Genomic DNA, 115,343 nt, shown 5'->3' on the forward strand with positions numbered 1-115,343 from the left:
AAGGTTAAATTGGGTTGTGTAGCTAGTTGCTCTCTAAAGTCATTTAAAATACGCGACGCCTCGTAAATAGCGCCATAGCCCACACTGTCACTAAATATTTGCGATGAATGTGCAGCATTGGCCGTTACATTTAACGTCCAGCCGGTATAACCACGGCGCGCCGCCATCGCGGTTTTAATATTGTTATCGCCGTTCTCAAAACCTAGCGCTACGTCAGCCCAAATTGCGCCATCAACAATGGCTTGTTTAGATAAGCTCAGTGGGCGACCGCTGCTTTCTTCATCGCCGGTAAGCAGTACTTTTACGCTTACGTTTTCAAGTAAATTAAGCGCTTGCAGGCTTTTAAGTGCGGTAATTATAATAGTGTTCCCGCCTTTCATATCGGCTACACCTGGGCCGCTGGCGGTGTGTTCATCAATTTGTTTATAGGTAGTAAAGTTATCGTGTTTGGCAAACACGGTATCAAGATGGCCGATCATCAGTATTTTTAATGCATCGGGATCATTACTCTCATGGGTTGCTAATACATGCCCTGCGCGGTTAAACGCGCTGCCATCTAGCCACTCAACCTCAAAACCTATGGTTTTTAATTGCTCGCTTGCAAGCGCGCCCACCTTTTTTACGCCTTCAATATTAAGCGAGCCGCTATTAATGTTTACCGCTTGTTCTATTTCTTTAAGCGCTTGCGGCATGTTTTGCTCAACTTGTTTTACTATTTCACGCTCGTTTTTATTAAGCGCCGCATGGCTTGTAAGCGACAGGGTACTTGCAAGGATAAATATAAGTGCTTGGCTAAATTTTAAAAGTGACATAACAGCATAATAATTGAAAAGTAGTTCAGCTAATATGAAGTAAAAATACAAAGGGTTCAATAGAAGTAGAGTGTGATTTTTAACTAATTTTATAAGCAATAACGAGTTACAAGGTTAAGGGTTATAGGGTGTATGCGTTATTGATTTAAACACAGGTGTTTAAAATAAAATCTCTTAACTAATAAGCAGCCTGTATAGCTAAACAACAGTTAGTCTGATATTACTGAACTCCACCATTTTGGGGTTCTGCTGCATTTAAGAATGGTAAGGTGAAGCTAACTATTTGTTTACAGGTGTTTATATTATAGCTAGGATGAAATCAGTATAAAATAGGGACACTTGGCAGTTTATAAACGGCAAATGTCGTAGACTAGATTATTAAATAACAAAAGGAATTTTCAACATTGCAGAGAATAAACAAAATTCGATTAACTCTAGCTTTCTCAGCCGTTTGTTGCCTTGCCATCTTTCCTGCAAGTTTGATTAATAACTGGTTTTTTTCTTCTTTCCTTCTTTAATGCTTGGTTTTGTTTTCCTTTTTTCATTATGCTTGAAAGTAAGATCGAGCCAATTACCAAAGGGATTTTTATTATTTTATTTGGCATTGGCTGCAAAGGGTTCATTGTATATCTGGGAACTTACTCAAATGAATTAGAGGTTAGGTTCAATATTATTACCGACCTAATAATTTTTGCCTGTGCCCGTTATTGAAAAGTTATATTTTATATTCGGAGAATAATGTGAAATTAGTACAATGGACACTATTTATTGATATGTTGGGATATAGGGATATCAATGGGGCTATTAATTCTGAAGCTAAGGCCAAAGAATTCATTGCGTTCATGGAAGAAAACAAAGCTGGATTAAACTTCACAAATCGGACAGAAGTCAAAAAACAATATAAGAAAGATAAAGCGTTTAACTTATATGAGTATTATGACGTCAAACATACTTTTGTATCAGACTCTCTGATTATAACTTTTAGTCCCAAAGAAGTTCGGACCTTAAAAGAAATCAAAATAAAATATATGCATTCTGCTAATGCTCTTTTCATTATTTTGATGAGATTGCAAGCAATTATCTTTAATTGCTTTTCGCAAAAAGGGCTTTTTCTTCGCGGAGGTATCTCGACTAAATACTGCTATATAAAAGATGAATTTGCTGTAGGTGAGGGACTGATAAGTGCTTATAAAGCCGAAAGTTCTTTAGCAATTTACCCCCGAATAGCTTTCAGCCCAGAGGTCTTAAAGGACAAGCAGTTAAAAGACAGCGTAACTGACTTATCGAAAATTATGTACGGCGGAAATAATATAATTAAGCTAGATAGCGATGGGGTGCATTACCTTGACTACTTGGGGTACAATTTATCTACAGTTGATATGAATATCCCAATGGTAGCTGAACTAGTTGCGAAAAATCCACATCAATATTTATTATCGGTACAGCATACAAAGTTATTTTTTGAAAAACATGCTAAGGCTGTTAAAGACAAACTGACTGAGTTGGAAGCAAGGAAGACAGGTCTAAATGATAAAAAACTTGAGAGATTGCAAAAAGTCATAGACAAATTTTTATGGTTAAAGAGCTATCACAACTCTTCCTTATCAAGTCATCAAAATTACTCTGAGTATGTGATTAAATAAAATATAACAATCATAATAAGTAGGTAGCTAGACAGTGGGCTAAAGCTCGTCCTTTGCAACTTTAGCCAACAATTATGCGCCGCTTAGTAAGGCTATATTCGACCACGGAGCTTTATGAATCGTTCAGTAGAAATAACGGATAATACATTTTTTTCTATTTTCTCAGATGCAGTTTTACTTTATGATCTTGCATCTTCGGAGAGTAATAAAAACACACAAAACACATTGGCAAAATCTAGTATTTTATCTGTTAACTATGCTCTCGAGGCAGCTGCTAATTCTTTTCTTACATCGGTCGAAGTAACCTCAAAAATCAAAGATAAAATTGATAAATTTTCGACCTTAGACAAACTCGATTTTGTTCTTCAATGGCATAAAGATAAATCATTGCCGCGTGGGGAAAAAGAGACTCAGATTGTTAAGAAGCTAATTGATCAGCGTAATTCATTGATACATCCGAAAGTGAAAACAGTAAAACAGGAGGTGTCTACTGTTGTTGGTAATGAGGCTATTGCTTATTACCATAAAGCTCTGCAGGATGACTCACATGAAAAGTGCAAAATAACTAAGATGTCACTTAGTTCAGAGCATTACTCCGCAGAAGATTCCCTCATTGCTTTAAAATCATTAGTTAATTTTTTGAATAAATATGTTGAGAGTTGGTGGGGTATAGACGTACAAAGCTCTGCCATATTATTAATGAGGTCTTGGAATGGTTCAGTGCAAGCTAATTCGCTTATGTATCAAAAACATGAGTTAGAAATAGTTCTAAAACATAATGATAATTTAGGTGTGAGATTTGTTGGTTTATACGGCATACTTGAACAATTCGCATAAAAAGCCTTTAAAAGTAACAAAAGCAGTTGGCAGTTATCGCTCCGCTTAAAATTGTAATAAGCTGAATATCTTCCCTAAGCTCCTTCTTCTACCTAGTTGGTATTTAAATTTAACAACCGTCAGGTTTAACGCCATTGGCATTAAACCTGAAAGCTCAAATTCAACCAATCATCGTTAATTAGTCGGCATTAAATAAATTTCGCGTACGTTGTTGCGCTGGTTTGCTTCAATGGCAAACAGTACGGCGTCGGCTACATCTTGCGGGTCGAGTTTGTCGGGCTTTGCTTCATCAAAAAATGGGGTGTTCACCTTGCCAGGGGCTATGGTAGTACAGCGGCCATTGCACTCGCTCATTTCTTCAGCTAAGTTTTGGCCAAACCCGTAAGCAAACCATTTAGTTGCGCCATAAATAGAGCCTTTTATTGGCTTACGGCCAGCGGCTGAGCTGGTTAATATAAAGTGGCCTTTGTTTTAGCCCACATGTCTGTGCGCTTTATTTAGAAATTTGCTACCACGACAAAGTAATGCACAGTATCCTGTACATGTAATAATTTTCAAGCTAAACTTGTCTTATATAATGTACAAGTGAGGTGCAAAATGAGAATAGTGTCTTTTACCGAAGCCCGAAATAGTCTAAAAGCCGTTTTGGATAATGTAATTAATGATGCAGATACGACAGTAATCACTCGTCGTGACACTGAAGATGCGGTTGTAATGTCATTAGATTACTACAACAGCCTTATGGAAACTGTTCATTTACTTCGCTCTCCAGCGAACGCTGAGCATTTAAACCGTTCAATTGCGCAGTATAAAGCGGGCAAAACGACTCCACGAGAACTTATTGATGAGTAACAGGTTATTATCATGGACTGATGAAGCTTGGAATAGTTACGTCTACTGGCAGACTCAAGATAAGAAAACCTTGAAACGTATAAATAAGCTAATTGTCGATGTTAAGCGTTCTCCATTTGATGGGATTGGAAAACCGGAACCCCTCAAAGAAAATCTTTCAGGCTTCTGGTCTCGTAGAATAGATGATACAAATCGTTTGGTATATGCCGTGGATGATACAGCAATTACAGTTATCTCGTGCCGTTACCATTACTAAATAAACAAGATAAATAAACAAGACATCCATCTTAAATTATTCATACTATCCAGCCAGTATTTATTAAAAAAACCGTCAGGTTTAACGCCATTGGCATTAAACCTGACAGCTCAAATTTAACCAATCAGCGTTAATTAGTCGGCATTAAATATATCTCGCGCACGTTGTTGCGCTGGTTTGCTTCAATGGCAAACAGTACGGCGTCGGCTACATCTTGCGGGTCGAGCTTATCGGGCTTTGCTTCATCAAAAAATGGAGTATTTACCATGCCTGGGGCTATGGTGGTACAGCGGCCGTTCCACTCGCTCATTTCCTCAGCTAAGTTTTGCCCAAACCCGTAAGCAAACCATTTAGTTGCACCGTAAATAGAGCCTTTTATTGGCTTACGGCCAGCGGCTGAGCTGGTTAATATAAAGTGGCCTTTGTTTTGGCGTAAATGAGGCAGGGTTGCTTTTGCCGTCCACAGCAGGGCTTTAATGTTTATGTCTATCATGGTTGACCATTCATCGGGGTCGCCTTTTTCGGTGCCTGCGGTTGAAACGCCCATACCCGCGTTGGCGAATGCGGCATCTAGTCGGCCAAATTTTTTAAGCCCTTTTGTTACTACGTTTTCAAGTTCGGTAAAGTCGGTGGCATCTGCGGGTACACTCAGTGCGTTATCTTCACCTAACGACTCAACTAGTTCAGCTAATTTATCTTCACTTCTGGCGGTAAGAATGACTTTATGGCCGTTATTAACCAATGTTTTTGCACTCGCTTCACCTATGCCACTAGAGGCACCTGTAATTAGAACTACTTTTTCTTTCGCCATGATTATTTCTCCTATGTTTACATATTCAAAATGATAAGAACGGTTTAACTAATACGTGCTATTGACTGTACCAGTTCTGGGTTAACGGGGCTTGAATGCAGGTCACTTTTCGAATGAATTATTTGGATGATGTTAGATGAGTGGCTTTAATGGGTTTTTGCAAAGGTGGAGTGTTCGTTTTTGTTATACTTTTTATAAAAAAAAGCGCACCTTAAAGTGCGCTATACGTTTATTGTGTTATGTCAAAGCTAACTGAAAGGTCCTCAGTTTGCGGTACACTAATTTGCTTAAGTTGATAAACAGTGAAATCAGTATCTTCTAGCTCTGCATCGTCTATATGTGCGGTGCACGTATAGCCAAGTTGGTAGTCTCCCGGTGTAATGAAAGCAAGCTCAAACTCATATTGGTTATCGTCTTGGTCAAATACAACATTTGCGGTCGCAAGTGGGGCATCTTCTGGGGTTTGCTCATCTATTTCGTATATATCTTTAGGTACTTGAGCATCTGATGAATATAGATATACGGCGTGTCCAAACGTTGAATCTGCAGCAGCAGTGGTGATATTGTCTGTTTCACAGTTATTAATAAGCGCTTGGCTTACTGTGCCTTCAATTTCTTGTGACTCAGAAAGATTTTGTAATCGTACGCCTCTAGGTTTTAAAAAGATCTCCTCATTATTTTGGGGATCGACCAGCGATTTTTTTAGGTCAAATTCTAAAACAAAGTCGTTATCAGTTTGGTTAAGTGTAAAGCCATCGAGTTGTATTTCGCCTACACCATCATTCCCTTTTCTTTTTACCACGAGCGGAGCAATGCTGTCGTCTTCGTATACTACGTGAGATGTAAAACTAAGGTTATTTGTATCGCCATTTATAACTTGAGCGCGGATCCACGAGTATTCGCCTGCTGGCACTTCTTGATCGTCAAGCAGCTCAAAAACATCGTCCCCGGTGTAATCGAGCAAATTAACCATTTGTGGTTGAGATGCGTCAGCTTCACTTCGGGTTTCAAAACTAAATTCTTCATCGCCTTGTGTTTTAATAGTGATTGAATCAAACACGACGTTAACCGCTTTTAAACCACTAACCGGCGCATCTGACACACCAAGGCTAAAGGTTGACTTGTCGCTAGATTGTGGCGGTGTTGTGTCATTGTCATCACTTGAAGAGCCACACCCGGCTAATGCAAAAAGAACGGCGCTGCTGACTAATGTTGATTTAAAATTCATGATTTACTCCTTTAGTTTATAAAGCGGATTGTAGAAGAGCTAAGCTGAATTTAGATTGAACTGGTTTTTAGAATAGTTACTTGAAGTTAATCTTTATTTTACTTTGCGCATTTTTGAACAAAAGTATGTACGCCATAGGTTAACTAGTTTGTGAGCACAAAGGTTTTAAGTGTGAAAATTTAAGCGAAAAAAAGAAAAACTTTGCCCAATTAATTTGCTGATATAGGCACACCTTCCACTTATTTTAATGCTATCGCTTTAAAATTTTTACTATATACTCCCGCCACTTCTTTTGAAGTGTATAGATTTAATTCTTGCTGATAATCAGCCCATAGTTGGAATATGTATGAAAGATAAACTTATTGTGTTTTGGCAAAGCCATTCAGAAACAATCATCACTTTAGGTTACAAAGTGGTATTAGCTTTGGCTATTTTAGTTGCGAGTGCGCTTATTGCGCGTTCGGTAAAAAAAGCGATTAAAAATTCTAAGTCGCCATTAAAAAAAGTAGACGAAACGCTACTGCCGCTTTTATCGAGCATTGCGGGGTATTTAGTTTACATAATTGCTGGGCTGTTTATTTTAGATATTTTTGGCGTTAATACGGCAAGTTTAATAGCGCTAATGGGCGCGGCGGGTTTAGCGATTGGTTTGGCGCTTAAAAACACGCTGAGTAATATTGCAGCCGGCATTATGCTACTCATACTGAGGCCATTTAAAATAGGCGACTTTGTAGATGCGAGCGGTACGCTTGGCACAGTAAACGAAATAAACTTATTTACGACCATTTTTAAAACCACCGACGGCCTGTATATCGCATCGCCTAACGGAAAAGTATGGGGCGGCAACATTAAAAACTTTACCCGTAACGGTAAAAGGCGCATGGATATAGTGGTGGGAATTTCGTACGCCGACTCTATTGATGTTGGCTTAAATGTACTTAAAGAAGTTGCCGAATCAGAAAGCCGATTACTCGCAGAGCCAGCGCCTAAAGTAATGGTTACCTCAATAGGCGAAAGCGCAGTAAATATTCAATTACGTGCATGGGCTGTAAATGGCGATTACTGGCAAACCATGTGGGATTTAAATAAACGCGTTAAAGAAGCCATAGAAGGTGCGGGGCTGAGCATTCCGTTTCCGCAGCGAACGCTGCATATATCTGAGTCGATGGCATCGGCAATAACAGTAAGTAAAGAAACTTAAACTCTATTAGCACAAACACAAATATAAATAGCGAGCCTTGGCTCGCTATTTTTGTATCAGCTTTTTGCTGACGAGTATTACCCTTCTAATTGAAAGTCGTATACCGAGCCTAAATTAAGCAGCTGGGTTAGTTCATCCAGTGCTTGGTAGCTTTCGGTGAGTAGGGCTGAATCGGCAAAGTCGCTTGCACCTAGCTTATCGCGGTAGTTACGCTTTGCCCAGTCACAAAGCTGAGTGTATTTATTATCGGTTAAAATAACCTCTGGGTTTACCGCAGCAAGTTCTTGCTCGTTAAGAGCTACACGTAAACGCAGGCAGGCAGGGCCGCCGCCATTTTGCATACTTTGGCGCAGGTCAAAAAACTGCACTTGGTTTACTGGGTTATCGGCTAAAATCATTTCTTCAATGTAGGCATTTACTGCGCTATTACGTTGACACTCTTGTGGCGCTACTAATAGCATTGAGCCATCATCTAGGCTTACTAATTGGCTATTAAATAAGTAACTGCTTACTGCATCGCTAATGCTTACTTTATCAGTAGGTACTTCAATTATGTATAGCTGTTTGTTGCCGGTGTAGGCATCGCGAATTTCTTGCAGGGCATCGTGTTGGTTTAAAAATGCTTGCTGGTGGCAAAGCAATACGTTTGCGTTACCTACTGCAATTACATCGTTATGAAACACGCCTTGATCTATAACATCTGGATTTTGCTGCAGTAAAATTTGGCTCGATTCTCTTAAATTATGTAATCGGCAAATGGCTTCTGAGGCTTCTAGTGTTTGCCTTGCAGGAAACTTAGCCGGTTTTGGTAACTGGCTGTTAAAGGCACTTGCGCCAAATACGAACATTTCTAGGCCTTGCTCGCCGTGGCTGTCGCAAAGTCGGGTGTGGTTAGCCGCGCCTTCGTCGCCAAAAAAGCCCTGATCGGGTAAATGCGTGTGGTGTGCAAAATAGCTATCGTTATTAAACATGGCTTTTAGTAAGCGGGTAGTTGTAGCAGGCTCTAGCGAGCGGTGAAACTTATTGTTTAAATTAGCTGAGGTAAAGTGCACTTTGCCATCGAGGGTATCTGGCGATGGAGAAACAGTAGCGGCATTGGCGGTCCACATTGCAGAGGCCGAATAACACGCGCGCAATAAAATAGGGTCTGCTTTAAATGCTTTATGAATAACTTGCGAGTCGTTGCCGGTAAAACCTAAGCGACGTAGTACGTTTAAATCGGGGCGTGCATGGGGCGCAAACACACCTTGTGTTAGGCCTTTGTCGTGCATGGCTTTCATTTTTTCAAGGCCCTGTAACACAGCTTCTTGAGGGTTTGAAAAACTTGCCGCATTATTTAACGAGGCAACGTTACCATACGATAAACCCGCATAGTTGTGAGTAGGGCCAACTAAGCCATCAAAATTTACTTCTAAGGCGTGCATACACGTTCCAATCATATTGTTTTTAGTTACTTAACAATACAACGCAATGGCCGCGCTTGCAAAGCCTATAAATACGAAATTTATCGGCTGTAAACTCGCTCTTTATCGCACGTAGTATGGGTATTGCTCGGATCGTTTACCTGCCATACGCTAATGTCTAAACGCCATAGTAGGTAAAGGGTGTGGTATAGGTTAGCCATGGTATTTTCCTTGAAAGTTTCACTGAACACATCTGTACTTTGAAAGAATTATGCCAACTGTTAATTGAATATTTTATGAATACAAATCAGATATTTATTAAAACACTAAAAATAACTTTTGAGCGCTTAGCACCACTTTGGGGCTAAAAGGCTTAAAAGTTGCACCAAAAAGCCACGCAGCGGGTGCGTGGCGTATGGTTTATACGCTGTATTTAGCGCCCTACTTTACCCTTTACTAGTGGGTCGAACGACAGCACACTAAATTTTCCTTGGCTGGCATTTTTACCGTTATTTAATACTGGCGAGCGGTGTAGCTCATCTACGGTAAAATATATTTTATGATCGGCGCCATAACTAAAGCCATCAGGCCAGCTTAAGCGCTCGTCTTTAAATAATACCTGGTATTTACCGCTTGGTTTTACTACACCAATTGCGCCGTTGGTTATGTCGGTAACATACACATTACCGCCGCCATCAACAATAATGCCGTCGGAAATTGGTTTAGTGGCGTAACGCGTTACTTTACTTTCAAGGGCGCTTGCGCTCAGGCTTTTATTGTTAATATCGCTTGTGGCAATACGGTAAACCGATGTGCCAGACATAGAGCCAAAGTAAAGCCACTGTTCGCTTGGGTCGAGTGTGATTGGGTTTACGCCTAAACGTGCTGGTTGGCCGCCTAGTTTCATGGTGCGCCCTTCAATGACCATGTCGATGTTTTCGGCTGTGGTGTATGGGCTATTTTGTAAGACTCTGCGCGCCTCACCTGTTTTTAAATTTACGGTAATAATAGCGGCTTGGCTGCCTTGTGCGGTGTCGGCAATGTATACAACGCTGTGTTTATTATCGATAACTAAATCGTTTAAAAACGAGGTGTCGGTAATGGTGGGTTTAGCTAAATAAATTATTTTATGCAGCTGCTCTTTGTTGGTATCCCAACCGACTAAACGCCCAGCACGATCAGGGCCTGATGTATCAAGCATCCATAACACGCCATCGGCAGATACATTTATGCCAAGTACATCGTAAAAGCCTTTGCCGTTTTTGTACGCGTATGCCCATTCTTCATTAGGGTAGGGTTTGGTGGTGCCATCGCTTAATAGCTCCATAATTTTTTGTTTTTGGCCGTAAAAACCATGTACCGATAAAAACTTACGACCCGATGGCGTAATAGCAATATTACCCGGTGGGTGTTGTGCATCAAATGTAGCAACTGTTTTTAAATCGGTGTGCGTAGGTTGGGTATTAGCAAATGCAATGCTGGTTAACAATGCGGTGCTGCAGGCTGCTGCTAAAAGTATTTGTTTAATCTGGTTCATGCTTAAAAGCCTTCTAAAACAAGTTTACCGCGTGAGGTGTGCGATTCTAAAATTTGATGTGCTTTATATAAATTAGCGGCGTTAATTGGGCCTAAATTTTGCCCAAGCGTGGTTTTAAGTATACCTGAGTCTATCAGCTCGCTAATTTCATTAAGTAAGGTGTGCTGCGCTGTTATATCGGCGGTAGTAAATAGCGAGCGGGTAAACATAAACTCCCAATGCACCGATATACATTTACGCTTAAACTTTAAAATATCGAACGATGAAGGGTCATCTATTAGCGCAAATTTACCTTGCGGTTTAATACACTCAACTATTTGCTCTTGGTATTGGTCGGTATGGGTTAAGCTAATAACGTAATCAAACTCAGCTAAACCAAGCTCTAGGCGCTGCTCGTTTAAGTTTTTAGTATGATCAAGCACATGATCCGCTCCTAACTCTTTAAGCCAAGTTACGCTTTGCTCGCGCGATGCAGTACCTACCACATTTAGCCCAGTAAGCTGTTTGGCAAGCTGTACTAAAATAGATCCAACGCCACCTGCGGCGCCAATAACTAAAATAGATTGCTGAGTATTTTGCTTATTTTTAGGCACTTGCAGGCGATCAAACAGCATTTCGTAGGCGGTAATACTGGTTAGCGGCAGCGCTGCGGCTTGTGCGTCGGTTAATGTTTTAGGCGCACGGCCTACAATACGCTCGTCAACTAATTGAAATTGCGCATTACTGCCTTGGCGCGATAAATCGCCAGCGTAAAATACACGATCTCCCACATTAAATAACGATACCGACTCGCCAACGGCTTTTACAACGCCTACGCCGTCCCAGCCTAATACTTTGTAGCCTTGCTCTGGCGCTACATTTGCACGTATTTTTGTATCTACAGGGTTTACCGAAATAGCCTTTACTTCAATAAGTAGGTCGTGCCCGCTGGCAGTTGGGGTATCAAGCTCAATTGCTTGTATTGAGCTTGCTGTAAGCGTTTTAGAGTTTTTGGTGTAGCCAAATGCTTTCATGTGCGTTCCTGATGATTTTAACCAAGTGTTTTTAACGTGTAAGCACTATAGCTCAGTTGAAAAATAGAAAAAGACATGAAAAACTAAAGCACTTTCAAATTTTAATTGAAAATATGCGATCATTTAACGATATTCAAACTTTTATAGATGTAGCCAGTTGCGCCAGTATTTCGGAAGCCGCACGACAAAACGAGCAAACCCCAGCGGCGGTAAGTGCAGCTATTAAGCGCCTAGAAAAAGACTTAGGAAACGTGCTGTTTATTCGCTCTACTCGCAGCTTACGCTTAAGTGTGGCAGGGGAGCAGTTTTTAATTTACGCCAAAGACTCCCTTTCGCTTATTCAACAAGGGGTAGCTGCAGTACAAACCGCAGTGGGCGAAGTAACGGGAACGCTACAGGTATCGGCCCCGTGCGACTTAGGGCGTAATAAACTAAGTGAATGGCTTAATGAGTTTTTAGCGCAATACCCGCATGTAAAACTTAAACTGCACTTAAGTGACGAAGTAAGCGACATTTACAGCCAATCAATTGATATTGCACTGCGCTTTGGTGTACCAAAAGATTCGCAGTTAATTGCAGCGCCGCTTTTTTTAAATAATGCGCGTATTTTAGTGGCCTCTCCTGAATATGTAGCAAACAATGGATTGCTTACACACCCCCTTAACTTAACGCAGCACACCACCATTACCTTTATGCGTTTTGGCGAAGTGTTTAAAGAGTGGCGATTTTATAAAAATGGCGCAGTGCAAAAAGTGCAGCTAAATTGCCAACACATAGTTAACGATGGCGAAATGGTTAGGCGCTGGGCGCTAGAGAGCAAAGGCATTGCGTATAAGTCGTACTTAGATGTAATTGATGATTTAGCAAGCGGAGAGCTCGTTCATTTATGCCCCGAGTGGCAAAGCGATCCGCTACCGCTTTATATGATGTACGCCGACCGGCGACAAATGACCCCGGTGATCAGCGCATTTAGGGCGTTTATTCAACAAAAAATAACCGCGTTAGTTGGCTAACTCATCGTCACTTTTAGTATTTAAATCGTTTACTACTAAATCAAGTAGCTGCATAAGCTGTTTAGCTTGTGTGGGGTCTACACTTTCAAACTTACATAATATATTTTTTGGAATATCAGCGGCTTCGTTTTTAAGGGCTTGCCCACTTTGGGTAAGCTGAATTAGGCGCTTACGCTTATCGTGCTCATCTTTAATAACAGCCAACAGAGACTTTTCGGTCATTTTTTTGAGTATTTGGGTCATAGCGCCGCCATCAATAGCGGTTTTATCTATTAGCTGCGCTATGGTTATTTTGTCTTGCTCCCACAGCGCCATCATTACTACATACTGCGGATACGTTAAATTAAGTGCAGCTAAAGGCTCACGGTAAGCACGTGCAATGCTATTTGATGCCATATATAACCGATGGCACAGCTGATTTTTTAATTTTAGTTGCTCAAATGACATACCCAACTCCTAGTGCGTTAATACCTTCAACTCAAAAAACATTTTAATTTGCATGCAAAGTATTTGCAATCTCTAATTACCTGGCCTATTATTTTGCATGCAAACTAAATTAATTGATAAACTTTGGAGTTCACTATGAATGTATTACAAAACGTTGCCTACACAGCAAAAGCAACTGCAACCGGTGGCCGTGAAGGTGTAGCTAAATCAGACGATGGCCGTTTAGACGTAAACTTATCAACCCCAAAAGGGCTAGGTGGTGACGATGGTCAAGGCACCAACCCAGAGCAGTTATTTGCCGCAGGCTATGCAGCGTGTTTTATTGGCGCGCTAAAATTTGTAGCCGGTAGCGAAAAAATAGATTTACCAAGTGATACCCACATCAACTCTGAAGTATCTATTGGCGCGATTGAAGGCGGTTTTGGCATTGCAGTTAAATTAGCTGTATCACTCGGTGATATGGATAAAGCGGCGGCGCAAGAGCTGGTAAATAAAGCACACCAAGTATGCCCATACTCAAATGCTACACGCGGTAATATTGAAGTTGAGCTTTCGGTTATTTAATTAACTGATTACTTAGCATTGTAATAGCCCAGTGGTTTGCCACTGGGCTTTTTTGTATGCAAAGTTTATTAAAAAATAACGTTATAAATATATGAAAACAGCATGATTAAATTAACCCATATACCAGCAACTGACACAGCTGTATTTGTCTTGCAGTGATTAAGTAAGCAGCTCTTTAATGCTGAAAAATGTTGGGAGGATGAAAAGGGTTAAGGCGTTCTGCAAGAACGCCGATAGAGGGCTGGCTTTATCGTTTGTATCGGATGTATTGGGTGTGCTTACAACCCTAACTCCGACAGTCCTGGGTGATCGTCGGGGCGGCGTCCTTGAGGCCAGTGGAATTTACGCTCTGATTCTTTGATGGGTAAGTCGTTGATGCAAGCGAAGCGATTTTGCATTAAGCCGTTTTCATCGAATTCCCAGTTTTCGTTGCCGTAGGAGCGAAACCAGTTGCCGCTGTCATCGTGCCACTCATACGCGTAACGCACGGCAATACGATTTTCAGTGAAAGCCCATAACTCTTTTATAAGCCTATATTCCAGTTCCTTTTCCCATTTTCCTTTTAAAAATGCGGCGGCTTCTTCGCGGTTATTCACGAAAGTGCTGCGATTACGCCATTTGGTATCCTCTGTATAAGCAAGTGATACCTTTTCATGATTCCGGCTGTTCCAGCCATCTTCTGCTAGGCGCACTTTTTCGATGGCGCTTTCGCGGGTAAAGGGGGGCAGTGGTGGGCGTGTACTCATTTTTAAATCCTCTTTGGGTAAATTAACGTTTTTAATTCGATTACAAGGCTAACGTGATTGTTTGACTATCTTTCGCTGGTACCGCGCAGCATAACAATACTTCTGATGCGTCAATATGCGCACTTGGCTTGGTGCGATACGTTACAGCACCACTTTTTAGTTTAACCGCACATGAGCCACATTGGCCGTTGCGGCAACTGTATGGTGGCGTAAGACCTTTGCTTTCGGCTACGTCGAGCAGGGGCTTGTCACCCTTGTACCAGCTTTGTTCAATACCTGAGTGGGCAAACTTTATCACAGAAGATTCAGCCTCTAGCTCAGCGAAGTTGCTGGTATCTGTTGATTGACGAACTAGAGATGATGGCCCAAACGCTTCGGCATGAATATCTTCATCTTTTACCCCAATGCCAATCAGTAAGTCATACATACTTTGCATAAAACCTTGAGGACCACACAGATAAAAGTCTTTGTCGAACAGCGATGGGAAATCGTCGCTATGCTCTGTGGCCGTTGCATTAAGCACGTCCATTACCAAGCTTTGGCTAATTCGCCCTTGGGAAGTGTAATCGTTCGATGCCGCAGAACTCTCTGTCTGAGCGTAGTGAATATCACTTAATACAGAATAATACTGAATACGCCCAGCACTGCGCTTTGCAATGTTGCTCAGTTCTGCATAGAAAGCGCGTTGCTGCCTATTTTTGGCCGCTTGAATAACTGCCATTGGGCGGATATAGCGAGTGCGTATACCTTCATTAACTGCATCATTTGCCATGGCCACCATTGGCGTTATGCCCACACCCGCACCTATTAAAATGGCTGGGCGCTGTTGTGTGTTATCGATAAAAAAATGGCCGCTTGGTGCTTTAATCTGTATTTCACTGCCAATCGATATTCGAGAATGCAAGGTACTTGATATCACACCATACTCTTCACGTTTTACTGAAATACGATAACCACTTTGCGTTGGGGCACTGGATACAGTGTAATTGCGCACAAGCCAGTTTTCAGTATTTTGCTGCTTAATACGCAGGGTTAAATGTTGCCCTGGGGAAAATGGCAGTACGGGAGAATCATCTTTTGGCTGTAAATAAAATGAGCGGATTGTACTGCTCTCGTCTTCGATTTTACTGACGGTAAATGCGCGCCACTGGTTGCGTTTAGCTTGTGCTTTTAACACCGCCTCTGTCTGTGACCAAGTACTGGTGGCTTGAGAATTGGGAGAATAGCTGTCGAACTGAGCGCGAAATGGAAGTGCCGCTTTTAATGTCACCCCTTGGGTTAGGGTAAATTGCCAGCCGCGCTGCGCACCTTGAAACCCTTTAATTATCGGTGAGTCACTCGCCAGCAAGGTAACCGTGCCGGTTAACATAAAAACATCGCCGCTGGTAAAATCAACAAACAGTAAACCCGCTTTGGGGTTTAACAGGAAATTACCCAGCGTATTGAAGAAGTTATTCCCTGCATAATCAGGAATGGTGAGGGTGTTTTCGTCAACCTTTATAAAACCTGGCATGCCACCACGGTGTGACACATCAACCCCCATAGCATTATGGGCAGATAGCTGACGGTTTACTTCGTTTGCAGGTTCGTGACCCGCAGAACTGGCAACAAAAAACGTATCCGCTTGGCGGATAAAGGCCTTTAGGCTATCACTTAGTTCAAAAAACGTTTCAGCGCGCGGAGCCTTGTATGGCGCATCTGGCGAACGGATAAAATGAAGGTCGCGAGTTTGAATGTACTGCGGACAATTCCCAAAAGATTGCTCAACTTCTAGGATAAACTGGTTGTTCGCTGCGCTGGTAACACAAGCGTTGACTCGGTTTCTACGCCGGGTCGACATTTCTAACCCCAATAAACCCAATCGAGCACCTTGTGTGATTGCTGCTGCTAATGGATCACCTGATAAAATTGGGGTGTTTACTGTGAGCTGAGTCGGGGAAGGGGACTGCACGAAGCCGGGCTTTCCAGGCAAAATTGACGCCCAAAGTTGCCCCTTATCTGATGTACTACCCAGCACCATAAACGGCAGTTGTTGGAAAAACTGCCTATGCTGATCTGGCATAAATTCGCGGATCGCGCGGCGGCCAATAGTACGCATTTTTTCGTAACTTCCGGCACTTCTTTGCATTTGCTGTTCACCTTCGTGAAAAGCACTTGAAGTAATGTGTGTGTTCATAATGACTCCATTAGCGCAGTGCGCCGGAAAAGCATTTGCCTAAAATATTAAACTGGTGATGCAAAAGAATGCTGGGCTCAAACCTATTCATTGAAAGACAGAGCCGCTTTAACAAATACTTACTTTACCAGCCCCGCTTTTGTAGCCTGCATAGGAACGAAACCGCTTAATCCTTCTACGTTAGATAACCAGCGACGTATATTCGGATATGGGTCAAGAGAGACATCACCCTCGGGAGCGTGGGCGACATAGCTGTATATCGCAAAATCAGCCAAGCTCACTTTATTAGCCACTAAGAAGTCATTGCCATCGAGTTGCTGTTCCAATTTTGTTAGGGCTTTTGCTGCTGTTTCTTTAGCGAAAACAGGGTCAACCGGCGAGTTGAAAACATTAATTAATCTCGCTGCACCAGGGCCGTAGGATATCTCTCCTGCAGACATGGCAAGGAAACGATGCATCTCAGCTTCGCTGGCAAGATCTTGCGGAATATATGAAGGGGCATATTTGCGTGCCAAGTAAATCAAGATTGATATTGAATCGTGAATTACCACGTCTGAATCCTCTATTACTGGTACTACACCCAATGGATTGAGAGCCAGAAATGGGGCTTGTTTATGCTCCCCAGCGGGTAAGTCTACATAAATAACTTCATGGGCTATGCCTGCAACACTCGCAAATAACTCTACTCGGTGGGCATGACCGGATAATGGAAAACCGTGAATTTTAATGGCGTTTGACATGATATTTACCTTATTTAATCGTTAACTGATGACTTTTGCTGTTAGTCACTGACCTGTCGTGACATGGGTAAATATTAGGCGCTGCGTTTCTTATGAACAATATGTTGATTTATGGAATAACTATGTACAAAATATTCATAAATTAGCCGAGGCATTGCACGAGGCATTACGCAGGGCATTACACGGAGCTTTTATGGATACACTCGATGGCATGCGTACGTTTATTGCGGTGGCTAAGCAAAAATCTTTCACTGGTGGTGCCAAGCAACTAGGTATAAGCACTAAACTGGCGAGTAAATACATTGCTCAGCTGGAGCAAAAGCACGGTGCTTTGTTGTTCCACCGCACTACGCGCAGCGTTACGTTGACCGAAACTGGGCAGGCGTACTTTGCGCGATGCGTTCCTTTGTTGGAACAATTTGAAGAGCTAGAAGATGTCATTCAGCATCGACAGTCTGCTCTGTCTGGCACGGTTCGCTTAACCGCACCTACCGCATTTGGCAGTACCAAATTAGTCGACGCACTGGCCCCATTTTTAGCCCAGCATCCGAAAATCAATGTTGAGTTGAACCTGTCTGATCAGTACGTGGCTATCATCGATGAAGGTGTGGATGTTGCTGTGAGGTTTGGGCCGTTGAAAGACTCAACACTGATCGCTAAAAGATTGATGGATATGCGTATTGTTTTTTTTGCCTCTCCTGAGTATTTAAAGCGCAATGGCAAACCAAGCCATCCTCGTGCGCTGGCGACACACAATTGTTTATTGCAGACTTCTCAAAACGATCCGGAAAACTGGAAGTTCAAGGAAGATGGCAATACGTTCACCGTTAATGTTAGCGGCGATTTTGCTTCTAACTCCCCCAGAGCAGTAACCCACATGGCTTCCCAAGGGCTGGGTATAGGCATGGGCCCACAATACGTGACTGAGCCTTACGTAAAAGACGGCTCATTGCAGTTGCTGTTCGAACCCTATGAAGCAAGCATATTGGAATTAAACGCAGTGTATGCTTCAAACCGCCACTTACCGGCAAGAATACGAGCATTACTTGATCATCTTGCGCTTTCTTTTGCAACTTAGTGGTAATTACCTCAATAGCTACTGTGCAGGCACAATGTATAACGTATCTGCTTATTGATTTAGACTTTGCTCGTGAAATAGAGCAAAGCGTAGGGCATCTTTTTATCGCACAGATCTGCGTAAATACCTTGTTAGCATAAGGCTTTAAATGGCAGTAGCGATAAAACAAGTATGCTCATACTAAAACGCTACAAAAGCCCAGTGGTTTGCCACTGGGCTTTTTTGTGCGCTGCAATTTACTAGAGATCACATTAATTGAAGCGGGCTTTTAAATAAACATACGAAAAATCGTATATTCACTATTTCATATATCCTCGTTTTGTTTTATTGTATGCACACTAACTAAACGAGGATGCTATGGAACAACTCAACCCACTTCAATTTTACAAATGCTTAGCCGACGATACGCGCTTAAAAGCCATGTTATTAATTAGCCATGAGCAAGAGCTATGTGTGTGTGAGCTTGTTGCTGCGCTGGAACTGAGCCAACCTAAAGTGTCGCGCCATTTAGCGCAACTTAGGCAGTGTGGCCTATTGAGCGACCGTAAGCAAAATCAATGGGTGTATTACAGTATTAATAAAGCCCTGCCACAATGGGCTCTTAGCGTACTAACGCAAACACGAAACGAAAATTCTGCGTTTTATAACGACGATTTAAATCGACTCAATGCTATGGGTAATCGCCCAGAGCGTGCAGCAAGCTGCTGTTAATTAAGCAAATTGATATAACTTTACTAAAGGTATTTATTATGACAATTAAAGTAGGTATTAACGGCTTTGGCCGTATGGGGCGTTTAACACTGCGCGCGGCTTTAGAGTGGCCAGAAGTAGAATTTATTAAAGTAAATGATGTTGCAGGCGATGCTAAAACACATGCCCATTTATTAGAGTTTGACTCAGTGCACGGGCGTTTAGCGCACAGCGTTACAGCAAACGAGAATAGCTTTAGTGTGGGTAAACATACTATTGCCGTTACCAATAACAAAACCATTAGCGATACCGATTGGTCAGATTGCGATGTTGTAATAGAAGCCAGCGGTAAAATGAAAACCACTGAGCTGTTAAATCAATATTTAGCACAAGGTGTTAAGCGCGTTGTGGTAACCGCTCCGGTAAAAGAAGACGGCATTTTAAATGTGGTTATGGGCGTTAACGATAATTTATATAACCCAGATGAGCACAAAATTGTGACTGCGGCTTCGTGTACGACTAACTGTTTAGCGCCTATTGTAAAAGTACTGCAAGAAAAAGTAGGCATTAAGCACGGCTCAATGACCACTATTCACGATATTACCAATACCCAAACTATTATTGATGCGCCACATAAAGACTTACGTCGTGCTCGTTCGTGCGGGACAAGTTTAATACCTACCACAACCGGTAGTGCAACAGCTATTACGCATATATTCCCTGAGCTAAAAGGTAAGTTAAATGGCCATGCTGTGCGCGTACCTTTAACTAACGCATCGATTACTGACTGTGTATTTGAGCTTGAGCGTGGTGTAACTGCCGCTGAGGTGAATGAGTGGTTTGCTCAGGCGTCTAAAAACGAGCTTGCTGGCGTATTAGGTTACGAAGAAAAACCACTTGTATCGATTGATTACAAAACCGATCCACGCAGTAGCATTATTGATGCGCTTTCTACCATGGTTATTAATAATACCCAGCTTAAATTATACGCTTGGTACGATAACGAATGGGGCTACGCTAATCGTACTGCCGAGCTTATGCTTAAAGTTGCTAAAAGTGACTTGGTTTAACCATTAATTAAAGGTTTTAAGGGCGTTAACCATGTTTGAGCAACTCGCTAATTTACCTACAGCAATAAAACAGTATTTAATAATTACCGGTAATTACTGGGCATTTACCTTAACCGATGGCGCACTACGTATGCTGGTGGTGCTGCATTTTCATCAGTTAGGGTATGGTGCGCTGGCCATTGCCATGCTGTTTTTGTTTTACGAAATTTTTGGTGTGATCACCAATTTAGTGGGCGGTTGGCTAGGGGCTCATTTAGGCCTTAATAAAACCATGAACTTTGGCTTGGCGCTGCAAATAATGGCGCTTGCCATGTTATGTGCGCCAAGTGAATGGCTCACCGTGGCTTATGTTATGGCGGCGCAAGCGCTTAGCGGCATAGCAAAAGATCTAAATAAAATGAGCGCCAAAAGCGCCATTAAACACTTAGTGCCCGAGGGAGAAAGCGGCCAAGGCCAGCTCTATAAATGGGTGGCTATTTTAACGGGCTCTAAAAATGCGTTAAAAGGGGTCGGCTTCTTTTTAGGTGGTTTACTCCTTACGGTACTGGGTTTTGTAGGTGCTTTAAAAGCCCTTATTTTATTACTCACTATTGCGTGGATTATTAGCGTTGTATTTTTAAAAGGCGACATGGGCAAGGCTAAAAATAAGCCTAAGTTTAAAGAGCTATTTTCTAAATCCCGTGCAATAAATTTACTAAGTGCAGCACGATTATGCTTGTTTGCCGCGCGTGATGTATGGTTTGTAGTGGCTTTACCTATTTATTTAGCCCAGCAGTTTAACTGGAACTTTTGGTGGGTAAGTGGCTTTATGGCACTTTGGGTAATTGGCTACGGTGGTGTGCAATCACAAGCGCCGCGTATTACCGGCACCAGTAACTCAAACGTTGATACCGTTAAACATGCCTATTTATGGGTGTTGCTGCTAAGTGGTGTAACAGCACTATTAGCACTTTTTATGCAACTTGATGTGGCCGTGCATGCCACGCTGATTATAGGTTTGCTTATTTTTGGCGGTGTATTTGCCGTTAATTCATCTGTGCATAGTTACCTAATTGTCAGCTTTGCTAAAAGCGATGGTGTATCGCTTGATGTTGGCTTTTATTATATGGCCAATGCCATGGGGCGTTTACTGGGCACGGTGCTTTCGGGGTGGGTGTTTCAGGTTTATGGCTTTGTAGCGTGTTTGTGGGTGAGCGTTGCTTTACTCATAGGTGCCACGATAACCACTGCTATTTTGGCCAAGCGTTAGGCCTAATTGTTCAAAAAACTTAAATTATTTTATGTTATTGATGGCTTGATGCAGTTTGTATATTAAACTGTAGGGGTGTTTTAACAAAAGGTAATTTAAGTGCGAGAACTCACGTTAGCAAAAAAGTTATTATGGATAACTGTAGGGAGTACATTTTTAACAGTATTAGTACTTTCTGGGGTTTTATGGTGGCAAATGTCATCAAACAGCGAGGCGCTCGCTAAAGAGTCTGAAGATTATATCGTGGCCGAAGTTGAGCAAAAGCTTAACGCAAACGCGGCTGCTTACGGCGAAAAAATTGCCGGGTTTATCAACGAAGCTTACCGAATTCCAAACTCATTAGCTGCATTACTTGGTGATGCGGCTAATACTCAAACATTAGACCGTGACACGGTAGTGAGCATTAACCGCTCTATACTTGAAAAAAATCGGTTTTTATCGTCAATTTATTCGCAGTTTGAAGCCAATGCCTTTGATGGGCAAGACGCGCAATTTAAGCAAGGATATAAACACTCAGTTAATGGCGATGGCACGTTAGAAGTATATATAACGCGTGATCAAAACGGCATTATTGAGCAGCAAAAAGTAGCTAACGCTGCCGATAAATACCTGACCTCGTTAAACGAATTTGGTATTCGTGAAGCGCATTGGTATTTATGCGCAAAAGATACACTTAAGCCCTGTATTATGGAACCTTACCTTTACGAAATACCTTCTGGTGATTCGGTTATGCTTACCTCTTTAACCGTACCTATTACTAAATCGGGCCGCTTTATTGGTTTAGCAGGCGTTGATTTAACGCTCCCTACGTTTCAGGGCTTAACCGAAAAACTTTCGAGCGAACTTTATAACGGCCAAGCAAAAGTAACACTTTTAAGTGATATAGGTTTAATTGTAGGCAGCAGTCATTATAAATCTAAATTAGGCCGCCCATTTAAAGAGGCAGTTAGTAGCAATACTTACAGTGAGCTGGTTAAATTTAAAGGGCAACATGGCCTTTTTAAAACACCTAGCGAGTATTTAGTTAACTACCCAATTAATATTAAGCTGGCTAACACTCAGTGGAGCCTACTTATTGAAGTGCCAAGTAATTTAGCGCTAGAGGGGCCCAATGCCTTAGCTAAAAACATGAGTGACTCGGCCAATCAGCTCGGTGTTGTTATTTTAATAACCGGTGCTGTTATTGCTTTAATTGCTTTTATTATTATGAAAGTGGTAGTGGGCACTGTGGTTGCACCCCTTGAGCAAATTCAACAGCGTGTAGATAACCTTGCCAGCTCAGAAGGTGACTTAACTCATACACTCCATGTAGATACCCACGCAGAGCTGATTGCGCTTGCGGGTGGTTTTAATGCCTTTTTAGCTAAGCTACGTGGCCTAATTGCAGAGCTTAAAGATGTATCTTCGCAAACAAAACAGCAAGGCGAAATAGCACAGCATATTGCTATTGATACAAAACATAATGTGCAATCGCAGTTTCAAGAAATTGAAAGTGTAGTGACCGCTATGAACGAAATGAGCGCCACCGCACTTGAAGTTGCCAGAGCCTCTGAGCAATCTGCTCAACAAGCGGATGAAATAAATGGTTTAGTGGTTAGCAGTGAGTCGAGCTTGTCATCGGCTATGAGCCAAGTGAAAACCATGTCTGAAGAAATAAAAGAAGCCAACCAAGCGGTTGAAAAAGTGGCTTCGCGTAGTAAAGATATTACGCAAATTTTAGATGTGATCAGAACCATTTCAGAGCAAACCAACTTACTTGCACTTAATGCCGCCATTGAGGCAGCACGCGCTGGCGAGCACGGCAGAGGCTTTGCGGTAGTTGCCGATGAAGTACGTGCACTGGCGTCTAAAACACGCTCATCTACCGATGATATTAGCCAACTTATAGATAGCTTATTGTTAGAAGTAGGTAATGCATCAACCGTAATTGAAAAAGGCGTAGTACGCGCGCAAAGCGCAGTAGACGAAACCTCAGTGGCGTTTGACGCGCTGCACAGTGTGGTAGTAAAAGTAGATGAAATTACTAATCAAATTACCCACATTGCCACCGCAGCCGAGGAACAAAGCTTAGTAACCGAAGAGATAAACCGTAACCTTACGCTTATTTCAGATGCTGCATCGCAACTGGCTGATTTATCGACTCAGGCGGGCGATAGCAGTGAGGCGCTTAATGCACTGGTAGCGCAGCAAGATAGCGAACTAAATAAACTTAAAACGTAAGTAAAGATCAACCCTACCAAATATAAAAAGCGGCTAATTCACACGAATTAGCCGCTTTTTTAGTTGAGACTTTTTTAGAGGTTAGTAAGGTGAAACGTTATAGCTTTTTGATCAAGGCAAACATTTGGTTGATCATCGGCAGCGCTAATTGCTCAACCCCTGGGCGGTTAAAATAGCCACGCAGCCCAGTAAACTGCACCTGAAAAAACTGCGCGTATTCAAGCGCGGTAAGGTTGCTGCTTAGCTCATTATTTTTAATGGCTTGAGCGAACAAGGTGGTTAAGTAGGCTTCAAACTTTGCCGATAGGTCTAAGCTTAGCTCGTATAACGAGGCGTCTTTTTCTGCAAATTCGCTGTTTGCTTTTACCAACATACAAATAGCACTTGGGCTACAGTCTTTGGTTTTAATAATTACGTTTTCTACAAACGCACGCAAACCACCTAAAACAGAGTCAGAACTTGCTAAAAACCCATCAATTTGGTTTTTCATTTGTACTGTGTAGTCTTTTAAAGACTCGCTGTATAGGCCTTCTTTAGAGCCAAACGCCGCATATATACTGCCTGGGCGCATGTTAATGGCTTCTTGTAAATCGCGGGTTGAGGTGGCGTTAAACCCCTTTTCCCAAAACAATTGGCTTGCAACGCGAATTACATTATCGCGCTCAAATTTAACTTTGTTTGCCATTTTATTCTCAACTATTTTGAACGTATGCTCAATTTTAACTTGAACAGTCGCTCAAAATCAAATAGTATGTGTCTCGAAGTTACTTAACCTGACACTAGGTTACTCAAACACATTAATTTATTGGAGCAGAACATGGCAGAATTTACGTTATATACTCAAGACAACGCACCAGAAGAATCAAAATCGCTTATGGCTGATTCAGTAGCAGCATTTGGCATGTTACCAAACCTTCACGCCGTAATGGCCGAAGCGCCTACGCTACTTAAAGGTTACCAAGTACTGCACGAGTTATTTCAAAAAACATCGTTTAATGCAGAAGAGCTAACGGTGGTATGGCAAACAATTAATGTTGAGCATGAGTGTCATTACTGTGTACCAGCACACAGCGCAATTGCCGCTTCAATGAATGTAGACCAAGGTATTGTTGATGCCCTAGTAAACAAAACACCACTAGCAGATGCAAAACTTGAAACACTACGTGAAACCACACTTGCAATGACACGCGATCGCGGCGTAATTAGCGATGAGCAAATTGAAAAGTTTTTTGCAGCAGGTTACGGTAAACAGCAACTACTAGAAATTGTTGTAGGCTTATCGCAAAAAGTAATGAGCAACTACACTAACCATCTTGCTGATACACCAGTTGACGAACCATTTAAAAAGTTTGCTAAATAATAGCGGTTTTATAAATAACAAAGGCAGCTTAGGCTGCCTTTTTGTGTTTTAAGCGAATGGCCATTATTTAAATTTAACGGCTTTAGTGCTGCGTGTATAAGTACGCTGCTCGGGCTTAGTCCACTCACCCTTTTTTAAATAAGAAGTTGAAACTACAAACGTATCGTTTTTTAGCTCGCTGATCGAGCGCACTTTAGTAATACCTTCTTTACTGCCTGTTACCTCTTCATACGCTACAAATTGGGTAGGGCTGAGCACTTTCATGGTGCCTTTTGTGTAAAAACCTGCGGTAGTAAAATAGTAAAACACCAATGACTCTTTTTTACTGTCGTAAAAAATCATTGATTCCCCACCATATTCGCCTTCATTAATAGAGTGCTTGGTATGTATAGCTTTACCATTTAATGCGCGCTCCCAGAGGCCAACATCTTGTACAGGTTTTGCACCTTTAGGTACGTCAAAATCGGCCTGCCATGTACCTAAATAAGGTTTAAATACAGCGAGTTCTTTATCAAGGTTACTTGGGGTATCAGCGGCGTAGCTATTAAAGGCGTATAAGCATAATACTAAAAATAGGGCTTTAAAGTATGTCATAATTTGGCTCTTATTATTTTGGTTTAACTCTTTTTAGTATAGGCGATCATGAATTGATAAAGAAAACATTAATCACCTTTGCACTGCTTTTTTTGGTCGCAGTATGGCAAGCTCATTGGCTTTATAATATGAGCATTTATATACCAAGCTACTTTACAGGTTTAAGCTTTTTTACTTTTATAATGTACGCATGGGATAAACGACAAGCTAAACAATCAGCGCATAAAAAAGTAAACCGCACACCCGAGCGCACGCTTCAGTTACTGTCGTTACTTGGCGGTTGGCCCGGCGCACTCATTGCACAGCAATGGCTTAGGCATAAATCGCAAAAACGTCATTTTATAGTGGTGTTATGGCTGTGTATTTTTGGGAATGTGAGTGTAATAGGGGCTATTACATTTTTTGCAGAAAACGTGAGAGTTATGCCTTTAAATTAATGTATATTTAAAGGCATAAATACAATTTTACACGGGGTTTAGTTTGCAGCTTCAGTTTTGGCTACTTCATCTAACTCTACTGTAAGTATGGTTTTTTTATCAACCACAACCCACTTACGATAAGTTTGGTAACCTGGTTTGCTTACCTCAATATCGTATTCACCTTCTTTTAGTTCGATCGCGTCTTGGTATACCGGTTTGATATTCATAATACGTACGCGAGCGTCATTAGGGTTAGTAATTACGGTAAGTGAGATTGGAGCAACCACTTCGGCTACTTCAGCCTGAACATCGGCAACATTGTCTTCAACTTTTTGTTCAGTTTCATTCATATTTGAAGTGTTTGCACAGCCACTTAAGATGAGTAATGCTGCAAGTGCGGTTATTTTTTTCATGTGAGCTCCGTAAAATTATTATTTTAAAATAGGGCCATGAAAGTAAGGAAGTAATAAAGTAGATAATATTTGTCTTTCCTAAATTCATAGCTTGTATATTTATTATTTAAAAACTTTCAAATACACTAATGGTGCTACAGCATAATACTATCTAAGGACTTTGTTATAGCTTCACTTCGCTCAACTAATGTTTCAGCTGTTCGATACATTCTTTTTTTCATTAAGCTATTGGCCATTGTGATATAGCGCTTTGACAATTCTTGCCTGATAGATACTAATAAAGGAAAATCATTGGGCAAAATAGTCGACTCTGAGTCAATTAACTCCTCTAGTGCAATTAAATCTTTATATTTATCTATAACAGTTAGTTGCTTAGAATAGCGTTCGAAGCGTTGTTCATAAAACACTAAAGCAGCATTTGAAGGGAAGACTACCTCCTTACCTTGATTAAGTTTATCTTGATAATCAGTTAACGCGATTATTGCAGACTCTCTTTGTAGTAAACTTTCAAAGCTAACTTCAGATTTCTGTTTTTTATCCAAAATGGCTTTACCAACGGATATTAAAGAACTTTGAGTGACTACATCATCTTTAGCGATTGCGTTTTCTAACGCTTTTTTGTAGTTTTCGAAGTGGGTAGGAGATACTTGATAAACATAAGTTTTATCTACCTCATGTAAATCAAGAATTAACTGAGGAATACTATTGTTATCAACTTCGTTATAACGAGATTGCTCTAAAAGTAAATTAATTCGCGATGTAATATCAAAAATAATAGATTGTCTTTCTCTTAAAATGCTTTCCAGTTGCACAGAAAGCTTTTCTGAATCTGGGTAGTATTCAAGCGCTTGAGTGTATACATCTATTGTTTCGTCGAAGTTCTTAAACTTATCACCACTATTATTTAGCTGATTAGCCATACCATCAAAGCTTTGCAAAACACTCTCTTGATTTACACGCAATAAGCCTTGCTTTAAAACTTCGTATTGCGGCGGTATTTCAGAAAGCTTATCGAGTATGCTTGGGCCACTCCACGACATCCACGTTTTTACTTGCTGATTTATAGCCTGAGCATTATCTAATTTTGCTTCGAGCTGTTTTACATTGTTATCGTTAGATAAGTAATATTGCCCTGCTAATACTGTAGCAACCACTAAGCTTGCTACTAGTGCGATAGCTGGTTTGTAATTATGGTTTAATTTAGCAGTAATGGGGTCGAGTGAACTTAATCTATCAGAAGCGTTTAATGCAATTGCTTTATTTAAGCTACCCCACAACCATAATGGGCAGTTACTAGGGCGTTTTGCCGATGTCTCTTTTGCTAGCTTATCAGCTGCTACGCGGTTAAATGGATGTTTGCTGCTTAATAGTTCAAGGGCTATACATGCGTAAGAAAATACATCATCTTTAACTGATGCTTCTGCACCTTTAAGTTGCTCCGGGCTTGCATAGGTGGGGGTGTAACCACCTACAACTGCGGCATTTTGTTGGTTTTGAACAGCATAGGCATCTTCAATGGTTTTATGTTTTGCAATCCCAAAATCAAGTACTTTTAAGTTGCCGTTAGAATCAAAAATAATATTCGATGGCTTTAAATCATTGTGGATAACACCGCGTGCATGCGCGTAAATCAGTGCATCAGCTAACTGCTCTAAAATTACTTTGGCTTTTTTAAACACCATGCCAGTGGGTTTATTTCTTTTTATTATTTGCTCAAGTGTTTCGCCTTCAACAAGCTCCATTGTTACATAGTGAAGATCGCCATCTGAACCTGCTGAATAGACTTTAACTATATTAGGGTGAGCTAACCGTTGTGTTTTAGTGGTTTCATCTTTTAGGAGAGTGATGGCCTCTTCTGAGTGTGAAAACTCTTCGAGTAACACCTTTATCGCAACAAACACTTCAGGGCGGCTTGGGCTTTCTAAAAATAAATCCCTTGCGCGATAGATATAACACATACCGCCTTGGCCAATTAATTCTTCAACCAAGTAACGAGCAGATATTTTTTTGCCAATTAGATTGAGCTTATTTTTAGCTTGGGGTTTTTTGAGATTTGAATCAAGCGACGCTATCTGAGTTTTATCGTTAGAATTATTGATACCGCTCATTATAAATCCTTTTATTGTGTATATATAAATAATTGCAAAGGTGAATTTTTATCGTTTTTATCAATTCTCCCTTTGATAACGGCAGTATTTTTACAAAAAAAGATTACTTTAGCAATCTTTCTAGCGTAGAAGTTTCATACAAAATTAATTATGTCGCCTGTTTTAACTAACTTAAAATTTTTTTTTATTTTTAAACTTAAAAAATAACGTGCTTAAAAGCGCTGTAAAAGGCGTAAAAGGTACATTCATCGGTAATTTATCACTTTATTTTGTTTGGGATTAAATTTGTTACAGTGTGCTGGAAAAGGAACATTCAAACGGTGATTTAATTATTGGATTTCATGTTTTTAGGTTTATTAGATTTATCATTGTCTTCAAATTTAAATATATGTGTATATTTTTATATATTAATTTCAATGTTGACAATAGTTTCGCTTCTACTTTATCCTAATAAAAATGTAGATTTATGGGACTAACTTATCAAATGGAACTGATACTAAATATAACTAGTTATCATAGACTCTCGCCTGAAATTGAAGCTTCTAAAACAACTAAACACTCTCTTATTTTTGGCCGCTCGGAAGCGTGCGATTGGCACTTGCCTGATCCTGAAAAAATAATTTCTAGCCAACACGGCCGTATTGAAAAAGAAGGGGATTCGTTTTACTTATACGATACCTCTACTAACGGAACGTTTGTTAATTTTGGCGTGTCTGCGCTTGGTCAAGGTAATAAACACCGTTTAGCACACAGTGATGTGATTACAGTGGGGGACTTTCAAATTGAGGTCGAGTTAGCTGATTCTCAATCTACGACAGCATACAATGAAGCACGCCCAAATACGGATGACTTTGCACTAAGAAATAGTGCCCCGGCACCTGCAATAGATAATTTTTCTTCAAGTGACTTATTTTTAAATGAATCTATTTTAGATGAGTCAATGCCTGCTGTTTCAATGAAAGAAGAAAACATGGCACAGCCTGATAATCAAATTCCTGAAAATTGGGATGAGTTATCACATTTAATGAACCCTGATGTGTCAGTCTCACCGCAAAACCATTTTGATGATGTTGCAGTGGCAGAACAACCCGTTAAAGTTGAGCCACAAAAAACACCAGAACCCGTTAAGCAGCCAGTAAAACAAGCGCAAACACACGCTAGTACCGCAAGCGCTAATTCCGCTTTATCGGAGGCGTTTTTAAAAGGTTTAGGTGTTAAAACTGAGCTTCAAAATGCCCTCAATACACCAGAGTTGTGGTTTGAAATGGGGCAAAGTTTAAATTTATTATTAAACGAGCTGATGGAGTCATTAAGACAACGAGCATTGGTAAAAAATCAATTACGTTTGAATCAAACCATGTTTCAAACAAAGCAAAATAACCCTATAAAATTTTCTGCTGATATTGATGATGTTATTCAGAATTTATTCATAAGAAATAGTGCAAGCTTCCTGTCGTCTCGTGAATCGATTAAAGAAAGTTTTACTGATACACGAAGACATGAACATGCTTTATTAGCAGGAGCTGATGGTGTACTTAAAGGGATTTTAGAGCAGGTTTCTCCCCAGCTAATCACCCAGCAAGTAAATGAAAACTCTAATGTATTAAAGATTATTCCAGGCCAGTCAGAAGCAAAATGTTGGAAGATATACCAAAGCCTTCATGAAGAGCTAGCGCATGATGTTAATGCTAAAGGCGCTATGGCGTTATCTGACGATTTTTTAAAGGCTTACAATGATAAAACTCAAGAAACGTTTTAGGAAGGAAAGTAAATAATGTCTAAACTTAAGCTCTTTTTTATGAGCATTAGCCTACTCTTTTTGACGGTTGGGTGTACCACCGTAAATAAAATAGTGCCGCCTTCAACTGATTTAATTATTAATGTTTCTAAAGATGTAAATCCAGACACATCAGAGAGACCGTCGCCAGTTGTTATGAAAATATTTGAACTTAGTTCACGAACAATTTTTGATACGCAGGACTTTTTTAGCTTATACGAAACGCCTGAAAAGCTACTGGGTCCAGATTTACTTAAAAAAGATGAGTTAGAGCTACAACCAAACTCAGTACAAAAATACAAAATGAGCCTTAACAGAAATACCCGTTATGTGGGTGTTGTTGTGGCCTATAGAGATATCGACCAAGCAAGGTGGAGAGCCGTTATAGAGGTTGACCCAACAGGCTATGACGATATAGATGTAAATGTTGAAGCAATTGCAACATACATGAGAGAACAATAAAAAGGATTTGTAAAATGGGTGATAACACTCGTGTTGCGTGGACTGAAGGGATGTTCTTAAGGCCGCAACATTTTCAACAATCAGATAAGCATTTTTCTAACTTAATAAATCAATTATGCAATGGGAATTTATCTGATCCATGGGGCATAATTGATATAAGTATAGACACACAATTATTGAACTCAGGACAGTTTGCCCTTGAGTCTTTAAGTGCTATTACGCCTGATTTACTACCAATTGAAATGCCACAGTCTACTCCTTTACCTGAGCCATTAGTGGTTAGTAAAGACGTGTATGATGAGGTGGTATACCTAGCTATCCCGGCAATCAAAAACAGTGGTATTAATATTTCAGCGCTGGATGAGAATATTGTTACGCGCTATAAACTAAATGACTTAGCGGTTAGTGACGACTCTTTGGGAGCTCAATCTCAAGAGGTAATTCAGGTTGCTAAAATTTATAGCAAGCTTGTACTTTCATCTGATGATCTCGCTGGGTATATTTTGCTACCTGTGGCGCGCATTATTGAAGTAAGCAATGAAGGAAGCATTAAGCTTGACACTAAATACATACCTGCCTCTTTAAAAGTAGGTCAATGCAAGCCGTTACTCGGTTTAGTAAGAGAAATAGGCTCTATGATAAAACAGCGTGCAGAGAGTATTTCTGTGCGTTTATGCCAAGGTTATGCAGGGAGTACCTCTGTTGCCGACTTTATCATGCTGCAAACCCTTAATAAGTACGATGCTGTTTTTGACAATCTACTTAGCGTGAATAACCTCCACCCAAATGTATTTTATACCCGCCTTATTGAGCTTGCTGGCGAGCTATCTACTTTTAGTACTGCGAATAAAAGAGTACCAAAGCTGCCTAAGTACGATCATGAAAATTTGGGCAAAGTATTTTCTGAAGTAGTTAATTTCTTATATCAATCTTTAAGTCATGTTATTGAACAAACTGCGACAGAAATTAAATTAGAGCAAAGCAAGTTTGGTATTTCGTTTGGCGCACTAAAAGATAAATCTGTACTTAACTCGGCACAATTTGTTTTAGCAATCAAAGCAAGTGTACCGCACGAAGAGCTGCGCAAAATACTGCCCTCACAAATTAAGATCGGTAGTGTAGAAACCATACGTGACTTAGTTAATAACCAAATTCCTGGTATTACCATTAGTAACTTACCAACGGCACCGCGCCAAATCCCATACCATGCAGGTTTTCATTACTTTGAGTTAAACAAGCAGGGTGAACATTGGGAAAAACTTCGTTCAAGTGGTGGTATCGCTATCCACTTATCGGGCAATTACCCAGAGCTACAAATAAGCCTTTGGGCAATTAGAACCTAACTTTTAAAGGAAGAGTTTCAATGGACGAAACCATTATAAAACCTCGCCCTGGTAGACTAGGGCGTGACACTTCAAACACTCCTAATGTTGATAACGATGCTGATAAAACAGTGATGTCTGTTGAGCCTGTTGCCAGCAGTGTTGCTAATACGTCTAAAGTTTCAATTTTTAAAAACCCACTTTTAGAAGCGGCAACAGATTGCTTTTCAATTGTAATTTCGATTAGCCAAGCTAAAGAGATGACAAATATTGCTGCTTTAAAGCATCGCTGTGTTGAGGCTGTAAAGCGCTTTGAAGTTGAAGTGCGTAACCAGGGGCTTTCTAAAGATGTCATTACCAACTCGCGTTATTGCTTGTGCGCGATTTTAGATGAATCAGTTTTAAATTCTAAATGGAGCTCAATGGAGTGGGCTGATGAGAGTTTACTCTCGACGTTTCATAAAGAAACGTTTGGCGGTGAATACTTTTACACCCTGCTTGATAATGCACTGGCTCAACCTGAACTACACAAACAATTTATTGAGCTGCAGTACCATTGCTTAAACTTAGGCTTTAAAGGTAAATACAGGCTAGACAACGGTGGCGATACTAAAATAGAAGAATACCGCTCTCAAATGTATCATCTTTTAAATCAATTAGATGGCCCATTGAACAATAAACTTTCACCTAATTGGAAGCAGCGTGTTGCCGCTGGCGTAGAGCTTAGAAATCAAGTTCCGCTTTGGGTGATTTTTTCAGTGCTGGGCTTAGTGCTGTTAATGGTTTACTTATTTATCAACATGAAACTCAACGATGGCGTTACTTCACTTAACGATAAGCTGGCTGTTATTCATCCTATAGCGCAAAACGAAAGTGTAGATAAAAAAGATAAGCAACTATTAGTACTTGAGCAGTTACTGCAAACAGAAATTCAGATGGGGATTGTGACAGTAAAGAAAAACCTAGACCGCATAAGAATTTCAATAAACAGCGAAAGTCTATTTAATCAAGGCGATGCTAAACTATTACCGTCAATTCAACCCATTTTAGAAAAGCTAGCACTTAGTTTAGAAGGAACAAAAGGGCGTATTTTAATTACTGGGCATACCGATGATACGCCTATTCGGACTGATAAATACCCATCAAATTGGCACCTTTCTTTAGCCCGTGCAACGCAAGTTGCTAATTCTATGGCTAAAAGTACAAACCTAAGTGGCCGTTTATGGCCTGAAGGTAAAGGTGCTGCAGAGCCTATCGCCAGCAATTCAGATTCAGCTTCTCGGTCACTAAACCGACGAATTGAAATCGATTTATTATTTTAATGAGGCTGACATGAGTTTTTCACACAAAATAAAAAAAATTACTTACGTACTTACTTCTAAAACAGCCATGTTAATTATCGGCTTTTTGGCGTTATCTTTATTAATTTGGTTTGGTGGTCCGCTTATTGCGATTGCTGACTTTATCCCTTTAGAGAGTGTAGCAGCACGGCTGTTAACTATTTTGTTTGTTATTTTAGTGTTTGCTATCACCAAAATTTATAGCTTAACGCAACAAAGCAAACGCGATGAGAAAATGGCTGATGAGCTAATTGAAAGCGATGAGTCGAACAGTAACGAGGTGAATGAAGAGATCACCACGTTAAAAAATCGCATGAATGAAGCCATCAACTTACTCAAAGATGTAAAGCTATTTAAAGGTAAAAATATATATCAATTACCTTGGTATATTATGATTGGCCCGCCTGGGGCCGGTAAAACAACGGTTATTAATAACTCAGGCTTAGACTATCCGTTAAAAGATAAGTTAGGTGTTGATTTAGTCCACGGTGTTGGTGGTACACGAAACTGTGATTGGTGGTTCACTAATAAAGCCGTACTTATCGATACCGCAGGGCGATACACTACACAAAGTAGCCACGCAAAACATGACTCACGCGCATGGGAGGGCTTTTTAGGGCTTTTACGCAAGTACCGCCCTCTACGTCCTATTAACGGTGTAATGATCAGCATGGGTATTTCTGAGCTCATGAGTCAAACTAAAACAGAGCGTAACCTACATGCCCGCGCAATTAAACAGCGCTTACAAGAGTTACAAAATCAGTTGGGTATGACTTTTCCGGTATACGTTATTCTTTCTAAAGTTGATTTAATTGAAGGTTTTAGAGAGTTTTTTGGCGAGCTTACAGAAGAGGAATGCGAGCAAGTTTGGGGTGTTACTTTTGAGTTAGACCTAGATAAAGACACTCAAGTTGAAGCATTTAACAAAGAGTTTCACGCATTAATTTCAAAACTGACAGAAATGCTTAATCGTAGGCTGATTAACGAGCGTAATGAAGAAATACGAGCCAAAATTTTCGAATTTCCGAGACAACTTCGTGTGCTACAAGGTGTGGGCGATGCGTTTTTAAAAGAAATTTTTACCCCTAACGCTTATGAAGAACTCCCTATGTTTAGGGGCGTGTATTTGACCAGTGCAACTCAAGAAGGGAAGCCAGCTAGCTTTTTAAATGATGTAAACTCAGCAGATTCTAATTATATAAATCAATCGAAAAGCTTCTTTATCAAAAACGTTTTAGAAGGTGTAATTTTCCCTGAGCAAAACCTAGCTAGCACTAACAAACATCACGATAAGCAAAACAAATGGCTGAGAGTAGGTAGTATTTCTTTAGCCAGTATTGCGGTAATTGGTTTTTCTATTTCGTGGTACTTTAGCTTTGCATGGAATAATAATTTAATGGCTGCTACAGATGAAGCCATTGAAACTTATCAGGAGTTAGATGCCGCCTCGTTTGATAGAAGCAACTTATTAGTATTAAACGACAGACTCAATGCGCTAAGAAACTTACCAGCTAACAACCCTGCGTTAGTTGATGACGATGAATCTCAGTCAATAGGTTTTAATAAGCTTAATGAAATTAAACAGTCATCTACACAAGCCTATAACAGGTCTCTACAAACGTATTTAGAACCCTATATCGCAAATACGTTAATTAAAGAAATGGAAGCCCACCCAGAGCACCTTAGCTATTTATACGAGACGCTAAAGTGCTATTTAATGCTATTCCAACCTGAGTACTTTGAAAGTGAAGATATTTCGGCTTGGTTTAATGCATACCTAGAAAGAAATCTACCGGGTGATAAAAATGCGCTAACTCGCGGCCAGTTAATGAACCACATTGCTGCCTTACTAGAGCTTGGTGTTAGTCAAACCAAAATAGATAATCAAGCAGTGCGTATAGCTAGAGCTGAATTAACTAAGTTACCAATAGCCGAAAGAGCATACCAACGCCTACAAGCTGATTTTCTTGATAGCAGCATTCCGCCATTTAGATTAACAGACATTATTAGTTTTGAAAGTGCGCAAAAATTCACATTCAGAAACAATGGCGAGCTGACTCGAAGTATCCCTGGTTTATATACCTTTAACGGTTTTCACGGCATTTTTAATGTTGAAAAAAGTAAAATGCTTGGAAATTTGATGGCAAGCAGCTGGGTATATGGCGAGGAAGCATCGGGCACTTATGATATTTCTAAAGAAGAGATTGAAAAGAAATTAGAGCAGCGTTATTTCCAAGATTATGTCTTTTTTTGGCAATCATTTATCGACGATTTAAGCCTGAATCAGTACAGCTCACCGGCTGAGGGGGTGAATATTACTGATGTACTTGCTGGCTCAGAAGCACCGATTAAAAACATTATTATGGCTGTGCAAAAAAATGTGCAACTAACCAAACTGCCGGTGTCAGAGAATCAAAAAGCAGCGGGTAAAGTTGCCGCTAATGCCGCTGAAATTGCAATGCAAACTAAAGCTAACAGGATTAAACGTTTTTTACCTGACGAAGCGCCTAAGTTTGACATTAAACTGCCAGGTTATCAGGTTGAAGAAGCGTTTGAAGATGTTATAAATATTGATGCTCAGCAATTAGATAACATTCAGAAAAACCTCAGAGAGCTTAATGTATATCTAACTAAGCTTGATAGAGGTGATCAGTTAAAGTCATCAATAAAAGATCAAATCAGTGGAAAAAGTAAACCTAGTTTCATTCGCCAGCTTGAGTTCCAAAGCCGTGATCTACCTTACCCATTTAATAGCTGGTTATTAGATATAAGCAGAGATACCAGTAATATCACTAAAAATAGCGCTAACAGACACTTAAATGAGATTTGGAAAAGCCAAGTTTTACGTGAGTACAACGCAGCTATTGTGGGCCGATACCCTTTCTCTCCTTATGCACAAAAAGAAGTGAATATGAAAGACTTTACACGCTTCTTTGGACCAGATGGCACTATTGATAGCTTCTTCACTAACTATGTAGCACCAAGTGTGGATATGAGTTCGAGTCCGTGGAAGTTTGAAAAAGACATTGGCATAAGCGCTGATACACTAGCCATGTTTGAACTAGCCCATCAAATTCAAACGGTATTCTTCGATGGTGGAAGTGCAACACCTAGAATTGAGTTTGGCTTACGTCCGCTATCGTTGGATAAAACTACATCGAGCTTAATGATTGAAATTGACGGTCAATCAATGATTTACCGCCATGGCCCTTTAAGAGTTACTAACTTTGTTTGGCCAGGCGCAAGTGGACAAAGTAAAACGCGAGTTGTATTCACTCCACCTAATGGAGGCCGCTCAGTAAATACGACTTACCAAGGTGAATGGTCGCTTTATCGCATGCTAGATGAGCTAAGCGCTAAAAGAGCTAAAACACGTGAGGATTTAGAGTTACATTTTTCTCTCATGGGTAACAACGCAAAAGTTGAGCTATTGCCAAAATCAATTAGGCATCCATTTTGGAATAAAAGTGTAGAGAAGTTTTCATGTCCGACCCGATTATAAATATAGGCTACCTCGGCAAAGTCCCTAGCTTGGGGGACTTTGTTCAAGACAGCGTTTCGAAAGAATTTTCAGAGCACTGGGAGCAATGGCTGCAAGCAGCTATAGCTGTAAGTAAAGAACAGTTAGGCGACAATTGGCAAGATAACTACCTAACAGGTCCTGTATGGCATTTTGCTTTATCGCCAAATATTGTTGGCGATAAAGGCGTAATGGGAACCCTATTACCGAGTATGGATGCAGTAGGGCGCCATTACCCATTTACAGTGGCCAGTACATTAGAAGTTGCGCCGATAGAAGTATTAAATTCGGGCGTTTTCTCCTTAGAGTACGAAGACACAGTACTTAAAGTGCTCGATAGCTCTGTTGACCTTTTTACTTGGCGAAAAGACGTTGCTAAATCGATAAGCACTCTTATAGCGCCTAAAAAGCAGCTTAGTATTTCTCCCTCTAGCGACAAAAATAAAGAAGGTGAAGCATTTGAGTTCTCAGGTGATGAGCTATCAAGTGATGTTTTAAAAGACGCCCTACATGCACTTTTATATAAAAAGCATGGTGATTATAGTGTTTGGTGGACACACGGTTCATGCAATATAAAGCCTATGATGCTTGTTACTTCAGGACTACCGCCTGTTAACCAAGTTGCTGCTATGTTAGATGGCCGATGGAAACATTGGGAATGGAATTACACACAGGTAAAAAATAGTGATTAGCAATTTAAGTACAAGTTACGCAATAACTCATCGCGGTGCAGTTAGGCAATTAAATGAAGACTCTCATGTTGAAATTAATAGCCATAACTTATGGGTAGTAGCTGATGGAATGGGTGGACATGAAGCGGGTGAAGTTGCAAGCCAACTAGTCGTAGATGTTATTAGAGCAAAAGTTGAAGAAAAGACACTAGCTACGCTTAGCGTTGCTCATATTGTTTCAGCTATTGAAGATGCTAATCGCCAATTAAATGATTACAGCGCTCAGTACTTAGGAAGTAAAACGGCGGGCAGCACAGTAACCGCCTTATTTATAAAAGATAATCAATATTACGTTTTGTGGGTAGGTGACAGCCGGGCATACATGTTGCGAAATGGCCAATTACAGCAAGTATCGCGGGATCATAGCCAAGTAAATGACCTTATCGATGAGGGCGTAATTTCAGTCGAGGAAGCAAAAACGCACCCTCTTTCGAATGTGATTACCCGTGCAGTGGGCGTTACAGACGAAGTTAAAGTAGATGTAGTACAAGGTGAAGTAAATACTAATGATATTTTCTTACTTTGTTCAGATGGCTTAACAGGCGAATTGTCTGATGAAGAAATATGTTTGTCATTAGAACCTAATAGTATTATTGATTCAGGTATGGCGCTAATGCATTCTTCTTTAGTTAGAGGTGCACGCGATAATGTTACCTGTATTATAATTAAATATGGCCATGAAAATTTTAGTAGCAAATCGGAAACATACAAAATTCAAGATGAAGCTACAATTCCACTTTTTACTAAGTAGTTAATCTTAAATATAAAGAATACTATCTTTTTTGATTTAGAGTTTTTACTTTAATTTCCGGCATGGATTGATTAAGTATATTATATTTTAATTATTTTTATAAAAACAACAATTAAGATTTAAACTCAATTGTAACTGGGCTTGTATTTTAATATAAAGAATGTAATATGAAATCCACTCCGCTTTATTGGAGTTTTATGGATAATTATTAGGACGACGGAATGTTTGTATTTGAAGAGTATATTTCCCCTATTTCTGAAACTGAAATCGCAGGCTTAGACCCGCGCTCGGATGTTTCTCCTACGTCGACTTATTACGCCTTAAAAGATTTAAGAAACCAACTTCGTGCCGCAGAAAGAAACGCGCTAGTAGACGAGGAGGGTATTTCATCACTTGCCCGCGACTGGTTACCTTTATTAGAACAATGCAGCAACGCGCTAAAAACAGAAAGCAAAGATATTGAGTATTTAGCGTGGTTTATTGAAGCCCTTTGTCGAATTCATGGTTTTAAAGGACTTGCTTTTGGCTTTAAAGTGGCCAGCCAATTATTAGATAATTATTTTGACGCGCTATATCCCTCCCTTGATGCAGACGATGAAATTTCAGACAAAGTATCAGCGCTTGGCGGATTGAATGGTTCCGCAGGTGAGGGGACTCTGATTATCCCCATTAAAAGCATACTTTTAACCGACAGTGTTAGCTTAGACCCTTTTACATTTTGGGAGTATCAGCAAGGCTATGATATTTCGAGGCTTAATGATGACAAAAGAGAGAAAAAGCTAGCACAGGGCGCGGTTGATTTTGAATTAATCGAAAAAAGTGCTGCAGAGACAAGTACAGAATTTTTTGTAACATTAAAACAAGATATTGAAGAGGCGATTTCTGAGTTTGCCCAGCTTAGTGACGTGATGGATAAAGTGACGGGGCAACCGCAACCTACCTCAAATATTAAACAAGCGCTTGAGGTAAGTTTGGCGGCTGTTAACCATATTGCTGCAGACAAACTTGTTGCAGCTGAACAGGCGTTGATATCAGAGCAAACACAAGAGCAACTCACTCAAAACGGTGAAGAGCAGGATGCAGTTGAGGCGCCTAAAAAGGCCATTAGCCAAGCAATTGATTCACGTGAGAATGCAATAAATAAGCTTAAAGAAATAGCGGCGTTTTTTAGAAAAACCGAACCGCATTCTCCAATGTCTTACACGATAGAACAAGTGATTCGATGGAGCGAATTATCGCTGCCTGAATTATTAAATGAATTGATAACAGATAGTGATGCTAGGACCGGGTACTTTAAGTTGTCTGGCATTAAGATCAGCGAAACTGAAACATAAGTAAAAGGAGTTCTCTATGAGTATCCATGATAAATTAAAACGAGTACGTAAGCCTCGCGTTCACATCACCTATGATGTAGAAACTGAGGGTGCAGCAGTAAAAAAAGAATTACCATTTGTTGTTGGTGTAATGGGGGATTTCTCAGGAGATAACACTGAAGTTTTAAAGCCATTAAAAGATAGACGTTTCATTCAGATTGATCGTGATAATTTTGATGATGTTTTGAAGCGTATGAGTCCTTCATTAAATTTAGTTGTTGAAAACACTTTAAGTGAAGATGACTCTCAATTTAATGTTAGTCTTAACTTTAAATCGATTGAAGATTTTGAGCCTGCGGCTGTTGTGAATCAGGTTGAACCATTGCGTAAACTAATGGAAACGCGTAATAAATTACGCGATCTAATGACTAAGATTGACCGTTCAGAAGAGCTAGAAAATGTTTTAGAAGAAGTATTAAGTAATACTTCGAACCTTGATTCTATCGCTAAGGAACTTAAGCTAGAGGAGACTGAAAAATGAGTGCAGAGCAACTAAGTACTGAATTAGAGTCAACAGCTGAGGCAAGTTCATCGTTATTGGAGCAAGCAATTGGTGCTACTAAGCAAACTGATGCAAGTCGCGCAGAAGAGCTTCTTAAAACGTTAACTGAAGAGGCATTAAAAGGCACAGTTCAATGGAATAAAAACATGACTGTGACATTTAATGAAGCAATTCAATTAATTGATCAAAAAATATCAAAACAGCTTAGTGTTGTCATGCATAGCGATGAGTTTCAAAAGCTAGAAGGTTCTTGGCGTGGGTTACACCACCTTGTAATGAATTCTGAAACGAGCTCAACGCTTAAAATTCGTGTTTTAAACATGAAGAAAAAAGAATTGCATAAAGATTTGAGTAAAGCAGTTGAGTTTGACCAAAGCCAAACATTTAAAAAGATTTACGAATCTGAGTTTGGTACACCAGGCGGAGAACCTTATGGCACAATTGTGGGCGACTATGAATTTACTAACCACCCAGAAGATGTTGAAACGTTAAGCTTAATGTCGAACGTGGCAGCGGCTGGTTTCTGTCCATTTATTGCAGCTTCGTCACCTTCTTTATTCGGCTTTGATAACTGGGAAGAGTTAACTAAACCTCGAGATTTAGAAAAAGTGTTTGAATCATTAGAGTACACAAAGTGGCGCTCGTTCAGAGACAGCGATGATTCACGTTTTGTATCGTTAACTATGCCTCGCTTCTTATCACGTTTACCTTATGGTGCAGCTTCTAAACCTGTAGAAGAGTTTAACTATGAAGAGTTTGAAGTTGAACCAAAAGCAGGGCGCTCAGTAAGTACCGAAAATAGTGACTACTGCTGGAGTAATGCAGCTTACGCAATGGCCACTAATATGACCAAGGCGTTTTCACAATACGGTTTTTGTACTGCGATTCGTGGTGCTGAGGGTGGCGGTAAAGTTGAAGGCTTACCAACGCATATTTTCACAAGTGATGATGGTGATCCGGATCTTAAATGCCCAACGGAAATTGGCATAACAGACCGTCGTGAAGCAGAGCTTAGTAAACTTGGTTTCTTACCTTTATGTCACTACAAGAATACTGATTACGCTGTTTTCTTTGGTGGGCAAAGCTGTCAAAAACCACAAGTATATTCAACGCCTGACGCGACGGCGAATGCTGCAATTTCAGCACGCTTACCTTATTTAATGGCCACATCTCGTTTTGCACATTACTTAAAAGTGATGGCGCGTGATAAAATTGGTAGCTTTATGGAAGCAGAAGATGTTGAGTCATGGCTAAACCGTTGGATTTTATCATACGTAAATGCGACAGAGGGTGGTGGTCAAGATATCAGAGCACGCTACCCGTTAGCCGATGCGAAAGTATCAGTTAAAGAAATACCAGGTCAGCCAGGTGCTTATAACGCAGTGGCATGGTTAAGACCTTGGCTACAAATGGAAGAACTTACTTCTTCATTACGCCTTGTAGCTAAAATTCCAGAGATTGGTTAATTAGCCAATCTTTAGCGTTAAGGATAATGCAGTAAAATGAATCACGAAGAGTTTTCATTTATAAATCAAAACTACGCTTTTCATCAAAAGTCGCAGTCTAGAATTAGCGATAATGATGCTTTATTAGAGCGTTTTCTATATGAAAAAAACTTAGATAAGGCACTGTTATTGTGGCTTGAAGGCTCTTCTGATTCTCCCATTTCTTGGAGCAAAGAATCGCTTGGTCCTTATTTACAAAGAATAATTGTAGAACTTGACCAACTAATTTCTCAGCAACTAAATAATATAATTCACCACACGCGATTTCAAAAGTTAGAAGCAAGCTGGCGGAGTTTATATTGGTTAACCCTTCAAACAGAGCAATTTGACAAAGAAAATAAAGTAAAAATAAAGGTACTAAACTGTGATTGGGCAACCCTCTCTAAAGATGTCAATAAAGCAATAGATTTCGACCAAAGTTACTTTTTTCAATTACTTTATCAAAGTGAATTTGATAGCGCCGGTGGCGAGCCTTTTGGTGTGGTAATTGGCGACTACGAAATTAGTAATATGCCCTCTAATGGCACTATTTATAACGACATTGATACTATTAAAGAAATCTCGCGTACCGCGGCTGCTGCATTTTCACCCTTTATATGTTCAGCGTCTCCAAACCTTTTTGGTGCAGATAATTTTTCTGATCTCGGGTATTACGCTGATTTATTTAATCAATTTGAGCAACCTGAATATGTAAAGTGGCAAAGCTTTAGAGCAATGGAAGAGGCACGCTTTGTTGGTTTAACGTTACCGCACGTTTTAGTCAGAGCACCTTACACTAACGATGGTAAACGCCATCAAGATTTTTACTTTAAAGAACAAATTAAAAGCCCCGAAACAGATATGTTATGGGGTAACGCTGCATTTCAGTTTGTATCAACAATAATTAGAGCCTATTGCGATAGTGGTTGGTTTGGGCATATTAGAGGTATTGAGCCAGGAAAAGTGTCAAAAGGACTAGTTACAGGGCTTGCAAAAGATAGTTTTGCAAATGATACATACCAAAAAGAGGCAAAACCGCCACTCGATTTATTGGTGACTAGCAAATTTGAAAAGCAGTTTTCTGAACTTGGATTTATCCCAGCATCATCAGTTACTAACTCAGAGCACATCGTTTTTTATAGCAACGCATCGGTACAAAAAGCAAATAATTACGAATCCAGCGCAGCTAATATTAATGCGCGCCTTTCATCTATGTTGCAATACATTTTATGTGTTTCACGCTTTGCACATTATTTAAAAATATTAGCACGCGATAGAGTGGGCTCTTACATAAATGCTCATGCATGCGAGCGTGATTTACAAGCGTGGATAAATAACTATACAACCGCATCAGACTCTGCATCAGAGCAAATCAGAAGTAAATACCCACTGAGCAATGCGCGCATTAAAGTAAGTGAAAACAAAGCAAATCCGGGTCATTTTTTTTCTGTTTTACAATTACAACCCCATTTTCAATTAGATCAAATGGTCTCGAGCATTAAATTAATAACAGAGCTCAGTCCTCATCACAAAATAAAGGAATAACCATGAAGAAAATACAAAGCTTAATCCGCGAGGGAAAATTAACTGAAGCACTTAGCCTATGTGCTGCAGAGCTTCAAGATGAGCCTTTAAATTTTGATATCAGAAGTAGCTACGCTGAGCTACTTTGTATAAATGGTGAGCTTGAAAAAGCTGATAAACAACTCGACTTTATGGTTCAAAAGAATCCTGAGTTTGCTGTCGGTGCTGTAAATCTTAGACATTTGATCCGTGCTCAGCAATCACGAATAGACTTTTACAAAGGTAAAGGGATCCCTAAATTATTTCATGATGCTGATGAGATAGACACATTGTTTTTAAAAATGCATGTGGCATTGTTAGATGGTGACATAGACGAAGCCGCTGAGCTTTCTGCACAAATGGAAACCTTAAGAGTAAGTTCGTTAAATGATGCAGAGTCTGTGGCACGCGACTTGGACGATACATTAAACCCTTATTTAGAAGTATTAGGGACAAATGGCGAATTTTACTTGGCAAATTTTGATGAAATTGAGTCGATAAAAGTAGAGCCTGTAAGTTCAGTATTAGAAAGCATTTGGCTACGCGTTGAAATAACGATTAAAGAAGGCCCTTCAGGCACAGCACATTTACCGCTTGTCTATGCCAATGCTGAATCGGATCTTGAAAAATTAGGTCAGGTTTCGGACTGGGTTGAACTCAAAGATGAATTCATTATTGGTAAAGGCATGAAAATGCTGTTTGTGAATGATGAAGCCATCACAATTCCTAATTTAAAAATTAATGCTGTAGAAGCAGCATAATTTATATTTGAGCAATAATGATAGAACATAAGCAGCAGCTTCAAGCATCTATTTTAGATAGGCTCATTGATGATGAGCCTGACTTTCAAGATGCACCATCGCGTACCGAAGGGATCACAATAAGTGAGCTACGTAAAAATGTGCGCAGAGATATAGAAGCACTGCTTAACGCCCGAATTCAATGGCATACGTGGCCTACACAATATAGTGAGCTTGCTACATCGTGTTTATCGTACGGTTTACCTGATTTTTCAAGTATGTCGGTCAGTTCTCACGAAGGTCGAGCACTGCTATGCGAGACAGTTAGAAACACTATTTTAAAATTTGAGCCACGATTTTTAGAAGTTGAAGTATTTACTGATGAAGAAGTGCCGGTTAATCGCGTTTTAAACTTGCGTATTAATGCGCTTTTATACGCTGATCCTGAACCAGAATTTATAAGCTTTGATTCTGAGGTAGAGCCCGTAAATTTAGGTATGAAGATTATTGAGGCATCATTATGAACGATGAATTATTAAAGTATTACAATCGTGAATTAGCATTTGTGCGTCATTTAGGTAAAGACTTTGCTGAGAAATACCCAAAAGTAGCTGGGCGTTTAAAGCTTAGTGAAGATCATGTTGAAGACCCTCATGTATCACGGCTTATTGAATCGTTTGCATTTTTAACAGCCAATATTAGACAAAAGCTAGATGACAGTTTTCCTGAATTAACGGATGCTTTATTAGGGCAGATGCTACCAGATTATCAAGCACCTATCCCTTCTATGTCGATTGTAAAATTAGAAGCCGAAAACCTTTCAACCGCGGGTGTTGTCATCCCAAGAGCAAGTGAAGTTGAAACTAACGTTGATTCTATGAAGCAATGTAAGTTTCAAACCTGTTACGAAACCTACCTTTGGCCCATTGAAATCACTAAAGCCCAGTTTGATAACAGCCCTTTTGTAGCGCCTAAGCCGCGTTGGCATGAAAAGGCAAAGTCTATATTTAAGTTAGAGCTAACCGGTGAATACAAGGGCGTTTCGCTTGCAGAAACTGGTTTAGAAAAACTTCGCGTATATATAAACGGGCAGTGGCACCATACTCTTAAAGTGTACGAACTGTTATTCAAACACAGCATTGGTATAGCCATAGATAATGGCGTAGAAGGCATTAAATACTTATCAAAAAACCAATTAAAAGCGGTCGGGTTTGAAACACACGAAGCGGTTGTGCCTTACTCTCAGCGCTCTGCTGCCGGTTATCGTTTATTGGTTGAAAACTTTACTTTTCCTGAGAAGTTTCGTTTTTTTGAACTTGAAGGCATACGCGGTGCATTACCTAAAAACTCCAACAAATGTGATATCTATATATACCTTGATACTGAGTCAAGTGAGCTTGAGAAACAGGTTGATGAGGATATGTTTTTACTCGGGTGCACGCCAATAATTAACTTATTTGAACAAGAACTTGAGCCAATTCGCCCTGAGATAAGTGAATACGAGTATCAACTTGCACCGCGTTATATGGACTCAGAAATTTCTGAAGTGATTGGTATTTCAGAGGTTATAGCGTTTGATCACAAAGGTAATAAACAAGTCGTTGCGCCATTTTATGGTCAAACTCATCCAAATTATCAAGGTCACGAAGACCTATTTTGGCATATAAGAAGAGAAACAGCGTCGTGGGCGGGCGGTTATGTAGAGTCTGGCACCGAGACATTTATGTCATTGGTAGATGCCAAATTTGAAAACAGCGCTATGGAATATGGTGAAGGTAACTCTGTACTCACTGTACGCGCACATTGTAGCAACCGTAATTTACCTGCGAGTATGCCATTTGGCGACGATGAGCTTGGATTACTGATGCCAGAGCGCGGCGATGTAATTAAAAAAATTCGTTGTTTAGCACCTTTTACACATGCAGTTAGACCCGTATTAGCCGATGCAACGCGCTGGCAGCTTGTTAATCATTTAACACTCGATACGTTTAGCGGTGAAGATGCGTGTAATAAATTAAAAGAAGTACTTCGTTTATATGACTTTAGAGCATCGCCTCAAACCAAAGGGCTAATAGATAATATATATCGCGTTAGTATTGAGCCTGCAACCGCGCGTGTTATTCAAAAAGGCAGGGTAAGTTTTGTAACTGGCAGCGAAATAGAAATTACTTTTGCTAACGATGATTTTTCGGGCAGTGGCATGTTCTTTTTTGCCGCAGTGTTGGATCATTTCTTTGCTCAGTTTGCCGCTATAAATAGTTACACACGTTTGAGCTTGCGTTTAAAAGAGCAAGAGCAAATATATTATCAGTGGCCTGCGCGCGTAGGTGACAGACCACTATTATGATAAAGCAACTGATCGCCCAAGCTTCTCAAGTCGATTTTTATAAAGCGGTTTTCATAATTGAAAACCAGCTTAAAAAGCGTGGCTTTGATTATCGCCACGTTGGCTACGATAGCAACCCAAAACAAGAATTAATAAAATTTACGGCAACACAAAAGTTTGGCTACCCGGGAAATTCAATTACTAAGCTTGAAGAAGCTGGTTTTGAAGATGGCTTGCATAAAGTAAATATACAGGTGTCATTTATGGGGTTAACTGGCTGCTCTGGTGCATTACCGCAATTTTATAGCGAACTGGTTATGCAAAGGCTGCGCTATAAAGACACAACCATGCGCGATTTTTATGACATGTTTAACCATCGCCTGATTTCTTTGTATTACCGAGCTTGGAAAAAATATAAACCTTCACTAAATCATATAAATAACGACAAAAAAAAAGACCCGTATACTCAAATGTTGGGGCTATTAAGTGGTGGGTATAATGAACATCAGTTGCACTTTTCAGGTTTGTACAGCCGAAAAATTCGCAATGCTTTTGACTTACAAAGTGTGCTTGGTTCTTATCTTGGCTGTGAAGTAAAAATAAATCAGATGGTTGGTCAGTGGTATGAGCTAAAGTTGCAAGAACAAACGGCTTTAGCTAGTCAAGTTATGTATGAAGGTCAACATGCGCGGCTCGGGGTTGATTCAGTGATAGGTAAGCAGGTATGGGATGTGTCTTCTAGCATAGAAGTGCATATAAAACCCAATAAGCCTTGCAAAGTCAAACAACTTTTACCAAGGGGTGAGTTGTTTCAATTGGCAAAAAAAATCACAAAAGATTATATAGGAAACTCTATTCAGTTTCGTTTAATAATTGAAGCTGATTTTACATGTTTAGATACAGCCCAGCTTTTAGAGGATAAAGCCCAACTTGGAATTAATTCTTTTTTAGCAGTACAAAATAACAAATCAAAATCTAACCCTACTAAGTTATCGTTTAAGGGATAATTAAAATTAAAAGGAACACTGTATGTCTTCGATGACACTCAATAAATTAGTTGAAAAACTAAGCCCTGATTGCAGAAAAAGCCTAGAGGCGGCGGTTGCAATTTGTAATAGCAGAAGCCACTTTACAGTGGAGCTTGAACACTGGTTACTTGCCATGATTGAGCAACAACTAGATGATGTTAGACTTATTTTTGGCTCTTTTGACATTGATATTGAAAAAGTAAAACAAGACTTAAATCAATCTTTAGAAGCGTTTAAAACCGGTAGTGAGTCATCACCTAGTTTATCTGTACATGTTACTAGCTTATTAAAGCAATCTTGGTTAAGTACCAGTATTGAGTTTACAGATAATCAAATTCGCAGTGCCTACGTTATTTATACGCTTGTAAAAGACGATACCTTATCGAGCTTAGTAACCCGTTGCAGTAAGTTATTTAATAAAATAGAGCCAGGGCAGTTGCTTCATGCGTGGCCAGAAATAGTTGCTCAATCGCAAGAGCGTAATCATTCAGTACAAAACACGGCTAGCCAATCGGCTACAAACTCTAAAACCCCGAGCCTTGACCAATTTACTGTTGATTTAACTGCTCAAGCAAAAGCCGGAAAAATAGATCCTATTTTAGGACGCGACTTCGAAATTCGCCAGATGGTTGATATTTTGACCAGACGCCGTCAAAACAACCCTATTTTAACCGGTGAAGCGGGTGTAGGTAAAACAGCCGTAGTTGAAGGCTTAGCTTTAAGAATTGCACAAAAAGATGTACCGGCCGTGCTGCAGAATGTAAAAATTCACAGCTTAGATTTAGCACTATTACAAGCTGGCGCAGGTATGAAAGGCGAGTTTGAAAATCGTCTTAAATCATTAATTAACGAAGTAAAAAATTCAGTTAACCCGGTTATTTTATTTATTGATGAAGCTCATACAATGATTGGTAGCGGTGGAGCCGCAGGCCAAAACGATGCTGCTAACTTATTAAAACCAGCACTTGCTCGCGGCGAACTTAGAACCATTGCTGCTACAACGTGGGCTGAATATAAAAAGTTTTTTGAAAAAGATGCTGCTCTAACACGCCGCTTCCAAGTGGTAAAAGTAGAAGAGCCAACGCCAGAAAAAGCAGTGGCTATGTTACGTGGTTTAGTGCCCGTAATGGAAAAACACCACAAAGTATTTATTTCTGAACAAGCACTCGAAAGTGCAGTGCACTTATCGCATCGCTATATTACGGCAAGGCAACTACCCGATAAAGCGGTGGCATTATTAGATACTGCCTGCGCGCGGGTGGCAATGAGCCAAGCCTCTACACCAAACACTATAGAGCAACTTGTAAATCGATTAAGCGAAATAGAAACACAAGTGCAGATGCTACACCGTGAACAGAAAACAGGTTTAGATCATTCAGTGCAGCTAGACACACTTAAAACTGAACTTGTAACTATTGAAGAGCAGTTAGCGCCATTAACAGAGCAATTTAAAGTAGAAAAAGAAATTGTTGCTGAGCTTAATAAGGCGCTCGAGTCTATTAACTCAGATCAAGAAAATTCATCAGATGAAATTTTAGCCAATCTTAAGCAGAGTAAAGAAAAGTTAACTGCTTTTGAACATAATATGGTTCATTGGCAAGTGGATGAAGAGCTTATTGCACAGGTTATATCAGATTGGACTGGCATACCTGTAGGTAAAATGCACGAAGATGAAATACATGGCATTTTAAACCTTGCACAGCAAATGAAAAAACGTGTTGTAGGGCAAGACCATGGGTTAGATTTAATCGCTAAGGTAGTGCAAACATCTCGCGCCCAACTAGCAGATGAAAGCCGACCTAACGGTATTTTTATGTTGGCAGGTCCAAGTGGTGTAGGTAAAACCGAGACTGCACTTTCGCTTGCACAAGAAGTGTATGGCAGTGAAGAAAATGTCACCATTATTAATATGTCTGAGTTCAAAGAAGAGCATAAAGTATCACTACTGCTTGGTTCACCTCCTGGGTATGTAGGTTATGGCGAAGGTGGCATATTAACCGAAGCCGTAAGAAGAAAACCATACAGCGTAGTGCTGCTTGATGAAATGGAAAAAGCACATCCTGGTGTGCAAGATATTTTTTATCAAGTATTTGATAAAGGTACAATAAAAGACGGTGAAGGTCGAGATATCGACTTCAAAAATACAATTATAATTATGACCTCAAATGTGGGTACTGATACCACCATGAGCTTATTTGAAGACGAAGAAAGTAAGCCAAGTATTAAAGGCTTATTAAAAGCATTACAAGATGATTTACTCGCTTCATTTAAGCCTGCTTTTTTAGGTCGTATTAATGTAATTCCGTACATCCCACTAAGTGACGATATCCTTTCAGAAATTGCCTCATTACAAATAGCAAAAATTGTTCAACGCGTTAACAAGCATTACGATGCTGAGCTTAAATATGAAAATGACGTAATAGAATATATAATTGATAATTGCCAAAATGCAGGGTCCGGTGCTAGGAACATACACACTATTTTGCAAAATAAATTATTACCATTATTATCTGAAGTTTTACTTTCTAGTATGATTGATGATAAAAAAATAAATAGTATAAAGTTGGCTGTAAAAGATAATGAATTTAATATTGAGTTAAATTAAACTTTATTTAAATTAACTTTGTATTAAGGTTGTTTCTTTGATTTTAGGGTATTATAATTTTGTTGCCTTAATTCACTACATGGAATTTTTGAGACATTGTCTTCATCTAAGGAAAGGAATCTGAAGGCCTTTTCATTGCTGTATTAAAGATAATGATTTCAAAGGAATTTTTGGGAAACCAAAGTAAATAATCCAGTCTAAATGGATAACATTGTTTAATTAAAAGGAGCATTATCAAATGCAAGCAAATACATATTTAAAATACGGTCCAATCAAAGGCGAAACTACGGCTGAGTCTTTCAAAGATTTAATCACAGTATTATCTTTAGATTGGAATGTAAGCCGTGAAATTAGTGCAGCAACTGGTACAGCAATGGACCGTGAGTCTAGCTCTACTCGTCTTGGCGATGTAACTATCACTAAACTTCAAGATAAAGCATCTCCGGATCTTTTCAAAGAAGCAACTATTGGTAAAGGCCTTCCAGCTATTTTCCATATCACTAAGCAAGGTGATAAAGTTGAAGAAATCATGAAAATCGAACTTACAGATGCAATGATTTCTAGCTACTCTGTATCAGTTCAAAACGATCGTCCTATTGAAACAATCACTATCAGCTACACAGAAATGATGATGACTGTTACTCCAACAGACGACAAAAATAACATTACTGCTCCACTTGTATACGGTTACAGCGGTGTTAAAGGTCAACAAATGTAATTTTTGTTACCTTATAATGGCTCTGAGCTTTTGCTCAGAGCTTTTTTTGATCTTTAGGATGGGAAAGGCAAGGAATGCAACAAGCAACACAAGATAATAACGTAATTCAAATTAGCACCCCTGCTGGTAAAGATGCCCTCTATTTAACCCGATTTGTTGCTCAAGAGGCAATGTCAGATTTATTTGTTATGTCTGCCAATATGTACACGATTGGTAAACAAATAGCGCACGAAGATTTAGTAGGTAAGCCTGTATCTATTAAAGTAAAAAATGCTCAAGGCGGTGGTGAACGTTACTATCACGGAATAGTAAGTCATTTAGTATCAAATGGTAGCCGCACAGCTGATGTAGAAGAACAAAAAAACTATATAGATTATCAGGCAACTATCGTTCCGTTCGCAGCATCAATGCGCAATCGTAAAAACAGCCGAATATTCCAAAAGAAAACTATTAAAGAAATATTTGCTGACCTATTTGGTCAACATAATGTTGCCTTTAGTGATAAAACCAGCAAGACATACCCTAAATACGAGTACTGTGTTCAGTACCAAGAGTCAGACTTTGACTTTATTCAACGACTTTTTCAGCAAGAAGGTATTTTTTACTTTTTTGAGCACACCAATAGCAACCACACACTGGTACTTGCAGATGATATAACTGCATACGAGGTATGTGACGAAGCTAAAGTTGTTTATTCAACTGGCCATTTAAGCGAATCACACGTATCGCGTTGGCAGGGCGGTTTAAGCATTGCACCTGGCAGCTTTAAACGCGTTGGTTACGACTTTAAGCAGCCATCACGCTACCCAGACGGAGAGCAAGCAAACCCACAGCTCCCGACGCAATCAGTATCAGAAATTTTTGAATACACGGGCGAGCAAGAATGCCACCCGCGCGCAGCTAATTTAGCATCTGTTCAGCTTGAGTCATTACAGCGAGACATGAAGCTTTCTAGTGGTCGCAGTGATTGTCGTTCATTTACAGTGGGTAAACTCTTTAGCTTTAAAAAGCATGAAGATCCACGTCTTGAAGGTAAAACATTTGTTATTACCTCTATGATGACGTCAATAACGGTGCCTAATCAGTCTGGCTCTCAGCAGTCGTCAGTAGAAGAAGTGTACTCGAACCATTTTGAATGCGTACCCAAAGATATACCCTACAGAGCGCAAATAAATAAGAAAAAACCAGTTATAAACGGTGTGCAAACGGCAATCGTAACTGGCGACAGCGCCGATGAAATAATGATTGACCAATATGGTCGCGTAAAAGTGCAATTTGACTGGGACCGAGAAGGTAAAAAAGATTCAAAAAGCTCGTGTTGGATCCGTGTTGCGCAAAATTGGGCAGGTAAAAAGTGGGGGGCATTTTTCTTCCCTCGGGTAGGCCAAGAAGTACTTGTAGACTTTATAAATGGCGACCCAGACCAACCAATTATTAGCGGAGCAGTGTACAACGCAGATTTAATGCCTCCGTATGCACTACCTGGCGAAAAAACACAAAGTGGTATTAAAACACGCTCTACCAAAGAAGGCGGAGCCGATAACTTTAATGAGCTAAGGTTTGAGGATAAAAAAGGCAGCGAGCTGGTTTATATTCAAGCAGAAAAAGATAAGCAGCTTTACGTAAAAAATGACCAAAACGACAAAACAGATCACGACCATAATATTGAAATTGGCAACGATCGAAAAGTTGATATTGGCAATAATGAAACACTAAAAGTGGCTAAAAATCGCAGTGACGATATAGGTGAAAACGACACGTTAAAAGTGGGTAAAACACTTAATATTGAAGCTGGTGATGAAATAGTAATTAAAACAGGCTCTGCACAAATTAAAATGAGCAGCAGCGGTAATATAACTATAGAAGGCACTAATATAGACATTAAAGGCAGTAACGTTAAAGTTGATGGTAGCGCCATTACTTTATCTGCCGGCATGATTAAATTAAATTAGTGCAGTTATGGAAATAATAAATAGCTTTTATACAGGGCATAGAAATGGCATTAATAATAATGGTTACGTTGTATATTGCCGTTACGGTTTGCCGTATTTAATTTGTTTGCCAATAAATAGGCCAGATGATCCATTGCTAAATCCTGCATTAACGCATTTAAAAGCTATGGATGGTTATTATGCTAATCAGTTTTTAAGTAATTTACATAATGCTTTAAATAGTGAAGATACCATAGCCGCTTTGTATCAGTACGCATTACAAAGCCCGGTATCAATTTCGGATTATAGTAAGGCAGAATTAGTAGATACCTTATCGGGTTTAGTTTCTCAAAGTAAATTATTAATTATTCCTTTATTTGATTAGTTTTATTGTCAAAAAGTAAATAAGACAAGGAGTCTTTATGGGTAAGCCCGCAGCTACAATTGGTCATATGCATGTATGCCCTAAAACCACAGGTACAGTCCCGCATGTTGGCGGCCCTGTTGTGGTAGGCTCAACTAATGTATTAATAGGTAGCATGCCCGCAGCACGTAAAGGCGATATGTTAGTGTGTATTGGCCCACCCGACAGCATAAAGTCAGGCTCTGGTAGCGTAAAAATTAACGGTAAACCCGCAGCTCGAATGGGTGATGATAGCTCCCACGGCGGAAAAATTGTTGTTGGTAACCCTACTGTATTAATAGGTGGCTAACCTTGCTGTCTACTTACATAAGTAATCATCAAGCACAATTGCTCTGTATTAGTAAGGCGCAGTGCTGCCCGTTTACTTCTGTAGGTTATGTAAAAACACTTAAAAAAAAGCTGTTAGAAACAACGTGGCTAACCGCTAAAAAAAATAATACTCCTCAACACTTTACACAACCCGATTTAACTTTAATTAATACGTTAGTAACGAGTGAGCAAAGCCTTGATGTGACTGCGCAGGCATGTATAGAGGTTATGGCTAATTTACCGCAAACAATTAACCTGGCTTTTATAAACTCGTTGCTCAACAGCCCATCCCTGCATGACTTAGCAAAGGCTGTTATTTATAAAGTTTTATTACAGCAACACAGCTTTAATTTAATTGCATTAATTGACTTAAACACTATTTATCTTGCATTGGCTGATAGTACCGAACAAGAGGCAACATCAGCCGAAACAGTGGCGCTTATCAGCGCATTCAACCCTAATGCAAACATACAAGTACTAAAGCATGTGTTTGATGAGCTATGTAAAAGTAAGCTTGTTAATTCACCGTTAATGTCGCTTTTTTTATTATCACTAAGTTGGGAACAAGTAAACGCATTAAGTAATTACGCAAGCAATGTTTTAACAGTAGATGACACTTTGCATGTGCTATTACAAAGTGGCTATGTAAAGCTAGTGCCCTTAGCGTGTATGTCGTTGAACCAAGTAGAAAACCCAACAGCTATTATTGCCTTAATAAGGCGAATGCTCGGTGATAAGCTCGATTTACTCGTAAGCTATGACATTCAAGTAAATGCATTTAATGCTGAACAACAAGCACTAGTGGCTTTTAAACAGCAGTTACAGCAAAACTGGCCTAAATACGAGGAGGAGCTTTGCTTGCAGAGGTTTGTAGGTGGCAAATCTCTTAATAAAAGGTTAAACGCAATAGAAATGTCGGCAATGGACTGTTATAGCCAAGCAATATTTAATTTGTATACCTACTACAAATCGATGGCTAAAAATGTAAAAGCAGAGGCGCAAGCATGAAGGCGTTTAATGTAAACGTAAGCTGTTTTTCTACGCCTTTGTCGCAAGACATAGATACACTGCTATATGCAGATACTCCAAACCCACCTAACGGTATTACTTGGCAATCATGGAATGCCTGTATTTATGATTGCATAGTAAAAGCGAAAGAACTTTTTGCAAAAGTAGAAGACTCAAACTTACCACTTGTATGGTTATTGCCAGCACTTGCGTACCAAGATGAGCTAAAGCAGCTTTTAGCAAAAAGTTTTAAACAGTTGTTCCCTGAGCATGTAGAGCACTTATTATTTTATGGCGCTGTTGGTGCTAATACGTTAGTGCAGTTGGCGGTGCAAAAAAAATGGCATAAGGCAAACGTGATTGCCATTGATGCTACCTATAAAGCCGATAAAAACAATGAGTGGGTATACTTAGGAGTAGGTGGTGCACTCGCGACTATTGAAACGGCTCAAATTGGCTGGATGCAAACTAGTCATGAATTTGCTCCTTCAATAGATTTTATAAAGCACGACCAACTAGGCGGTATATTTTCAAAAATCGCACAGGATAACAAAGACCATATAGATCTTATATTTGCACCTGGCAACGGCATACATCAGCAAAGTGATGTTTGGCTGACTAATTTACAATTGCTCAGTAATTTAATTAATGAGCATACACATTATGAATTACCTAATTACAAATTAGGTAAAATTGGTGCGCTTGAAGGACTCGTCAATTTATATCAATTGACCTCAAGCCCGGCTATTGTAAATCACTTTAAACACGCGTTAGTGATTTCTCAAGAACAATCAAAATATCAGGCCGCAGCATCATACTTATGGATAAGTGAGGAAGTACACAACTAATGCAAAGTAATACGGTTGTTTTACAAGGAACGAGTTACCCCATTTGCCTAGTTGCTGGCAAAGGCCAAACGCCGTCAGGTTATGCGCCAAGTGTGGCAAACACCCCTGAAACGGCTAAACAACAAATAGCTCAAATTGGTGGTGCGTTAACAGGTGACGCTGCAAAACGTCTTGATGTAATTAATTTATTAAATAGCGCTGGCGTTAACTGCCCACGCAGTGCCTCTGCCCGCGAAACCGCAAGCGTACTTACCCAAGCCTTAGTAAGTGGCGCAGTAACGTGTTACCACCAAAAAGCAAAGTCGGCCATTCAAGTAAGCGATAATACAAATAGTGGCTCAGCGGGCAAAAAGTCGAGCAATAAATCAAGCTCAACCGCATCAGGTAAAAGCGCATCGCAAGCACCCGCTAAAAATACGGGGGGTGCAAGTAATAACACTGCAAGTGAAGAGCCCATTACAAATCAAGAGTGCCGTTCTGATCCGGTTTCAATGCTCTCTGGCGAAGAAATCCTCCCGCTTATCGACTTTACCCTAGCAGGCAGCCGCCAATTAGTGTGGCGACGTTTGTATCGCTCATCTCATGCTGATGTGTGCACAACAATGGGTAATGGTTGGCGCCACGACTTTATGACAAGCCTTACTGAGCATTATTTGCCGCCACCAAAAGTGGGCCCTAAACAAAAAGGCACTTACTGGTTAGAGTACCAAGACGAGCACGGCGCTAAACATAAATTTGAAAAGGTGAAACCTGGCCAATCAAGCTATCAGTTAAGTAGTAACCTTGCGCTACATTACCAAACAAATGGTAAGCAAGTACTTGTAACACCAGATGACCAACACCTTACGTTTAAACCAGGCGAAAGCGCGTGGCTGCTTGAAAAAATAATTAACGAAAAAGGCCAAAGCATCGCGTTTTATTACGATGCTAAAGAGCGCCTACACCGTATAGAAGTAAATAAAGTACGTGGCTGTATAATTAGCTACAACGCGCAAGGTTTATTAAGCAAAATAGCAGCGTACTGCACTGATAAAAACAACAAACAGCAATTGCTATCACCCATGCTTGCTAGCTACGAGTACGACGAAAACAAAAACCTTGTTCAGTCTACTAATCAGCAAAACGAAACTGAGCGCTACGCGTATAACGCCGCTAACTTATTAACAAAGCGTACCCGAGCCAGTGGCTTTAGCCATCATTTTGAGTGGGATAGCTACTCACCCAGCGCTAAATGTATAAAGCAGTGGGGCGATAACAACACCTATACCTACCAGTTTGAATACAACCCTGAGCGCGGTGAAACAACCTGTATAGACTCTCGAGGCCACAAAGAGCACTTTGTACATAACGCACAAGGCAAACTGGTAAAACATACCGACCCTAACGGCAACGTTTGGCAATATACATACAATGCACAAGGCCAAAAACTCAGTGAAATTAAGCCCGATAGCAGCACAACGCGCTATAGCTATACACCTTTCGGCCAATTAGAAACAATAACGCAGCCAGATGGTAGCCAAACCCATTTTGCTTACAACCAACTTGGGCAACGTGTACTAACTACCTTACCTGATGGCCAAACCATTACGCGTAAATACAGTGTGGCTGGCTTATTACAAAGCGAAACCTTTGGTGATGGCCGCACCACATTATACAGCTACGATAAGCTCGGCCAGTTAACTCAGCATATTAATAAAAATGGTCAAATCACTAAATTTATTTGGAACGAGCAAGGCGAGCTTTTAGCAAAACACCATAACGATGAGTTAATACGTTACAGCTACGACAGCCTAGGCCGCGTAAATGCCACACTGAATAACGCAGGCTTACTCACCCAATATAAATACAATGAGCACGGCCAGCTTACACAAACAATTGCCTTTGATGAAAACAACCCTGAAAATAAACAGCATCAATACTTTAGCTACGACGAAGCAGGGCGATTAATTAGCTCGCAAAACAGCAAAGGCGACACAACAGAGCAACACTTTGAAGGGCTAAGCCAACCGCATTGTGTTATTCAGCCCGATGGCAGCGCACTGCATTTAACGTACGACAAAGAGCGCAACTTAACAGCCATCGAGCGAAGCGACGGCCACGTATACCGCATAAGTTACGACGCGAACGAAAACCCAACACAAATAACCGGGTTTGATGGCACGCTACAGCAATATAAATACGATGCCTGTAACCGCTTAACTTCAGTAACGCAAAGCAACAAACGCCACGTAAAAATAGAGCGCGACAGCCTTGGCCGTGTAACTGCGCAGCATGCAAGCCTTGCAAGCGACTCACATATAATTAATAACGCCAATTACTACAGCTATAACTTGCAAGGTAAAATTACTCGTGCGCATAATGCGCAATCAACCTTAAAGCAGCAGTTTGATAAAGGCGGCAGGCTACTGTGCGCCGAGCAAGTTAATAACCAGCAACAAGCGCATACTTTAAAATACAGTTACGACGAATACGGCAGAAGGCAAACCCTTACCCTGCCAGATTCAACCACGCTTAAATACAGCTACAACCAGTTTGGCCAGCTAAGCGGCATTAACTTACTCCAAACCAACAGCAAAGAGGCTGAACTTGCAAAGCCGCTTGTAACATTAAGCTACGACAGCCAAGGTAATATTAAAACCCAACAGTTTGGTAACAGTATAACCCTTACTCAACAGTTTGATGTATTTAACCGTTTAACGCAGCAACAGCTCACGCACCCAGCACAAGCATTATTTGATACCTGTACGTACAACTACGACAGCATCAACCAGCTGATTGCCCGTAAAAACGAAGGCGTAAGCAGCCAAAATATCAATTTTGAATACAACAGCTTGGGTCAGTTAATAAAACAAACATTGGCAAGCTCAGGTGCTGATACAATCACAAACTACCAGTGGGATAGCTTTGGTAACCCGCAAAGTCAGACTGTTCAATCAAACACAAGCGATGCAGACACTAGAAATACAAGCACGTGTGATAAAGAAACTAGCGATACAGCTAACGGCGACCAAGGTGCAAAACATAAGGCTGCCAATGCTGAGCATACAGTCAGCTCTTCTATTGATTTAACACGCGCCACGCATAGCGAATACAATGAGTTAGCACCAAATAGTAGTGAAAGTAGTAGTAAAAATAGTAGCAACGCAGATTTAGTAGTAAATAATGAAGGCACTAATAACACCACAATAAACAGTGCCACCGACGCAGACCGCCTAACTCACTTTGGCGATAGCGACTTTTACTACGACGAGTTTGGTAACCAAATACGCGAAACCGGCAAAGGCATTAAAACCCGCCGTGAATACAACGCGTTTAATCAGTTAAGCTGTTTTAACAACAACGGCACGCTCACCCAATACGACTACGACCCACTCGGTCGTCGTATTGCCAAGCACACCGAGCACGGTAAAATTGACTACATTTGGGATAACGATCAGCTAATTGGTGAATGCCAGCACGGTGAATATACCTGGTATATCAACCTGCCAAACCAATTTCACCCAGTAGCACTGATTAAACAAGGTGAGGTGTACTACTACCACCTAGACCAACTTAACACCCCACGCTTTGTAACAAATAACAAATCAGAAGTCGTATGGGAAAACCAAGCCGATGTGTATGGGTATGAAGAACCAGAAGACGAGTCTGACACGAATAAAGAACATAGCTTCACTCAGCCAATACGCTTTCAGGGGCAATATTTAGATGAAGAGAGTGGCTTACATTACAACCGCTACCGCTACTACAGCCCTAAACAGCAGCGCTTTATAAACCAAGATCCAATAGGTTTAGTGGGCGGGATAAACCACTATCAATATGCGCCGAATCCGGTGAATTGGGTTGATCCGTTTGGGTTGTTGTGTAAAGAAGGTGAAAAAAGATTAAAGAGAATGCTGGATACCTTGGTAGATAATGGCTTTGAAAAAGAAGTAATTGATGCCATTTTTAAAGTAGCAATAGCATGTACTCCAATTGACAATCAAGATATATCTACGATTAAATATTCACCTGGGAAAGATAACTATCGTAAAGAACACATATATGACATAACGGGTCTTAATGAAGAAAATAATCTCATTACACTGAATAAAGTTAATAAGTCAGGTGAAATGACCCCTGTAACTATAAGTATTGATAAATTTGCAGAGCAACACAGAGTAAACGGCGAAAAGGTCAAGATTAACCCTGATTCAAAACCAACTAAGTATCATAAACGCACAGTTGGAGAGGTGGCTGAGGCAAGAAAGGCGTTTCCGGCTAAGAGAACTAAATTTATAATAAATTATGCGGCAGAAGCAATTAATGACGATAACCATGAGGCGCACAATCATTTTACTCAAAAAGAATTAAAACGTATGAAAAAGACTGGTGAAGTACCCGATGGCTTCAATGTACATCATAAAAAACCAATCTTCAGGTGTGAATCAGGTGAAAACCCTAATGATTTAGATAATTTAGAATTATTAACGGAAGACTTTCATAGTAGAGAAAATAAAAAACTTCATTGGTATGAAGAGGGTAAAGAGCCGTATGACGAAAACGGTTTTGGCCCGCGTTTAGGTTCAGAAAGAGTTTAATCGTTTTATATTTAAATACAAAATTAAATCTTAGAGGAATAAAATGAGTAACGAAATAACTAACATAATGTCTCTTGCTGAAAAACTTGAAAATTTTGAATGTCGGAAAAAAAAGGGTGCATTACAATTACAAATTGAGAATTTAGAAATAGAATTTGGAATTAGCTTACCTGAGCCCTATAAATTTTTTTTAGAACAATATGGTTTTTGTTTGTGGTTAGGTGGAAGTGTTAAAGGCCTTGTTCCTTTGGAAGACGAGTATGAAGACGATGAAGACGAGGAGGACTTTAAAGATGATGATGTGGTGAAAGCAACTAAGTATTATCATCAAAGATATGACAACAAAGACGAATATCAATCAGTACCGCAATATGGGCTGGTTATCAAGTCCTATGATGGTGGCGGTTATTATTTTTTATTTTCGCAAGAGTCGGAGCGTGCTGGTGAAGTTGGGCTATTTTTAACGGAAACTTACGGACAAGAAGTGTCTAAATTTAATACTTTCACTGACTTTTTATCTTTTTTAGTTACGGGTACACCTGATCCAGAGCTAGTTGATGTCGATTACGATGAAATAATGGACATAATTGAAGACTAATTTTAGGCTTCAATTATAAAAGCAGAGGTTTAGAACCACTATGTTTGGTTTAATAAAAAAATATGACGTACACATGTGCTCTGAAGTTAGAGGGATTATTACTTTAAACGGCAATCCCGTTGAAGGTGTTTTAATTAATCGCAGCCTCAAATTTGCACATAAAATTGAAAAAGAAGATCAGGTTATTACGGCTTCCGATGGCACGTTTTACATGCCAGAAGTTGTTGTTGAGTCAAAAATACCCGGTGATATGTTTTCCCACGAAGTTACTTATCAACTTATTACTGCAATTCATGGCGGTGAAGAATATGAGCTTTGGAATAGTGAGCTACGTGGTATTGATGAGCCCGACGAGTACAAACAAAAGCTAAGCAGTCTAAACGCTGATTTAGTATCACCTAATGTAGATTTTATATTCCCTAACCATGCTCATAAAAATTTAGATTTTTATGGCTCGAGTATTTGTAGATGGGAAAGTGACTTTGAAATCTATGAAACTGAAGACGACGATACGGATTACTTTAAAGATTTTAAATAATAAAAGGATTTTACATGAAAATTTTATCTCCTAGCATAGCGGCACAACTGGCTGATTTTGCGTACAAAAGCATTGCGGTTTCGGCGGCTGGTGATCAGTCAAAAAAAATAAAGTCGAATCCAATTATTAGTAAGCATTTTGCATTTGATTCAAAAACATCAACACTAACAGGTGTAAGTGGCACAACAGCAGAGCATGTATTGAACCAATCTACTGGTTTTGGCTTTTTTGGTGTAGGCAAAGGTACTGGTAACTATGCGGGTGAGATTGTCATAGCAATACGGGGTACTGCTGGGCTTGCTGATGCGTTAACAGATTTACACTGTGGTGTTACCGCTGGTCCAAATTTAGCTCCGGTGCATTCTGGATTTAATCGTACTTTTGAAACTATTAAACCGCAGCTAGCTGCAATATTGAGTAAGGCAGGCGGGCGCCCTGTTCATTGTATTGGGCATAGCCTTGGGGGAGCTTTAGCAACGTTAGCAGCTAATTGGATTAAAGCTCAATATAAGGTCCCTGTAAAACTCTATACATTTGGGTCGCCAAGGGTAGGGCTAAACCCTTTTGCAATTAAAACAGAGACAAGTTTAGATGGTATTTATAGGGCTGTTCATCGTAGCGACCCTGTAGCTATGGTTCCTGTTTGGCCTTTTGTACATGCGGGGAACGAATATAGGCTAAGTACGTGTGTTTCATTAACTGGGGCAGCACATAAAATGGCAGGTAATGCACCTGGTTATATTAATACTGCAGCTAGTTACCCTGACTATAAAAGTATGCAGAAAGGCTCGATATCTAACTTAACGATGACACGTCTGAAGTACTATAACCGTCATCATGCTTCTTTTAATGCACATTGGTCTGAAAAAATCACAAGTGCCCTTATCACTTTATTACGTGAGAGCGGTAAGTTAACAAGTATTATGGGTCAAATAGGCACATCAGGTGTTTTAACTATTTATGACTTATTAGCTCGGTCAATTGTAGAGATTTCTCAAATGTCGATTAAGTTCGCTGAAGATAGTAAAGGGCTAATTGGGCATATACTTAACTTTGTAGGAAAGCCATTTGTTGCCGTTGATATAACTTATGCAGGTGTAAAAAAAGCTTTAACTTGGATGTTAGAAAAACTCAAAACACTAGTAATTGCTGCGGTAAAAGTTTCACCTCATATCGCACTTGGTTAGTAATTAAATTAAGGCTCAGGTAACTACTGAGCCATTTTTATAAATCGGGCCACAATTAGTAAATGTAAAATATCTAGTTTAAAAGCCCTTTGAAGTCATTATATAAGGAAATACAGTGAATAAAATAAACACGGATGTAAATTACAGAACAATGGCAGGTAACGCGCGCTTAGTGATTATTGCCGAGTCTAGCCATAATCCAGTATCTTATAAATATGAGGCTATAAAGGCTCTAAAACAACTTAAAGCTGCGGGTTTCACTCATTTTGCGATGGAAATGTTACCTATAAAGATAAAAGAAAAAATAGATTTTTATCAACGCACTGGTAAAGGTTTTGATGTCATTTACAAACATTTTCGAGAAAATTGGTATTGGAATGGTGCTGCTAGCACAGGTTATGGTGAACTAGTTAAAGCTGCTAACTCTCTAGGTATGAAAATTATTCCGTTAGATATGCCTGTTGAGGTGATGGATAAAATTGATGGTAGGTGCAGTTGGGAGGACGCTGATGGTGGTTTATGTACTGATTCACATATTCAAAGAAATCAAATGTGGGCGAGCATACTAAGCAGTACCCTTAAAATTGAAAAAGGCTCCCGTATTGTTGCATTTATGCATCGGTACCATGCATTTAATGCTGGTAATAGGCATATAGGTGTTGATTCTATTTTACTTAATTTAAAAATAAGTGGAATAAGTATAATTGACTATATTGGTGGGATGACCTGCAAAGATAGCGGCGTTTGTGAAGGTGAAGGCGACTTAAAAAAGCCGCTTAGAGAGACTTATTTTTATAGGAAAGGTGCATTTTTACCTTCACCAGTACCTTCTTATACTGTTCATCTTCCTGAACACTCTTTAGGGAAGTGATTTTATGGATAAAATATTATTATTGTTAATTATAATGGCGCCTTCCATTTATGCCGCAGGTCCTCGATGGGATAATACTATAGATATAAATGACCCAGATTTAACTGTAATAACCGCCGCACAGCAATGTCATAAAAGCTTAATTAACGCGCCAGAGTATCTTGAGGAGTGGTGTGAAAAAGCTTATTCCATGGGATACTGGAAAGCGTTGATTACTTTAAGCCTTCACACTGGGGATGGGACTCGATTATTAGTGGAAGCCAAAAAGCGGGTTGCGGCAAAAGAGATAGAAGCTTATTCAACATTAGCTTGGTTATATGGAAGTGGCATGTTTGTAGGGCAAGATATTGATAATGCAATTTCCCTTCACAAAGAATTTTTAGCGTTAGATGCAGAATTGCCAAATTCATTAGTTACAACGGCGCATTTTGAGTTAGCAAGTTTATATAAATCGCAGCATAATTGGCTTGCAGTAAAAGAGCATGCACAATATGTTATTGAACACAGCGCTTTAGCTTATGACAAAGAGCAAGCTGTTAGTCTATTACAGTTAGCAAAAGAGAAAGCTCAATTAAAAAAATCATTGAATTCAAACTGATACACAAAGGAGCTATGAACGCCTAAGCTAAGGCGCTATAGAAATGATATGGAACAACAAAACCAACATACATTAACTAACCTTGTTTACGATATATATGAAGACCCAACTTTAATAGAAGAGCATCAAGTGCTTTTAAACCCTTTGTTGAGCGATTTAGTTGCAACTGCACCAGCTGGATTTGAGGGTATGGCGACGATGATTAATACCCATATTTCTAATGGGTTTAAATTCAAAAATCCTAAAATACAAAAATTTGAACTTGAGTCGGGGCTTTTAAAACTTAAAACGTATTTTCAAAAAATAAACCTATAACACCTACCTCTCTTTTTTATTGAACACCCACATTTTTAATTTTAATGCAGCACGTGTGCTGCATTTGTTTTTCTCATTAAGGATGATGTATGAGCCTTATCACCACGAGTATTTTAATGCTGTTTTTGCAGCCTTTATTTGTATATTTAGCTCTTTTTAAAGAGTCTGAGCAAAGTGCCCAAAACCGTTCACTAGATAACGAAGATGCTATGTATCTATTTATAGCGCCAGGGTTAGCTGTATTTTATCCTGATGACTTTTGGCAGGCAGTACTTTATTTAGGAAGTGTATGCCTACTAGGTTTAATGCTTGCCATTATTGTAAAAAGCAAAGCTAAAAAACGATTAACAAGGGATGACGCTATCGGGTTTACAATTGCCAGTTTTTTATTTTTTTGGCTTATAAAATTAATTATCGGTGGGATAGGGTACCTTTTTAGCGAAAATGCCGCGAATGCTTCAGCAGCCGACATAGGCCAGCAAGCTTTTTCATCAACTTCAGGTGAGCTTTTAAACTGGGGGTATTTATATTATCAGTTTTGGCCAACGCTATACTTTTCACTATCTATGCTAACCACTTTAGCTATAAAAATAATTGAAAGCCGGTTTGATAAACATTCAATTTCAGGCTCGCTGTTAATTTTGGGTGCAGTTTTAGCTGGCGTATCACCGTTATTTGGCAATGCTTTTATTTTAGGTGTGATAGCTAACTTTTTTATATTTTTTGTTGTGTGTACGGCATGCATAGAAATTGATAAAAAGAGCGATCCTTCAGCCGGTGCTATTAGTATTATGTATGCTTTTTTGCTTATGGGCGGCATCATGTTTAGTGGCATTGGTAAATTAATATATACACTATTTTATAATTAGATTAGTGATTGTTTTTTGATTAAAAAACATGCAGTATAATTGTACCTAATTAGACCCCTACTTTTTCAGTATAAATATAGAATAAACTAGAGAATAAACTAGACACCCATCCTAATTTTTGCAGTTTGGCTAACTAAGTACTAGGCTTTTGTAAGTGTAAAATATTAGAGAATAAACTAGACACCCATCCTAATTTTTGCAGTTTGGCTAACTAAGTACTAGGCTTTTGTAAGTGTAAAAAACAAGCAGGGTGTCTTATGGCAATCGCAAGAAAGCGTCAAGTAAGTTTGGTTGATACAAAATATTACCACTGTATCTCGCGTTGTGTTCGGCGTGCCTTTTTATGTGGTGAAGACCGTTTTACTGGTCAATCCTACGAGCATCGACGAGGGTGGGTTGAAGATAAGCTGCTTGAATTAGCCAAGATATTTTGTATTAATGTGTGTGCTTATGCTGTTATGAGTAACCACACGCACTTAGTGTTGTATGTTGATGATAAGAAAGCAAATAGGCTGAATGACAAAGCGATTGTCATTCGCTGGCATAAGCTCTGTAAAGGCACGTTACTCACGCAAAAATATATACAGGGCGAAAAGCTAAGTAAAATAGAACTCATATTTTTTAATCAAACAGTAAAGGAATATCGAGAGCGCCTATCAAGTATTAGCTGGTTTATGCGGATGTTAAATGAATACATTGCGCGCAGGGCAAATAAAGAAGATAACTGCACTGGCAGGTTTTGGGAGGGACGTTTTAGTTCGCAAGCGTTATTAGATGAAGCTGCATTGGCGGCCTGCATGGCGTATGTGGATTTAAACCCTGTCAGAGCCAAAATGGCAAAGACACCAGAAGAATCAGACCATACCAGTGCTCAAGTACGGCTAATATGCGCAAAAGAGGGCAAACAACCAAAAAAACTGCTCCGCTTTGCAGGCATGCCACGTCAAATTATGCCAAAAGGGCTACCGTTTGAACTTAAATCGTACCTTGAGCTTGTTGAGTTAACAGGGCGCTGTATACGAGAGGACAAACGAGGGTATATTGAGAGTACACAATTACTCTTGCTCGAAAGAGTCAATATTTCTCCAGAAAACTGGTTAAAACTCAGCACACAATTTACACGCGTATTTCACGGCGCAGTAGGCAGGCTTACCTCACAAGCAAGTTATTGTGAAAGCTTAAACAGAAAACGGCGCGCGAATATCAGTAACTGCAAAAAGCTTCTAGCATAAACTTAAACTGCTCAGTAAAACTATTCAGTAATAAATCACAACTGCACCATGCAGTTATTTTCATGCGTGTAATTTAGGTTTAATAGTGGTCATGTTTTTTTAATGGGTTAAATGAAAAGAATCGATTAAGAAAGGTAAATTTTTAAGCTAAAAAGAAGATTTTATGACACAGTTTGGCTTGTATAATTAGAGTGGCTGTCTAGTTTAGTTGGTGTACCAAATCAATTTCACCCAGTAGCGCTAATTAAACAAGGTGAGGTGTACTACTACCACCTAGACCAACTGAATACCCCACGTTTTGTTACCAACAGCAAAGCAGAAGTAGTATGGAAAAACCAAGCGGATGTGTATGGCTATGAAGAATCAGAAGCCGAGCCTGAGTCAAATAAAAAAGACATCTTCACTCAGCCAATACGTTTTCAAGGGCAATATTTAGAAGAGGAAAGCGGCCTGCACTACAACCGCTACCGCTATTACAGCCCCAAACAACAACGCTTTATAAACCAAGACCCGATTGGCCTTGTGGGTGGCATAAACCACTACCAATATGCACCAAACCCGGTGAATTGGGTCGATCCGATGGGGTTATTGTGTAAAGAGGGGGTGAAAAAGCTTTCTAAGATGATAGGCGACATCGTTGACCCAGCAACAAAAGCCAAAATATTAAAAATTGCTGAAGACAGTTCTCCAGCAGATGCCAGAACTGGTAATATTAAAGTAACAAGACCTAATGGTGAAAATAGACTTGAGCATGAATATAGTATCGAATCTATGGATGTTGATAACGGTAAAATTACTTTAACACGAGAAGTAGGCGATAAAGTGATTGAAACTACGATGACCATTGAACAGTTTGTTGGTGGGCATGTTATTGATGGCAAAGTGGTAAATGAAGAATGGTCTCGTGAAACAGGAACGTTGACTGAGAATGAGTTAAAACTCAATAAAGCAACTAAAAAGGCAGGCAGTAAACGGACTGTTTCTTCTCTTCCTGTAACGTTGAAAGAGAATGTGAATACTCGTGATGCGGAAATGCTCGAGCGAGATAAGCACAAGGCGAAAGCTTCACCAGAAGAAACACAACGTTATAACGACCAAATACCACTGATTAACAATGAATCAGCCAAAATTGGTGAAAAGGCTGCTGATGCAGCGATTAAAATACAGTACCCTGGTTATACTCGCATTCACCCAACTAGCTTAGATAGTTCTACATCGGTAAAGGGTAACTTTGATATGGTTTATCATAATGCTAATGGTGATGTAATTATTGTTGAAGCCAAGGGGGGCAGTAGCCCATTGGGTAAAATGAAAATAGGTGATGAATATTATCAGCAAGGTACAACGGAATATGCAGAAGCCATTACGGAACAAATGGCAGATAGCGAGAAAGAGTCTGAATTAGATGCTGCTGAAGCAATTTACAATGCTGACACAAAGAATAAAAAGGTTCAATATTTACACGTTAAAACACCCATAACTAAAACAGAGAATGGCTCGCTCGTCGGCAGTGTAGAAATTTCCGAATTTGATATATAAAAAATAACATAATAGGTTAAATATGATTATAAATCGCAATAGCATTCCAGAATTTGAAAAAATACCTCTTAAAAGACGTTTAAAGCGATTAGAGCGAGCTTATGAAGAAATTGCAGAAAATATTGAAATTAAAAGGGACAATTTATTGACGATATCAAAGGATATGATAAAGCTTGCTCGCTGGCTCACTTGGGAAGTTCAAACGCCAGAGATAGAGAAAAAGTCAGCAACAGGGCTACGTTATGCGTCAAAAATGTACGCAGCGTTCTTAAAGCTTGCACAGTACCCAGAGCAAGACCTTACGTTTAAAATATATGATTTACCTGAAGTAAAGTGGAATGGAAAGGGGATGTTAGAATCTGGACGCGCAGCTCCATCGCAATGGCTTGATGCCTATTTTTTAGCGGTTATTACTCGCGATACTGAAAGTATGGATAGCTTGGCAAATTTCCCTATAGAAACAATGAAACAAAGTGCGACACAGGCAGGCCCCGTTTCTTATAAGCTCGTTGAAGTATTTCAAGCTTATCACCATCATCAAGCCGATTACCCAAAATTGCTTGACGAGTGTATGGGAATGGCTGTTAAGCAAAATGATGACTGGGCGATATATATTGCTTTCGGATACTTAGAAACTCTAGCTGCTTTATCACCAGCAACTTTTGATGTTGGTTGTGATTTTAATGAAGCACTTGCCAAAAACGTACAAGCGCAAGAGCGCTATCACATTTATGAGGCAGGTCCAGATCATGCCCCTGTAGATTCATTCTTACCCCTGCAATTACTCGGCATGGCGTGCATGTGGCACGATATGGGTAATGAGGTAACGGTTGAAAGTGATTCACTTCCTCGTTTTTTAATTAATGGAACTTATTTTAAATAATTAGAAATATAGGTAAGGAGGCTCAAACCACTATGTTTGGTTTAATAAAAAAATATGACGTACACATGTGCTCTGAAGTTAAAGGGGTAATTACTTTAAACGGTAATCCCGTTGAAGGTGCTTTAATTAATCGCAGCCTCAAATTTGCACATAAAATTGAAAAAGCGGGAATAAACTAGACACCCATTTTAAATAGTGGGTGTTAATTTACTACTAATACATTGTAATTAAAAATATAACATTAAAGAAAAGGATGCTTCGATGGCAGTAATCAGAATAACTCAATCTGTTGGATTGGGCGGCGCTAACAATTTAAACGATGTAAAAACCGTACAAACCGCTTTAAATTCACTTCTTTCCCTCATAGCGCCCACTAGAAAACTTACCGTAGATGGTCGTTTAGGCTCACGCCCTGAAAACTCTAAAACAGTAGCGGCTATTAAGTTGTTTCAAAGCAAAGTGGTAAACATGGTACGCCCAGATAGAAAAATAGATCCAAATGGACGCACCCATAGAAAAATTAACGAAAAGCTTATAACCCTTGTAGTTAAAAATAACTTTAAGCTACCAGTTGCCTCTACAGATGTTAAAAAGCTATCAGAATCGGATTATCAAGATATTGCAAAGGAACTAGGATGTAAAGTTGCAGCTATTAAAGCTGTCGCCGATGTTGAATCTTCTGGTGATGCATTTTTTCCAATGGTAAACCAAAGATCTTATATGAAGCACATATATTTTCTCGCTATACAAACCATATATATGATCAGAGTCATCCATCTATATCTAGCAGACACTGGAATCGTAGTTTATACATAGGTGGTACAAGAGAATACACAAGACTAGAAGAGGCTATGACTCTAAATTCAACAGAGGCATTAAAATCAGCTTCTTGGGGGCGTTTTCAAATTATGGGCTTTAACTATCGTGCATCAGGGTTTTCTAATGTTGAGGAGTTTGTACGAACAATGTTTAGCTCTGAAAGAAAGCAACTTGATGCGTTTGTTAATTTTGTGAAACATAAAGGCCTAGAGAAACACCTGCTCACGCTAAATTGGGCTGCATTTGCCAAAGGCTATAATGGGTCAAAATATGCGGAGAACCAATACGATATTAAACTGCAAAAGGCATTTGAAAAATATGATAAAAAATAACCGTTTTCAGGCTTTATTTATTCTTCCGCTATTTTTTGTTGCATCATGTAATGCAACTCAAAGTGAGGCTGAGATTATATTTAAGTGTCAAGCTGATGCACCTAAGCCAGTCGAAATTGTTGTTAGTGAAGTGAATGGAACATTTAAATTGGAGGCGTTTAATGTTGATGGAAGAAACCTCACCAATTCCATTTCACTCAGTGATATAAGTAAGTCCAGTTATCACCGCTCTTTAGTTACAGAGCATAGTATGACTTTTACGCAAGCTAATGGTGACGTCGTAGTAAGTGATTACTACAGTGAAGAGTTTGATACGGTTACAGAGGAAAAATCAGTCACCATACAAAAAAATGGCAAAAAAGAATATTGGACTTGTGATGATTCAAGTTTTAGCAAGTTATCTGCTATTGATGATTTTTAAAGTGCATCGTAACTATTCAGCCCCACCTTTAGAATAAATAACATGATACCCACTTTAAATAGTGGGTGTTAATTGGCAGAATAAACTAGACACTCATCTTAATTTTGAAGTTTGGCTGATACAAAATATTACCACTGTATCTCGCGTTGTGTTCGGCGTGCTTTTTTGTGCGGTGAAGAGCATTTTACAGGTCAATCTTATGAACATCGACGAGGCTGGGTTGAAGATAAGCTGCTTGAGTTAGCCGAGATATTTTGTATTGATGTGTGCCCTTATGCTGTTATTAGTAACCATACTCACTTGGTTCTGTATGTAGATGACAAAAAAGCTGAATGATAAAGTGACCATTATTCGTTGGCATAAACTGTGTAGAGGTACTGTACTTACACAGAAATATATAGAGGGCGAAAGCTACTCGCATAAAACTAAATCAATTATAGTGAAATTTTAGTAATAAATCACAACTGCATCATGCAGCGATTTTTATGCGTTTAATTTAAATTTAACAGCAGTAAAATTCTATTTTATGGGTTAAATAAACTAAATTTATTAGGAAAGATAGGTTCTTAATCTAAAAATTTTTATGGCACAGTTTAGCTTTTACTTGCAACTGAAGTATATGAGGAGTTGAGTAAGTAGTGTCTAAAAACGATGAGGTATTTCTATTATTTCCACCATGGAAGCTTTTACGAAGGTTTCTATTAGTAACAGTGCTCTTACTTTTGGGTACTGCATACTCCGGAATGACTGTGTTAACGCAATACTTTGATACAGAACCTGAGTGGCTGTTAGGCATTTTATTTTCTACAGGGGTAGCATTTTGCCTTATAAATTTTAAAGTAAGCCAAGGCTCTTTTTTTTGCGCAAATATATTAAAATTCTATGCTTTATTTTTAGCTGTGATTTGCTTACCGACTTTTATAATTTTAGAAGGTAATGGGTATTATATTGCAACAGCTATCAATGTAGCCTTTATGTTGCTCTCTTTTTATTTAATTAAAGGAGAAAAATACCAAGGTCTTATTAAATATCAGTATGATTTTTTTAAAGATATAAAAGACGCTCGTGCTGCTGTCGAAAAAGAAATGGCAAAAAGTAACCGAAGGAACAAAAAGTAATAATTTTTTTTACCTTTATTCAATTTAGAACTCTAGGGAGCTATAAACGCCTAAGCTAAGGCGCTATAGAAATGATATGGAACAACAAAACCAGCAAACACTAACTAACCTTGTTTACGATATATATGAAAACCCAACTTTAATAGAAGAGCATCAAGTGCTTATCATGCCCTTGTTGAGCGATTTAGTTGCCACAGCACCAGCTGGGTTTGAGGGTATGGCGACGATGATTAATACCCATATTTCTAATGGGTTTAAATTCAAGAACCCTAAAATACAAAAATTTGAACTTGAGTCAGGGCTTTTAAAACTTAAAACATACTTTCAAAAAATAAACCTATAACACCTACCTCTCTTTATTATTGAGCACCCACATTTTTAATTTTAATGCAGCATAAGTGCTGCATTTGTTTTTCTCATTAAGGATGATGTATGAGCCTTATTACCACGAGTATTTTAATGCTGTTTTTACAGCCTTTATTTGTATATTTAGCTCTTTTTAAAGAGTCTGAGCAAAGTGCCCAAAACCGTTCACTTGATAACGAAGATGCTATGTATCTATTTATAGCGCCAGGGTTAGCTGTATTTTATCCTGATGACTTTTGGCAGGCGGTACTTTATTTAGGAAGTGTATGCCTATTAGGTTTAATGCTCGCCATTATTGCAAAAAGCAAAGCTAAAAAACGATTAACAAGGGATGACGCTATCGGGTTTACTATTGCCAGTTTTTTATTTTTTTGGCTTATAAAATTAATTATTGGTGGGATAGGGTATCTTTTTAGCGAAAATGCCGCGAATGGTTCAGCGGCCGACATAGGCCAGCAAGCTTTTTCATCAACTTCAGGTGAGCTTTTAAACTGGGGGTATTTATATTACCAGTTTTGGCCAACGCTATACTTTTCACTATCCATGCTAACCACTTTAGTTATAAAAATAATTGAAAGCCGGTTTGATAAACATTCAATTTCAGGCTCGCTGTTAATTTTGGGTGCAGTTTTAGCTGGCGTATCACCGTTATTTGGCAATGCTTTTATTTTAGGTGTGATAGCTAACTTTTTATATTTTTTGTTGTGTGTACGGTATGCATAGAAATTGATAAAAAGAGCGATCCTTCAGCCGGTGCTATTAGTATTATGTATGCTTTTTTGCTTATGGGCGGCATCATGTTTAGTGGCATTGGTAAATTAATATATACACTATTTTATAATTAGATTAGTGATTGTTTTTTGATTAAAAAACATGCAGTATAATTGTACCTAATTAGACCCCTACTTTTTCAGTATAAATATGGCTGGTGTAATTAATTAGCCATATATATTAAGTAGTTTATAGCTAGGCCTTGGGAGAGAGTTTGCTTTGTTTTTATCGCGCTTAAAAATTTTTGTATTGGTAATAGTCTCTATTGCCGTTGTTTTTTTTACTACATCACAGGCTTGTGCAGATATGTTTGGCTTTTTTAATAAACAAGAATTTTATTTATCGGCTCCAGTAAAAGGGCAGTTATTAGATAATGGGCAGCCAGTTGCAAACACTAAAGTGATGCGCTCACTTACCTATGGCGATGAATACGTTGATGAAACCACAACAGATGAACAGGGTTATTTTACCTTCACAGAAAAAACAATAAAAACAGGTAAACCTTCTAATATGTTTGATAACGACTCGTTGGTTCAACATATTTATTTAGAAAACGGCACGCCAGAAGGGATTGTTTTGTGGTACACACTTGTTTCAATTCATGAAGATAGCGATACACTCAAAGCGCTTCTTGCACACTTAGAGTGTGATATTGGCCAAGAGCCACAAACTTACGATATTCCAATTAAAGAAGATACAAGCCACACTTTTGCGATATACACATCATGTAAACTTTAACTATTTATTTAAAGGGAACTTATATGAATACTTTGACACCCACTCAAGCCGTACAATTAGCAAACCTTGCTTATAAAGCAAAAAGTATTAAAACCACTAATTTACTCAATCGCACACTTCATGCCTCTTTGCGCGACAATTTTAACTTTTCTGTTAACCCTGGCGCAGTACAAGGGGTAACGGGCAGCTTTTTTTCTCATTTATTTAATTTAAGCACGGGCTTTGCTTTAGTAGGGCATGGGCTTGGCGCGTATGAGGGCGATTCGGTTATAACTATTCGGGGGACTAACTCGCTAAGAGATGGATTAACCGATGGGCACTTTGGTGTGAGTGGTGGGTCAAATGGCAGTATGGTGCATGCTGGTTTTAATAAGACTTTTTATAGTATGAAGCCTGCGCTGCAAGAGTTTATAGCAGCGAATATTCAAGATAAAGTGACTGGTTGCGTTCATTTAGTTGGCCACAGCTTGGGTGGTGCGTTAGCGACGCTTTCTGCTGATTGGATCAAAGCTGAGTATTCACTTCCTGTAAAATTATATACGTTTGGTTCGCCACGTGTTGGGCTTGAAAACTTTTCTCGCGCAGCAACATCTAGAATCGATAAAATTTATCGCTGTACACATGGGGCTGACCCAGTGGCTAAAGTGCCTTTATGGCCTTTTTCGCATGCTCCGCACAATGGCCAAGAAATACGTTTAGATAGTGGACAAGGTTTAAAAGGTGCAGCTCATACTCTTGCTGGTACGCCTGGCTACTTAAACACTGCCAATAGCAATAATTGGAACAACTTAACTATACAAGCTAATCACTTTTTAAACATGCCTGTGCGTTTAAAATTTGAAGACAGAAATCAAGCATCATTTACCTCACATTGGGCAGATAAACTAGGTGCTGCATTAATTACCCTTTTAAAAGATGCAGGCTATTACAGCGCAGTTGCTGCCCAAGCAGCTATTGGTACTGGGCTCACTTTTTACGATATGTTGGCGCGAACGCTTGATAAAATAGCTAAAGCGTCAGCCTCGTTTGCAACACAAACCTTAGGTTTATTAGGGCATATGTTAGTGTTTGCAGGCAAAGTAATTAGTAAAGCGGTGGAGCTGACTTATAGCTTTATAAAATCTGTTTTCGACTCAACCCTAGGCGCTTTATACAGAGCTGCAAGAGAAGGGCTTAGCGGCCTAGACTAACCTTAATTTAAATCTTAATCTCGCTCTAACAAAATAGCACCACTTTGGTTTTCGCCTAAGTGGTCGTTTTTGTTATACATAGGGCACTTACTCATAGATAAACACCCACAACCAATACAGCCATCTACGCGGTCGCGTAGGCGCTGCATATACGCTATGCGCTCATCAAGCTGTGCTTGCCATTGCTTTGAAAGGGCTGACCAGTCTTTTTGTGTGGGAGTGCGCTGCTCAGGTAATGTGGCCAGGGTGTGTTTAATTTCATCAAGTGTTATTCCCATGGCTTGTGCGGCTTTTATTACCGCTATACGGCGCAGCACATCTTTTTTATAGCGGCGTTGGTTGCCGCTATTTCGCCAACTACGTATGAGTCCTTTTGTTTCGTAAAAGTGTAGGGTTGATACTTTTACGCCGCTGCGCTTAGCGACATAACCTACGGTTAGGTTAGCCTCGGTTAGTTTTTTTTGATCTATTGGCATTGTTTTAAATTTCCAGTTGACCTCAATATAAGTTGAGGTTTTAAGCTTCTTTCAACATTAAAAAAGGAGCTAACTAAATGCAACAAAAACTTAAGCGTAGCACTGTTATTATTTACTCAAGCGCACGTAAAAATGGTAATACGCAGGCACACGTTAACAGCTTTGCTGAGCAAAACGATGTAAGGATAATATGTTTAGATGATTATAAAATAGCGCCGTACTGTTATAACAAAAACTATAAAAGCGATGACTTTTACGCTGTATTTGAAGCACTGTTAAAGTATGACCACTGGGTGTTTGCCTCACCCGTTTATTGGTACAGCACCACGGTACAAATGAAATTATTTATTGATAGAATAACCGACTACATGGACGATGAAGCATTAAAACCAAAGTTACGAACGCTGCGTAGTAAGCATTTTTCAGTGCTTTCTAATGCGTCATCAACTGAAGCGCCGGCGTGTTTTGTAGAGCAATTTAAAAATACGTTTAGTTATTTAGGTATGCAGTTTATTAATCATCACCATAAAAGTACCCAAAAGGTTGCTTAAATTGCAGCCTTTTTTGGTTGTCTCTGGTAGTTTAGTAATACGCTTAAAAACACAGGATTGTTTTATGAAATATTTACTAGGGTTAGTGCTGCTTTTTAGCCCGTTTATTAATGCTAATGAGCAACCAATTAACGGGTTTGGTAATTATTATAATGTACCCGAGCATGACAAAATTAATAGCTCTACGGTATTTAAAATAGCATTTGATGTCGCCGATGGTGCTAAAAAAGGCGAGCAAAATAATTCAATAAATTCGTTAGCGCGTTTTATTAACATGCATGTAGCGCATGGTGTAAAGCCTGAAAACATTCAACTTGCATTAGTTGTGCACGGCAGCGCAAGCGTTGATGTGTTAGCTAACAGCGAATATAAAAAACGCTTTAGTGATGACAATAAAAACCAAGCGTTAATTGAGCAGCTACTTGCTAATAACACTCAGGTGTATGTGTGCGGGCAATCGGCAACTCACTTTAAAGTAACGCCTGAATTGCTCATTGATGGCGTAAAAATGTCGCTTTCTGCGATGACCGCGCACGCACAACTTCAACAACAAGGCTATACGCTCAATCCATTTTAATGACGCAAATAACAAAAAATATACTCTGCTTTGGCGACTCTAATACGTGGGGTTTAAACCCCGAAACAGGTAAGCGCTATGATGAAAAGACCCGTTGGACGGCGCGGTTACAGCAACAGCTAGGCAGCGGCTTTACCGTAATAGAATCAGGGCAGCCAAACCGTACGCTTGTGAATAACCCGCCTTTTACGGGGGAGCTTAATGGTATTCGCTATTTAAAACCCGATTTGCAGCAACACGCTTTACACACGCTCATTATTGCACTTGGCACTAACGATTTAAAAAAGCGTTTTAACTTAGCCCCAACAGATATAGCCACCGGCCTTACGCATTTTATTGGCTCTATTAAACAATTTTACTCGCCTGCTAATTTACCGAACATAATTGTTATTGGTCCTTTATTTATTAACCCTCAGCATGGGTTAAGCCGTATTTATTTAAACTATAATCAAAAATTACAACCCTTAAACGCTCTCTTTAAACGTGTAGCACACGAGCACGCGCTTAATTACGTTGATATATCACACCTTAACGCCCCCCTAGGGAGTGATGGTATACATTTAAATAGCCAAGGCCATAAGCAGCTTAGCGATATACTCAGCCACCTGGTTTTGCAATTATAATGCAAACAAATCAATAAATTAAAAACGTAATTTGCTTTAATTATTTTACAAGCTTGATTGCTTTTATGCCCAGATATGCAATTATTATTGCACCTGACTCACACACAGCTTCTTTAAAAAGGTGTTATGAAACAATATCAACGTAGGTCTTTAATTGCAGTATTAAGCGGTGTCGTGGTTTTTATTATATGTGCTAGCACACTGATGTACTTTGCTGCACAAAAGCTAAGTAGGCAGTTAGCGCGAGATTCAAATTATATTGTTCAACACATAGATGCTGCCGCAACAGAACGTAGAAAAATTTTAACCCGCCTAAATAACGCAAACGCTAAACAATGCAATAACAATACATTGATAGAAATGCGCCGCGCGTTGTTTGATGCACAATACGTGATAGATATTGGCTTTTTTACAAATAATGAGCTGGTTTGCACCACCGGTGCTGGAAAGCTGGCAGCTACAATTACCGATAATCCTCCCGACTACATTCGAATTGATAAATACGATAATAAACCTGTGCGCGTAAGGTACGAACCACAATTGTATTTACTTTTGTTTAGTGGCCGTGCAATGGAAGTGATAATTGTAAGGCAAGGTAATTACAATTTAATAGTCGATACGCGCGCTTTTAACGATAAAGTAATTGTTTCTCCTCAGTGGGAAGTACTTTATAAAAATACGCGCGAGACGTTTCATTTAGCGGGGGCTAAAGGGGTTTATGAGCAGGTAAAAAATCACTCATTTTTACCTTATGAATCAATTATTAAATGCAGTACTAATAACCCCGAGTACTGCGCAGCCGCACAACTTCCGTGGAGCCAATTTTTTACTGATAATCAATTTTTATTGATTATTTCGCTTATTTTAATTTCGTTAGCGGGTGTATCGAGTGGACTGTTAATTGACTATAGCTTAGCGGCTAGGCGCTCAACTATCACGCGTGTGCGCAAAGGCCTTAAAAAAGGCTCATTTTATTGGACCTACCAACCCATTATTTGTTTGCAAACGGGTAAAGTGGTTGGCTGTGAGGCGTTAGCCCGTTTTGAAGATAAATACGGGGTTTTATTTCCTGATCAATTTATTCCTATTATAAGAAAAACCAATTTAACGTGGCGCTTTACCCAAGCCATGATTGAAAAAGTACTTTATGAGCTAACCACCGTTGAGGCATTACCGCGCAATTTTAAAATTTCTATTAATATTTTTCCCTATGATGTAGAAACAGGCAATATTGCGCTTTTAAAAGACATACCTGCACTCACCGATTCGCGCTTTATTATTTGTTTAGAAATAACAGAAGACGAATACTTAGACTCAACAGTTGCCCATACCCACTTTAAAAGGCTGGTTGAGGCGGGCTTTAATTTATCGATAGATGATTTTGGTACGGGTTACTCTAACTTAAAAAATCTACAAAACTTGAGCTTTCATCAGCTTAAAATTGACCGCACTTTTGTACAAGATATAACAACACAAGGCTTAAAGGCATCAATGATCCCTAATATTATGGCGTTGGTACGTAAGTTTAACTACACCTGTGTAGCAGAAGGCATAGAAACAAATGAGCAAGAAGCCATACTAAAACAAGCTGGCGTACATTATGGCCAAGGCTGGAAATATGCCAAGCCCATGGCACTTCGAGAGTTTAAAGCGTATTTAAAATTGCAAACGGTTTAAACGTGTTTTACCTCATACACGTATTAGTATGATATTTATAACAGTGTAAGGTTTTAAAATGATTAAAATAATAGCCAGCGCATTTATGGTGTTAATGCTTAGTGCGTGCTCAGCTCAATACCCAAATCAGCAAATTACCGGTAAGCAGTTTCCTACCATTAGCGGCCAAAGCCTAGATGAGAAAAGCGTAACCATACCGAGTAATTTTAAAGCCGATAAAACCTTGTTACTCATTGGCTATAAACAAGATAGCCAATTTGACATAGACCGTTGGTTAATTGGCTTAGACATGACAGGGGTTACATTACCCACTTACGAACTGCCTACCATAGCAGGTATGGCCCCGCGTATGTTTAGTACATTTATAGACAGCGGTATGCGCAAGGGTATACCAAAAGAGCTGTGGGGCGGGGTAATCACTATTTATGAAGATGGTGACACTGTGCAAAAATTTACAGGTAATAAAAACCCAAACAATACTCGCGTTGTTTTAATAGATAGCAAAGGTAAAATTTTACATTTTTACGATAGGGGCTTTTCGGTAGAGGCGCTTAATAAACTAAACGAAAAAATAAAATAAAGGGAGCCAAGCTCCCTTTAGTATTAAGTGTGTTTAAAACGCATAACTTACACTAAAGCGCGTAGTGCGTGGCATAATATAGCGGCCATTTGGGGCATCGGCATTACGTGGGTCGCCCTCTGTTATACCTTGCTCATCCGTTAAGTTATCAATGGCCAGTTGTAGTTTTATGCCTTCCATAGGTTCTAAAATTAGGCCTAAGTCTACTTTTTCGTAGCCATCAAGAGTCACCGTGTTTTCGTTGTTACCAAAGCGGTCATCAACAGCCGACAGTGTGCCATATAACGTGGCATACATACCTTGTAGCTCAAAGTCGTAGCTAGGTGTGATACGCACTTGCCACTTTGGCTGACGCTGAGATTCATTTCCTTCATTGGTTGGGCTTTGCGTTATTTCGGTTTCTTGTAGTGTGGTATTTAAATTAACCGAAAAACCCGACTGATGATTAAAGTTATAATCAAGCTCAACACCGTACGCTTCGTTTGTTAAAATTTCTGCAGGTACACCTGGGCGGCGTACAAATGTATCGCCCTTTACTTCGTTAACAAACAAGGTAGCGTAAAAGTCTGTAGAGTCAGAAATTAGCTTGTAGCCAAATTCGCCTTGGGTTACTTCTTTAATTAGCTTTTCGCCGCCTTCATAAGCGCTAAAGTTATCTCTAAAGTCGTCAAAGTAAGGCATTTTATAACCACGGTTTACGCGTGCAAATACACCCATGTAATCGTTTATTGAATAGTTAATCCCCGTTGTCCACGATGTTTTACTTTCATCATAGTTAACTGTTTTGGTAATAATTCCATCAAGGTCTTCATCAACACTGTATTCTACTTCATGACTTTCGTGGCGCACGCCTGCATCTAATGTAAAGTCGTCGGCAAATTTGTATTGAGCTGTTACATAAAACGCATTGGTGCGCGCATCACCTGTTGAGCTAATATCGTAGTTAAAATCGCAGCCATCAGTGCTTTGATTACACTCAATGCCAGTTAGCGACTCGCCGCCGGCTTCTAGTACGTGGTAAGCCGTATTACCTAAACTCCACCAATCGTTTGCCGATGTACTAGCTGTGTAGTAACCAAACGTGGCTGATAAATTATCAAATTGCTTTGAAAACGCTAAATCGTTTGTAAATGAGCTAATTTCTTTTAAAACAACCCAGCGGCCAAGTTGTTGTATTGGGGTGTCGCTTGCGTACTCAGTATTGGTTACTGCACCAAATGCGGTTTGCCCATTATCGGCAACTGCACCAACCGTGGTTGCTGAGCCACTTGGCACCAACCCGTATGTATTGGCATCCCCTTTAGTTATATTAAAGCGGTCAGAAAATTGCCAACCATTATCAAGCTCTAGTTTAATGCTACCGCCTGTTACATGGCCGTCCCAGCCTCGGCCATCCCCTAAGTCAATATCGTGTGCTTGTGCATCGGGGCCGGTAAAAATGGTTGCTTGGCGGTTTAACGTGCCAAGTTGGGTATATTCTGCGTCAATCCCTTCAATATTAAGGGGGGTTGGTAAGTACCATGCACCGTGGTCATCTGTTTGGCGAGTGTAAAAGTTAAGCTCGCCGTTATCTAAATCTTTAGTGATATTAATGGTAAATTGGCTGCCTTTCTCAGAGGTAAAACCTGCATCACGAATACCCGGAGAGCTTTTTACATACCCGCCAACCATAAAGTATAAATCGTCAGTAATTTCACCACTAATAACAGCATCTACTCGTTGTAGGTCGTAATCAGATGTTGTGTATTTAAATAAGCCTTCGGTGTCTTCACCACCGCGCTTTAGCCTAAAGTTAGTTGTTAAACCCGGTTGGCCGTTTGATAAAACAGGGTTCGGCCCACCGCGTAAAGCCTCCATGGTCTCAATCGTTTCATCAATTCTAAAAAGTGAAGAGTTTTCTAAAAACGATAATGTAGGGGCTGGGTAAACGGGTGACCCTTCAATACTTAGGGTTAAAAATGGGGCGTCACCGCCGCCAGGAAAACCACGTACAAATACATTGGCACCAGATTCACCCCCTGAGCTTTCTACCCAAACCCCAGGTACGGCTTTAAACAGATCGGCAGTGCTTTTAGGTGAAAGTTTAATAATTTGTTGGCTATCAATATTTGTAACAGCGTAGCCTGCATCTATTTTTCTGATGCCGACCCCGGTAGGTGTGCCCGAAACAACAATTCGCTCTACCTTGGTTTCTTGTGCTTGCTCTTGTGCAAAGGTGGCGTGTGAGCTCAAGGCTAAAGTTATAGCGCACGCTAATGTACTTTTTGCTTTATTGAATGTCATGTGTGATCCCGTTTTTAGTGTGTTAAACAGTGTGTTTTTTACTGCGCTGTATACAAAGTTTTTATGTAAACAGGCTGTATATGATGAAACCTTAAAGATTAATGCAAACGTTTGCAATATTTATTTGTAAATTATTTATGAATTATATTTGTAGAAATATTGAGCGTAAAAGCCTAGGTATGGCTTTTTTAGCCTGTGAGGCAAGCCAGAAAAAATTAATAATGCTATATTGTCAGCTAGTTACATTAAACATTAGTTAATACAACGCGGCTCAGGGTTTTCATGGATAACAAAAAAATAAAATTAGCTGATTTAGCAAAGCTGGCAGGGGTGTCTACCTCTACGGTTTCGCGTGCTTTAAATGACAACCCGTTAATAAAACAAGAAACACGCGATAAATTAAAACAACTCGCTAAAGAGCATAATTTTAGTTTAAACACCGCTGCAAGCCGCTTGCGAACGCAAAAAACAAATGTTGTTGCTGTTATCATTAACTTAGATGAACAAACCGAACAATCGATTAGCGATCCATTTTTACTTAAAGTGGTTAGCGAAATTAATCTTGCACTTAATCAACAAGGGCTAGAGCTTTTATTGTCTAATTCAATAATGGCACAGCACGATTGGGCCAATTATTTTATTAATGGTCGAAGGGCCGATGGTATTATTGTGGTTGGGCAGGGTAAAGATCAGCGCAATATAGAGGCGGCTGCTAAAGCGGGGATCCCTTTGGTTGTGTGGGGAGACCCTAAAACACCCAGTAATTACCCTATTGTAGGCAGTGATAACTACCTAGGTGGAATGCAAGCCACTGCGCACTTAATCGAACACGGTGCAAAAAATATTTTATTTTTAGGCGACCCAGAGCACGGTGAAATTAGCGAAAGGCACCGTGGTTATGCGGCTGCGCTATCTACACATAAACTAGAGCAGCACGTTGTTTCTATTGATATTACTAGTAGTTCGGCGTATCAAGAAATTAATAGTCTATTGCGCGAAAAAGGGCTCTACTTTGATGCAATAATGGCTTGTAGCGATATGGTTGCCTTAGGGGCAATGAAGGCGTTAAAAGAGCGCTATGTCAGTATTCCTAATGATGTTGCATTGGTTGGCTTTGACGATATAGCAATGGCAGATATTAGCCATCCGTCGCTTTCAACAATTAAACAAAATACTCAATTAGCGGCTGAACTTTTAGTTAAAAAGCTTATGCAACAATTTATGGGTCAAAAAGTTGAATCTCAAGTTATTGATATAGAATTAATAACTCGTCAATCGAGCAAACGTTGATTTATGGATGATAGATACAAATTTTAAAACTTAAAATGCAAACGATTGCATTGATTTTTATTCTACACTAAACTCAACGTTCACTGACACAAACACACACGCTAATTACCCAAAGGTGTTAGCTTTAATCGTTATGGCGCACTGCGTTATAAGTAAGGCAAGCTATGAGTAAAACAAAAATCACACTAGCAATTGCTGCAAGCTATTTTATTTTCGCAATATTATTAAATAGCGTAGGAACAGTCATTTTGCAGGCAATAAACACACTGGGCGTTAGCAAAACTGAGGCGTCTGTTTTGGAAGGCTTTAAAGACTTATCAATTGCGATAATGTCTTTTGTTGTTGCCTCGTTCATTCCAAGGTTAGGGTATAAGCTCGCAATGTTAGGGGCTTTAGCGGTCGTTGCATTAGTGTGCTTAAGCACCGCACTGATCAGCGAATTTTATATGTTTAAAGTGCTATTTGCAGTGATAGGCTGTGGCTTTGCGGTAGTCAAAGTTTCTGTTTATTCGATTATTGGCCAAGTAACCGAAGATGCTAATAGTCACTCGTCACTTTTAAACACCATCGAAGGCATTTTTATGGTGGGTGTATTAAGTGGTTATTGGATTTTTACCGCCTTTATAGACCCAAGCCAAAGCAATGCGTGGCTCAATGTTTATTACGCGTTGGCTGCGCTTACTTTAATTGTATTACTAAGTGTTGTTATTGCACCGATTGCGCCGGCAATTGATAAAAATAAAACTGACTCTAGTTTGAGTGACTTTATAGCCATGCTTAAATTAACGTATCAGCCCTTGGTGCTTATTTTTATTATAAGTGCATTTTTATATGTTCTTATTGAACAAGGCGTAGGCACTTGGCTGCCAACCTTTAATAACCAAGTTTTACAATTGCCTGTGGCTATAAGTATTCAGTTAGCGAGTATTTTTGCAGCGGCGTTAGCGTTTGGTCGCTTAGTTGCGGGGCAGGTGCTTAAGCACATTAATTGGTTTTTTGTGCTGTGCGGATGCTTAGTCGCCATGGCATTACTTATTATTATAACGTTACCCCTAACTGAAAACCTGCCTAATACAGCAATCACTAGCCTATTTGATGCACCACTAGCTGCATTTGTTTTGCCCCTCATTGGCTTTTTTATGGCGCCAATTTATCCAGTGTTAAATTCGGTAATGCTCAGCGCATTAGAAAAGCACCAGCATGCAGCCATGACAGGGTTAATCGTTGTGTTTTCAGCACTTGGAGGCACAACTGGTTCAATGATCACAGGCTACGTATTTGAGCATTTTAGTGGTCAGCACGCATTTTACCTGTCGTTAATTCCCATTAGCTTAATTTTTATAAGCGTGATTATTTTTAAACAGCGCACCCGCGCCATTTCTCAGCACGCTGCCAGCATATAATTGATTTAGGATTGTTATGAATTTTTTTGAGAGCCAGTTATTTAAAGATGTACAGACCCAACATATTTTTGATGACTGTAAAACATTTGCAGATGCAACTGCACGAAACAGCTGGCAAAGTGCGTGTAAACACTACGAGCAAGTAGCACCACTTAATCAAGCCCAATTAAAAGAGTTTGTAAATGCTCACTTTATTACGACCCCCTTACTCCGTATGCAAAGTGAGCCAGATACCGCAAGCGTTAAGCACTATATTAACTCTTTGTGGCATGGTTTGAGACGGGCGGCTGATAAACCTAAAGCCGATTCTTTATTAGCATTAAAGCATAGCTACATTGTGCCTGGTGGGCGTTTTCAGGAAATATACTACTGGGATAGCTACTTTACAGCGCTTGGCTTAATGGATGCTAATAAACCTGAAATTGTTGAAGATATGCTGCAAAACTTTATCGACCTTATAAACGATTATGGGTGTATTCCAAATGGCAATCGCAGTTACTACTTATCGCGTTCACAGCCACCTATTTTAGCGCTTATGGTTGAATTACTATGGCAGCACGAACACAACAAAACCAATAATGTAGCGTGGCTTGAAAAATGTGTTGATGCGCTTGAAAAAGAGTATGCGTTTTGGATGCAAGGCGCAGAAGAGCTTACTAACGAGAAAACGACACTAAGGCGAGTTGTAAAAATGCCATGCGGTGGCAAGCTAAATCGTTATTGGGACGATGAAGCAACCCCTAGGGCAGAATCCCTGAGAGAAGATCTGGCACTCGCAGAGGGCTTAGCTGAGCATAAAAAGCCCGACTTTTATCGACATATACGCGCAGCGTGTGAATCAGGCTGGGACTTTAGTTCTCGCTGGCTAGCTGAGCCTGATTCACTTAGCTCTATACAAACGACCGATATAATACCCATTGATCTTAATTGTTTGCTTTATAACCTAGAAAAACAGCTTAGTAAGTTTAATAAGCTGCTAGGTAATAGCCAACAAGCCGATTTATTTAGCGACTACGCAGCAGCTCGCCGCACACTGATTAATAAATACATGTGGAGTGAGCAACAACACTTTTTTGTTGATTATAATCATCACAAAGCGAGTCAATCTAAGGTGTTAAGCGCTGCCGCAAGTACTGCATTATTTTTTAACTTAGCGTCTGAGCAACAAGCTCAACATATTGCCGAGCGACTAAGCCGCGACTTTTTAAAGGCCGGCGGCATAGTTACTACCGTTACCTCTACATCACAGCAATGGGATAGCCCTAATGGGTGGGCTCCGCTGCAGTGGTTTGCTGTTAAAGGGCTTGATAATTACGGTTTTAGTGATCTTAGTAAACGTATAATGCAAAACTGGCTAACAATGGTAGAAAACGACTTTTCTGTTAATCAGTGCCTACTAGAAAAATACAATGTGTGCGTGCCTCAATTAAAAGCAGGGGGCGGAGAATACGTAGTACAGCAAGGTTTTGGCTGGACTAACGGGGTTACCTCACGCTTTTATGCCTTGTGTGAGGACTGATCAGAGCAGTGTTTTATATGAAAATAATTCACTAATTTTCATTAAGTTATTGTAACTATTAACTAAATATTATTGGTGGTTGTTTTATGCCGTGTATGAATAATACCAAGGGCGCATTGTAAGTTGTTAATAAATTCGGTAATGTGGTGTAAACATTTCAAGGACGAAATCTATGCTACAACCACACGCCGTTTTTGTAAAAACCACGTTTCAATCTTCTTTTCACTGTGAAAGCTACACAACTATATTAAAAACCATGCAAGCCATTTTTGGCGATATTAAAATGGACGACGTGATCCCTAAAAACGAGAAAAGGGACAAGTTTGATTTATTTTTAATTGATGGCGATAAAAATAACTGGTTAGATTTGCTGCCTGCCGACTTAATTTGCCTCGCTAAAAAGCATAAAGTTGTCTTATTTAATGTAGAGCCCAATGCCGTGTGCGAAAAAAACCTACTGTTAAATCATTTCAATGGTGTGTTTTATAAATCAGATGCACCAGAAACTATTTTTAAAGGGCTAGTTAGAATAACCTCAGGCGAGTTATGGTTTACGCGAAAGGTTATATCAAAAGCGTTTTCAGATATTCTCTCGGTTACCTCTTCGTTTAATAGCCTACAAGAAGACATTACCCTCAAAAAAGGGGATTACGCGCACCTTACTAAACGTGAAAAATCGGTTATTCACTTAATTGCTCAAGGGGCGAGCAATAACGCCATTGCCGATAAACTTAATATAAGTGACCACACCGTTAAAACGCATTTGTACAGTGCCTTTAAAAAAACCAATTCTCGTAACCGTGTTGAATTAGCAAATTGGGCTCAGCGTTACATATCGGTGTTATTACCTATGGCTAAGTAAACCACTACTCCTAAAGTGGCCTTAAGCCCAGCACTGCTGGGCTTTTTTTGTTTTACGATAAATCTAATAAGCTCTTAGAGTTTAGTTTTAACGGCTCACATCTAGGCTTTATTATACCAATGCGCATAACTAAATGATTAAGTACTATTGCGGATTGGTATTATACGGATGAGTTTTAAGCCAGTGCTCGGCTATTTGTTCGCGCGTGGCAAACCACACTTGCTCATGCGATTTAGCATATTCTAAAAACCGTGCAAGGGCTTTAATGCGCCCTGGGCGGCCAATTAAGCGACAATGCAGCCCTATAGACATCATTTTAGGGGCGTTTTCACCTTGGGGGTCGCCTTCCTCGTATAGCGTATCGAATGCATCTTTTAAATAATTATAAAACTGATCGCCGGCATTAAAGCCTTGCACTGCAGCAAAGCGCATGTCGTTTACATCAAGCGTATAGGGCACTATTAGCTGTGGCTTACCTTCTTTAATACTGTAAAAGGGTAAGTCGTCGCTGTAATCGTCGGCATCATATAAAAACGAGCCATTTTCTACCACAAGGGCTGCTGTGTTAGGGCTTGTGCGCCCGGTGTACCAGCCTGTGGGCTTTTTACCGGTAAGCGTTTGAATGATTTCAATGGCTTTTTGCATGTGCTCGCGCTCGGTTTGTTTATCTATATGTTGATAATTAATCCAGCGCAGGCCGTGGCTTGCAATTTCGTGCCCAGCCTCAACAAAGGCTTTAGCTATATCGGGGTGGCGCTCAAGGGCCATTGCCACAGCAAAAATGGTGACCGGTATATCGTATTTTTTAAAGAGTTTAAGTAAGCGCCACACACCCGCTCGCGAGCCATATTCGTAAATAGACTCCATGCTTATGTGGCGGTCTTCTACATGCGGGGCGCTGACTATTTCAGATAAAAATGTTTCGGCCGCTGCATCACCATGCAGTACACAGTTTTCACCGCCTTCTTCGTAATTTAACACTACTTGCACGGCTATACGGGCTTTATTAGGCCAATTGGCATGCGGAGTGTGTGCACCATAACCAATTAAATCGCGCGGGTAGTGTTTAAATTGCTCGCTCATGTTACTGCTCCTTTTTTACTGCGCTAAGCCAAGTGCTAAGCGTTTTGCGCTCTGCATCAGTCATTTTGGTCATGTTAGCCAATGGCATATCTTTGGTAATAACGGCGCGAGTATGAATAAGTGCACTGGCTTTTTTTACATCAGCAAGTGAGTCGAGCTTAAAGCCGAGCGGCGCGGTTTGAAAAAGCTTTGAGGTAGGGGTTTCACTGTGGCACTGTGTACAGTGTTTATTAATAATATCCCATGCTTGCGCATCGCTTATACTTGCTTGTAGCTCATTGTTCGCGTTTACAGAACTACTTGGCCACGGTGCAATGGCTAGCATTAACGCAAAAAACGCGGCAATACCGCTTATTAGTACTGAAGGCTTATTAACACCTTGGTGCTTTAAATTAAAAAAGTGGCGTATCCACATACCAATAATAAAAAAGCCAATAAGCACTAACCAGCCAAACTCATGGCTATAGGTATACGAAAAATGGTTACTTAGCATAATAAATATAACTGGTAGGGTGGCGTAGTTATTATGGACCGAGCACTGCTTTGCTTTTAAGCCCGGCGCTGAATCAGGAATGCGCCCAGCTTCTACTTCGCTTACCATGTAGTGCTGTGCAGGCATAATAATGTGATATACATTACCGGCCATACAGGTACCAATTAATGCACCAACATGAATATACACTGCGCGGTCACTAAATAGCTGATCAACCCCATACGTCCATAACGCTAAAAAGCCTACACCTAGGGCAATAAATGCCTTGCCATTTTCAACAAGCGGGCTTTTACACAATAACCGATAAACACCATAGCCTAAGCCTATAAAACCAAGTGATGCACCAATAGCCGCAAACTTACTGAGCTCACTTTTACTGGCATCAAGTAAATACACATCTGCACCCACATAATATAACAGCGTAAATAACAGCGCGCCGCTGATCCAGGTTGTGTAGGCCTCCCACTTAAACCAATGTAGGGTAGAGGGCATTTGTTCTGGGCCATTTTGATACTTAGCCACTTCGTAAAAGCCGCCGCCATGAATAGCCCATAAATCGCCTTTTATGCCTTTATCTTGTTTCCATTGTGGCGGTGTTTGTAAGTTATTATCAAGCCACACAAAATAAAATGAGGCGCCTATCCACGCTATACCTGCTACCACGTGAAAGTATCTAAACACCAAATGAGCAAGCTCAAATAAATAGTTTTCCATCGGGTTATGCCTCTTCTAAATCGGGTGTGGGTGTGGCTGCAAACTGGGCTTGTTGGTCGCGTTTATACACGCTTTTACCCATAATGTAGGTTTGTTCAATACAGCGGTCGTCGCCTAGCATCATCATGGCAAAAAGCTGTTCGTGAAGGGTTTTGGCATGGCCAATTCTGAACTTTAAAAAGGAGGTGGCCGCGTAATCCATTACAATAAAGTCGGCCTCGCAGCCTTCATTAAAGTTACCTATGGTGCCTTCTAAATCAAGGGCACGTGCGCCGCCTAGGGTGGCTAAATAAACCCCTTTAAATGCTGAAAACTTTTGACCCTGTAGCTGCTGAATTTTGTACGCTTCGTTACCTGTTTGTAGCATAGAAAAACTTGTGCCTGCGCCTACATCGGTACCCATACCCACATTTATTCCATGCTCTTCACATCTCTTTAAATTTAAAAGCCCCGAGCCTAAAAACAAGTTAGAGGTAGGGCAATGCGATATAGCCGCGTTGTTATCGGCAAGGCAGCACAGCTCGCGCTCAGATAAATGAATACTATGGGCAAATACCGAGCGTTTACGCACCATTTTAGCTTGCTCGTAAACGCCAAGGTAATCATCAGCCTCTGGGAATAACCCTTTTACCCATTCGCACTCGTCTTTGTTTTCAGATAAGTGCGTATGCAGGTAGGTGTCGGGGTATTCTTCTAATAATTGAGTACATTTTTGTAGTTGCTCTGGGGTAGATGTGGGTGCAAAACGTGGCGTTACTGCATAGCTTAATCTATCCACATTATGCCATTTTTCTATCAGTGCTTTTGATTGATCGTAACTGGTTTGCGCGCAATCTGATAAATCATCTGGGCAGTTTCTGTCCATCATTACCTTACCGGCAATCATACGTAAATTACGTTTTTGAGATTCGTTAAAAAACGCATCCACCGATTGCGGGTGCACAGTACCAAATACCAATGCGGTGGTGGTGCCGTTACGCAGTAGCTCATCTAAAAAGCGGTTAGATATGTCTTTTGAATAATGCTCACAGGTAAACTTTTTTTCGGTTGGGAAGGCATATTCGGTAAGCCAGCTTAAAAGCTGCTCGCCATACGCGCCGATCATTTCGGTTTGCGGCAAATGTATGTGCGTGTCTATCATACCGGGCATTACTAATTTACCATCGTGGCGAATAATAGTGGCTGACTTATCAATGCTTGGCAGTATGTCTTGCTCGTAACCAAGGTTAACCACTTTGCCGTTTTGAATAACTAACGCGCCTTTTTCAAAATAGCGATGGGCGCTTTCTACTGCTATGGCGGGGTCCTCAACAAAATCGAGTATGTTGGCACAAATTACGGTCATTTTATTATTGTTGTGGGTGCTCATAATTAGCTGCCTCTGTACGTTGAGTAGCCAAATGGGCTAAGCAATAACGGAATATGATGGTGTTTTTGATCTTGTAATCTAAAGGTAATTTGCGCCTCTGGGTAAAACGCAGGTGTTTCTTGGTTTTCATAATAGCTATCTAAGTCAAAAACCAGTTTATAGGTTGCAAATTCTACGTCGGTATTGAGCCAGTCGGTAATTCGCCCGTCGCTATTTGTTTTTCCTTGAGCAATTAATTGCCACTCGTTATTAGTGTATACAAACAATTGTACAGCTACATTTGCTGCAGGTTTACCTGTGCTGGTATCTAAAATATGGGTAGTAATAGGGCTTTTATTCATAGCAATGACTCCAATCTTATTTTTGTTATTTTGGCTTGTTCGCCCGCGGCTATATTAAGCTCCGTGCTGCGGGTGTTGTGTATGCGCTGCTCAATAAGTTCAAGCATTTGCTCAGCACTTTTACCACTGGCACACACAATAAATATAAAGCCAAATTTACTGAGGTATTCTTTATTTAGCGCAATCATTTTTTTAAGGGTTTGCTCGTTTGCTTTACTCATGCCTGATTGTTCGTGCCCCGCTTTTTGCGCTGTAGCGGCGTACTTTTTACTTAATGTTGATAAATCGCCTATTTGCGGGTGGCCTTCAAAAGCGGCTAAATAATCGCTTTCGCCTAGGCTATCCCATACGCTTTGCGCGCTGTTAAATAAGTGCTCTTTATTTTCAAATGGCATGATATTTAGCATACCGCTTACCCAGTTAGGGGCGGCGCAGCAATGCTCTAATGCTTGATGCGCTTGCGCTGCATTTAGGTTATTAATTTTTAAGCTACTCATGCGTTTTCTTCCTCGTGCGTGGTGCTAATTAAGGCATTTTTAAGTGCACGCCATTGCAGGCCTTGGCGTTTGGGCGCATGGGTTTGCATAGCCTGATAAAGGCCAATTAACTGCCCGCTAATTGATATTGCCACTTCCATAGGGAGCTTGCCCGTTACATTTTCAAGCCCGACAGGGCAGGTCATTTGCTTTATTTGCTCGGTGGTAAAATCGCGATGGGCTAAGCGCTGTTTAAAGCGTTTTGCTTTAGTATCTGAGCCAATTACACCAAGCCAATTAGCATCAGCGCGTTTAATAATGGCTTGTGTAAGTGCAAAGTCGAGCTGGTGGTTATGGGTTAATATTAAGTAATTATTAGCCTTTGGCGCGCGTTTAACTTGCTCTGTTGGTTCTTCATCAACCACTTTTATTACGTTATTAGGAATAACTTGCGGGAATACATCTGCGCGGCTATCTATCCAGCGTATGCGCATAGGTAATTGTGCCAATATACCAATAAGCGCCTGTGCTACATGGCCTGCGCCGTATATGTCGAGGGTAAAGCGTTCGCATTGCATGCACTCAAGCATAACGGTGGCAGCTCCCCCGCAGCATTGGCCTAAATTTGCGCTTAGGTTAAATTGCTCTATCACTTGAGCGGCCTCGCCCTTGGCAAGTAGCTCGCGGGCTTTTTCTATTACTACGTATTCAAGGTGACCACCGCCAAGGGTGTCGTAAATGTGCTCGCCGCTTATTACCATTTTAGAGCCTGTGCCACGTGGGGTTGAGCCATTGGTGCCAAGCACAGTGGCAATAACATAATTAGTGCCGCTTTGTTCGTGCTCGTTGATAGCTTGTGCCCAATTTTGCGTATGAAAACCCTGAAACGACTCATTTAAATTAGCCATGTTGCTGCTCCTTAAACCAGCTAGCGGTTTGCTCAATTGCATTTAATACACGCTCAGGTGTGGCAGGTGTATCAAGTGGAGCGGTGTATTTGTAATCAGCCACACTGCTTATGGCATTTCGAATAGCGCTCCATACGCTAAAGGCCAACATAAACGGTGGCTCGCCAACCGCTTTTGATCTAAATACCGTGGTTTCTGGATTGGCCGAGTTATATAAATTTACATTAAATTCGGCTGGGGTATCGCCAATTGCAGGAATTTTATAGTTAGCTGGGCCAAAGCTTGCAAGCTGGCCTTTATCATTCCATTGTAAGTCTTCGGTGGTAAGCCAGCCCATACCTTGCACAAAAGCCCCTTCAATTTGGCCTATATCAAGTGCAGGGTTAATTGAGCTGCCCACATCGTGCAGTATATCCACGCGGGTTACGGTGTTTTCACCTGTCAGCGTATCTACTTCTACTTCACTCAGTGCTACGCCATGCGCGTAGTAAAAAAATGGCCGGCCTTCGCCTTTCGCTCTATCGTAATGAATTTTAGGCGTGGCGTAATAACCGGTTGATGAAAGCGATATACGATTCATGTAAGCAAGGTTTGCAAGTTCGCTAAAGCTAATTTCGCCTTTACTAAAGGTAATGAGATTATCTTTAAATACAATACTTTGGCTGTCTACCTCAAAGTGCTCACTTATAAAGTTTATTAAACGCTCTTTTATGGTATTTACCGCGTTTAGCGCCGCCATGCCGTTTAGGTCAGTCCCGCTTGATGCAGCAGTTGGCGAGGTGTTGGGTACTTTGTCGGTACGAGTAGCGCTTATGCTTACTGCGTCAAAATCAACGCCAAAGCCATGGGCTACTATTTGCGCTATTTTTGTATTAAGCCCTTGGCCCATTTCGGTGCCGCCATGGTTTAAATGAATTGATCCATCGCTATAAACATGTACGAGTGCACCCGCCTGGTTTAAGTGTTGTACGGTAAACGATATACCGTATTTTACCGGCGTCATTGCAAGGCCTTTTTTGATAATAGGGGATGATGCGTTAAAGGCTTTAATTGCCTTTTTTCGCGCCCAGTAATCACCCGACTCCTCAAGCTGGCTTATCATATCTTTTAAAATATGCTGCTCTACTGTTTGATGGTACGGCGTAGTGTCGCGGCCTTTTTTGTATAAATTAAGCTTTCGGATCTCAAGCGGATCTTTACCCAATTTAGCGGCTATATCGTCCATTATTAGCTCGCCCATGATCATGCCTTGCGGGCCACCAAATCCTCTAAAGGCGGTGTGGCTTACGGTGTTTACTTTACAGCGATTCCCTTTAATGGTGGCAGCTGGGTAGTAATAAGCGTTATCTGCATGAAACATTGCACGGTCTACAATGGCATCAGATAAATCAGGCGAATAACCACAAAACCCATTTACGGTTACATCAGCGCCTTCAATTAGGCCATTTTCGTCAAACCCTACATGGTATTGATTATAAAATGGGTGGCGCTTACCGGTAAGTTTAAAGTCGTCGCTGCGGGCTAGGCGCATTTTAACGGCGCAGCCAAGGTAGTAAACTGCAAGTGCTGCAAGGCAAGCCCACGGCGCGCCTTGGGTTTCTTTACCGCCAAAGGCTCCGCCCATGCGGCGGGTTTCTACATTTACAAAGCTAAATGGCTTTTTTAAAATTTTAGCAACTAAGTGCTGCACCTCTGTTGGGTGCTGGGTAGAACATTGAACATGAATACCGCCATCGTTGTCGGGCTGAGCAAGTGCTATTTGTCCCTCAAGGTAAAAGTGTTCTTGCCCGCCTATGTGTATTTCACCTTTAAGTTGGTGGGCTGCATTATTTATGGCTTGCTCGCTATTACCGCGGTTAAGTGAATGTGGCGGCCTTACCCAGTGCTCTTTTTTAATCGCTTCTTTAATATCAAGTATGGGGGTGGTTTGCTCGCACTTTATAACCACTAAGCGAGCAGCGCGGCGCGCAATTTCGTAGCTTTTGGCAACCACTACCAGCACAGGTTGCCCGTGGTATTGAATTTCGTGATTGGTTAATAGCACATCCCCAGGAAATACTGGGCCAATATCAAGCTTACCGGGTACATCATCAGCCGATAAAATACGTTTAACGCCTGCCACTTCAAGCGCTTTACTTGTATCAATTGATTTAATAAAGCCGCTGGTAATGGGCGCAAGTACAGGGTAGGCGTGCAAGCAGCCATGGGGCTCTGGGTTATCGTCGGCGTAGTTTGCATTGCCACATACTTGCTTTATTGCGCTTTCGTGATACTTAGATTGGCCAACACTTCCGCCTTGGGCTTTTAGTTTATCCATTTCAAAGTGACGCATGTGAAATCCTCGTAATGGCAATGTTGTTATTATTTTTACTGCTTGGTTGTGCACCGCAAAACTCAATACCAATACGCTGTAGCAAGTTTTTGCTTACCGTAGTGCGGTAATGTGCGCTGCTACGTACATCGCTCATGGGAGCAAAGTCATCATTTATAGCACTAGCGGCATCTATAAAGGTGCTTACTTGCAAGGACTGAGTATTAAGCTTTTGCTCTATGTGTGCGGCGCGTTTTGGTATGGCAGCCATACCGCCCATGGCGCAGCGGGCATTGCTAATTACGCCTTGCGTTTGCTCTATAGCCAGCACTAAACACACAGTAGATATATCATCTTCAAAGCGTTTTGAAATTTTATGACACGCAAGCTTTAACGAGTCTGGGCGTTTAGGTACGGTAATTTTGCTAATGACTTCATCGCTTTTAATGACTGTTTTTTTGTAATCAACAAAGTAGTCGGCCACGTTTATTGTACGTGTGCCTGCTGTGCTTAATAAATCTAAGGTGGCATTAAGTGCAATAAGTAAAGGGGCAGGATCGCCAATTGGAGAGGCATTTCCTATGCTGCCACCTAAGGTGCCACTGTTACGTACTTGGTTAGAGCCAAGGCGTTCAAACAGCTCTTTAGACTCAGGGTAGTAAGTGTAAAACGCTTCAATAAATTGGCTGTAAGGGAGTGCTGCACCAATATGTAGCTCGCCGTTGTTATCGCTTAAAGTGCACAGTTCACTGGTTTGGCTAAGCGATATAATAATATCGGGCAATAGCATGTTTTGGCTAAGCTCAATGGCAAAGTCGGTGCCACCAGCAACCAAGTGTGCCTGCGGGTAACGCGCTTTAAGCTCAACAAGTTGCGCTGCACTTTGCGGTAAATAAAACGTACGAGGTCCATTTTTTAAACAAGGAATGTCATCACCTATATTTAGTGATGCCTTAAATTGTGCCCCCATGGCAGAGTAAGGCTCATTTTTACGCTCGTAGCTATAAGCTTTTTCAACTGCAAGTAAAATAGGGCTGTAACCCGTACAACGACATAAATTACCCCCTAGCGCATGAATAGCGGCTTTTTTACCTGGGTAACTCGGGTTGTTAATATAAAGCGCCAACATGCTCATTATTATGCCAGGGGTACAAAAACCACATTGTGAACCATGGCACTCAACCAATGCGCGTTGTACTGGGTGTAAATCGTTAAGTGTAGGGTAAAGCCCTGTTGTTACAGCCTCTACGGTTACTATGTGTTTTGCGTGTGCATTACCTAATAAAAGCAGACAGCTATTCATGGTTTTATAGTGCCAAACTGGCTCACCGTTTGAATTTAGTTTTTCTTCGCCAACTAAAATTGTGCATGCGCCACAATCGCCTGTTGCACACCCTTCTTTGGTGCCCATTTTCCCTTTTTTGGTGCGAAGCCAGTCCAAAATGGTGAGATTCGGCGCGCATTCTTCTACTTCTATTGGCGTGTCATTTAATAAAAACGTAATCACACAGACCCCCTTAACTTTTATAAAGCCCTGATATGTAAAGGCTTGGCGTATATTTTTTCTTGTTGTTTTTAAGCAGGTAAGAAAAAAACTTTTTCATCTTGGTAAGTTAATTGCAGATACCATGCCATTGTTGACCGCTTGGTCAGCTAAGTTTCTAGGCTAGCTTATTTAACCAACAAGCACAAAGAAAGGTTTAAATAATGGACAATAAATACCGCCTTACTATGCAGGGAATGACAAAGCAGTACCCCGGATGTATAGCCAACGACGGCGTAACAATAAAAATAAAACATGGTGAGGTACATGCCCTGCTTGGTGAAAACGGCGCGGGTAAAAGCACGTTAATGAAAATGCTTTACGGTGTAGTTAAACCTGACCAAGGGGACATGTTTTTTAACGGTCGTAAAATGGACATAAAAGAACCCGCCGATGCCCGCGAATTAGGCATAGGTATGGTGTTTCAGCATTTTTCGTTATTTGAAACCCTAACAGTTGCGCAAAATATCGCGTTAGCGCTGGGCGATTTAGCAGGGCATAGCAGCACACTTGCCAGCAGAATTAGTAAAACATCGGCTAGGTACGGCATGCCGCTGGACCCGCATAGGTTGGTGTCTACGCTTTCAACAGGCGAGCGCTAACGAGTAGAAATAGTCAGGTGTTTATTATTAGATATTCAACTGCTTATTTTAGATGAACCCACCTCGGTACTCACTCCGCAAGAAGTAGACGCATTGTTTAAAACCCTGCATTCGCTTAAAAAAGAAGGCTGCTCGGTGTTGTTTATTAGCCATAAGTTGCATGAAGTTATTGCGCTTTGCGACAGCGCCACTATTTTGCGCGCTGGCAAGGTAAGTGGGCATTGCATTCCTAAAAACGAAACCAGCGAATCAATAGCCCGCTTAATGGTAGGCGACAGCACCCCAATAAGTAACCAAACACGCAGAGCGACTGGCACAGATGATTTTTTAACAGTCGATAACTTATCAACCAGTGCGCAGGCGTTATTTGATATTGCGCTTAAAAATATTAACTTTGCCGTACAACAAGGCGAAATAGTCGGTATTGCAGGGGTTGCCGGTAATGGGCAAGAGGAGCTATTAAAAGCGCTTTCGGGAGAGGAGCCGCAAAAAAATAGCAACGCAATAAAATTTAAAAATACCGCTGTTGATGCGTTATGCCCTCTAAAAAGGCGCAGGCTTGGGCTTGCATGCGTACCAGAGGACAGGCTAGGGCGCGGCGCAGTCCCTGATATGGATTTAGCGCACAATGCACTCCTTACCAGTTTTGATAGTGGTTTAGTTAAAAACGGCTTTTTAGTAAAACAAAAAATTAGCCAACTCGCCGACAAAATCATTAAAAAATACAACGTAAAAACCCCCAGCAACCGTACTCACGCAGCAAGCCTTTCGGGCGGTAATTTGCAAAAGTTTATTATTGGCCGAGAGGTTGAGCAAAACCCACAATTGCTGGTTATGTCACACCCAACATGGGGTGTAGATATTGGCGCGCAAGTTGCCATTCACAAGGCAATTTTAACGCTGCGCGACGAAGGCTGTGCAGTACTAGTTATTTCAGAAGATTTAGACGAGCTCTATAAAATTTGTGACCGAATTGGCGCAATTTGTGATGGCAAACTCTCGCCTATTTTAAATACCGACTGTGTACCACTAGTGCAATTAGGGCAGTGGATGGCGGGCGACTTTAATCACGACACTAAAAGCAACACAGCAAAAATAACACCGCAAGGAGCGCTGGCATGATAAAGCTTGAACCCCGCGTAGAGCGCTCAAACACATGGAGTTATTTCTCTCCTGTTTTAGCCATTTTACTCACTTTAATAACAGGTTATGTGGTATTTGCCTTATTAGGGCACGACCCGCTTAATGCCTTATATACCTTACTCATAGCGCCTATTTCTGATTGGTACGGCGTTACCGAGCTATTAGTAATGACCATTCCAATTTTATTATGTGCCTATGGTTTAGCGCTGTGTTACAGGGCGTCGGTGTGGAATATAGGTGCCGAAGGGCAGCTACTTATTGGCGGCGTATGCGCCAGTGCCGTAGCTGTTAACTTTGTTGACTCTACAAGTTCCTTTGCATTAGGGCTTACATTACTTGCAGGTATTGCCGGTGGCATGCTGTGGGCAGGCTTAGCCGCGTTTATGAAATTACGTTTAAACACCAACGAAATTTTAGTCACCATTATGCTCAATTACATTGCCGTTAATGTGTTGCTGTGGTCAGTACACGGGCCATTAAAAGACCCATACGGTTATAACTTTCCTGAAAGCGCCTTATTTGGCGATAGCACCTTACTACCGGTTTTATTTGAGGGTACTCGCCTTCATATAGGGCTTGCATTTGCGCTATTAGCGCTGTGTGCCACATGGGTGTTTATTAGTAAAACCTTTGTGGGTTTTCAAATACAAGTACTTGGGCTTGATGCATCGGCGGCCAAAATGGCGGGCTATAAACGTGCGCTTTTAATTGCAGGGGTATTGGTAATAAGTGGCGGGTTAGCTGGGCTTGCAGGGGCTGGCGAAGTAGCTGGGCCTATTGGGCAATTAGTACCGCAAATATCACCCGGTTATGGTTACGCTGCAATTATTGTGGCTTTTTTAGGGCGCTTACATCCGCTTGGGATCACCTTGGCTGGGCTGTTAATGGGGCTTATTTATATGGGCGGCGAAATGGCGCAAATAGAAATTGGCCTACCCAATGCCATTACCGGCATTTTTCAGGGCTTAATGCTGTTTTATTTACTCTCGTGCGATGTGCTTATTGGTTATCGCATTAAATTGTTACTGCCATTTAAACAACAAAAAACGCAGCTAACACCCATCGCACAGGAATCTTAAACATGGATTTAGAGGTAATCACAAATATTTTATACGCCACTATTCGCACCGGCACGCCTTTATTGCTGGTGGCTCTAGGTGAAATGGTATGCGAGAAAAGCGGCACACTTAACCTTGGGCAAGAGGGCATGATGTTATTAGGCGCGGTGGCAGGGTTTATAACCATGTACCAATGCGACAACCTCTTTATAGGCTTCAGCGTGGCTGCGGGGTTAGCGCTAACTATTTTTGGCACGGGCTTGTCGGCATTTTTAGGCGTTGATTACGAGGGTAAAACCATTAATGCCTTACCCACTTTAGCAATTGCAGGGTTTGAGCATATTCCGCTACTGGGCAAAGCGCTGTTTTCGCAAGATGCCATTGTGTATTTAAGTTGGGCATTAGTACTTGGCGCTTATTTATTTTTTAAATACCACAGGGCAGGGCTTGCGGTACGCGCTATTGGTGAAAACCCAGGCGTTGGTAATAACTTAGGCTTGCCTGTAATGCGTACTCGCTATTTAGCCGTTATGTTTGGCGGCGCAATGGCGGGTATTGCAGGGGCGTACTTGTCGCTTGCTTACACACCCCTTTGGACACAAAACATGACCTCGGGGCGAGGCTGGATAGCACTGGCTTTAGTGGTATTTGCAAGTTGGCGAATTGAGCGGGTGATGCTAGGCGCTTATTTATTTGGTTTTGCCAGCATTATGCACTTAGTGGCACAGGCGCTTGGCTTAGCGGTGGATTCTAATTTACTGGCCATGCTGCCTTATGGTGCAACGCTTATAGTACTGATTATGCTAAGTAAAAATAAACAAAAACTAAAAATGTACGAACCCATGTGGCTAGGTAAGCCTTGGCATAAGGGCCATTAAAATTTTATACAAAGAGTAACAATAAGCCTTCAACAGGATATTAAAAATACAACACGGAGAATAACAATGAAAAAACTAATAACAGCGCTTGGCGTAGCACTTAGCTTAGGGTTAAGCGCGAGTGCAATGGCAAAAGACAGCGTAAAAGTAGGGTTTGTATATGTAAGCCCGATTGGCGAAGCTGGTTGGACTTACACCCACGATGTAAGCCGCCGCTACCTAGAGGATAAATTTGGCGAAAAAATAAAAACCACCTTTGTAGAAAGCGTGCCAGAGGGCACCGATGCAGAGCGAGTTATTACACAATTAGCCAAAAGCGGGCACGATTTAATATTTACCACCTCGTTTGGCTACATGAACCCGACCATTAAAGTGGCTAAACGTTTTCCTAACGTAAAGTTTGAGCATGCAACAGGTTATAAACGCGCTAAAAATGTGGGCACTTATTTTGACCGTATTTACGAAGGGCGCTACCTAACCGGTGTTATTGCTGGGCACATGAGTAAATCTGACAGTATTGGCTATATTGCCGCGTTTCCTATTCCTGAGGTAATACGCGGTATTAACGCGTTTACTTTAGGCCTGCGCTCAGTAAAACCTAACGCAAAAGTAAAAGTAGTGTGGGTTAATAGCTGGTTTGATCCTGGTAAAGAGCGCGAAGCTGCCGACAGTTTAATCGACCAAGGTGTTGATATTATTACCCAACACACCGACTCACCCGCCCCACTTCAAGCCGCAGAAGCCGCTGGAATATACGCGATTGGTTACCACTCAGATATGAGCGGCTATGGTAAAAAAGCGCACCTTACGGCGCCTGTGCATCATTGGGATGAGTTTTACGCCGAGCGCGTGCAGCAAGTGCTTGATGATAAATGGGAATCGCAAAATGTATGGAAAGGCATAGATGCCGGTATGACCCGCTTAGCGCCACTGAGTAAAGATATTCCTGCCAATGTTGTTGCCGAGGTAGAGGCGATTAAAACCAAAATTGCCAATGGGGAGTTTCATCCATTTAGTGGCCCAATTAACAATCAGCAAGGTGAGCTGGTAACTAAAGCCGGGCAAACAATTGATGATAAAACCTTACTGGGAATGGACTTTTATGTAGAGGGTGTTGAAGGGCAGCTTAAATAAGCGCCACTGTATTTAAATTAAAACTTGGGCAAGGCATTTATACCTTGCCCATATTAAAGCGCTAAAAGGATGTTGACTATGTCAAACCAAGAAGCAATCTCAGAAGACATAATTTACGCAGTAGATGATAAACCAGGGCTGACCGAATCCTTTTTTGCTGCCCTGCAACATGTACTGGCAAGTTTTGTAGGTATTATTACGCCCACGCTTATTATTGGTGGTGCGTTGGGGCTTGGTAGCGAAATACCGTATTTAATTAGTATGGCGTTGTTTGTATCGGGGGTTGGTACATTTATTCAGGCTCGCCGTGTGGGGCCAATTGGCTCAGGGCTTATATGCGTACAAGGCACCAGCTTTGCGTTTTTAGGCACTATTTTGGCAACCGGTTTTACCGTAAAAGCCACTGGAGGCGGAAACGATGAAATACTTGCCACCATTTTTGCTGTGTGTTTTTTAGCAGCCTTTGTAGAGATATTTATTAGCTTTTTTATAGAAAAGCTTGGCAAAGTAATTAAGCCTGTAGTGACCGGTGTGGTGATCACCACCATTGGGGTTTACCTTATTAAAGTAGGCATGACCGACATAGGCGGCGGGCAATGGTTATTAACTAATATGCCTGAAAAGTTTGCCTCGCCAAGCAACTTAATTGTGGGCTTTTCGGTGGTGGCGCTGGTGGTATTACTTAATGCTAGCAAAAATCAGTGGGTAAGGCTTACCGCTGTAGTCGTTGCCATGTTAGTAGGGTGGTTACTTGCACTTATTTTAGGTATAGCCAAATTTAAAATGGGCGAATTTGATTTAATCGCCATGCCACTACCGTTTAAATATGGTTTTAACATTGATTTTGGCGCCATGATTGCCTTTAGCTTTTTATACCTAATTACCGCCATTGAATCCACAGGCGATATAACCGCAAATTGTGCGGTGTCTAAATTACCGGTAAAAGGCGCAAGCTATTTAGCGCGTATACGCGGCGGTATTTTAGGCGATGGGGTTAACTCAATGATTGCTGCCGCATTTAATACGTTTCCTAATACTACTTTTAGCCAAAATAACGGCGTTATTCAATTAACCGGTGTAGCAAGTAGATACATTGGCCTGTGGATTGGTGTAATTTTGATTATTTTAGGGTTATTTCCGGTGATTGGTGCTGTGCTACAAAATATTCCTAAACCAGTGCTAGGCGGTGCAACGCTTGTCATGTTTGGCACAGTGGCAGCCGCAGGGGTAAAAATTCTTGCAAGCGAAAAAATAAATCGTCGTAGCTTACTTATTATTGCGGTGAGCTTAGGTATGGGGCTAGGGGTTAGCTTTGTGCCCGAAATGTTTATAAATGCGCCTAAGCTGGTAACCGCTATTTTTGGCAGCGCTGTAACGGTATCGGGTTTAACCGCCATCGTTATGACGCTTGTTTTACCAGAAAATTATTCAGCAAGTACAGATCATCTTAACTAGACTAATAAAATTATAACAAAGGGATTAACAATGAAAATTACAACGATTAAAAAATTAGCCTTAGTCAGTGCTATCGCGGTGTGTTCAAGTAGTGTGTCGGCAAAAGAGCTGTGGTCAGATTTTAGTATAACCGCCATGACCGGCGCCGATTACCTCGAGCCGTTCTCGGGGGAGGAAGATGACAGAAGCGTAGTAACCATTGAGCATGCATCGGGGCATACATGGGGCGGTACCTTCTTTTTTATGGATAGATTAAGTAACCCAGATGAAGTATACGGAGAGCTAAACATAAACCCAACGCTTTACAAGCCACAAAACAGCTTTGTTAAAGGGGTGTTTTTAGGCCTACAAACAGAATATGGCTCGGGCGATACCGATCAAAATAACTACTTATTAGGTGGCGGCGTATCGTTAGATGTACCAGGGTTTCAATATTTTAATGTGGCTTATTACCGTCGTTTTCAGGACGATATTGGCATAGAGCGTGAAGATAACAACCAAATAACCGTAACGTGGGGCTATAACAAGGGTAACTTTAGATACGATGGCTTTTTAGATATTGTTGACAGTACCGACACTATGTTTGGTAAAAGCGAAGGCGGCTTTAACTTTACCTCACAACTTAAATACAACATTGCTCCTATGCTTGGCCTAGACACAGGTCGCCTTGATGTAGGTATAGAATACGTATATTGGAAAAATAAGTTTGGTGTAGATGGTCAAACAGAGCACAACCCAAACCTAATGGTTAAATGGCATTTTTAAAACTTTAAGCGTTACAGAATACAAAAAAGGCTGCTAGTTAATGCAGCCTTTTTTGTACATTAAACGCAATAAAATTGGCTTATTGTTAATAATGGCACTGGAGTAACTGCAGCTTAATCGGTTAAGTTTTATTGTGGATTAATGAAATGTTAATTGCTGAGGTTATTGATAATTGTTATCATTACGTAAAATAACTAATTAAATACCACGTAATGACTCTGAAAAACACTTTAGCTCTGCCTCTAATTGCTGTCGCGCCATTTTACACTTTGGCTAACGCTAACAATGATATAGAAACAATAGTAGTGACCGCCTCTGGCTTTGAACAAACCTTAGCGCAAGCGCCAGCTTCTATTACTTTAATTAGCAAAAAGCAGCTAGAAAACCGCGCTTATAAAGACTTAACCGATGCACTTAACGATGTTGTAGGGGTTACGGTTACCGGTGGTGGCTCGCGACAAGATATAAGCGTGCGTGGCATGCCAGCGCAGTACACTGCTATTTTGGTAGACGGTAAAAAGCAGTCAGGGCGTGAATCACAACCAAGCGGCAGCGGTGGCTTTGAGCAAGATTGGCTGCCACCACTAGACGCTATTGAACGTATTGAAGTTGTGCGTGGGCCTATGTCTACGTTGTATGGGTCGGATGCAATTGGCGGCGTTATTAATGTTATAACCCGTAAAAATTACGACAATTGGCATGCTAATGTTCGCCTAGAAACCACACAGCAAGAAAACAGTAATTCGGGTGATGAATACCAAGGGCAAATATATGCAGCGGGGCCATTAATAAAAGATTTATTAAGCGTTAACCTTTCGGTTCTTTACCAAGAGCGTGAAGAAGATGAAATTGAGCGCGGTTACGGTGAAAAAGAGCTGACAAGTTACAGTGGTACACTGCATTTAACAGCCACCCAGCACGATGTGATATCGCTTGAATACAGCGAACACGATCAAAAACGTATTTCTACCTCGGGGCTATCGCTACCTAGTCGAAATAGCTCTAGCGAAACGAACAATAACCGCAACACGTGGTCGTTAGCACATAAAGGCAGCTATAGTTGGGGCGCTGCGCATTCGTATATTCAACAAGAGTCGGTTGAAAACGAAGGCCGTGAAATAACCATCGAAAATACCTTAGCAAATACGCAGTGGTCAATTGCACTTGAAAACCACCATGTAACATTAGGCGGCGCATTTGAACAAGAAAAGCTTGATGACAAAACAACAAACGCAGCCACTATTACTAAAATAGATAATAAACAATGGTCGCTATTTGCTGAAGATGAGTGGAGCTTACACCCCGATTTTACCATTACCACGGGTTTACGAGTTGATGATAACGAGCAGTTTGATTCGCACTTGAGTCCACGCCTATACGGAGTTTGGAATATTAATGAGGCATGGACCTTTAAATCGGGCGTAGCTACCGGTTACAGAGCGCCAGATTTACGCGAGCTTAGCCCTAATTGGATCCAAAGCAGCCGCGGTGGCGATTTATATGGAAATGCTGACCTAGAGCCCGAAACATCCGTCAGTAAAGAAGCGGCTGTGTATTATGCTAACAGTGATTTTCAAACTAATATCACGGTTTTTCATAATAGCTTTGAAGACAAAATTAACACCGTTTTATGCCCTATCACAGTGTGTGGTGATGAAACCGACCGCTATAACATCAATATTGATAAAGCGGTGACTTATGGGGCTGAGCTAAATATAGAAACAATGTTAAGTGCAGATATTACCCTTGCAACTAGCTACAGCTATACGTTTTCTGAGCAACGCAGTGGCGACAATAAAGGCCAGCCACTTACGCAAATACCTAAACATTTAGCAACGCTAAATATTAACTGGGATGTAAGCGATAATATTAATACGTGGGCACGTGCTAATTACCGCGGTAAAGAAACCGAAGCAGTCTCTATAACTAGCCGTTTAACCTCAGCCCCTTCTATTGCAACAGCAGATATAGGCAGTGCGTGGCAAGTAAACGGTAACGTTAAAGTTATGTTTGGTATTTACAATATATTTGATAAAGCAACCAGCTACGATGAATACGGCTATGTAGAAGATGGCCGACGCTACTGGCTAGCTATAGATACAAAACTATAAGGGGTTTTTATGCCAAAATTTATATTATCTGCTGTGGTACTTAGCTTTTTAGCTACGTATCCGGCTATTGCGCAAAATACACAATTAACAGCGCAAGATTATGTCGAAAAAGGCATGCAGTACGCTGATGAGTTTCCGGGGCTAACAAGCCTATGCGATATACAAAACCCGTTACGTGATTTAACAAAGCGTGTCCGCACTAGTAATGAAGGTAAAAAGCGCAGTAAAAAGTTGGGTAGTAAACGGCGCTCATCAACGATTGAACCTACACAAGTGTTTGACAACCTTTATTATGTAGGTACTGGTGGAGTGGCAAGTTGGGTAGTTAAAACATCACAAGGGCTTATTGTTATTGATGCGCTAAATAACAACGAACAAGCTAAAAATTACATTGAAAAAGGTTTGCTCACACTAGGCTTAAACCCCGAAGATATTAAGTATTTAATTATTAGCCATGGGCATGGTGATCATTACGGTGGGCAAGAGTACTTAGTTAATAAATACAAACCGCGTGTTGTAATGAGTGAGGTTGAGTGGCGACGCTTAGAACAACCAAAGCTTGATTTTGAAAGCCCCCGTTGGGGTGAACGGCCAACAAGAGATATAAGCACAAAAGAGGCAGATACAATTACGCTTGGCGATACTAGCATTGGCGTTCATTTAACGCCTGGACACACCCCTGGCACTATTTCGTTGTTGTTCCCAGTATACGATAACGGCAAAAAACATATGCTAAGCCTGTGGGGAGGGACTGGGCTAAACTATGGGCCTGATATTGAGAGAATTAGCGCTTACAGTGTTGCCGCTAAACGTTTTGGTAATGTGGCAATGCAAGCCGGTGTAGATGTGTTTATATCAAACCATCCTAAACGCGATGGTTCGTTTGAGCGCATAAAGCAACTTAAAAATAGAGCCCCCGAGGCGGCGCATCCATTTGTAATAGGCCAAGAGCAAGCCTCGCATGGTTTTTCTATGTTAAGCGATTGCACATACGCGCAGGTTTTAAAAATTAAAGGAGAGTAAGGCACTTATTTGCAAAAGTTTTTAATATTAGGGGTTAACCATTTAACCAATGTGTTGTAATTTGGAGTATCTATATTTACTTTTAACGCCAGATTAAAAGGAAGAATGATGAAACCCCTCATTTTAATTTTATGCTTGTTTATAAGCTGCTCAGTGTGGGCCGAAACCACTAAAAATATGCCCGTAGCAATAAACTGGTTACAGTTAATTGATGCGGGTGAATACACAAAAAGTTGGCAACAAGCCGATGCGTTATTTAAATCGCAATTAAGTAAAGCAAACTGGAAAAGCGCCCTAAACACAGTGCGTGCGCCACTAGGTAAAGTGGCTACGCGAGAACAAATAAGTGCTAACGCTTACTCATCTTTACCTGGTGCCCCGCAAGGTAAATACCTTATTGTGCAATTTAAAACGCAATTTTCAGCAAGGCTTGCGGTTGAAACCCTTACATTAAGTAAAAGCAGTGGGCAATGGCGCGCGGTTGGCTATTTTATTAAATAACCAGCGTTCAATACCAATCCGTAATAATACATAATGATTTTCAGGGGCTAAACGTGTCGCTATCTGCGTTAAAAAATTCTCATTTACGACTGCATGGATGCAGAAGGTAGAGCAATGCAGGAGCAATTGCCGAGAGCAACTAAGTAGCGAATTTTTTGCCTTGCTATCATCACGTTTACCTATCCTCAAAATAGATCACTTAATTATGGGGATTGGTATAAGTTAAAAAACTATTTTGCGTATTTATTAATATTAGAAAAAGCCATTAACACATCGCGGGCATAATTAAGCCGCGGGTGAGCAAGCGCCCCTTTACGCCACGCTAAGTACAAATTGTTTTCCGGCCCTTGCGGACCAAGTTTAATTAATCTACCCGATTGAATATCGTCATGACATATATAATCAGGCAGCACGGTATAGCCTACACCGGTTCTTACTATGCCGGCGAGCGCGCGTATGTCGGGGCAGCGTGCAATTATTTTTGACGTACAGTTTTGTTTAAATACAGTATCAAAATACTGGCGTATAAGCGGTAATTGGCTGTCGTAACTGACCACTGGCAGCGTATTTAAAAGTGCTGGCGTAATGGTTTGCCCCTCTAAGCTTTGCGCTAATAAACGGTGCGCCACCAGTACTAGCTCTTCGCTGTCGAGCACTTCAAAGTCGTAAATTTTGTTATCGGGCAGAGAGGCTGTAATAGCCATATCGGCAACGCCGGTGTCGAGCGCTGAATAAATTTGCTCACGATTACCAGGCAGCACGACCACATCAACATTGCCTGCTTGTAACAAATTTGCCAGCTGTGCTGAGGCAACATAACTAATATATTCGGCGGGTCCGGCTAGTGTAATCGTTCCGCTCACATCGTTTGAACGGGTGCGTACAGAGGCAACTTTTTGCTCTATAGCATCAAGGTGATTTGCCACTTGGCCTGCTAAATCGTGGGCGGCATTACTTGGTTCTACGCCTCGGTGACGCCGCTCAAATAACGATTTACCTACCACCGACTCCATTGTTTGTATATGCGCGGTTGCAGCTGGTTGCGAAAGCCCCAAATTTTTAGCAGCCCGAGAGATGTTTTTACAACGATATACCTCAACAAAGGTGCGTAATTGTACAAAATAAGACATAAAACATTAGGTATCAGAAATCCGATGGGTAAAGCAAGATTAACTGAATTCTACTTATTGTAAAGTGCGCGTACACTTGCGCTCGTTCAGTTAGACATTAAACATTTTCATATTTAATTTATAAAATAGGTAATTAATTACTTGAAAGTTAACTATTAATTCCCATTTTATAAAGCAATGAGCACCAGGGGCTGAGCCCCGTAACCAAGTAGAGTACAAATATGTTAAATTTTGCATTTAAAAACCGCACCGAGATTTTATTCGGCAAAGATCAAATTAATGAGATCGCAAGCCGCGTACCAAGCCAAGGCAAGGTCATGTTTTTATACGGTGGCGGTTCGATCAAAAAGAACGGCGTATATGACGATGTAGTAAATGCACTTGAAGGTGTGGACTTTGTGGAGTTTTCGGGAGTTGAGCCAAACCCAACTTACGAAACACTTTCAAAAGCTGTAGAAATTGTGAAAGAGCAAAACGTTAGCTTTATATTAGCTGTAGGCGGCGGTAGTGTTATCGACGGCGCTAAATACGTAGCGGCAGCAGCAAAATACGAAGGCGACGGCTGGGATATTTTAGTTAATGGCGCAGAAGTAAAAAGTGCATTACCTATTGGCGCGGTATTAACGCTTCCGGCTACTGGCTCAGAAAGCAACGGTAACTCGGTTGTTACCCGTAAAGAAACCCAGCAAAAACGTGCCTTTGGTACGCCAATTGTACAACCGCAATTTGCCGTGCTTGATCCTACGTATACATTCTCACTGCCAACTCGCCAAATTTCTAACGGTGTAGTTGATGCGTTTGTACATGTTATTGAGCAATACTTAACGTACCCAGTTAATGCGCCACTGCAAGACCGTTTTGCAGAAGGTATTTTATCTACGCTAATTGAGCAAGGCCCTAAAGCCCTTGAAAACCCAGAAGATTACGATGTTCGTGCAAACGTAATGTGGTCGGCAACGATGGCACTAAATGGCTTAATTGGCCAAGGCGTACCGCAAGATTGGTCTACGCATATGATTGGCCACGAGCTAACAGCGCTTTATAGCTTAGATCACGCTGTAACACTTGCAATTGTATTACCGCCGCTTATGTTTGTTCAGCAAGAGCAAAAACGCGCTAAAATTATTCAGTTAGGTGAGCGTGTATTTGGCCTTGATATGCAAGACAAAAACGAGCTGATTGATGCAACCATTAAACATACTCAAGACTTTTTTGAGCAAATGGGCATTAAAACAAAACTTGGCGATTACGACCTAGGTGAAGACGCGGTTGAAGCCGTTGCCAACAACCTTGAGCGTAACGGCATGACAGCCCTTGGCGAACATGGTGATATTGACATAGCTAAAGCGAAGAAAATTTTAAGCCTAGCGCTTTAATTTAATTGTTTTTTGAATGGCGCTTTTTAGCGCCATTTTTTATGCTCAAAAAGCTAAATGTTGAACTAGATTTTTTACATAGATTATTGAATAAATTACTAAAGCTATGCTACTTTGGGTTAAATTACGTTAAGGAATACCCCAAGCATGGACACCCCAATAGACTTTTCTACCTACACATTAGATGAACTTTACTCCAGCGCAAAAGTCATTGACCGAGAACGCTTTCCTGAGCGCGCAAAAGAAATAGACGAGCTTATAAAAACCCGAGAAGCGCAAGAACCCGCACACAATGCCGACCTAAAAATAGCGGGAGAAAAAGCATCACGCGGGGACAGGCTTGTTGCTGCTATTATTGACGGCCTATTAGGTATAGCGGTTTTTATACCTGTAATAATGTATATCGGTTTTGAAAGTTTAAGCCAACCAAATCTGAGTTTAACGGCATTTTTATGGGGCTTCGGTGTGTTTTCTATGTTAGTGCTTCATGGTTACCTTATGTATCACCGCGGACAAACTATTGGTAAATACTGCATGTCTATTCGTATAGAAAACCTAGACGGCACACAAGCAAGTTTTACAACTATTTACTTTAAACGCATGTTACCTATGCAGCTGCTATCACTAGTCCCTTCGGTAGGTCAGTTTATTGCTGGATTTGTAAACCCTGCATTTATATTAGGAAAAGATAAACGCTGTTTACACGATCATATAGCGGGAACAAAAGTAAGTAATATTTAGCATGAGCAATGCTCAGCGAAGGATAATACTTTAAAGGGATTTATGAAAAAACTGACAAGGTACAAAAAAGCACCCAGCGCAAAACTACTTTGGACGCTTGGGTGTAATACGTTCATCGCCGTTATTATTTTATTTTGGGTAGAGGTATTTATTGAACAACCTTTGCTGCATCAATTTTTATACTTATTTGCATTTGTCCTATTGAGGGTATTTTTACAATGGCATTATATGAAAAAAGAACAATGCCATGCGGTTGAAATTGTTGACCTTTGCCGATTAAATTTGTTCAAACTAGGGGCAATTTAATCGCGGCGCGAGGTTTGTAACCTAGTGGGCTAAGTAAAAACCGAGCAACAAAGAGTAAATTGTCCCTAGGCAGAACCCGAAGGGCAGCTGCAAATTTAACCTCGAAAGGTCAACAGACCCTAGTGCTGGTGGGCACTAAAAAAGGCGACTCAGCTAAAAATAAATAATGTGTAAAAACTACTCACTTTTAAAATAATTACCTTTTTAAAATACCGCATATCACAATAACCCATCATTAATTTCATCAAAAATTTATTAACCCATTGTTTTTAAATGTACTTTTAATCCTCGCTTTTGGCTTTTGCTAATTACATCTGGCATATAAATTGATACACCAAAGTATAAAATTTAAAAGGGAATGCACATGACTGCTGAATACTTTATGGTGTTGGGGCTGCTCGGAGTGGCTTTTTTTTCGGTTGCAGGAGCACTGCTAGGCTACGAAAAAAACATAAGTGGTTTTGGGGTGGTTGTGGTGGCTACTGTCACTGCGCTTGGCGGCGGTACTCTCAGAGATATTTTGCTAAATAAGCCTGTATTTTGGATTGCTACGCCCGAATATTTATACTCAACTTACGCAGCCATTGTGGCCACAATATTATTTGTACGTTACTTGCCTCATGTAAATAACTCTTATTTTTTATTCGTCGATGCCATAGGCATGGGTTTGTTTAATATTATGGGGATCGAAAAAGCGCTGATTAGCGGCACAGGTATGTTAATCGCCATTACTATGGGTGTAACAACCGGTATTTTTGGCGGGCTTATACGCGATGTAATTTGTCGTGAGTTGCCCTCGGTTATGCGAAACGAACCTTATGCCTCAGCCTGTTTAATTGGCGGACTTGTATATGCAGCGTTGTTTACTTTAAGTATTGATTATATTTGGTGTATTTTAGGCTCATTGTTTTCTACGGTATTTTTAAGGCTAGGCTCGCTTAAATGGGGCTGGCACCTAACCATTTTCAGAAAAAAAGATTTTAAAAATCAGTGTGATTAGGTTTTAAGGCGGGAGTTATTAATTGGCTGAGTTTGCATATGGTACTCATAGTTATCTTCCCCAGTGATCTTAAAGCCTAGTCGAGTATAAAGTGCTTTAGCAGGGTTGTTTTTAAGTACTGTTAGTTTGATAGGCTTTAACTTTGCAGTTTTAATTACTTGCTCAATAACGCCTCTGCCGTAGCCTTTATTTTGATGGTTGGGGTGTATTTGCAATTGCATTATTTCAATGTGGCTACCCCATATCTTGTACTTTAGCGTACCTATAGTTTCACCATTAAACTGTATAAGATGAGAGCAATCGAATTGCTCGTCAACCCTTTCATTATGCTGTTGCTCAGTTAAAAACAAGCCGGCCACCTCAAGGTGCTCTACCATAGTAAGTTTTCTAAGACATAATTAATAACCTGAGCCTTGGCTAATAAATCTATCTCAAGCAGCTATCTTTAGCGCTAACTGCGTTGAATTTACTTGCAATAGGCTAGCTATTGACGCGCAAATTCGCCTTGTTTTCACTTAAAATTTCTAGCTAGAGAAAACAGACCCAGTAACATTACTAACCAACTATATCTAAATCTCTTAACCAAAGCTCAGGTTAAACCTCTATTCACGCGTGGCTTTTGTAAACGTAAAAACCAAAATGTCCTTCCTTGTATTTAAAAAATTTAACTTTAGTTGAATCACTTTCTGTAAAAATTAGGTCTTTATTAGCCATTACAGATTTAATGGGCACACAATGAACATAACACACACAAATAACGCACTCACCTTTTTACTTACACTCAGCTTTGCATTACTTGGTGTATCGTTTGCTTTAGGTGCAAACCCAAACACACTCTCAGCTACCTTTAGTTTTTATGAACTTGATACCTTACTCAGTAACAATACATTAGGTTTGCTCACAGGCACCGCGATGATTGCGTTGGCAGTCACCACCTTAGCTGCGCATTTAAAATTAATAAAGCCGATGCCTGCACTTATACTCGCGTTAGTTGTTAGCATAGTGCCTTTACTTACCTTATTTGCCAGTAACCGCTGGATGGCACAGTTAGGCGGCTTTCCAATTATTGGCAGTGGGCAAGGCATAATTAAATACTTTGCTATCATCCCTTTGTATTTATTTTTGTTTTATAAAAATAAACTAACAGACAAACAACACGTACTTTTAAACTTTATACCGGTTGCTATGGTTTTACTGTGGATTGGCGGCATGAAATTTTATGAGTTTGAAGCCAAAGCCATTGTAGGACTTGTAGAAACCTCACCGTTTATGTCGTGGTTATACACGGTATTTAGCGTACAAGGCGCATCAAATATCATTGGCGGGTTTGATGTATTATTTGCTGTGTTATTGGGCTTAGGGCTATTTTTAAATAATAAAAAGCTAATTATTATAAGTGGCTTAGCGTGTTTAAGTGTATTTTTAATGACCCAAACATTTTTAATAACCGCCACCGGTGCATTTAGCTCAAGCACGTTATTAGAGCGTTTAGGGCAATTTGTAATTAAAGATTTATGGTATGTAGGCAACTTAATTGTTATTGCCACTTTAATGCTACTTAAGCCAGCTAAATAATTTAAAGAGGACGTTATGATCAGTTGCAACCATTACGATTACATCGAAATTGCCTGTATGCACCATTTACGCATTGAGCTTATATTAAAAAATGGTGATAGTGTATGTGGTGTAGCAACTGATACAAAACGCAATGCACTCAAACAAGAGTGCATTGCCATTAACGTAAATGGCGAGCTAAAGTTTATAGAACTTACCAGCATAAGCGTAATTAAAGCGCGTAAGAGTAATCCTTACTTTGATCATGTGAACTTTGATGTAAAGTAAATCACTAACCCATTCGTTTTATCATAAACACTTCAGCGGGCCTGTATCGTCAATATGTTAAGGCTCGCTTATCTCGCCAATGCTTTAACTCATACGTGCTAAATGCATACATTCCAAAACGCCAATTAAAACAACACCAAGCTCTTTTTATATTCTGCGTAAAAATACAGTAATCAATTGAACCAAAATAGGAACTCGGCTATTGTTTTCTTATTAACAAAAACAAATAAAAAACGAGTTAATCTACATACTCGTTAGAATTTAAATCTCATAGGTGCTTATGCGTTATATATATTTTTGCTTACTATTATTTTTAAGTGGTTGTGCTTCAGCCCCAAGAAATGCTTTAACTTTTGACTAGGTACAGCTACCTCAACCAAATGAAGAACATAGTGTTTTGGTATTCCATAGGTTGTTTACCCCACCAGCGGCATCGGATATGCGTGTAAGTATAAATGATAAAAAAATCGTAGCACTACCAAACAATACTTTTTCTTACATAAAATTACCGGCGGGTAACTATGATTTAAAAATTAGCTGGAGCCCACTCACAGGGGGATGGAGTAATACAAAACAGCTAATAATTGCACCTAATCAAACTAAATTTTTACAATTAAATAGCAGTGTTTATACGGCAATAGGTGTTGAACTTGGTTCGAGTAAACACGATCCATCTAACAAAGAGTCCGCAGAGGCCTTGCTAAGACAGTGCTGTAAATATGTACAAGCTACCAAACTCTAATAACTAGCTTTTTTATTATTACCTAGCTTATTTTAACCAGCTATTTTAAGCCGTAAAATTGTTGCGTTGAGATTGTAAAATTACTTCTTTTAATTAAATTAGGCTGTTGGAGCTATTCTACAGCCTAATTATATTACTAAAGGATTATTGTGAAATACTCTAGGATTTTACTCTTTTTAGTAGGCTTGTATTTATTACTAATTGCTTTATCAACAATAGCAACAAAGATTGTTGGCTTTGATGAGGTGACTCAAAGCACATCATACATTTATACTCATTACGTCCTCGGGTTTGGAACCTCTTTAATTGTTTATTGCTATTTAGGCTATAAGCAAACAGTGAGGCCTTATAAATACGCCTTTTTAGTTGCGGCTGTTTATTGGTTTATTAACTTAAGTGTCGGTGCCTTACTATCTATTTTGCTAGAAATATCAATGGAGCCTTTAATATATTTGATTCCAGCTTTGCTGCATGTAATTGCTGTTTTATTAGGGACGCTACTTGGTATTCAATTACGTAGTAAAAAATTTAGCGTAATAAAAAAATGAAAAGCAGAACCTAAACAGCTGGTTTGTCTCCTGTATAACTAATTTATGCCAACTACTTATTATTTAGTAATGCATTTTATATTCCTCCATCATCATTATTTAAGGATGACTAATGAATAACACAAAAGTGGTTTTAATAACGGGCGGAGGTCGAGGTATTGGTGCTGCTACATCTAAATTATTTGCATCAAAAGGGTATGCGGTTTGTATCAATTACAAGTCTAATCTAGCTTCTGCCGAAGCTGTCGCAAGCGATATTAGGGCTGCAGGTAATCGTTGTATTACAGTCCAAGCAGATGTTTCGGTTGAGAAAGATGTGCTGAGACTGTTTAAAAAAATTGATGCAGAGCTAGGCCCGTTATCAGTACTTGTTAATAACGCTGGTATTTTACGTAAGCAGTCGCGTTTGGAGGATTTAACAGCTGAAAGAATTAATACTATTTTAGCAAATAACGTGACTAGTTACTTCTTGTGCTGTAGAGAGGCCATAAAGCGTATGTCTACACGCCATAGCGGAAACGGTGGGGTTATTGTAAATGTTTCATCGGGGGCATCTCGTTCAGGTTCACCGAATGAATATATTGATTATGCTGCCTCAAAAGGGGCTATAGATACACTCACTAAAGGTTTATCACTAGAGGTTGCTTGTGAAGGAATTAGAGTTAATTGTGTGCGTCCTGGGCTAATTAATACGCAAATGCACGCTGATGGTGGTGAACCTGAAAGAGTAGAAAGGTTAAAGGAGCTTATTCCTCTGAAGCGCGGAGGTGAACCTGAGGAGGTGGCCGAAGCTATTTTTTGGCTTTCATCAGCAAAGTCATCGTTCTCGACAGGGAATTTTTTAGACTTATGTGGTGGCCTTTAATACATAGCAAACCAATATAAGGGCAATTCCTCACGCTTAACACTTTTAAGTGGGTGTTATAAGTTAAAAAAGGATTGAATATGCTACTCGACTTCTCAGTTTTTGTTGAGAAGCCTGCATTAATCAGGTATTTATACTAAGCGTAGCAGCGACGCACAGATCAGTATTTCGATTTTAAAGTACTAACAGGCTTTAACTAAGTAAAAGCTATATCAGCCGCATTTATTTAATACAGCTATTCAAACGCAACTATTCAAACGCAACTATTCAAACACAATCTCCCCTAAACACAAGTATTCAAACACAATCTCCCCTAAACACAGCTAAGCATAAAAGCTTCGCCAAATAACGTTATTTTAGTAAACGCGAGTTCATATTGCGGTGTGTAATATCTTTACAAGCATTTTAAGTTAGGCGTTCGTAATGGGCGCTTATTTTTAGACTCATTTTACTAGAGATACTTTTTATGAAGTTAAAGTTATTTATTGCCGCTATTATTGCCTCCTCTGTGTCGTTACACGCGGCGCAAGCACAAGCAAGTGCTAAGTTTACTTTTGAAGATTTAAAAGCAATGGCAAAAGCCTCTGCCAAAAAGCCTTATACGCCTGTGGAAGTGCCAGCACCTGAGCTTATTGATAAAATTACCTATGACGAACATTGGAAAATACGCTTTAAAGAAGATGAAACCCTCTACCCAAATGGCAAAAAGGCACCGGTGCAATTATTTTACCCTGGGCGGTATTTTCCTGAACCGGTAAGTATTTTCATCAGAGATGATAAAAACAACGTTAAAGAACTGCCTTTTAGTAATGCGCTTTTTGATATGCCTGACGATAGCCC

At 40.3% G+C, this 115,343-nt stretch carries 110 protein-coding genes and 3 pseudogenes (2 of these 113 cut by a window edge); 86 read left to right on the forward strand and 27 right to left on the reverse strand.

Annotated features, from left to right (window positions below):
* On the reverse strand, nucleotides 1-812 hold the 5' portion of the coding sequence (locus MSC25_RS10790; RefSeq protein ID WP_248443389.1) for a M20/M25/M40 family metallo-hydrolase. The gene continues 502 nt to the left of window position 1, outside the view; 812 of the gene's 1,314 nt are visible here — the first part of the coding sequence; it begins with the start codon at nucleotides 810-812; its stop codon lies beyond the left edge, outside the window.
* A 740-nt stretch (nucleotides 813-1,552) separates the two neighbouring features.
* Here MSC25_RS10790 and MSC25_RS10795 point away from each other — a divergent pair.
* Both MSC25_RS10795 and MSC25_RS10800 read left to right on the forward strand, forming a co-directional pair.
* Complete coding sequence (locus tag MSC25_RS10795) at nucleotides 1,553-2,455, forward strand: hypothetical protein (protein WP_248443390.1); 903 nt, start codon at nucleotides 1,553-1,555, stop codon at nucleotides 2,453-2,455.
* A gap of 114 nt (nucleotides 2,456-2,569) precedes the next feature.
* Nucleotides 2,570-3,292 (forward strand): hypothetical protein, encoded by a 723-nt coding sequence (locus MSC25_RS10800; RefSeq protein WP_248443391.1) that lies wholly within the window; start codon nucleotides 2,570-2,572, stop codon nucleotides 3,290-3,292.
* A 174-nt stretch (nucleotides 3,293-3,466) separates the two neighbouring features.
* On the opposite strand, the pseudogene MSC25_RS10805 reads toward MSC25_RS10800, so the two are convergent.
* A pseudogene (locus MSC25_RS10805) lies at nucleotides 3,467-3,757 on the reverse strand (SDR family NAD(P)-dependent oxidoreductase); the annotation flags it as partial.
* Nucleotides 3,758-3,889: 132 nt separating this feature from the next.
* On the opposite strand from MSC25_RS10805, the gene MSC25_RS10810 reads away from it, so the two are divergent.
* Together MSC25_RS10810 and MSC25_RS10815 are read left to right on the forward strand one after the other, a co-directional pair.
* Nucleotides 3,890-4,144, forward strand: coding sequence for a type II toxin-antitoxin system prevent-host-death family antitoxin (locus MSC25_RS10810; protein WP_004587013.1), 255 nt, complete (start codon nucleotides 3,890-3,892; stop codon nucleotides 4,142-4,144).
* Nucleotides 4,137-4,400, forward strand: a complete 264-nt coding sequence (locus tag MSC25_RS10815; protein WP_004587014.1) for a Txe/YoeB family addiction module toxin — start codon at nucleotides 4,137-4,139, stop codon at nucleotides 4,398-4,400. The genes MSC25_RS10810 and MSC25_RS10815 overlap by 8 nt, the downstream gene beginning before the upstream one ends.
* 130 nt (nucleotides 4,401-4,530) lie before the next feature.
* Here MSC25_RS10815 and MSC25_RS10820 read toward each other — a convergent pair whose 3' ends face one another.
* Entirely contained in the window at nucleotides 4,531-5,211 is a 681-nt protein-coding gene (locus tag MSC25_RS10820; RefSeq protein WP_004587015.1) for an SDR family oxidoreductase, read from the reverse strand.
* A gap of 229 nt (nucleotides 5,212-5,440) precedes the next feature.
* Nucleotides 5,441-6,439 carry a DUF4382 domain-containing protein gene (locus tag MSC25_RS10825; RefSeq protein ID WP_248443392.1) on the reverse strand — a complete coding sequence of 333 codons (999 nt, stop codon included), beginning with the start codon at nucleotides 6,437-6,439 and terminating at the stop codon, nucleotides 5,441-5,443.
* 346 nt (nucleotides 6,440-6,785) lie between these two features.
* Between MSC25_RS10825 and MSC25_RS10830 the strand changes: the two genes are divergently transcribed.
* Complete coding sequence (locus tag MSC25_RS10830) at nucleotides 6,786-7,640, forward strand: mechanosensitive ion channel domain-containing protein (protein ID WP_248443393.1); 855 nt, start codon at nucleotides 6,786-6,788, stop codon at nucleotides 7,638-7,640.
* Nucleotides 7,641-7,717: 77 nt separating this feature from the next.
* Here the strand turns inward: MSC25_RS10830 and astB are convergent, their stop codons facing one another.
* The 3 genes from astB to MSC25_RS10845 form a co-directional block, all read right to left on the reverse strand.
* On the reverse strand, nucleotides 7,718-9,064 hold the full coding sequence (gene astB, locus MSC25_RS10835; protein ID WP_248443394.1) for an N-succinylarginine dihydrolase: 1,347 nt from the start codon (nucleotides 9,062-9,064) through the stop codon (nucleotides 7,718-7,720).
* 412 nt (nucleotides 9,065-9,476) lie between these two features.
* Nucleotides 9,477-10,580, reverse strand: a complete 1,104-nt coding sequence (locus tag MSC25_RS10840; protein ID WP_248443395.1) for a major royal jelly family protein — start codon at nucleotides 10,578-10,580, stop codon at nucleotides 9,477-9,479.
* 2 nt (nucleotides 10,581-10,582) lie between these two features.
* Nucleotides 10,583-11,593: a zinc-binding alcohol dehydrogenase family protein gene (locus MSC25_RS10845; RefSeq protein ID WP_248443396.1), complete on the reverse strand. Its 1,011-nt coding sequence runs from the start codon at nucleotides 11,591-11,593 to the stop codon at nucleotides 10,583-10,585.
* Between the two features lie 113 nt (nucleotides 11,594-11,706).
* Between MSC25_RS10845 and MSC25_RS10850 the strand changes: the two genes are divergently transcribed.
* On the forward strand, nucleotides 11,707-12,606 hold the full coding sequence (locus MSC25_RS10850; RefSeq protein ID WP_248443397.1) for a LysR family transcriptional regulator: 900 nt from the start codon (nucleotides 11,707-11,709) through the stop codon (nucleotides 12,604-12,606).
* On the opposite strand, the gene MSC25_RS10855 is transcribed toward MSC25_RS10850, so the two are convergent.
* Entirely contained in the window at nucleotides 12,595-13,053 is a 459-nt protein-coding gene (locus tag MSC25_RS10855; protein ID WP_248443398.1) for a MarR family transcriptional regulator, read from the reverse strand. The two genes, MSC25_RS10850 and MSC25_RS10855, sit on opposite strands and share 12 nt — an antisense overlap.
* Before the next feature lie 135 nt (nucleotides 13,054-13,188).
* On the opposite strand from MSC25_RS10855, the gene MSC25_RS10860 reads away from it, so the two are divergent.
* The gene (locus MSC25_RS10860) at nucleotides 13,189-13,617 is read left to right on the forward strand and encodes an organic hydroperoxide resistance protein (protein WP_138612389.1); all 429 of its coding nucleotides are present in this window, start codon (nucleotides 13,189-13,191) and stop codon (nucleotides 13,615-13,617) included.
* A 278-nt stretch (nucleotides 13,618-13,895) separates the two neighbouring features.
* Here the strand turns inward: MSC25_RS10860 and MSC25_RS10865 are convergent, their stop codons facing one another.
* The 3 genes from MSC25_RS10865 to MSC25_RS10875 form a co-directional block, all read right to left on the reverse strand.
* Complete coding sequence (locus MSC25_RS10865; protein ID WP_013754461.1) at nucleotides 13,896-14,363, reverse strand: nuclear transport factor 2 family protein; 468 nt, start codon at nucleotides 14,361-14,363, stop codon at nucleotides 13,896-13,898.
* Between the two features lie 40 nt (nucleotides 14,364-14,403).
* A complete protein-coding gene (locus MSC25_RS10870; RefSeq protein ID WP_248443400.1) occupies nucleotides 14,404-16,539 on the reverse strand; it encodes a pyridoxamine 5'-phosphate oxidase family protein in 2,136 nt (711 codons plus the stop codon).
* Nucleotides 16,540-16,658: 119 nt separating this feature from the next.
* Complete coding sequence (locus tag MSC25_RS10875; protein WP_007992017.1) at nucleotides 16,659-17,279, reverse strand: glutathione S-transferase; 621 nt, start codon at nucleotides 17,277-17,279, stop codon at nucleotides 16,659-16,661.
* A gap of 193 nt (nucleotides 17,280-17,472) precedes the next feature.
* On the opposite strand from MSC25_RS10875, the gene MSC25_RS10880 reads away from it, so the two are divergent.
* The 5 genes from MSC25_RS10880 (at nucleotide 17,473) to MSC25_RS10900 (ending at nucleotide 23,586) form a co-directional block, all read left to right on the forward strand.
* A complete protein-coding gene (locus tag MSC25_RS10880; protein WP_248443401.1) occupies nucleotides 17,473-18,357 on the forward strand; it encodes a LysR family transcriptional regulator in 885 nt (294 codons plus the stop codon).
* Between the two features lie 357 nt (nucleotides 18,358-18,714).
* Nucleotides 18,715-19,068 carry a metalloregulator ArsR/SmtB family transcription factor gene (locus MSC25_RS10885; protein ID WP_004587025.1) on the forward strand — a complete coding sequence of 118 codons (354 nt, stop codon included), beginning with the start codon at nucleotides 18,715-18,717 and terminating at the stop codon, nucleotides 19,066-19,068.
* A 38-nt stretch (nucleotides 19,069-19,106) separates the two neighbouring features.
* A complete protein-coding gene (locus MSC25_RS10890; protein ID WP_024032896.1) occupies nucleotides 19,107-20,117 on the forward strand; it encodes an ArsJ-associated glyceraldehyde-3-phosphate dehydrogenase in 1,011 nt (336 codons plus the stop codon).
* Between the two features lie 31 nt (nucleotides 20,118-20,148).
* The gene (gene arsJ, locus MSC25_RS10895) at nucleotides 20,149-21,366 is read left to right on the forward strand and encodes an organoarsenical effux MFS transporter ArsJ (RefSeq protein WP_029773649.1); all 1,218 of its coding nucleotides are present in this window, start codon (nucleotides 20,149-20,151) and stop codon (nucleotides 21,364-21,366) included.
* A gap of 99 nt (nucleotides 21,367-21,465) precedes the next feature.
* Nucleotides 21,466-23,586 carry a methyl-accepting chemotaxis protein gene (locus MSC25_RS10900; protein ID WP_029773648.1) on the forward strand — a complete coding sequence of 707 codons (2,121 nt, stop codon included), beginning with the start codon at nucleotides 21,466-21,468 and terminating at the stop codon, nucleotides 23,584-23,586.
* Between the two features lie 97 nt (nucleotides 23,587-23,683).
* Here MSC25_RS10900 and MSC25_RS10905 read toward each other — a convergent pair whose 3' ends face one another.
* A complete protein-coding gene (locus MSC25_RS10905; RefSeq protein ID WP_248443402.1) occupies nucleotides 23,684-24,271 on the reverse strand; it encodes a TetR/AcrR family transcriptional regulator in 588 nt (195 codons plus the stop codon).
* Between the two features lie 132 nt (nucleotides 24,272-24,403).
* Between MSC25_RS10905 and MSC25_RS10910 the strand changes: the two genes are divergently transcribed.
* Nucleotides 24,404-24,946, forward strand: coding sequence for a carboxymuconolactone decarboxylase family protein (locus MSC25_RS10910; RefSeq protein WP_248443403.1), 543 nt, complete (start codon nucleotides 24,404-24,406; stop codon nucleotides 24,944-24,946).
* Between the two features lie 63 nt (nucleotides 24,947-25,009).
* Here the strand turns inward: MSC25_RS10910 and MSC25_RS10915 are convergent, their stop codons facing one another.
* On the reverse strand, nucleotides 25,010-25,540 hold the full coding sequence (locus MSC25_RS10915; protein WP_064387144.1) for a hypothetical protein: 531 nt from the start codon (nucleotides 25,538-25,540) through the stop codon (nucleotides 25,010-25,012).
* A gap of 53 nt (nucleotides 25,541-25,593) precedes the next feature.
* Between MSC25_RS10915 and MSC25_RS10920 the strand changes: the two genes are divergently transcribed.
* Nucleotides 25,594-25,977, forward strand: coding sequence for a DUF1294 domain-containing protein (locus tag MSC25_RS10920; protein WP_248443404.1), 384 nt, complete (start codon nucleotides 25,594-25,596; stop codon nucleotides 25,975-25,977).
* Between the two features lie 38 nt (nucleotides 25,978-26,015).
* Here MSC25_RS10920 and MSC25_RS10925 read toward each other — a convergent pair whose 3' ends face one another.
* Together MSC25_RS10925 and MSC25_RS10930 are read right to left on the reverse strand one after the other, a co-directional pair.
* Nucleotides 26,016-26,372, reverse strand: a complete 357-nt coding sequence (locus MSC25_RS10925) for a PEGA domain-containing protein (protein ID WP_024032889.1) — start codon at nucleotides 26,370-26,372, stop codon at nucleotides 26,016-26,018.
* 134 nt (nucleotides 26,373-26,506) lie between these two features.
* Nucleotides 26,507-28,480, reverse strand: coding sequence for a serine/threonine-protein kinase (locus tag MSC25_RS10930; RefSeq protein ID WP_138576608.1), 1,974 nt, complete (start codon nucleotides 28,478-28,480; stop codon nucleotides 26,507-26,509).
* Nucleotides 28,481-28,964: 484 nt separating this feature from the next.
* Between MSC25_RS10930 and tagH the strand changes: the two genes are divergently transcribed.
* From tagH to MSC25_RS11145, 43 genes and pseudogenes are all read left to right on the forward strand, one after another.
* Nucleotides 28,965-30,239, forward strand: a complete 1,275-nt coding sequence (gene tagH / locus MSC25_RS10935; protein ID WP_248443405.1) for a type VI secretion system-associated FHA domain protein TagH — start codon at nucleotides 28,965-28,967, stop codon at nucleotides 30,237-30,239.
* A 15-nt stretch (nucleotides 30,240-30,254) separates the two neighbouring features.
* Nucleotides 30,255-30,719, forward strand: a complete 465-nt coding sequence (tssJ, locus tag MSC25_RS10940) for a type VI secretion system lipoprotein TssJ (RefSeq protein WP_248443406.1) — start codon at nucleotides 30,255-30,257, stop codon at nucleotides 30,717-30,719.
* Nucleotides 30,720-30,733: 14 nt separating this feature from the next.
* Nucleotides 30,734-32,062 carry a type VI secretion system baseplate subunit TssK gene (tssK, locus tag MSC25_RS10945; protein WP_248443407.1) on the forward strand — a complete coding sequence of 443 codons (1,329 nt, stop codon included), beginning with the start codon at nucleotides 30,734-30,736 and terminating at the stop codon, nucleotides 32,060-32,062.
* A 20-nt stretch (nucleotides 32,063-32,082) separates the two neighbouring features.
* Nucleotides 32,083-33,363 (forward strand): type VI secretion system protein TssL, long form, encoded by a 1,281-nt coding sequence (gene tssL / locus MSC25_RS10950; protein WP_064387139.1) that lies wholly within the window; start codon nucleotides 32,083-32,085, stop codon nucleotides 33,361-33,363.
* Between the two features lie 10 nt (nucleotides 33,364-33,373).
* The gene (tssM, locus tag MSC25_RS10955) at nucleotides 33,374-36,883 is read left to right on the forward strand and encodes a type VI secretion system membrane subunit TssM (RefSeq protein ID WP_248443408.1); all 3,510 of its coding nucleotides are present in this window, start codon (nucleotides 33,374-33,376) and stop codon (nucleotides 36,881-36,883) included.
* Entirely contained in the window at nucleotides 36,865-37,593 is a 729-nt protein-coding gene (gene tagF, locus MSC25_RS10960; protein WP_024032881.1) for a type VI secretion system-associated protein TagF, read from the forward strand. Before tssM ends, tagF begins: the two co-directional genes overlap by 19 nt.
* Nucleotides 37,586-38,383 (forward strand): protein phosphatase 2C domain-containing protein, encoded by a 798-nt coding sequence (locus MSC25_RS10965; RefSeq protein WP_024032880.1) that lies wholly within the window; start codon nucleotides 37,586-37,588, stop codon nucleotides 38,381-38,383. The genes tagF and MSC25_RS10965 overlap by 8 nt, the downstream gene beginning before the upstream one ends.
* 221 nt (nucleotides 38,384-38,604) lie before the next feature.
* Nucleotides 38,605-39,717 (forward strand): type VI secretion system protein TssA, encoded by a 1,113-nt coding sequence (gene tssA / locus MSC25_RS10970; RefSeq protein ID WP_096042741.1) that lies wholly within the window; start codon nucleotides 38,605-38,607, stop codon nucleotides 39,715-39,717.
* A gap of 16 nt (nucleotides 39,718-39,733) precedes the next feature.
* Nucleotides 39,734-40,237 carry a type VI secretion system contractile sheath small subunit gene (gene tssB / locus MSC25_RS10975; RefSeq protein WP_055015750.1) on the forward strand — a complete coding sequence of 168 codons (504 nt, stop codon included), beginning with the start codon at nucleotides 39,734-39,736 and terminating at the stop codon, nucleotides 40,235-40,237.
* Entirely contained in the window at nucleotides 40,234-41,724 is a 1,491-nt protein-coding gene (tssC, locus tag MSC25_RS10980) for a type VI secretion system contractile sheath large subunit (RefSeq protein WP_055015749.1), read from the forward strand. Before tssB ends, tssC (MSC25_RS10980) begins: the two co-directional genes overlap by 4 nt.
* A gap of 36 nt (nucleotides 41,725-41,760) precedes the next feature.
* Nucleotides 41,761-43,287, forward strand: coding sequence for a type VI secretion system contractile sheath large subunit (tssC, locus tag MSC25_RS10985; protein WP_248443410.1), 1,527 nt, complete (start codon nucleotides 41,761-41,763; stop codon nucleotides 43,285-43,287).
* 2 nt (nucleotides 43,288-43,289) lie between these two features.
* Complete coding sequence (locus MSC25_RS10990) at nucleotides 43,290-44,066, forward strand: type VI secretion system accessory protein TagJ (protein ID WP_248443412.1); 777 nt, start codon at nucleotides 43,290-43,292, stop codon at nucleotides 44,064-44,066.
* A gap of 17 nt (nucleotides 44,067-44,083) precedes the next feature.
* Entirely contained in the window at nucleotides 44,084-44,569 is a 486-nt protein-coding gene (gene tssE / locus MSC25_RS10995; protein ID WP_064387136.1) for a type VI secretion system baseplate subunit TssE, read from the forward strand.
* Nucleotides 44,566-46,392, forward strand: a complete 1,827-nt coding sequence (tssF, locus tag MSC25_RS11000; protein WP_248443413.1) for a type VI secretion system baseplate subunit TssF — start codon at nucleotides 44,566-44,568, stop codon at nucleotides 46,390-46,392. Before tssE ends, tssF begins: the two co-directional genes overlap by 4 nt.
* The gene (tssG, locus tag MSC25_RS11005) at nucleotides 46,389-47,378 is read left to right on the forward strand and encodes a type VI secretion system baseplate subunit TssG (protein ID WP_096042746.1); all 990 of its coding nucleotides are present in this window, start codon (nucleotides 46,389-46,391) and stop codon (nucleotides 47,376-47,378) included. Before tssF ends, tssG begins: the two co-directional genes overlap by 4 nt.
* Before the next feature lie 22 nt (nucleotides 47,379-47,400).
* The gene (gene tssH / locus MSC25_RS11010) at nucleotides 47,401-50,004 is read left to right on the forward strand and encodes a type VI secretion system ATPase TssH (RefSeq protein WP_248443414.1); all 2,604 of its coding nucleotides are present in this window, start codon (nucleotides 47,401-47,403) and stop codon (nucleotides 50,002-50,004) included.
* Between the two features lie 238 nt (nucleotides 50,005-50,242).
* The gene (locus tag MSC25_RS11015; RefSeq protein WP_055015742.1) at nucleotides 50,243-50,722 is read left to right on the forward strand and encodes a type VI secretion system tube protein Hcp; all 480 of its coding nucleotides are present in this window, start codon (nucleotides 50,243-50,245) and stop codon (nucleotides 50,720-50,722) included.
* A 74-nt stretch (nucleotides 50,723-50,796) separates the two neighbouring features.
* On the forward strand, nucleotides 50,797-52,674 hold the full coding sequence (tssI, locus tag MSC25_RS11020; RefSeq protein ID WP_248443415.1) for a type VI secretion system tip protein TssI/VgrG: 1,878 nt from the start codon (nucleotides 50,797-50,799) through the stop codon (nucleotides 52,672-52,674).
* A 7-nt stretch (nucleotides 52,675-52,681) separates the two neighbouring features.
* Nucleotides 52,682-53,038 (forward strand): hypothetical protein, encoded by a 357-nt coding sequence (locus tag MSC25_RS11025; protein WP_024032868.1) that lies wholly within the window; start codon nucleotides 52,682-52,684, stop codon nucleotides 53,036-53,038.
* Nucleotides 53,039-53,075: 37 nt separating this feature from the next.
* Complete coding sequence (locus MSC25_RS11030; protein WP_096042749.1) at nucleotides 53,076-53,366, forward strand: PAAR domain-containing protein; 291 nt, start codon at nucleotides 53,076-53,078, stop codon at nucleotides 53,364-53,366.
* Nucleotides 53,367-53,368: 2 nt separating this feature from the next.
* Entirely contained in the window at nucleotides 53,369-54,394 is a 1,026-nt protein-coding gene (locus MSC25_RS11035) for a hypothetical protein (protein WP_248443416.1), read from the forward strand.
* Complete coding sequence (locus MSC25_RS11040) at nucleotides 54,391-55,242, forward strand: hypothetical protein (protein WP_064387130.1); 852 nt, start codon at nucleotides 54,391-54,393, stop codon at nucleotides 55,240-55,242. Before MSC25_RS11035 ends, MSC25_RS11040 begins: the two co-directional genes overlap by 4 nt.
* Nucleotides 55,242-59,819, forward strand: a complete 4,578-nt coding sequence (locus MSC25_RS11045) for an RHS repeat-associated core domain-containing protein (RefSeq protein WP_248443417.1) — start codon at nucleotides 55,242-55,244, stop codon at nucleotides 59,817-59,819. Before MSC25_RS11040 ends, MSC25_RS11045 begins: the two co-directional genes overlap by 1 nt.
* Nucleotides 59,820-59,862: 43 nt before the next feature.
* A complete protein-coding gene (locus MSC25_RS11050) occupies nucleotides 59,863-60,417 on the forward strand; it encodes an SMI1/KNR4 family protein (protein ID WP_248443418.1) in 555 nt (184 codons plus the stop codon).
* Between the two features lie 40 nt (nucleotides 60,418-60,457).
* Nucleotides 60,458-60,955 (forward strand): DUF6795 domain-containing protein, encoded by a 498-nt coding sequence (locus MSC25_RS11055; RefSeq protein WP_248443419.1) that lies wholly within the window; start codon nucleotides 60,458-60,460, stop codon nucleotides 60,953-60,955.
* A gap of 14 nt (nucleotides 60,956-60,969) precedes the next feature.
* Nucleotides 60,970-62,142 carry a lipase family protein gene (locus tag MSC25_RS11060; RefSeq protein WP_248443420.1) on the forward strand — a complete coding sequence of 391 codons (1,173 nt, stop codon included), beginning with the start codon at nucleotides 60,970-60,972 and terminating at the stop codon, nucleotides 62,140-62,142.
* A 115-nt stretch (nucleotides 62,143-62,257) separates the two neighbouring features.
* Nucleotides 62,258-63,013, forward strand: a complete 756-nt coding sequence (locus MSC25_RS11065; protein WP_064387124.1) for a ChaN family lipoprotein — start codon at nucleotides 62,258-62,260, stop codon at nucleotides 63,011-63,013.
* A gap of 4 nt (nucleotides 63,014-63,017) precedes the next feature.
* Complete coding sequence (locus MSC25_RS11070; RefSeq protein WP_248443422.1) at nucleotides 63,018-63,611, forward strand: hypothetical protein; 594 nt, start codon at nucleotides 63,018-63,020, stop codon at nucleotides 63,609-63,611.
* Nucleotides 63,612-63,659: 48 nt separating this feature from the next.
* The gene (locus tag MSC25_RS11075; RefSeq protein ID WP_248443423.1) at nucleotides 63,660-63,926 is read left to right on the forward strand and encodes a hypothetical protein; all 267 of its coding nucleotides are present in this window, start codon (nucleotides 63,660-63,662) and stop codon (nucleotides 63,924-63,926) included.
* A gap of 89 nt (nucleotides 63,927-64,015) precedes the next feature.
* Complete coding sequence (locus MSC25_RS11080; RefSeq protein WP_248443424.1) at nucleotides 64,016-64,795, forward strand: hypothetical protein; 780 nt, start codon at nucleotides 64,016-64,018, stop codon at nucleotides 64,793-64,795.
* Nucleotides 64,796-65,052: 257 nt separating this feature from the next.
* Nucleotides 65,053-66,027, forward strand: a complete 975-nt coding sequence (locus tag MSC25_RS11085; RefSeq protein ID WP_248443425.1) for a transposase — start codon at nucleotides 65,053-65,055, stop codon at nucleotides 66,025-66,027.
* 258 nt (nucleotides 66,028-66,285) lie between these two features.
* Nucleotides 66,286-67,566: an RHS repeat-associated core domain-containing protein gene (locus MSC25_RS20275; protein WP_319641029.1), complete on the forward strand. Its 1,281-nt coding sequence runs from the start codon at nucleotides 66,286-66,288 to the stop codon at nucleotides 67,564-67,566.
* Nucleotides 67,567-67,588: 22 nt separating this feature from the next.
* The gene (locus tag MSC25_RS11095; RefSeq protein ID WP_096042754.1) at nucleotides 67,589-68,449 is read left to right on the forward strand and encodes an immunity 49 family protein; all 861 of its coding nucleotides are present in this window, start codon (nucleotides 67,589-67,591) and stop codon (nucleotides 68,447-68,449) included.
* Nucleotides 68,450-68,481: 32 nt separating this feature from the next.
* Nucleotides 68,482-68,628: a hypothetical protein gene (locus MSC25_RS11100; RefSeq protein WP_157743015.1), complete on the forward strand. Its 147-nt coding sequence runs from the start codon at nucleotides 68,482-68,484 to the stop codon at nucleotides 68,626-68,628.
* A gap of 82 nt (nucleotides 68,629-68,710) precedes the next feature.
* Nucleotides 68,711-69,265, forward strand: a complete 555-nt coding sequence (locus MSC25_RS11105) for a hypothetical protein (protein WP_248443426.1) — start codon at nucleotides 68,711-68,713, stop codon at nucleotides 69,263-69,265.
* Nucleotides 69,181-69,600 carry an N-acetylmuramidase family protein gene (locus tag MSC25_RS11110; protein ID WP_348983536.1) on the forward strand — a complete coding sequence of 140 codons (420 nt, stop codon included), beginning with the start codon at nucleotides 69,181-69,183 and terminating at the stop codon, nucleotides 69,598-69,600. The genes MSC25_RS11105 and MSC25_RS11110 overlap by 85 nt, the downstream gene beginning before the upstream one ends.
* Nucleotides 69,587-70,021: a hypothetical protein gene (locus MSC25_RS11115; protein WP_248443427.1), complete on the forward strand. Its 435-nt coding sequence runs from the start codon at nucleotides 69,587-69,589 to the stop codon at nucleotides 70,019-70,021. The genes MSC25_RS11110 and MSC25_RS11115 overlap by 14 nt, the downstream gene beginning before the upstream one ends.
* A 111-nt stretch (nucleotides 70,022-70,132) precedes the next feature.
* Nucleotides 70,133-70,430 (forward strand): annotated as a pseudogene (locus MSC25_RS11120) (hypothetical protein); the annotation flags it as partial.
* Between the two features lie 229 nt (nucleotides 70,431-70,659).
* Nucleotides 70,660-71,139, forward strand: a complete 480-nt coding sequence (locus MSC25_RS11125) for a hypothetical protein (protein ID WP_157743016.1) — start codon at nucleotides 70,660-70,662, stop codon at nucleotides 71,137-71,139.
* 76 nt (nucleotides 71,140-71,215) lie between these two features.
* Nucleotides 71,216-71,482 (forward strand): hypothetical protein, encoded by a 267-nt coding sequence (locus MSC25_RS11130; protein WP_096042758.1) that lies wholly within the window; start codon nucleotides 71,216-71,218, stop codon nucleotides 71,480-71,482.
* 89 nt (nucleotides 71,483-71,571) lie between these two features.
* Nucleotides 71,572-72,228 carry a hypothetical protein gene (locus MSC25_RS11135; RefSeq protein ID WP_248443428.1) on the forward strand — a complete coding sequence of 219 codons (657 nt, stop codon included), beginning with the start codon at nucleotides 71,572-71,574 and terminating at the stop codon, nucleotides 72,226-72,228.
* A gap of 267 nt (nucleotides 72,229-72,495) precedes the next feature.
* A complete protein-coding gene (locus tag MSC25_RS11140) occupies nucleotides 72,496-73,014 on the forward strand; it encodes a DUF6795 domain-containing protein (protein WP_024032856.1) in 519 nt (172 codons plus the stop codon).
* 23 nt (nucleotides 73,015-73,037) lie between these two features.
* Nucleotides 73,038-74,204 (forward strand): lipase family protein, encoded by a 1,167-nt coding sequence (locus MSC25_RS11145; RefSeq protein WP_064387120.1) that lies wholly within the window; start codon nucleotides 73,038-73,040, stop codon nucleotides 74,202-74,204.
* 14 nt (nucleotides 74,205-74,218) lie between these two features.
* Here the strand turns inward: MSC25_RS11145 and soxR are convergent, their stop codons facing one another.
* Nucleotides 74,219-74,680, reverse strand: a complete 462-nt coding sequence (gene soxR, locus MSC25_RS11150) for a redox-sensitive transcriptional activator SoxR (RefSeq protein ID WP_024032854.1) — start codon at nucleotides 74,678-74,680, stop codon at nucleotides 74,219-74,221.
* A 77-nt stretch (nucleotides 74,681-74,757) separates the two neighbouring features.
* Between soxR and MSC25_RS11155 the strand changes: the two genes are divergently transcribed.
* The 5 genes from MSC25_RS11155 to MSC25_RS11175 all read left to right on the forward strand — a co-directional run bounded on the left by MSC25_RS11155 (nucleotide 74,758) and on the right by MSC25_RS11175 (nucleotide 78,688).
* On the forward strand, nucleotides 74,758-75,231 hold the full coding sequence (locus MSC25_RS11155) for a flavodoxin family protein (protein ID WP_138576565.1): 474 nt from the start codon (nucleotides 74,758-74,760) through the stop codon (nucleotides 75,229-75,231).
* Nucleotides 75,232-75,295: 64 nt separating this feature from the next.
* Nucleotides 75,296-75,808, forward strand: a complete 513-nt coding sequence (locus MSC25_RS11160) for a DsrE family protein (protein ID WP_055255506.1) — start codon at nucleotides 75,296-75,298, stop codon at nucleotides 75,806-75,808.
* Complete coding sequence (locus MSC25_RS11165; RefSeq protein WP_248443429.1) at nucleotides 75,808-76,431, forward strand: GDSL-type esterase/lipase family protein; 624 nt, start codon at nucleotides 75,808-75,810, stop codon at nucleotides 76,429-76,431. The genes MSC25_RS11160 and MSC25_RS11165 overlap by 1 nt, the downstream gene beginning before the upstream one ends.
* 126 nt (nucleotides 76,432-76,557) lie before the next feature.
* On the forward strand, nucleotides 76,558-78,108 hold the full coding sequence (locus MSC25_RS11170; RefSeq protein ID WP_248443430.1) for an EAL domain-containing protein: 1,551 nt from the start codon (nucleotides 76,558-76,560) through the stop codon (nucleotides 78,106-78,108).
* A gap of 58 nt (nucleotides 78,109-78,166) precedes the next feature.
* Nucleotides 78,167-78,688, forward strand: coding sequence for a hypothetical protein (locus MSC25_RS11175; RefSeq protein WP_054981684.1), 522 nt, complete (start codon nucleotides 78,167-78,169; stop codon nucleotides 78,686-78,688).
* 33 nt (nucleotides 78,689-78,721) lie between these two features.
* On the opposite strand, the gene MSC25_RS11180 is transcribed toward MSC25_RS11175, so the two are convergent.
* The gene (locus tag MSC25_RS11180; RefSeq protein ID WP_248443431.1) at nucleotides 78,722-80,971 is read right to left on the reverse strand and encodes a TonB-dependent receptor; all 2,250 of its coding nucleotides are present in this window, start codon (nucleotides 80,969-80,971) and stop codon (nucleotides 78,722-78,724) included.
* A 279-nt stretch (nucleotides 80,972-81,250) separates the two neighbouring features.
* Between MSC25_RS11180 and MSC25_RS11185 the strand changes: the two are divergent.
* The 4 genes and pseudogenes from MSC25_RS11185 to MSC25_RS11200 form a co-directional block, all read left to right on the forward strand.
* Nucleotides 81,251-82,261, forward strand: a pseudogene (locus MSC25_RS11185) (LacI family DNA-binding transcriptional regulator); the annotation flags it as partial.
* Between the two features lie 164 nt (nucleotides 82,262-82,425).
* Nucleotides 82,426-83,664 (forward strand): MFS transporter, encoded by a 1,239-nt coding sequence (locus MSC25_RS11190; RefSeq protein ID WP_121638305.1) that lies wholly within the window; start codon nucleotides 82,426-82,428, stop codon nucleotides 83,662-83,664.
* A gap of 16 nt (nucleotides 83,665-83,680) precedes the next feature.
* Nucleotides 83,681-85,183, forward strand: coding sequence for a trehalase family glycosidase (locus MSC25_RS11195; protein WP_248443432.1), 1,503 nt, complete (start codon nucleotides 83,681-83,683; stop codon nucleotides 85,181-85,183).
* A gap of 172 nt (nucleotides 85,184-85,355) precedes the next feature.
* Nucleotides 85,356-86,045, forward strand: a complete 690-nt coding sequence (locus MSC25_RS11200; protein WP_248443433.1) for a response regulator transcription factor — start codon at nucleotides 85,356-85,358, stop codon at nucleotides 86,043-86,045.
* A 144-nt stretch (nucleotides 86,046-86,189) separates the two neighbouring features.
* Here MSC25_RS11200 and puuE read toward each other — a convergent pair whose 3' ends face one another.
* From puuE to xdhA, 8 genes are read right to left on the reverse strand one after another with little or no spacing between them, the layout of a single operon-like run.
* Complete coding sequence (puuE, locus tag MSC25_RS11205; protein ID WP_054981688.1) at nucleotides 86,190-87,128, reverse strand: allantoinase PuuE; 939 nt, start codon at nucleotides 87,126-87,128, stop codon at nucleotides 86,190-86,192.
* A 1-nt stretch (nucleotide 87,129) separates the two neighbouring features.
* Nucleotides 87,130-88,335, reverse strand: a complete 1,206-nt coding sequence (locus MSC25_RS11210) for a urate hydroxylase PuuD (protein WP_248443435.1) — start codon at nucleotides 88,333-88,335, stop codon at nucleotides 87,130-87,132.
* Nucleotides 88,336-88,339: 4 nt separating this feature from the next.
* The gene (guaD, locus tag MSC25_RS11215; RefSeq protein ID WP_248443436.1) at nucleotides 88,340-89,704 is read right to left on the reverse strand and encodes a guanine deaminase; all 1,365 of its coding nucleotides are present in this window, start codon (nucleotides 89,702-89,704) and stop codon (nucleotides 88,340-88,342) included.
* Nucleotides 89,705-89,706: 2 nt separating this feature from the next.
* A complete protein-coding gene (gene uraH / locus MSC25_RS11220; RefSeq protein WP_248443437.1) occupies nucleotides 89,707-90,045 on the reverse strand; it encodes a hydroxyisourate hydrolase in 339 nt (112 codons plus the stop codon).
* Complete coding sequence (gene uraD, locus MSC25_RS11225; RefSeq protein ID WP_248443438.1) at nucleotides 90,042-90,542, reverse strand: 2-oxo-4-hydroxy-4-carboxy-5-ureidoimidazoline decarboxylase; 501 nt, start codon at nucleotides 90,540-90,542, stop codon at nucleotides 90,042-90,044. The genes uraH and uraD overlap by 4 nt, the downstream gene beginning before the upstream one ends.
* A complete protein-coding gene (gene xdhC / locus MSC25_RS11230; protein WP_248443439.1) occupies nucleotides 90,539-91,429 on the reverse strand; it encodes a xanthine dehydrogenase accessory protein XdhC in 891 nt (296 codons plus the stop codon). Before xdhC ends, uraD begins: the two co-directional genes overlap by 4 nt.
* Nucleotides 91,422-93,761 (reverse strand): xanthine dehydrogenase molybdopterin binding subunit, encoded by a 2,340-nt coding sequence (gene xdhB / locus MSC25_RS11235; RefSeq protein ID WP_248443441.1) that lies wholly within the window; start codon nucleotides 93,759-93,761, stop codon nucleotides 91,422-91,424. The genes xdhC and xdhB overlap by 8 nt, the downstream gene beginning before the upstream one ends.
* On the reverse strand, nucleotides 93,748-95,247 hold the full coding sequence (xdhA, locus tag MSC25_RS11240) for a xanthine dehydrogenase small subunit (protein WP_248443442.1): 1,500 nt from the start codon (nucleotides 95,245-95,247) through the stop codon (nucleotides 93,748-93,750). The genes xdhB and xdhA overlap by 14 nt, the downstream gene beginning before the upstream one ends.
* A gap of 200 nt (nucleotides 95,248-95,447) precedes the next feature.
* Between xdhA and MSC25_RS11245 the strand changes: the two genes are divergently transcribed.
* From MSC25_RS11245 to MSC25_RS11290, 10 genes are all read left to right on the forward strand, one after another.
* Nucleotides 95,448-95,885: an ATP-binding cassette domain-containing protein gene (locus MSC25_RS11245; protein WP_248443443.1), complete on the forward strand. Its 438-nt coding sequence runs from the start codon at nucleotides 95,448-95,450 to the stop codon at nucleotides 95,883-95,885.
* A 93-nt stretch (nucleotides 95,886-95,978) separates the two neighbouring features.
* A complete protein-coding gene (locus tag MSC25_RS11250) occupies nucleotides 95,979-97,007 on the forward strand; it encodes an ATP-binding cassette domain-containing protein (RefSeq protein WP_248443444.1) in 1,029 nt (342 codons plus the stop codon).
* Nucleotides 97,004-98,107, forward strand: a complete 1,104-nt coding sequence (locus tag MSC25_RS11255) for an ABC transporter permease (RefSeq protein WP_248443445.1) — start codon at nucleotides 97,004-97,006, stop codon at nucleotides 98,105-98,107. The genes MSC25_RS11250 and MSC25_RS11255 overlap by 4 nt, the downstream gene beginning before the upstream one ends.
* A gap of 2 nt (nucleotides 98,108-98,109) precedes the next feature.
* Nucleotides 98,110-98,964 carry an ABC transporter permease gene (locus tag MSC25_RS11260; RefSeq protein WP_248443446.1) on the forward strand — a complete coding sequence of 285 codons (855 nt, stop codon included), beginning with the start codon at nucleotides 98,110-98,112 and terminating at the stop codon, nucleotides 98,962-98,964.
* A 66-nt stretch (nucleotides 98,965-99,030) separates the two neighbouring features.
* Nucleotides 99,031-100,098: a BMP family ABC transporter substrate-binding protein gene (locus MSC25_RS11265; protein ID WP_248443447.1), complete on the forward strand. Its 1,068-nt coding sequence runs from the start codon at nucleotides 99,031-99,033 to the stop codon at nucleotides 100,096-100,098.
* Between the two features lie 78 nt (nucleotides 100,099-100,176).
* Nucleotides 100,177-101,553: a nucleobase:cation symporter-2 family protein gene (locus MSC25_RS11270; RefSeq protein ID WP_248443448.1), complete on the forward strand. Its 1,377-nt coding sequence runs from the start codon at nucleotides 100,177-100,179 to the stop codon at nucleotides 101,551-101,553.
* 30 nt (nucleotides 101,554-101,583) lie between these two features.
* Complete coding sequence (locus tag MSC25_RS11275; RefSeq protein WP_248443449.1) at nucleotides 101,584-102,318, forward strand: DUF5020 domain-containing protein; 735 nt, start codon at nucleotides 101,584-101,586, stop codon at nucleotides 102,316-102,318.
* A 212-nt stretch (nucleotides 102,319-102,530) separates the two neighbouring features.
* On the forward strand, nucleotides 102,531-104,429 hold the full coding sequence (locus MSC25_RS11280) for a TonB-dependent receptor (protein ID WP_248443450.1): 1,899 nt from the start codon (nucleotides 102,531-102,533) through the stop codon (nucleotides 104,427-104,429).
* Nucleotides 104,430-104,438: 9 nt separating this feature from the next.
* Nucleotides 104,439-105,452: an MBL fold metallo-hydrolase gene (locus tag MSC25_RS11285; protein ID WP_248443451.1), complete on the forward strand. Its 1,014-nt coding sequence runs from the start codon at nucleotides 104,439-104,441 to the stop codon at nucleotides 105,450-105,452.
* 105 nt (nucleotides 105,453-105,557) lie between these two features.
* Nucleotides 105,558-105,953, forward strand: coding sequence for a DUF4019 domain-containing protein (locus tag MSC25_RS11290; RefSeq protein WP_248443452.1), 396 nt, complete (start codon nucleotides 105,558-105,560; stop codon nucleotides 105,951-105,953).
* A 230-nt stretch (nucleotides 105,954-106,183) separates the two neighbouring features.
* Here MSC25_RS11290 and MSC25_RS11295 read toward each other — a convergent pair whose 3' ends face one another.
* Complete coding sequence (locus MSC25_RS11295) at nucleotides 106,184-107,083, reverse strand: LysR family transcriptional regulator (protein WP_248443453.1); 900 nt, start codon at nucleotides 107,081-107,083, stop codon at nucleotides 106,184-106,186.
* Nucleotides 107,084-107,304: 221 nt separating this feature from the next.
* Between MSC25_RS11295 and MSC25_RS11300 the strand changes: the two genes are divergently transcribed.
* The 4 genes from MSC25_RS11300 (at nucleotide 107,305) to MSC25_RS11315 (ending at nucleotide 110,506) form a co-directional block, all read left to right on the forward strand.
* Nucleotides 107,305-108,459, forward strand: coding sequence for an iron-containing alcohol dehydrogenase (locus MSC25_RS11300; protein ID WP_004587069.1), 1,155 nt, complete (start codon nucleotides 107,305-107,307; stop codon nucleotides 108,457-108,459).
* 147 nt (nucleotides 108,460-108,606) lie between these two features.
* Nucleotides 108,607-109,200 carry an RDD family protein gene (locus MSC25_RS11305; RefSeq protein ID WP_064387094.1) on the forward strand — a complete coding sequence of 198 codons (594 nt, stop codon included), beginning with the start codon at nucleotides 108,607-108,609 and terminating at the stop codon, nucleotides 109,198-109,200.
* Nucleotides 109,201-109,242: 42 nt separating this feature from the next.
* The gene (locus MSC25_RS11310) at nucleotides 109,243-109,506 is read left to right on the forward strand and encodes a hypothetical protein (protein WP_248443455.1); all 264 of its coding nucleotides are present in this window, start codon (nucleotides 109,243-109,245) and stop codon (nucleotides 109,504-109,506) included.
* Between the two features lie 364 nt (nucleotides 109,507-109,870).
* A complete protein-coding gene (locus MSC25_RS11315; protein WP_248443456.1) occupies nucleotides 109,871-110,506 on the forward strand; it encodes a trimeric intracellular cation channel family protein in 636 nt (211 codons plus the stop codon).
* Here MSC25_RS11315 and MSC25_RS11320 read toward each other — a convergent pair.
* Nucleotides 110,503-110,883, reverse strand: a complete 381-nt coding sequence (locus tag MSC25_RS11320; protein ID WP_248443457.1) for a GNAT family N-acetyltransferase — start codon at nucleotides 110,881-110,883, stop codon at nucleotides 110,503-110,505. The two genes, MSC25_RS11315 and MSC25_RS11320, sit on opposite strands and share 4 nt — an antisense overlap.
* A gap of 358 nt (nucleotides 110,884-111,241) precedes the next feature.
* On the opposite strand from MSC25_RS11320, the gene MSC25_RS11325 reads away from it, so the two are divergent.
* The 6 genes from MSC25_RS11325 to MSC25_RS11350 all read left to right on the forward strand — a co-directional run.
* Nucleotides 111,242-112,081, forward strand: a complete 840-nt coding sequence (locus MSC25_RS11325; RefSeq protein ID WP_248443458.1) for a DUF417 family protein — start codon at nucleotides 111,242-111,244, stop codon at nucleotides 112,079-112,081.
* Between the two features lie 15 nt (nucleotides 112,082-112,096).
* Nucleotides 112,097-112,348: a Rho-binding antiterminator gene (locus MSC25_RS11330; RefSeq protein WP_248443459.1), complete on the forward strand. Its 252-nt coding sequence runs from the start codon at nucleotides 112,097-112,099 to the stop codon at nucleotides 112,346-112,348.
* A 439-nt stretch (nucleotides 112,349-112,787) separates the two neighbouring features.
* Complete coding sequence (locus tag MSC25_RS11335) at nucleotides 112,788-113,090, forward strand: hypothetical protein (RefSeq protein ID WP_248443460.1); 303 nt, start codon at nucleotides 112,788-112,790, stop codon at nucleotides 113,088-113,090.
* Between the two features lie 149 nt (nucleotides 113,091-113,239).
* A complete protein-coding gene (locus tag MSC25_RS11340) occupies nucleotides 113,240-113,638 on the forward strand; it encodes a hypothetical protein (protein WP_248443461.1) in 399 nt (132 codons plus the stop codon).
* A gap of 112 nt (nucleotides 113,639-113,750) precedes the next feature.
* Nucleotides 113,751-114,503, forward strand: coding sequence for an SDR family oxidoreductase (locus MSC25_RS11345; RefSeq protein ID WP_248443462.1), 753 nt, complete (start codon nucleotides 113,751-113,753; stop codon nucleotides 114,501-114,503).
* Nucleotides 114,504-114,969: 466 nt separating this feature from the next.
* Nucleotides 114,970-115,343, forward strand: partial view of a glucan biosynthesis protein gene (locus MSC25_RS11350; protein ID WP_248443463.1) — the 5' portion only. Its footprint extends 1,165 nt past the window's final position; only the first 374 of its 1,539 coding nucleotides appear in the window; the start codon lies at nucleotides 114,970-114,972; the stop codon falls past the right edge of the window.

It is taken from the genome of Pseudoalteromonas sp. 1CM17D, assembly GCF_023161805.1.
In the GTDB taxonomy this organism is placed as follows: domain Bacteria; phylum Pseudomonadota; class Gammaproteobacteria; order Enterobacterales; family Alteromonadaceae; genus Pseudoalteromonas; species Pseudoalteromonas atlantica.

Coding starts and splice junctions, on each gene's coding strand:
- MSC25_RS10830 (WP_248443393.1), top strand. CDS start 6,786: ATGAAAGATAAACTTATTGTGTTTTGGCAAAGCCATTCAGAAACAATC.
- MSC25_RS11130 (WP_096042758.1), top strand. CDS start 71,216: ATGGAACAACAAAACCAGCAAACACTAACTAACCTTGTTTACGATATA.
- MSC25_RS11135 (WP_248443428.1), top strand. CDS start 71,572: ATGAGCCTTATTACCACGAGTATTTTAATGCTGTTTTTACAGCCTTTA.
- tssF (WP_248443413.1), top strand. CDS start 44,566: ATGAACGATGAATTATTAAAGTATTACAATCGTGAATTAGCATTTGTG.
- MSC25_RS11330 (WP_248443459.1), top strand. CDS start 112,097: ATGATCAGTTGCAACCATTACGATTACATCGAAATTGCCTGTATGCAC.
- MSC25_RS11155 (WP_138576565.1), top strand. CDS start 74,758: ATGCAACAAAAACTTAAGCGTAGCACTGTTATTATTTACTCAAGCGCA.
- MSC25_RS10860 (WP_138612389.1), top strand. CDS start 13,189: ATGAATGTATTACAAAACGTTGCCTACACAGCAAAAGCAACTGCAACC.
- MSC25_RS11055 (WP_248443419.1), top strand. CDS start 60,458: ATGTTTGGTTTAATAAAAAAATATGACGTACACATGTGCTCTGAAGTT.
- MSC25_RS11145 (WP_064387120.1), top strand. CDS start 73,038: ATGAATACTTTGACACCCACTCAAGCCGTACAATTAGCAAACCTTGCT.
- astB (WP_248443394.1), bottom strand. CDS start 9,064: ATGCACGCCTTAGAAGTAAATTTTGATGGCTTAGTTGGCCCTACTCAC.
- MSC25_RS10890 (WP_024032896.1), top strand. CDS start 19,107: ATGACAATTAAAGTAGGTATTAACGGCTTTGGCCGTATGGGGCGTTTA.
- tssC (WP_248443410.1), top strand. CDS start 41,761: ATGAATCACGAAGAGTTTTCATTTATAAATCAAAACTACGCTTTTCAT.
- MSC25_RS11280 (WP_248443450.1), top strand. CDS start 102,531: ATGACTCTGAAAAACACTTTAGCTCTGCCTCTAATTGCTGTCGCGCCA.
- tssA (WP_096042741.1), top strand. CDS start 38,605: ATGTTTGTATTTGAAGAGTATATTTCCCCTATTTCTGAAACTGAAATC.
- xdhB (WP_248443441.1), bottom strand. CDS start 93,761: ATGCGTCACTTTGAAATGGATAAACTAAAAGCCCAAGGCGGAAGTGTT.
- MSC25_RS11045 (WP_248443417.1), top strand. CDS start 55,242: ATGCAAAGTAATACGGTTGTTTTACAAGGAACGAGTTACCCCATTTGC.
- MSC25_RS11255 (WP_248443445.1), top strand. CDS start 97,004: ATGATAAAGCTTGAACCCCGCGTAGAGCGCTCAAACACATGGAGTTAT.
- MSC25_RS11015 (WP_055015742.1), top strand. CDS start 50,243: ATGCAAGCAAATACATATTTAAAATACGGTCCAATCAAAGGCGAAACT.
- uraH (WP_248443437.1), bottom strand. CDS start 90,045: ATGAATAAAAGCCCTATTACTACCCATATTTTAGATACCAGCACAGGT.
- MSC25_RS11300 (WP_004587069.1), top strand. CDS start 107,305: ATGTTAAATTTTGCATTTAAAAACCGCACCGAGATTTTATTCGGCAAA.
- MSC25_RS11295 (WP_248443453.1), bottom strand. CDS start 107,083: ATGTCTTATTTTGTACAATTACGCACCTTTGTTGAGGTATATCGTTGT.
- MSC25_RS10990 (WP_248443412.1), top strand. CDS start 43,290: ATGAAGAAAATACAAAGCTTAATCCGCGAGGGAAAATTAACTGAAGCA.
- arsJ (WP_029773649.1), top strand. CDS start 20,149: ATGTTTGAGCAACTCGCTAATTTACCTACAGCAATAAAACAGTATTTA.
- MSC25_RS11335 (WP_248443460.1), top strand. CDS start 112,788: ATGCGTGTAAGTATAAATGATAAAAAAATCGTAGCACTACCAAACAAT.
- MSC25_RS10910 (WP_248443403.1), top strand. CDS start 24,404: ATGGCAGAATTTACGTTATATACTCAAGACAACGCACCAGAAGAATCA.
- MSC25_RS11310 (WP_248443455.1), top strand. CDS start 109,243: ATGAAAAAACTGACAAGGTACAAAAAAGCACCCAGCGCAAAACTACTT.
- MSC25_RS11105 (WP_248443426.1), top strand. CDS start 68,711: ATGGCAGTAATCAGAATAACTCAATCTGTTGGATTGGGCGGCGCTAAC.
- MSC25_RS10925 (WP_024032889.1), bottom strand. CDS start 26,372: ATGAAAAAAATAACCGCACTTGCAGCATTACTCATCTTAAGTGGCTGT.
- MSC25_RS10865 (WP_013754461.1), bottom strand. CDS start 14,363: ATGAGTACACGCCCACCACTGCCCCCCTTTACCCGCGAAAGCGCCATC.
- MSC25_RS10855 (WP_248443398.1), bottom strand. CDS start 13,053: ATGTCATTTGAGCAACTAAAATTAAAAAATCAGCTGTGCCATCGGTTA.
- MSC25_RS10820 (WP_004587015.1), bottom strand. CDS start 5,211: ATGGCGAAAGAAAAAGTAGTTCTAATTACAGGTGCCTCTAGTGGCATA.
- tagH (WP_248443405.1), top strand. CDS start 28,965: ATGGAACTGATACTAAATATAACTAGTTATCATAGACTCTCGCCTGAA.
- MSC25_RS11195 (WP_248443432.1), top strand. CDS start 83,681: ATGAATTTTTTTGAGAGCCAGTTATTTAAAGATGTACAGACCCAACAT.
- MSC25_RS11070 (WP_248443422.1), top strand. CDS start 63,018: ATGGATAAAATATTATTATTGTTAATTATAATGGCGCCTTCCATTTAT.
- tssK (WP_248443407.1), top strand. CDS start 30,734: ATGGGTGATAACACTCGTGTTGCGTGGACTGAAGGGATGTTCTTAAGG.
- MSC25_RS10905 (WP_248443402.1), bottom strand. CDS start 24,271: ATGGCAAACAAAGTTAAATTTGAGCGCGATAATGTAATTCGCGTTGCA.
- MSC25_RS10840 (WP_248443395.1), bottom strand. CDS start 10,580: ATGAACCAGATTAAACAAATACTTTTAGCAGCAGCCTGCAGCACCGCA.
- MSC25_RS11095 (WP_096042754.1), top strand. CDS start 67,589: ATGATTATAAATCGCAATAGCATTCCAGAATTTGAAAAAATACCTCTT.
- puuE (WP_054981688.1), bottom strand. CDS start 87,128: ATGAGCGAGCAATTTAAACACTACCCGCGCGATTTAATTGGTTATGGT.
- uraD (WP_248443438.1), bottom strand. CDS start 90,542: ATGAGTAGCTTAAAAATTAATAACCTAAATGCAGCGCAAGCGCATCAA.
- MSC25_RS11290 (WP_248443452.1), top strand. CDS start 105,558: ATGATGAAACCCCTCATTTTAATTTTATGCTTGTTTATAAGCTGCTCA.
- MSC25_RS10915 (WP_064387144.1), bottom strand. CDS start 25,540: ATGACATACTTTAAAGCCCTATTTTTAGTATTATGCTTATACGCCTTT.
- MSC25_RS11160 (WP_055255506.1), top strand. CDS start 75,296: ATGAAATATTTACTAGGGTTAGTGCTGCTTTTTAGCCCGTTTATTAAT.
- MSC25_RS10930 (WP_138576608.1), bottom strand. CDS start 28,480: ATGAGCGGTATCAATAATTCTAACGATAAAACTCAGATAGCGTCGCTT.
- MSC25_RS11050 (WP_248443418.1), top strand. CDS start 59,863: ATGAGTAACGAAATAACTAACATAATGTCTCTTGCTGAAAAACTTGAA.
- MSC25_RS10810 (WP_004587013.1), top strand. CDS start 3,890: ATGAGAATAGTGTCTTTTACCGAAGCCCGAAATAGTCTAAAAGCCGTT.
- MSC25_RS11180 (WP_248443431.1), bottom strand. CDS start 80,971: ATGACATTCAATAAAGCAAAAAGTACATTAGCGTGCGCTATAACTTTA.
- MSC25_RS11265 (WP_248443447.1), top strand. CDS start 99,031: ATGAAAAAACTAATAACAGCGCTTGGCGTAGCACTTAGCTTAGGGTTA.
- MSC25_RS11085 (WP_248443425.1), top strand. CDS start 65,053: ATGGCAATCGCAAGAAAGCGTCAAGTAAGTTTGGTTGATACAAAATAT.
- MSC25_RS11210 (WP_248443435.1), bottom strand. CDS start 88,335: ATGGAAAACTATTTATTTGAGCTTGCTCATTTGGTGTTTAGATACTTT.
- soxR (WP_024032854.1), bottom strand. CDS start 74,680: ATGCCAATAGATCAAAAAAAACTAACCGAGGCTAACCTAACCGTAGGT.
- MSC25_RS11165 (WP_248443429.1), top strand. CDS start 75,808: ATGACGCAAATAACAAAAAATATACTCTGCTTTGGCGACTCTAATACG.
- MSC25_RS10870 (WP_248443400.1), bottom strand. CDS start 16,539: ATGAACACACACATTACTTCAAGTGCTTTTCACGAAGGTGAACAGCAA.
- MSC25_RS11270 (WP_248443448.1), top strand. CDS start 100,177: ATGTCAAACCAAGAAGCAATCTCAGAAGACATAATTTACGCAGTAGAT.
- MSC25_RS11060 (WP_248443420.1), top strand. CDS start 60,970: ATGAAAATTTTATCTCCTAGCATAGCGGCACAACTGGCTGATTTTGCG.
- tssJ (WP_248443406.1), top strand. CDS start 30,255: ATGTCTAAACTTAAGCTCTTTTTTATGAGCATTAGCCTACTCTTTTTG.
- MSC25_RS10815 (WP_004587014.1), top strand. CDS start 4,137: ATGAGTAACAGGTTATTATCATGGACTGATGAAGCTTGGAATAGTTAC.
- MSC25_RS11275 (WP_248443449.1), top strand. CDS start 101,584: ATGAAAATTACAACGATTAAAAAATTAGCCTTAGTCAGTGCTATCGCG.
- tssB (WP_055015750.1), top strand. CDS start 39,734: ATGAGTATCCATGATAAATTAAAACGAGTACGTAAGCCTCGCGTTCAC.
- MSC25_RS11190 (WP_121638305.1), top strand. CDS start 82,426: ATGAGTAAAACAAAAATCACACTAGCAATTGCTGCAAGCTATTTTATT.
- MSC25_RS10875 (WP_007992017.1), bottom strand. CDS start 17,279: ATGTCAAACGCCATTAAAATTCACGGTTTTCCATTATCCGGTCATGCC.
- MSC25_RS11200 (WP_248443433.1), top strand. CDS start 85,356: ATGCTACAACCACACGCCGTTTTTGTAAAAACCACGTTTCAATCTTCT.
- tssI (WP_248443415.1), top strand. CDS start 50,797: ATGCAACAAGCAACACAAGATAATAACGTAATTCAAATTAGCACCCCT.
- MSC25_RS11100 (WP_157743015.1), top strand. CDS start 68,482: ATGTTTGGTTTAATAAAAAAATATGACGTACACATGTGCTCTGAAGTT.
- MSC25_RS11170 (WP_248443430.1), top strand. CDS start 76,558: ATGAAACAATATCAACGTAGGTCTTTAATTGCAGTATTAAGCGGTGTC.
- MSC25_RS11285 (WP_248443451.1), top strand. CDS start 104,439: ATGCCAAAATTTATATTATCTGCTGTGGTACTTAGCTTTTTAGCTACG.
- MSC25_RS11260 (WP_248443446.1), top strand. CDS start 98,110: ATGGATTTAGAGGTAATCACAAATATTTTATACGCCACTATTCGCACC.
- tagF (WP_024032881.1), top strand. CDS start 36,865: ATGTCCGACCCGATTATAAATATAGGCTACCTCGGCAAAGTCCCTAGC.
- MSC25_RS10885 (WP_004587025.1), top strand. CDS start 18,715: ATGGAACAACTCAACCCACTTCAATTTTACAAATGCTTAGCCGACGAT.
- tssL (WP_064387139.1), top strand. CDS start 32,083: ATGGACGAAACCATTATAAAACCTCGCCCTGGTAGACTAGGGCGTGAC.
- MSC25_RS10850 (WP_248443397.1), top strand. CDS start 11,707: ATGCGATCATTTAACGATATTCAAACTTTTATAGATGTAGCCAGTTGC.
- MSC25_RS11040 (WP_064387130.1), top strand. CDS start 54,391: ATGAAGGCGTTTAATGTAAACGTAAGCTGTTTTTCTACGCCTTTGTCG.
- tssM (WP_248443408.1), top strand. CDS start 33,374: ATGAGTTTTTCACACAAAATAAAAAAAATTACTTACGTACTTACTTCT.
- MSC25_RS11030 (WP_096042749.1), top strand. CDS start 53,076: ATGGGTAAGCCCGCAGCTACAATTGGTCATATGCATGTATGCCCTAAA.
- MSC25_RS11320 (WP_248443457.1), bottom strand. CDS start 110,883: ATGGTAGAGCACCTTGAGGTGGCCGGCTTGTTTTTAACTGAGCAACAG.
- MSC25_RS11080 (WP_248443424.1), top strand. CDS start 64,016: ATGAGCCTTATCACCACGAGTATTTTAATGCTGTTTTTGCAGCCTTTA.
- MSC25_RS10825 (WP_248443392.1), bottom strand. CDS start 6,439: ATGAATTTTAAATCAACATTAGTCAGCAGCGCCGTTCTTTTTGCATTA.
- MSC25_RS11325 (WP_248443458.1), top strand. CDS start 111,242: ATGAACATAACACACACAAATAACGCACTCACCTTTTTACTTACACTC.
- MSC25_RS11175 (WP_054981684.1), top strand. CDS start 78,167: ATGATTAAAATAATAGCCAGCGCATTTATGGTGTTAATGCTTAGTGCG.
- MSC25_RS10845 (WP_248443396.1), bottom strand. CDS start 11,593: ATGAAAGCATTTGGCTACACCAAAAACTCTAAAACGCTTACAGCAAGC.
- tssG (WP_096042746.1), top strand. CDS start 46,389: ATGATAAAGCAACTGATCGCCCAAGCTTCTCAAGTCGATTTTTATAAA.
- MSC25_RS11315 (WP_248443456.1), top strand. CDS start 109,871: ATGACTGCTGAATACTTTATGGTGTTGGGGCTGCTCGGAGTGGCTTTT.
- MSC25_RS11345 (WP_248443462.1), top strand. CDS start 113,751: ATGAATAACACAAAAGTGGTTTTAATAACGGGCGGAGGTCGAGGTATT.
- tssE (WP_064387136.1), top strand. CDS start 44,084: ATGATAGAACATAAGCAGCAGCTTCAAGCATCTATTTTAGATAGGCTC.
- MSC25_RS10800 (WP_248443391.1), top strand. CDS start 2,570: ATGAATCGTTCAGTAGAAATAACGGATAATACATTTTTTTCTATTTTC.
- MSC25_RS11305 (WP_064387094.1), top strand. CDS start 108,607: ATGGACACCCCAATAGACTTTTCTACCTACACATTAGATGAACTTTAC.
- guaD (WP_248443436.1), bottom strand. CDS start 89,704: ATGAGCACCCACAACAATAATAAAATGACCGTAATTTGTGCCAACATA.
- MSC25_RS11115 (WP_248443427.1), top strand. CDS start 69,587: ATGATAAAAAATAACCGTTTTCAGGCTTTATTTATTCTTCCGCTATTT.
- MSC25_RS11245 (WP_248443443.1), top strand. CDS start 95,448: ATGGACAATAAATACCGCCTTACTATGCAGGGAATGACAAAGCAGTAC.
- MSC25_RS11075 (WP_248443423.1), top strand. CDS start 63,660: ATGGAACAACAAAACCAACATACATTAACTAACCTTGTTTACGATATA.
- tssC (WP_055015749.1), top strand. CDS start 40,234: ATGAGTGCAGAGCAACTAAGTACTGAATTAGAGTCAACAGCTGAGGCA.
- xdhC (WP_248443439.1), bottom strand. CDS start 91,429: ATGGCTAATTTAAATGAGTCGTTTCAGGGTTTTCATACGCAAAATTGG.
- tssH (WP_248443414.1), top strand. CDS start 47,401: ATGTCTTCGATGACACTCAATAAATTAGTTGAAAAACTAAGCCCTGAT.
- MSC25_RS11025 (WP_024032868.1), top strand. CDS start 52,682: ATGGAAATAATAAATAGCTTTTATACAGGGCATAGAAATGGCATTAAT.
- MSC25_RS10880 (WP_248443401.1), top strand. CDS start 17,473: ATGGATACACTCGATGGCATGCGTACGTTTATTGCGGTGGCTAAGCAA.